Source organism: Plantibacter sp. MMLR14_011 (assembly GCF_001865025.1).
GTDB lineage: Bacteria > Actinomycetota > Actinomycetes > Actinomycetales > Microbacteriaceae > Plantibacter > Plantibacter flavus_A.
Map to the genome: position 1 here is coordinate 1 of NZ_MJGW01000039.1, position 96,110 is coordinate 96,110.

Consider the following 96,110-nt stretch of genomic DNA (forward strand, 5'->3'; position numbering starts at 1 on the left):
CAGCAGATCATCCGCGAGCAGCTCATCGACTACGTCCGCAGCGCGGTCACGCACACCGGCGGGATCACGCATCTGAAGAAGGTCCTCGACTACGCGTCCCAGTACCAGATCAAGTCGGGCATGCACGGCCCGACGGACATCTCCCCGGTCGGGATGGCGGCCGCGATGCACCTGGGGTTGGCGATCCACAACTTCGGCATCCAGGAGTACATGAAGCACGGCGAGAAGACCGATGCCGTGTTCCAGCAGTCCTACACCTGGGACAACGGCATGCTGCACCCGGGAGAAGCACCGGGTCTCGGTGTCGAGCTGAACGTGGACGAGGCGGGCAAGTACCCGTACCAGCGCGCCTACCTGCCCTACAACCGCCTCGCCGACGGCACCGTCCACGACTGGTGACCCCGGCGACGCCCCGTCAGCGGAGGCCGAGGAGCGCAGCGACGCGGTGGCGCAGTCCTGCCCGGACGAGCCGGGCGTGCTCCCGCGCCGCCGTCCGGGCCTCGTCCACCTGACCGGTGGCGATCGCCTCGAACAGTTGCTCGTGGACGGCGAGCGAGTCCTGGGCCGCTTCGTCGCGGACCAACCTGCCGCCGTATGCGGAGCGCTGCGTCGAGACCAGGGCGCTCTCGATGCCGTCGAGCAGGAAGGAGAGCACCTCGCTGCCGGCCGCGTCGACGAGCGCAGCGTGGAATTCGCCGTTGGCGACGCCGAGGGCGTCGCCGGATTCGGCACTCCGCATCCGATCGAGGGCGGATCGGGCCGAGTCGACCGCGTGCGAGGCCGACGGGGAGGATTGCTCGGCCGCCCGCTGCGCGACGAACTCGTCGAGGAAGTCCCTGATCTGCGCGAGCTCGATCAGACGCTGGGGATCGCGGCGGACCAGGGCGCCGAGCTGGATGCCGAGCACCTCGCTGGTCGGCCGGGTCACCGTGCCGCGCCGCCCACGGCCCAACTCGATGAGCCCTCGGCCGCTCAGGACCTTCAACACCTCTCGGACCGTGGCGCGGCTGATCCCGTAGCGCTCGGAGAGTTCGGATTCGCTCGGGAGCTTCGCGCCGAACTCGAACTCGTCGGCGAGTTCCCGCTGCAAGTCGTCGGCGATGTCCTCGACCCGAGACTCGGTCCCTCCGGTGTGATCCATGCCGTGAAGGTATCAGACAACTTTTGGCCCGTGTGAGTAACTGGACAAAGGTGTCAGACATCTTTTGGCGTGTTTGGGGCGTCATTCGGCGATTTTTCAGCCAAGCACCTTGATTTCGTCGGGCTACCTGGAGAATCTTCTCGAAAAGTTGCTTGACAACTTTGACCGCTAGGCGGAGGATCGATCCATCAACGACGATGGGAGTCAGGTGTTCGAGTACGTCACATCACTGGGCCGGGTGCGCGGCGAGCGGATCGACACCCCGGACGGCGCGGCGGTCGCGGTCCTCGGGCTCCCGACCGCTCGGGTCGCAGCCCGGTTCCAGCCGGCGGTACGGCCGGACGGTTGGCGCGGTGTCCGCGCAAGCGCTCAAGGCCCGATCGCCTGGCAGGACGCGGGGCGGGCCGGAGGGGCACCGATGAGCGAGGCCAACAGCCTCACAGCGAACGTCTGGCTCCCCGGTGAACGCGTCGACACCCCTCGACCGGTCCTCGTCTGGGTCCACGGCGGCGCGCACCTCTACGGCTCGAACGCGCACCCGCTGTGCGACGGTGCCCGCCTCGCCGCGGCGCACGGGATCATCGTGGTGTCGATCGCGTACCGGCTCGGCTCACTCGGCTCGCTCCGCCTCGACCACCTGCTCGGCCCGGAGTATGTGGACGCCGGCAACCTGGCGCTCCGCGACACGCTCGCCGGCGTCCAGTGGGTGCATGACGAGATCGCGGCTTTCGGGGGCGATCCCGCACGCATCACCGTCATGGGGCAGTCCGCCGGCGGCGTGGCCGTCGCCACGTTGCTCGCCGAGAGCTCCGGCGACTCTCCCTTCCGTCGGGTGATCATCGAGAGCGCGACGGCCGAGCGGGTGCACACGCTCGACGAAGCGGCCGAGGTGACCGATGAACTGCTGGTGGAGCTGGCCGGCTCGGACGCCGACCCTGGCGAGCTGCTGCGCACCGGTCCCGCCGAGCTCGTCGCCGCCCAGGAACGGATGGTCGATCGGTGGCGTGCGACCCGGCGGGGGCCCGGCATCCCCTTCCGGCCCGTCATCGACGGGCGCTTCGTCCACGATGTACCGCTGCGGTCGATCGCAGCAGGCGCCGGCGCCCACATCGACGCGATCATCGGAACGAACCGGAACGAGGCGAGCGGATACGTCGACCTGCTCCGCCTCGCGCCTGCGGAGGCCCTGGCCACGCTCGACCGCGAACTCCAGGCCGACGGTCGAGGCGGAACCGCCGACGCCTATCTGGCTGCCTGCGCTGCGGACGACGGGCGGGTGCTCGATCCGGTCGAGGCGCTGGAATCGTACGTCTCCGACCGGCTCTACCGACGGCCGGTGAGCCGTCTGCTCGACGCGCGTTCCGGTACGGAGGCGAACACCTTCGGCTACCTCTTCGCCTGGAGCCGACCGGACACGCCCACGTGGGCCCGCCGCTCCGGTCACTCGCTCGAGCTGCCGTTCGTGTTCCGACACCTCGACGACAGCGCCGCGGCCAGGGAGGAGCTCGGCGCCGAACCGCCGTTCGAGCTCAGCGAGCGGATGAGCGCGGGATGGGCGGCGTTCGTCGCCGCGGGGGACCCGTCCTCCCCGGATGCCGCGTGGCCGGCGTACGGTCCCGAGCGCTCCACCCGCGTCCTCGACCGTCGGAGCCGGACCGTCCATGACCCCTTCGCCGCCCGTCGGCGTTTCACCGAAGCCTCCCCAGTGCTCACCGCCTGATACCTCGACACAACCGTTCCAGCGACACATCAGCTTCAGAGGAGAAGACAGATGTCACACACGAACCCCCTGCACGACGTCCAGCTCACCCGCCGCACCGCGCTCGGCCTCGGTATCGGCGGTCTCGCCGCCATGGCCCTCGCGGCGTGCTCGCCGGGTGGCGCGAGCACCCAGGCCGCGCGATCCGAGCTCCTGCTGCCCACGTTCCGAGCGCAGCGCGCCGCGGACGCCACCGCCATCGTGAGCCAGGTTGCCGGGGTGCAACCGGTCTACACCTCGTACCCCGCGAGCTACTGGACCAGTGTCGCCGCGGCGCCGGGCCGGGGCGGCGAGTTGAAGACGTTCCAGATGCTGTACTTCTCGCCACCCGCACCACTCGAGTCGAACCCGTTCTGGCAGGAGCTCAACAAGCGGATCAACGCCGACTTCAAGCCGAGCTACGCCTCCGGCGACAACTACGACGCGAAGGTCGCGACGACGCTCGCGGGCGGCACGCTGCCGGACATCATGTACCTCCGAGACGAGGTCCCGGCGGTGCAGCAGGCGATCCAGGCCGGTGCATTCGCCGACCTGTCCGACGCGCTGGGCGGCGACGCCGTCCTCGAGTACCCGAACCTGGCGAACCTCGAGACCCATGCATGGCGGAACTCGGCGAAGGGCAACCGCATCATGGGCGTCCCGCGCACGAGCCCCCGCGTGACGGCGTGCCCGGTCATCCGCACCGACCTCATGGAGGCGGTCGGTGCGACCGGTCAGCCGGCCGATGCGGCGGCGTTCGCGGACGTCCTGGCGGAGATCGCGAAGCTCGGCGAACACGCCGGCCGTCGCGTGTGGGCGGTGGGCGGTCTCGGCACGGGACAGATTCAACTCCTGTCGCGCTGGATGTTCGGCGCGGGCGCGGACTGGACCCTCGGCTCCGGCGGCTCGCTCGTCAACACCATCGAGACTGACGAGTTCGAGGCGACCATGGAGTACCTGGCCGGCCTGTGGAAGCGGAAGGTCTTCCACCCCGACGCGATCGCGCTCGGATCCGACTCCCAGCGCAGCAAGGAGAAGCAGCTCTGGCTCGAGGGTCAGATCGCCTTCGAACTCGACGACCCGGCCTGGCTGTCCTCGCAGGGCATGCTGCAGGTCGAGGAGTCGACGACCGGCGCCCGCGTCGGGTACCTGACCCCGCCCGGCCACGACGGCGGCGACATCGTCGTACAGGCGGGACCGGGCTACGGCGGCTTCGACGGGATCTCCGCCTCCGCGGCCAAGGACCCGAAGCGCCTGGCGGAGCTGCTGCGCTTCCTCGACTGGTGGGCTGCGCCGTTCGGCACCGAGGAGAACCTGTTCATCGGCGGGTCCGGTCTGGAGGGCTACAACTACACCTTCGGGCCGGGCAAGCAGATCGTCTCGACGGGAGACGCGACCGCCCTCGCCAACCTCCAGGGCCTCAAATGGCTGGGCGTCACCGCACCGCCGTACATCATGCTGAACAACGAGAACGCCGGGCGCGCCGACGCACTCGTCGCGCAGATGGAGTACCTCACGAAGGCCGCCGTCGACAGCCCGGTCGTCGGCCTGACGTCCACCACGCAGACGAGCCGTGGGGCCCAGCTGACCCAGATCAACGACGACTACCGCAACAAGATCGTCTCGGGCAAGCTCTCGGTCTCCGCGATCAAGGACTGGCGGTCCGACTGGCGGAAAGCCGGTGGCGACCAGGTGAAGGCCGACTACCGCAAGCTCCTCGACGAACGGAAGTGACGTCATGACGCAGCTGCAGACCAGGTCGGCGCGCTCCGCCGCCCGCGATCGTCGTCGAGAGGACGCGGCCCGCCGGCACCGCACCCCGCTCGGGACCCGGATGCGTCGCGAGTGGCGGATGTACGCGCTCATCCTGCCCGGGCTCCTGTTCTTCGTGCTCTTCGCCTACGTCCCGATCCTCGGCAACGTCGTCGCCTTCCAGGCATTCTCGCCGTTCCTGGGGATCGAGGGCTCACCGTGGGTGGGCTTCGACAACTTCGTCCGCATCGTCAGCGACCCGGAGGTCGTTCGGGCAGTGGTCAACACGATCCAGATCGCCGTCCTCCAGATCGTCTTCTCCTTCCCTGCACCGATCCTGCTCGCCCTCCTCCTCAACAGCCTGTTGTCGTCCCGCGTGAAGCGGGTCGTGCAGTCGATCGTCTACCTGCCGCACTTCATCTCCTGGGTGATCGTGATCTCCATCTGGCAGCAGATCCTCGGCGGCGCCGGACCGGTCGCCGGGCTGTTCGAGTCCCTCGGCGTCGACGGCGTGAACATCATGTCGAATCCGGACACCTTCAAGCTCCTCGTGACCTCGCAGGTCATCTGGAAGGACATCGGCTGGGGGACCATCATCTTCTTCGCGGCGATCGCGGCGATCCCGCAGGAACTCTACGAGGCTGCGGCGGTGGACGGCGCGAAGCCGTGGCGGCAGACGTGGCACGTGACCCTGCCGGGGCTCGTCCCGGTGATCTCGCTGCTGCTGGTCCTGACCGTCGGCAACGTGCTGACCGTCGGGTTCGAGCAGCTGCTCCTGCAACAACCGATCGTCGGCGCGGATGCTGCGCAGGTCATCGACACCTTCGTGTACTTCCGAGGCGTGGTCGGAGGCGACTGGGGGATCTCCGCAGCCGCAGGACTCATCAAGGGCGTCATCGGCACGCTCCTGGTGCTGGGCGCGAACCATCTGGCGAAACGAATGGGAACGGAGGGGGTCCTGTGACCACCATGACAGCACCGGAGACGCCGACGGCGCCGATCACCCCGGAGGCCGCGGGCGGCGCTCGCCCACCGCGGACGAAACGTCGGCGACGCGGTCCCACGAGCGACCGACCGGCGTGGATGGGGCGCCCCTCCGTCCCCGTTCAGGCGCTCAAAGCCCTCGTCATCGGCTTCATCGTCCTGGTGATGCTGTACCCGTTCGTCTACATCATCGCGATGAGCTTCGCCTCGAAGGACGCGCAGACGAGCGGCTTCCTGCCGACCTCGTTCTCGCTGGACGCGTACCAGGCGATCCTCGCCGGCGACATCGTCACGCGTTCGCTGCTCATCTCGGCCTTCGTGACGATCGTCGGGACGGCGCTCTCGCTCACCTGCACCGTGATGTTGGCCTACGGGCTCAGCCGCACCAGGCAGGTCCCCGGCTCGCGCGCGATCCTGCTCCTCGTCGTGTTCACCATGTTCTTCGGTGCCGGGATCATCCCCAACTACCTGCTGATGAAGAACCTCGGCCTGTTGAACACCCTGTGGTCGCTCATCCTCCCTGGCCTGATCTCGGCGTTCAACATGGTGGTCGTGCGCAACTTCTTCATGAGCATCCCGGCGAGTCTCATCGAGTCCGCGCGCATCGACGGCGCGAGCGACTTCCGGATCCTCTGGAAGATCGTCCTGCCGCTGTCGCGCCCCGTGCTCGCGGTCGTCGGGCTCTTCGCCGCCGTCGGGTACTGGAACAGCTACTTCAGTGCGCTGCTCTACATCAACGACTCGAGCCTGTGGCCGGTGCAGGTCGTGCTGAACCAGTACGTCATCCAGGGGTCCGTCCTCACCGACATCATCGGTTCGGACGTCCCGACACCACCGTCCCAGTCGGTGCAGATGGCGGTCGTGGTCCTCGCGACCCTGCCGATCCTGATCGTCTACCCGTTCATCCAGCGCCACTTCACGAAGGGCATGCTGACCGGCGCGATCAAGGGGTGATTCCCTGATCCGATTCCGAACGGACCGCGACACCCCGGACCCTCCTGGTCCGGGGTGTCGTTCGTGGTGTGCTGTAGCCGTGCGCCTCAGTCGATGGGGTCGAGTCGTCCCGGCCGGACGACGACCCACAGGATGACGATCGCGGCGAGCTGGCCGACCACCATGACCGCGGCCACGGGTGCGGCGCTCGTCACCCCGATGAACCCTGCGATCGGGGTGGCGAGCGCGCCGAAGCCCTGCCGGGTGGCGTTCAGGAGACTCGCCGCGGTGCCGGCGTCGCCGCCGTGGCGGGCGAGCGCGAGGGTCTGGATGCAGGGGGTGTTCACACCGAGGAAGAAGGTGAACGCCCAGAGGAACACCATGATGCTCACGAGCGGCCCGACGGGCAGGAGCCCGATCAGGAGCAGCCCGATGGCGGAGAGCCCGAGACCGGTGGTGGACAGCATGACGATGCGGCGAGGTTCGATGCGATGGGCGATGCGGACCCCGAGTTGCGTGCCGAGGAGCATCATGAGCGCGTGCGAGGCGAAGACGAGACCGTACTGCAGTTCGCTGAGCCCGTAGACCCGTTGGAACAGGAACGAGGACGCCGCGAGATAGCTGTACATGCCGGCCCACGCCAGTGAGGTCACGAGCACGAGCCCGACGAAGGGTCGGTCGGAGCCCACCCGCCGCATCGCCGAGGCGCGAGCGCGCAGTCCTCCGGGGTGCCGGCGTTCCGGAGGGAGCGTCTCGCCGATGAGGACGAGCACGAGCAGCCCGATGGCGAGTCCGTATCCGGCGAGGGAGGCGAAGACGCCCCGCCACTCCATGACCTCCAGCAACAGCGACCCGAACAGTGGCCCGACGGCGATGGCCATCCCCGAAATGAGCGACATCGACGCCAGCATGCGCATCATCGACAACCCGGAGTAGAGGTCGCGCACGATGGCGAGCGCGATGACGCCCGTCGCGGCCGACGCCGCGCCCTGGAGCACGCGAGCGGCCACCAACATCTCGACCGAGGGCGCGAGGGCGCAGGCGATCGAGGCGGCGACGTGGACGACGGTGGCGATGAGCATCGGCTGGCGCCGACCGACGGCGTCGCTCCAGGGGCCGGCGAAGAACTGTCCGAAGACCATGCCGATCATCGCGCCCGTGAAGGTGAACTGGATCGACGGCTCCGAGACGCCGAACGTGCCCGCGATCTGCGGGAAGGCCGGCAGGTAGATGTCGATCGTGAAGGTGCTGAGTGTCTGCAGCAGTCCCAGCGCGATGACGTACGCGATCCGTCGGCGTGCGAAGTCGTCGGCCGCCGGTGCCGCGTCGCCCGCGCTCATCGCCGGTGTCCCGTCGAGGACACCGGTCGGATCGCGCGGCTCATGCGGTCGCTTCGCGGGCGGTGAACCCGAGTGGGTCCCGGAGGAGCGCGGCGAACGCGACGTCGCTCGCCCCCGCGAGGAGCTGGCTCTCGCCGAGCCGCGGTTCGACGAGGCGGGCCGGGCTGCGCAGCGCGGAGATGGTCTCGTCCGAGAGTCGCCGTCGGATCGCGCCGTCGCCCTGGGCGAGCAGCAGACCGAAGAAGCCGCCCATGACGACGATCTCGGGGTCGTAGATGTTGGTGATGACCCGGATCGCGGTCGCGACGTACTCCAGCTGCCGGTCGAGGGCGCCGGCGGTCCGGGCGGCGGATCCCTCGGCGAGCGCGGCACGGAGGTCCGCGAGCGCGACCGAGGCGGCACCGGTGGCCGCGGCGATGGCGTGCGAGGAGACGACGGTCGTGAGACAGCCGACGTTGCCGCAACTGCACACCGGTCCGTCGGGGGCGACGAGCAGATGGCCGAGGCGGGCGATGCCGCCGTTCGCGCCTTGCAGGATCCGGCCGTCGACGAGAGCCGCCGCCCCGATCCCGCCGGGGCCGCCGTAGAGGTAGACAGCGTCGTCGGTGTCACGGGCCGCGCCCCAGTGTCGTTCAGCGGCGAGCCCGACGGCGGCGTCGAAGGCGACCCGGGAGGGGATACCGGTCGCGTCCTGCAACAGCGAGGCGAACGGCACGTTCCGCCACCGCAGGTGCGGCGCGTAGACCACGTCTTCGCCGGTCTTGTCGACGCGGCCCGGGGTGGCAGCGCAGAGCGCGACCAGGCGGGAGTCCGGTAGGGCCGCGTGCAGCTCGCCGACGGCTTCGGCGGTCATCACGGCGGCCTCGTTCGGGGTGACCACCCGCTCGCTCGGACGGAAGGTCTGCGCGACGATCCGCCCGCCGAGGGCGCAGAGGGCCACTCGGACCCCGTCGACGTCGGGGTTCACGGACACCGCGAGGAACCGATCCGTGGGGACGACGACGGGGGAGGGGCGCCCGACCCGGGTCGCCGGGGGAGCGGCCTCCTGGCGGACGACGCCGGCGAGTTCGAGGTCGGAGATGACGGTCGCCACCGACGAGCGGGAGAGACCGGTGCGCCTGGTGATCTCCGCTCTGGAGAGGCCACCGTCGCCGTGGACGAGTGCGAGGACGGCGGACACGTTCCGCCGTCGGATGTCCTCGAGGGTGTGCCCGGAGGGGGTTCCGATGCTCATTGGGTCCTCTCGACGGGGTTCCTCCGCGACCGGTGCGGAGCGAGCTGATAAGTTCTAGTCTTGCACAAATGCAACGCGATCGAGGAGACCGGCATGCACAACGTACTCATTCTTCGTGGCGAGGGGCGCTACGCCGATCCCTGGCACGACTTCGCTGCGACGTCGGGCCGCGTGGCCGATCTCGCCCGAGAGGAGGGGCTCGGGGTCCGGGTGAGTGGTGCGGTGGAGGAGGAGCTGGCATCACTCGACGATGTCGACCTCCTCGTCCTCATGGTCGGCAATCCCACACGGCACGGACTGGAGTCGTCAACCTTCGCGGCGGCGCAGGAGGGGTTCGAGGCCTACGCGCGCGGCGGAGGGTCGATCTGGTCGCACCACGTCTCAGCCACGTCGTTCCCCCACATGCCGGCGTGGGAGCGGGTGATCGGCGGTCGGTGGGTCGGTGGTGTCTCGATGCATCCCGAGATCGGCCAGGCTGCCATCGAGGTGCCCGACACCGGGCATCCGATCACGCGGGGTCTCGGCGACTTCACCGTCTGGGATGAGCGCTACACGCACCTCCGGATCTCCGACGCCGTCCGGCCGCTCGCCTTCCACGAGCACGAGGGCGTCCGTCATCCGGTGTTGTGGACGCACCGCCCGGGTCCCGCCCGCGTCGTCTACGACGCACTGGGTCACGACATCCGTTCGTTCGACTCGCCCGAACGACAGATCCTCCTGCAGCGCAGCCTCGGCTGGCTGCTCGACGGCGATGCCACGGGAATGACGGCCTGAGTTTGTCCAAGTCTTGAACATAAGCTACTGTTCCTGACAGCAGCACCGGCTGTAGCGACGACCGGTGCACCACCGAAGGATTACGAGGAGGTAATTCCATGAAGCGATCAGCCGTCTGGATCACCGCAGCCGTCGTCGGGGCCCTGGCCCTCGGCGGATGCTCCGCCGGGAGCGACAGCGAGGCACCCGCCGAGAGCGGCCCGGTGACGCTCACCTGGTGGACGTGGTGGGCCGGCGCCCCCGGCATCGCGGATGCCTGGAACGCGGAACACCCGGACATCCAGGTCAAGGTCACCAACGTCGGGGGTGGCACCGATCAGTTCACCAAACTCAACGCCGCCGTGCGGGCCGGGGAGGGCCCGGACCTCGCGCTCGCCGAGTACCAGTGGCTCCCCTCGTACATCTCGAGCGGCGTCGCCGCAGACATCAGCGAGTACGTGGACGGCATCGAGGACCAGTACAGTCCTGCCGTCTGGAACCTCGTCCATCTCGGTGACGACGGGGTCTACGGGGTCCCGCTCGACCAGGCGCCGATGCTGCTCATGTACCGCGCCGACCTCTTCGAGCAGTACGGGCTCTCCGTGCCCACGACCTGGGACGAGTTCGCCGACACCGCCAGGGCGTCGAAACAGGCCGCTCCGGATGCGGTCCTCGCGAACTTCCCGACCAGTGATGCCGGCTGGCTCGCCGGGCTCACCGCCCAAGCCGGCGGCGACTGGTGGTCACTCGACGACGGCTCCTGGTCCGTCGACATCGACGGCGCGGCACCGACGAAGGTGGCCGACTACTGGGACGGACTCGTCGGCGAGGGCGTCGTCTCGGCCGGCGCGAGCGGGACGCCGGAGTTCAACGCGCAACTGAACTCCGGCAAGATCCTCACCCAGGTCATCGGGTCCTGGGGCGCGACCGGATCCTCGGTGAAGACCGGCGCGCCGGACACCATCGGGAAGTGGCGGATCGCTCCGCTGCCGTCATGGACCGACGACGACCCGGGCGTCGGGTTCCAGGGCGGCTCCTCGAGCCTCGTCACGACGACGTCGAAGCACCCGAAGCAGGCGGCCGAGTTCCTCGCCTGGTTGGGTTCCACCGCGGAGGGGCAGGGCGTCATGATCGAGCAGGGCGGCAACTTCCCGGCCTCCGCACCCGGCCTCGACGTCTACGCGAGCATCCCGCAGCCGGCCGACAAGGCGGCCGCCGGACAGGAGGACTTCCACGACATCCTGCTCGACGTCGCCGCCGACACCACGGACGTGACCTGGGGGCCGAACACGACGGTCGCCTTCAGCGCCTACACGGATCAGGTCGGGAAGGCCATCCAGGCCGGTCGCCCCCTCGCCGATGCACTCGCAGCCGTGCAGCAGACGGTCCGCGCGGACCTCGAGAAGTCGGGATTCGACGTCGAATGAACACCACACCGCTCATGAGAGCCACGAGCGCGTCACCTCCGGTTCCGGACCATGGCCGGATCAGGACGCCTCGTCACCGGGTCCCGGCACCGATCGCCCCGTACCTGTTCCTCCTCCCGGCCATCGTGCTCTTCCTCCTGTTCCTCGTCGCGCCCATCGGCTACGCCGTCGTGCTGAGCCTGTTCGGGCAACGGGTCCCGGCCGGATCCGGGGGCTACGGGGCTCGCGAGCAGACCTTCGTCGGCCTCGACAACTACGTCACCTCACTCACGGACCCCGAGTTCGTCGCCAGTGTGGGTCGCCTCGGTCTCTACGCGGTCATCGTCATCCCGTGCACCCTCGGCATCGCTCTGCTGTTCGCGCTCCTCCTCGACCTCCCCGGCATCCGTGGCGCGCGGATCTGGCGGACCGGCATCCTGCTGCCCTACGCCATCCCCGGCGTCATCGCGGCGATGATGTGGGGCTTCCTCTACCTGCCGTCGACCAGCCCGGTGAACGCGGTGCTCACCGGCGTCGGACTACCCGCGGTCGAACCGCTCGCCTCCGGTTCGGTCATCGCCGCCCTTGCGAACATCAGCGTCTGGGGGTCGCTCGGCTTCAACATGGTCATCATGTTCACCGCGCTGCGAGCCGTCCCCGCCGAGGTCTACGAGGCCGCCCGCATCGACGGCTGTTCCGAGTTCGACATCGCGGTGCGGATCAAGATCCCGCTCATCGTGCCGTCACTCGTCCTCACCTCGCTGTTCGCCCTCATCGGGACGCTCCAGGCCTACGCCGAACCGACCGCGCTCCGCCCGCTCACCGACACCATCAGCTCCACCTTCTTCCCGCTGATGAAGGTCAACACGGATGCCTTCACCAACGACAACATCAACGGCGCAGCGGCGACCGCGGTCATCATCGCCGGGTTCACCCTCGCGGCCTCGGCCATCCTGCTGCGTGTGACCCGGGATCGGAGCGACGCCTCATGACCACCGCCACCCTCCGCGCCGGGGCGACGGCTCCTGGCGCCGCCGTGCCGAGACGACCCCGCCGCGGACCGCTCATCCCGACCGTCATCCTGGTCGTGGGTGCCGCGTACTGCCTCTCCCCGCTCGTCTGGGTCGTCATGGCCTCGACGAAGTCGCCGCAGGAACTCTTCTCCACCTTCACCCTGGCGCCCGGGACCGGCTTCCTCTCCAACCTCGAGAAGCTGTTCACCATGCAGAACGGCGTCTTCCTCTCGTGGATCGGCAACACGATCGTGTACTCGCTCGGCGGTTCCGTGCTGTGCGTGCTCGTGTCGGCGCTCGCCGGGTACGCGCTGGCGAAGTTCCGATTCCCAGGGCGCGACACGATGTTCCGGATCCTCCTCGGTGGGGTGCTCATCCCCGGGATCGCGTTGGCGATCCCGCAGTACTTCGTGATGGCCGGCCTCGGTCTCACGAACACCTACTGGGCGGTGCTCCTGCCGATGGTGATCAGCCCGTTCAGCATCTTCCTCTGTCGGGTCTACGCCACCTCCTCGGTGTCGTCCGACCTTCTCGAGGCGGCCAGGATCGACGGGGCGGGGGAGTTCTCGATCTTCCGGCGGATCGCGCTCCCGATCATGGTGCCCGGGCTCGTGACCGTCTTCCTCCTGCACTTCATCGGCACCTGGAACAACTTCCTCCTGCCGTACCTGATGCTGTCCAACGAACGGCTCTACCCGCTGACCCTGGGGCTCTTCACCCTGCTGAGCACCGGGGACGGGAAGGAGCTGTTGTACACGACGGCCATCGTCGGCGCATTCGTGTCGCTCATCCCGCTCGTCGCACTCATGCTGTTCCTGCAGCGGTTCTGGAAGCTCGACCTCATCAGCGGTGGATTGAAAGGATGACCATGACGGAGCGGATCTCGGCCCTCGTCGAGCAACGGCCCCTCGGTGACACGGGTGTGACGGTGAGCCCGATCATCGCGGGTGCCGCAGGCTGGCGTCGGCGGGAGGACGGCTCCGGCTCGTCCCGGCAGGAGAGCCTCGAGCTCGCCGCCGCGATGGCTGGCGACGGCGTCGTGACCACGATCGACACGGCCAACAACTACGGCTACGGCGACAGCGAGCGACGCATCGCCCAGGTACTCGCACAGCTCGGTGACGAGGCCGGACGGCTCCGGGTGCAGACGAAGGCGGACCGCGAGCCGGGGACCGACGACTTCTCCGCACCGCAGATGCGTCGGTCGCTCGAACAGAGCATGGAACGGCTCGGCGTCGACCACCTCCCGATGGTGTACCTGCACGATCCCGAGAACACCACCTGGGAGCTCGCGATGGCCGACGACGGCCCGGTCGCCGCGCTCGTGGCGGCGCGCGAGGAAGGCCTGATCGGCGCGCTCGGGATATCCGGCGGTCCGGCCGAGCTGCTCGCGCGGTTCGTCGGCACCGGCCACTTCCAGTCCGTGATCACACACAACCGGTTCACGCTCGTCGACCGGTCGGCGGATGCGCTGCTCACGTTGGCCGCCGAGGCGGGGCTCGGTGTCCTGAACGCCGCGCCCTACGGCGGAGGCCTGCTCACCAGTTGGCCCGTGCGGACCACGCGGTACGCCTACGGCACCGCCCCCGAGGCGATGCTCCGAGCCGTCGATCGGATCGGCCGCGTGTGCGACGAGGCAGGAGTGCCACTCGCCGCCGCCGCGCTGCAGTGGTCGCTCCGCGACCCGCGTATCACCGGGACGATCGTCGGCATGGAACGGCTCGAGGATTACACGCGCACGCTCGACCTCGCCGCCGTGCCCATCGACGACAGCCTGTGGACGGCCATCGAGGCGGTCGAGCTCGACGTCTCCACCTGGCAGGACACCCCGCGCGGCTGACGGGCCGGACGCTCAGCGCCGCTGTGCCGGTGTCACCGCGCCTCAGCGGGTGAGCGCCGGACCGTGCCCCGGGGCGATCGTGCCCTGCAGGACGAGTGACGCGGCACCGATGGCGGCCGCGTCGCGCGGGTTGGCGGAGAGCTCGACCACGATCGGGTGTGCCCGGCGGGCGAAGAACCGTTCCTCGAGGCGTTCCCTGATGGCGCGGGCGTAGAGCGAACCGGCGACCGCCATGCCGGGGCCGGCGAGGACGAGTCGGTCGAGGTCGAGCAGATTCGCGAGCGTCACCGTGGCTGCGGCGACCCGGTCGGCCGAGAACCGGATGAGGTCGAGCGCCACCTCGTGCCCGCTGACGGCCGCCCGGGCGAGCTGGTCGAAGTCACGGCTGAGGGTCTCCGGTGCGAAGCCGAGCCCCAGGCCGTCGAGACGGTCCCGCACCGCTTCGGCGGCGGCCATCACGGCCGCCGGTGCCGCGTAGCGTTCCAGACAACCGCGGTTGCCGCAGTGGCAGGGGACACCGTCGACCTCGATGCTGATGTGACCGAGTTCACCCGCGTTCGAACTCGAACCGCGGTAGAGCGCACCGCCCAGCACCATACCGGCGCCGATGCCGGTGCCCATGTAGACGCAGGCGAACGACTCCGTCCGCGAGACCTGGCGGCTCCAGAACTCGCCGACGGCCGCGGCGGCGGCGTCGTTGTCGACGACCACCGGCACGTCGAGGTTCTCCTGCAACGCCTGCTGCAGGGGGAAGTCGTCCCAGCGGACGAGCGTCGGTGGCCCGAGCAGCACCCCGCCGAGCTGGGCGATCGGCCCGGGTGCGACGACCGCGACCCCGGCTATCGACGGCGCCGCGAGCCCCACCCCGGCGACGAAGTCGCGGTAGAGCGTCACGAGGCGATCGGTCACCTGCTCCGGCGTTGCCGATCCCGCGCCGTCGACGAGCTGCCGGCCGACCACGCCACCACGGACGTCGGTGGCGACGAGCGTGATCGACTCGAACCCGAGCTGCACGCCGATCCCGTACTTCGCACTCGCGTTGATCTCGAGGAGGGTCCGCGGTTTCCCGCCTCGGGGTGCTGCGCGGCCGGTCTCGCGGACGAGCCCGTCCTCGATGAGGCGACGCACGATGTTGGAGATCGACGGTTGGGTCAGGCCGGTCGCCTCGGTGAGCTCCGTGCGGCTGATCGTGCCGGCCGAGCGGATGAGGTCGACGATGAGTGCCTGGCTACCGGGGCCCGACTGCACGGACTCGCGTCTGGCCATCTGTCCCTCCCGGCGATCGTCGAGCGCGTAATGTGAGGGCCACACGACCACTCCTCACGAAAGGCCGCGTCCCGATGGGTCTCGACGCCGAACAGACTATCGCGCAGCCCCGGCCGATCGGCCTCACGCTGTTCCGTGCCTCGGAGATCTACGGGGCTGAGCCGTTCTACCACGAGCTCATCGCGGGCATCGATCGCGTGGTCCGCCCGCACGGCCTGTCGGTGCTGCTGCGCGTCCTGCCGACGCGCGAGGAGGAGCTGCTGCAGCTCGGACGCTGGCAGCGGGACGGCACGGTGAGCGCCGTGATCCTCGTGGACCTCATCGACGACGACGAGCGGGTCGCCTTCGTCGAGCGCTCGGGCATCCCCGCGATCGTGATCGGCGCACCGACGACGGCGCAGGGGCTGCCGGCCGTCTGGACCAACGACGCGGTCACGATGCACGAGGCCGTCGACCACCTCGTCTCCCTCGGGCACCGGCGGCTCGCGCACGTCACCGGTCCGCGCGAACTCACCCACACGCTCTCGCGCATGGAGGCGTTCACCCTCGCCTCCGACCTGCCCGACGTGGACACCGTCTCGATCGGCGGCGACTACTCCCGGGCGTCCGGTGTCCAGGCCATGCAGGCGCTGCTCGCACGGGACCCGCGACCGACGGCGGTCGTCTTCGACAGCGACGTCATGGCGCTCGGCGGCTTGCAGGCCGTACAGGAGGCCGGATTGCGCGTCCCCGACGACCTGTCGATCGTCGCGTGGGACGACTCGTCGCAGTGCCAGCTGTCCGACCCGCCGATGTCGGCGCTCAGTCACGACGTCCAGCGCATCGGTGAGATGGCGGGCGAGGAGCTCTTGGAGCTGCTCGCCGGTCGTGTGGGCACCACTCGCGAGGCCCCGCACGCCGTGGTCATCGAGCGCTCCACCTCGGGGATCGCCCCGGCCGTCTGAGTCGCGCCGAGCGGCCGGGGGCCCTGGCTTCCTGTGACCGAGTTGTTATATAAATTAATAATGTTTAGTCTTGACGGACGCGGGACGGCAGACGATGCTGGACAACGAGCGAGGAGGCGACCCGGCCCTTCGCCCCCACGAACGAAGGAGTTCCCATGTCCCGGAGACCGATCATCGGCCTCGCCGCGACGGCTGCCGCCGCGGCACTCGTCCTCAGCGGCTGCTCCGGCGGTGCCGCCAACGACGACGGCAAGCCGAACGGTGAGATCACCGTCCTCACCAACCGCACCGACCTCGTCGACACCACCTTCAAGGACTACGCGAAGGAGTTCGAGAAGCAGTACCCCGGCACCACGGTCAAGTTCGAAGCCCTGACCGACTACGAGGGCGACGCCAAGATCCGCCTCAACTCGAAGGACTACGGCGACGTGCTCCTCATCCCGTCCTCGAACGTCACGAAGGACCAGTACGCCAACTTCTTCGAGCCGCTCGGCAGCACCGAGGAGCAGTCCAAGACCTACCGCTTCGCGAACGAGGCCTCCTTCGACGGGACGGCCTACGGCGTCTCGACCTTCGGGTCCGCCATGGGCTACGTCTTCAACCGCGACGTCTGGACGAAGGCCGGCATCACCGAGCCCCCGGCAACCGAGGAGGAGTACCTGGCCGCGCTCGAGAAGATCAAGGCCACCGGTTCGATCCCGTACTACACGAACTACAAGGACGGCTGGCCGCTCGCGACGCTCGAGGGCAACCTCGGAGCGGTGCAGGGCCCGAAGGTCCGCACCGAGATGATCGCGACCGACAGCCCGTGGACCGAGGGCAACGACCAGTACAACATCGACGGCCTCCTCTTCGACACCGTCGCCGCCGGTCTGAGCGAACCCGACCCCACCACCACGAACTGGGAGGAGTCGAAGAACCTTCTCGCCTCCGGTGAGATCAGCTCGATGGTCCTCGGCTCGTGGGCCGTCTCGCAGATGCAGGACGCCGCAGAGAAGGCCGGCGAGTCCCGCGACGTCATCGGCTTCTGGCCGATGCCGTGGAAGACCGACGAGGGCTTCACCTCCGTCACCGCCTCCGACAAGTTCCTGGCGGTCAGCAAGTACTCCAAGAACAAGGCGACCGCGAAGGCGTGGATCGACTGGTTCACGAACGAGTCCGGCTTCGCCGCAAGCCAGGGTGCGATCAGCCCGGTCATCAGCGACCCGGCACCCGACACGCTGTCCGACTTCGCCGACCTCGGTGTCACCTACCTGGAGCTCGCTCCCGACCCGGTCGGCAAGGAGGCCGTGATCAACGACATCGCGAACGCCGCCGAGATCGACCTCTTCGGCAACACCTACCGCCAGAAGCTCATCGACATCGCCCGCGGCGCCGCCGACGGCGACAAGGAGAGCGCCTTCGCCGACCTGAACGAGCGCTGGGCGGCAGCCCGCGCCGACGTCGCCGAGTAGCACCCGACCGGCGCCCGGGCCCACGAACCCCCTCAGCGGACCTCCGGTCCGGCGGGCCCGGGCGCCATCCACCCACTCCAGCGAATCGAAGGCAACGAACATGGTCACAGTCCAGGGAGCGTCACCCGCCACCCGAGCGGTGGTGACGAACCATCCACGCCGCGCGCGCACACTGCGGCCGGGCAGACCGCCGAAGGCCACCGGCTCGCGCGTCACCCCCTGGCTGTTCCTGGTGGTGCCGCTCGCCTTCCTGATCGTGCTCACCTACGTGCCGGTCGCGAACATGTTCTGGTACAGCCTCACCTCGTGGGACGGCCTGGAGCCCGAGCAGGAGTTCGTCGGCATCGACAACTTCGTGCAGATCTTCACGAAGCCGGAGATCTTCCAGGTCTTCTTCGTCAGCCTGTACTACCTCGTCGGTGCCGTCGCCCAGCTCGTCCTGGCCCTCTACCTGGCCACGCTGCTGAGCTTCCGCACCCGCTTCAAGAACCTCTTCAAGGGCGTCATCTTCTTCCCGTACCTCATCAACGGGGTCGCGATCGGTCTGGTCTTCCTCTACTTCCTCCGACCCGGCGGCACCCTCGACGCCCTGCTCGCGGCGGTCGGTGTGCAGGACACCCCGCAATGGTTGGGCGACCCGTCCTTCGTGAACGCGTCCCTCGCGGCGACCTCGGTCTGGCGGTACATGGGCCTCAACTTCGTGCTCTTCCTCGGCGCCATCCAGTCGGTGCCGTCGGAGCAGTACGAGGCCGCCGACCTCGACGGTGCCAACTCGTGGCACAAGTTCCGCTTCATCATCCTGCCGAGCATCCGGCGCATCCTCGGCCTGTCGTTCATCCTGGCGATCGCCGGGGCCCTGTCCGCCTTCGAGATGCCGTACATCATGACCGGCGGTGCCAACGGCTCCGAGACCTTCGTGATCCAGACCGTGAACACGGCCTTCAAGTTCTCCAAGGTGGGGCTGGCGTCGGCCATGGCCGTCGTGCTGCTGCTGATCGTCCTCATCATCACCTTCGTCCAACGCCGGGTGTTCCCCGACGAGAAGGGAGGCGAGTCGTGACCGCCACCACCGACCGACCGGTCTCCGCGTCCGCTCCCGAGCCCCGCACCCCGCTGCGGCGGACGAGGCGCGGGCCGAAGCGTCCACAGGGCGCCGGCGCCCTCACCGCGACGACGATCAAGTACGCCTCGCTCATCATCGCGAGCCTCTTCGCCGTCGTCCCCCTCGCCACGATCTTCATGCTCGCGTTCAAGACCGACCGCGAGCAGCGGACGACCGGCCCGCTCACCCCACCATCGAACTGGTTCAACTTCGACAACTTCGTCGTCGCGTTCGATCAGGGCGGCATGGTCACCGGCTTCCTCAACACCGCGATCATCCTGCTCGTCTCCGTCGCCGGGACGATCCTGATCGGCACCATGTCGGCGTACGCGCTCGACCGGTTCCGGTTCCGCGGCCGGAAGCTCGTCATGGGGCTGTTCCTGCTCGCGACGCTCGTCCCGTCGGTGACCACGCAAGTGGCCACGTTCCAGGTCGTTTCGGCGCTCGAACTGTTCAACACCCGCGGCGCCGCGATCCTGCTGTTCATGGGGACCGACATCGTCGCGATCTACATCTTCCTGCAGTTCATGCAGTCGATCCCGGTGTCCCTCGACGAGGCCGCGATGCTCGACGGTGCGAACCGCTTCACGATCTACTGGCGCATCATCCTCCCGCTGCTGAAACCCGCCGTCGCGACGGTCGTGATCATCAAGGGCATCGCCATCTACAACGAGTTCTACATCCCCTTCCTGTACATGCCGTCGCAGGACCTGGGGGTGATCTCCACCTCGCTGTTCCGGTTCATGGGACCGTTCGGCGCCCAGTGGCAGATCATCGCGGCCGGGACGATCCTCGTGATCATCCCGACGCTCGTCGCCTTCCTCTTCCTGCAGCGATACATCTACAACGGCCTGACCTCTGGAGCAACCAAGTGAGCATCATCGACACCGCCACCGTCCGTCCCCTGACCACCCGCCTCCTGCACGAGGGGTGGAGTCTGCGTGCGGTCGGCGGTGCGGTCCCCGAGGCCTTCGTCGGGACGAGCGTCCCCGCGACGGTGCCCGGCCTCGTGCACACGGACCTCCTCGACGCAGGGCTCATCCCCGACCCCTTCCTCGACCGCAACGAGCACCTCGTGACGTGGATCGGATCGACGGACTGGGAGTACCGCACCACCTTCGCCTGGGAGCCGGACGGCCACGACCGGCACGACCTCGTGTTCGAGGGACTCGACACCGTCGCCACGGTCACGGTGAACGGCTCGGTCGTCGCGACCACGCGGAACCAGCACCGCACCTACCGCATCGACGTCGGCGCCGTCCTCCGCGAGGGCGAGAACGACCTCGTCGTGCACTTCGCGTCGCCCGTCGCAGCCGCCGACGTCGCGAGCCTCGAGATCGGCTACCGCCCGCACACCTACTCCCACCCGTTCAACGCCATCCGCAAAGCCGCCTGCAACTTCGGCTGGGACTGGGGGCTCGACGCCGCGTCCTCCGGCCTCTGGAAGCCCGTGAGTCTGCAGTCCTGGTCGACGGCCCGGCTCGCCTCGGTGCGTCCGGTCGTGACCGTCGACGGCGGCGAGGGCCGGGTGGCCGTGCACGTCGACGTGGAACGCGCCGACGACGGTGATGTCGCCCTGGCGCTCTCGGCCACGGTCGCCGGCGTGGACGCCGAGGTCGTGCTCCCGGCCGGTGCCGGTTCCGCCGTCGTCGAGCTCACTGTCCCGGACGCCGAGCTGTGGTGGCCACGCGGCTACGGCGAGCAGCCGCTGTACGACCTCGACGTCGCGCTCGGGCAGGACGAGGCACGCCTCGGCGAGTGGTCGAAGCGGATCGGCTTCCGGACCGTCGCCGTCGAACTCGAACCCGACGCGGAGGGCACCTCGTTCCGCTTCGTCGTGAACGGTGAGGCCGTGTGGGTGCGCGGCGCCAACTGGATCCCCGACGACGCCTTCGTGACCCGCGTCGACCGCGCCCGGCTCGCGCGCCGGATGGACCAGGCCGAGTTCGCGAACCTCAATCTGCTCCGCATCTGGGGTGGCGGCTACTACGAGTCCGACGACTTCTACGAACTGTGCGACGAGCGCGGGATCATGGTGTGGCAGGACTTCCTCTTCGCCTGCGCGGCCTACGCCGAGGAGGAACCGCTGTGGAGTGAGGTCGAGGCGGAGGCGCGCGACAACATCACGCGCATCATGCCGCACGCGAGCCTCGTGCTCTGGAACGGCAACAACGAGAACATCTGGGGCTTCGAGGAGTGGGGCTGGGAGAAGCGCGTCCAGGGCCGCACCTGGGGCATGGGCTACTACCTCGACCTGCTGCCGCGGCTCGTCGCCGAGCTCGACCCGGCCGGCAACTACACCGCGGGCAGCCCCTGGTCGGGAACGCCGGACATCCCGGCCAACGACCCGGACCACGGATCCGTGCACCTGTGGGAGCTGTGGAACCGCGTCGACTACCCCGCCTACCGCGACGTCTCGCCGCGCTTCGTGGCCGAGTTCGGTTGGCAGGGGCCGGCGACGTGGTCGACGATCGGGCGGGCCATCTCGGACTCGCCGCTCACGCCGGAGTCGCCCGGCATGATCCACCACCAGAAGGCGATCGACGGCAACGACAAGCTGACCGACGGACTCGTCGCCCACCTGCCGCTCCCGGACGACACCGAGGACTGGCACTGGGCGATGTCGCTCAACCAGGCGAACGCGGTGACGGTGGCGATCGAGCACTTCCGGTCCTGGAGCCCGCGCTGCATGGGATCGATCGTCTGGCAGTTGAACGACTGCTGGCCCGTGACCTCCTGGGCCGCCGTCGACGGCGACGAGCGCGCCAAGCCACTGCTCTATGCGCTCAAGCACGTCTACGCCGATCGCCTCGTGACCGTCCAACCGCGTGGCGAAGGCCTCGTGGTCGCCGTCCTCAACGACGGAGCGGACGCCTGGGCGGACGAGCTCGTCATCCGACGCCTCCGGTTCGACGGGACGGAACTGGCCTCCGTGCGGGTCCCGGTCGACCTGGACCGACGCTCCTCGACGCTCGTCGAGATCCCCGAAGCGGTCGCGGTCGCGGGATCGACGACCGACGAGGTGCTCGTCGCCACCCTCGGTGCCGAACGCGGCTTCTGGTTCTTCGCCGAGGCTCGCGTGTCTGCGCTCCCCGCTCCACGCCTCAGCATCGAGATCGCTCGCGAGGAGGGCGGGTACGCCGTGACCGTCGCGGCGGAGTCCTTCCTGCGCGACCTCACCCTGCTCGTGGACAAGGTCGACCCGGCCGCCGTCGTCGACGACCAACTCGTGACGCTCCTGCCGGGTGAGCGCGTGACGTTCCGCGTGCGGACCGAAGCCGAACTCGGCGAGGACGAGCTCCGGTCGACCCGGGTCGTCCGCACGGCGAACCAGCTGGTCGAGGACTGGGCGCGGTGACCCTGGCGGACATGACCGGGAGGCAGGACCCGTCGGGATCGATCGCGCTCGCGGTCGACCTCGGCGGTACCAAAGTGGAGGCGGCACTCGTCACGGCCGAAGGCGTCGTGGTCGAGGGCAGCGCGCACCGGGCGCCGACCGGGCCCGATGCCGGGCGCCGGGCGCTCGAGGACGCCGTCGACCGGGTCGTCCTCGCCTCGGTCGCACACCTGCCGGACGGGTCCGCGCTCGTCGGCGTCGGCATCGGTTCCGCCGGCCCGGTCGACCTGGAGCGCGGGACGGTCAGCCCCAAGAACCTCCCGCAGCTGCACGGCTTCGACCTGCGCGCGCACGTCGGGAGGCTGCTGCCGGACGCCCCGGTGGTGGTCCGGCTCGACGGCACCTGCATCGCCCTCGCCGAGCACTGGCTCGGAGCGACGCGTGGCACCGAGAACTCGATGGCGATGATCGTCTCGACCGGGGTCGGCGGAGGGGTCATCCTGCACGGCCGCCTGATCGCGGGCCGCAGCGGCAACGCCGGCCACATCGGTCAGGTGCAGATCGCCTCGCGGGACGCGCGGACGTCCGCCGACGACGCGACCCTGGAACGCATCGCCTCCGGTCCGCGGAGCGTCGCCTGGGCCCGGTCCATGGGCTGGGACGGGCACACCGGGGAGGAACTCGCCGTCGCGGCGGCCACCGGCGACCCGATCGCCCGTGCGGCCGTCGTCCGCTCGGCCACGGCTGTCGGCCAGGCCATCGCCAGCGCCGCGACCCTCCTCGACCTCGAAGCGGTCGCCGTGGGCGGCGGGTTCACCGCCGTCAGCCCCGACTACCTCGACCTCGTCCGCGCCGCGGTGCAGGACGCCATCGTGCTCGACTACGCCGCCGACGTGGTCGTCACGGGTTCCGCCCTCGACGGCGCCGGACCGATCCTCGGCGCCGCAGCACTCATCCACCGACCGGAGGCTCTCGGCCTCCCGGCGAACGACCTGATGCACCATCCCAGACGAAGGAGCCTGGCACGATGAACCGCACCACCGACCCGCACCATCCCCGTCGCAGCGCCCGAGGACGTCTCGCGGCGGGCGTACTCGCCGCGGCCGTCACCGCCGCGCTGCTCCCGGCGCTCGCGACCCCCGCCGCCGCTGCGCCCACCGACTGGACGTCGCTCAACACCTCGTTCGTCGAGCGTGACGGCTCCCGGCTCGTGCTCGACGGCGAGACCTTCCGCTTCAGCGGACCGAACATCTACTGGCTCGGTCTCGACGAGAACGTGGGCGGGGTCGACTACCCGACCGCCTTCCGTATCGCCGACACCCTCGACGCGGCGGCACGGATGGGCTCGACCGTCGTCCGGACGCACATGATGACCTCGACCGGTCAGGACGGCGCGAACCCGCTCGCCATCATGCCGGCCCTCGGGCAGATGAACGAGGAGGCGTTCGCCACGATCGACTTCGCCATCGCCTACGCGGGCAAACTCGGGATCCGGCTCGTCCTCCCGCTCACCGATGAGTGGGAGTACTACCACGGCGGGCATCGCGACTTCACGACGCCCTACGGCCTGTCGTCCGCCGACTTCTACACCGACGAGCGTCCGATCGCCGCCTACCAGGCGTACGTCGACGCGATCCTCCAGCGGACGAACGCGCTCACCGGCGTGCCGTACACCGCGGACCCGACGATCATGGCGTGGGAACTCGGGAACGAGTTGGAGGGGATGACCGCGCCCTGGATCGACCGGCAGGTCGCATTCATCAAGGAACGCGCCCCGCAGCAGCTTGTGGCGGCCGGACGTCGGTTCGACATCGATCCGGACACGCTCGCCGCGCCGGGGCTCGACATCGTCGACGTGCACTATTACCCGCCCACCGCCGCACGCGTCTCCGCGGACGCGGCGACGGTCACCGCCGCCGGCAAGGTCTACCTGGCCGGCGAGTACGCCTCGACGGCTGCGAGCCCGGCGCTCCTCGAACCGCTCGTCGCCGACCCGAACGTGACCGGCATGCTGTTCTGGTCGCTGTTCGGCAACAACGACCGTGGCGGGCTCGTGCCGCACGACGACGGCTTCACGATCCACGCTCCCGGTGCGACCGACGCCGAGCGCGCCCGGGTCTCCGCGATCACCGCCTACGCCGCCGCGATCGGTGCCGTTCCGGCCGCTCCCGCCGTCGGGACGCCGCTCATCACGGCGATCGACCGGGCGAACGGCATCAACACCGTCCGGTGGCGTGGTGCCGGCGGTGCAGTCTCGTACCGTGTCGAGCGGACGATCGACGGAACGGCTTGGACGCCGGTCGACACGGGTGTCCTCGCCGCCGACGCGGGATCGGCGACGGACTTCGGATCACCCGCGGGCGCCGTCTACCGGGTGGTCGCCCTCGACGCGGCCGGCGCGGTCGCCGATCTGTCGGACCCGGTCCCGACCGAGACCGACACCCGCGTGCTCGTCGACCCGCTCGAGTCCTGGCTGCTGACCGAAGCGCACGACGACCTGGCGATCACGCCCCGTGCCGACGGGACGAGCGTGACGGCGGTCGCCGACGGTGCCAGCGTCACCTGGAAGCAGGACCGACTGTCGGCGGCGGCGTTCGCGGTCTCCGGGTCGGTCGTCGTCGAGTCCAGCGCCGACGGTTCGACCTGGCAGACCGCGGCGACCGAGGCCGGCGTCGGCGGCGCGGTGGTCGCACGCGACCTCGTCGGCCCGTACCTGCGGGTGACCCTCGCCGCGGGCGCGACGCTGTCGCGGGCCACCATCTGGTCGGCGGTGGACGCCCCGAGCGGACCGCCCGCGGCGTTCGGTTCGACGTCGCCCGTACCGGGCACCGTCGACGTGACGGCGACGCCGACCTTCAGCTGGGAGCCGTCGGCCGGCGCGGCGTACTACCGCTTCACGCTCTCCCCGCAGGCCGATCTTGGGAACCCGGTCGTCGTCGTCGACGGCGTCGGGACGACTTCCATCACGCCGACGGTCTCGCTCACGGCAGGGCAGCGGTACTGGTGGTCGGTGTCCGCGGTCAACGGGGCCGGGACGACCGCCACGAGCACGGGAGCCTCCGACTTCCTGATGAAGGCCCTCCCGAGCGAGCCGCTCGTCGTGGAGGACTTCGAGTCCTACCCCGACGACGCCGCACTCCAAGCCGCCTATGTGCGCAACGTCGGCGGTGGAGCGATCACGCCGACGCTCACGAGCAACCCCGACTCGGGGTCGCAGGCGATGTCGGCCGCCTACGACCTCGCCGGTCCCGGCTACGCCGGTGTCGTCCGGACCTTCCAGACGCCGCAGGACTGGTGGGGGTACAGCGGCCTCGAGCTCTGGGTGCAGGGGACGCCGGGCGACGACGTCACCGTCCAGTTCGTGACGCGGGGGACGTACTGGGAGACGGTCGCGCCCATCGTGGGCGAGGGCTGGCAGCTGGTCGAGATCCCGTTCTCGGACTTCGCCCCGCCGGCGTGGGCCGGTGAGGCGGCGTTCGACCCCACCTCCGTCACCCAGATCGGGTTCTACCTCGGCGGCGAGGGGACCGGCACGCTGCTGGTCGACGACGTCACCACGATCGTCGCTGCGGTGGACCCGGGACCCGGCACGGGCGAGCCGGGTACCGGACAGCCCGGCACCGGCGAGGCCGGAGGCTCGAACGCCGGCGCCACCGACGCTCCCGCGGGCGACCTCGCCCGCACCGGCCTCGAGGCGACGCCGTGGATCGTCGGCGTTCTCGCGCTGCTCGCCATGGGCGGTCTGCTGCTGTTCCGCGGTCGTCGGCGCGTGCACGGATGACCCTGCACCGCATCACGAGCGACCCCCGACGGTACGCATGGGGTTCGACGACGGCCATCCCGGAGCTGCTTGGCGTGCCGGCCGACGGTTCGCCCCAGGCCGAGCTCTGGCTCGGGGCGCACCCCGACAGCGTGACCACCCTCGTCGACGCGGAGGATGGCGGCCCCGCGAGCCTCAACGACTGGCTCGCTTCGGACCCCGACGCGGCCCTGGGTGGACGGGACCGGTTGCCCTTCCTGCTCAAGCTCCTGGCCGCGGCTGGTCCTTTGTCCCTCCAGGTCCACCCCACCCCGGACCGCGCCAGGGCCGGGTTCGCGGACGAGGAGCGCCGGGGCGTGCCCCGGGACGCGCCGCACCGGAACTACAAGGACGCCTCGCACAAGCCGGAGATCATCGTCGCCCTCCAGGACGGCTTCCGTGCACTGTGCGGATTCCGTGCGACAGACCGGTCGCAGGCGTTGCTCGTCCACCTCGCCGGCCTCGTCGAGGGGACCGACCGGCGGGTGCTCGAGACACTGGCGGGGCAGTTGCTCGACGCCGGTCTGGAACACACGGTGCGGGCGGTGCTCGAACGACGGACGCCCGGCGTGGTCGCCGCCGTCGTCTCGGCCGCGCGTACCGACACCGATCACCCACGCTGGGCGGCCGAGCGCGAGCTCGTCCGGCAACTCGCCGAGGAGTACCCGGGCGACCCGGGCATCGTCGTCGCGGTGCTCCTCAACCTCGTGACACTGAACGAGGGCGAGGCGTTGTTCCTGCCCGCGGGCAACATCCACGCCTACCTCTCCGGCTTCGGGGTCGAAGTCATGGCCTCGAGCGACAACGTGCTCCGTGGCGGGCTGACGCCGAAACACGTCGACGTCCCGGAACTGCTCGCCGTCCTCGAGTTCGAACCGGTGCCGGTCCCGTTCGTCGAGCCGGTCGTCCGGCCGGAGGGCGGGCTCGTCTACCCGGTGCCGGTCGACGACTTCGAACTCGTCAAGGTCGACCGGGGGACGGCGGGCGACCTCGCTCGCGGCAGGGCGGCCGTGATCGTCGTGACCGCCGGTACCGCGCGCGTGGAACAGGGCCCGGACACGGTGGTGCTGGAGCGCGGTGCTGCGGTGTTCGTCTCGCCGGGCCCGGACCCGGTGACCGTGTCCGCGGACGGGACGGTGTTCGTCGCCACCGGCTGACCGGCCAGACTGGACCCATGATCACCATCCACCTCCGCTACCAGATCGACCCCGAGCAACTCGACACCTTCACCGAGTACGGGCGGCGCTGGATCCGCCTCGTGAACCGGCTCGGTGGCGACCACCACGGCTACTTCCTCCCCGCGGAGGGCGACAACGACGAGGCGTTCGCGCTGTTCAGCTTCCCGTCGCTCGCCGCGTACGAGCAGTACCGCATCGCCGCGGCGACGGACCCGGAGTGCGTCGAGGCCTACGAGCTCGTGCGGGGCACCGGCTGCATCGTGCGCTTCGAGCGTCGTTTCCAGACGCCGCTCTTCGGCGATGAAGCGGACCTCCGACCCTGAGCCTCAGTGGCCCTGAGCCTCAGTAGGGCGCGCGGAACGTCAGGGTGAACCGGGTCGGCGCGTCCTCGGTGAGGAGGGACCCGTTCAGGAGTTCGGCGCGTTCGCTCAGGCCGACGAGGCCGTGGCCCGCGGACGACCACGAGCTGTCCGACGCGCGTGCGGGGCGGGTGTTCCGGATGACCACGGTGACCTCGTCGGCGGAGGCTTCGGCGCGTACGTCGACCGCGGCCCCCGGCGCATGCTTGCGCGCGTTCGTCAGCCCCTCCTGCACCGTCCGGTAGATCGCACGCTGCAAGGGTGCGGGGAGGCCGTCCGGCAACTCGATGGCGGAGGTGACGGCGATGCCGCTGTCCGCGATCAACCGGTCGAGGTCGTCGACCGTCGGTTGCGGGGCCAGCGGCGCGTGTCCGGTCTCCGCGCGCAGCAGCGTCACCATGTCCCGCAGCTCGTCGAGTGTGCGCGACGCGAGCGACCGGATCGTCACCGCCATCCGCTTCGTCGCGGGTTCCTCGGTCTGCACCTGGATCGCACCGGCCTGGACGGCGATCAGACTGACCTGGTGGGAGACGACATCGTGCATCTCCCGGGCGATGCGCGTGCGCTCCTCGACGAGGACGTCGGAGGCGATGCGCGCCCGCTCGCTGCGTCGTATCTGCTCGAGGTCGCGGATGCGGTCGAACAGTTCGCGGCGGGTGCGGACGAGCAGACCGAAAGCGATCGGCGCCGCCGCGTAGAGCGCGGCGTACACGATGGACAGGATCGTGTAGTTGGGCGAGGTCCACCCCCACCACGGCACCGCGGCGAGGACGAAGACGACGGCGCCCGTCGTGACGAGCCGCCAGCGTCGATGCTCCCGCACCGCGACGGAGAACAGCGACGCCAACCCGGCCAGGGTGGCGAGGTTGAGGGTGAAGGCCGGCACGGCGAGGAGGAGCGACAGCCACGGCCAGCGTCGCCGGAAGATGAGGCCGACCGCGGCGGCGATCGCCAGGCCGGACTCCCAGGGCGTCGCCCACTCGAGCGTCGTCAGGCTCTCGACGGCCGCCGCCGCGATGAGGGCGAGTTCGAGGAGGACCGACCAGAGCCGGGAGCGCCGCTTCACCGCGGGGTCGCCTCGTCGCCGCGGACCCCGGCACGCTCGGCGATGATCGCGGCTTCGAGTCGGGTCGTCACCTCGAGTTTGCCGAGGATCGCGCTCACGTGGTCCTTCACGGTCGCGCGGCTGAGGTGGAGTGCCTCGCCGATCTCGGTGTTGGACGCGCCGGTCCGGAGCGCCGCGAGCACGTCCTGTTCGCGGACAGTCAGCGCGGACAGTCGCTTCGCCGCCTCGCGGTCGGCGGTGCGGGCGAATCCGCCGACGAGTGTCCGGGACACCTGCGGGGACAGCACGATGCCGCCAGCGGCGAGGGATCGGAGCAGCATCGGGAGCTGCTCCGGGTCCGTGTCCTTCACGAGGAACCCCGCGGCGCCGCTGCGGAGGGCGCGTGCGATGTAGTCGTCGGAGTCGAAGGTGGTCAGGATCGCGACGACGGGCGGGTCGTCCCAGGTCTGCAGTTCGTCGAGGATGTCGAGCCCGTCACGCCCTGGCATGCGGACGTCCAGGAGGACGACGTCGGGACGGCTCGAGCGGATCGCCTCCACGGCGCCGATCCCGTCGACCGAGGCGACGACCTCGATGTCCTCGACGGCACCCAGGATGAGTTCGAACCCGGACCGTACCAACGCCTCGTCGTCGACGATGGCCACTCCGATCACGGTGTCCTCCTCAGTTCGACTCTCACCCTACGAGTCCCGAGAACCGCGCGGCGACGGCCAGGAGGCCGAACCCGCCAGGTGGCGGGGGTGGAATAGCCCGCAGCAGGATGTGGACGGAACGCCGCGCCGTCGATACTGAGTCAACCGGGTCGGTCGACGCTGCCCGGCGCGTCGGGGTCCAGGATGCCGGCGCAGAGCCAGCGCGATCTGCATGGGGGACCACACGTGAGACCACGACGAGACAGCGGTGCGCGTCGTCGCTCGTCCGCAGACCAGCTTCCCACGGTCGGCATCGGGATCATTGCGACCGTCGTCATCGTCGCGGCCGTCGTCCTCGTCGTCGGTTTCATCGTCGTTCTCGCGCTGGGTGGCCGTTGACGGCGATCGCATCACCACGCCTCGCGTGGAGTCGACTGGCTCGAGCCGCGATGCGCACGTCGATCTGACGAGTCTCCGCCGCGTCAGCCCGCCCGCACCTGTCGGCCACGCGAGTCGATGTCGGGCACCGTGGCGGTGGTCGCCGCTTCGCGCGAGCCGAGGACGGTGAGCGCATGCTCGACCGCCTCCCGCACGCTCAAGCCGGTCGCCGTGAGGGTGTTCAGCTGCGCGAGGGCCTCGGGATCCACGATGACGACCGAGACGGGCGACTCGGGCCCCGCCTCGCCCACGGCGGACCCGGCGCGAGCCCGACGGGTGGCGAGCCCGCGAGCGATCCACGCCCGGTTCCGCTCGACGTCGATCTTCAACAACCGTTTGTTGTTCCGGACCCGTTCGGCGACGAGTCTGCCCTCGTGGATGTCGGAGTACACCTGCCAGCGTGGGTAGAGGAGCCGGGTCGCGAGGTCGGTCGGTCGCAGGGGGACCGGGAGGTCGTCGATGAAGTCCTGCAGCACGGCGTCCGCGAGCGCGGCGCGGAGCGGTCGCCGCTGCAGCACGTCATCGGGCGAGGTGGGGAACGGCAGGGTCATGGGGATCCGGTGGTCAAGGGTCGGGTGTGATCCAGTGTCGCTCCGGGTCCTGGGTCCGAGATGGATCCCGCCTGGAAACCACCCCGGAACCAACCCCTGCAAGCCGTTGACCGTGCCGATGCGCATCTCACCGCACGGACCTGATCGGCAGCACGGCGAGTCCGCCCAGGACGGCGAACACGATCGCCGCGAGATACAGCGCGTGGTAGTTCTCCCCGCCACCGAGCGCGAGTAGGGGGACGGCGACGATCGGTACGAGCAGCTGCGGGAGTTGATACGAGAGGGAGACGATGCCGAGGTCCTTGCCGGCCTCGTCGAACGACGGCAACACCTCCGTCATGAGGGCGATGTCCACGGACACGTAGGCTCCCTGAGCCGCTCCGACGATGAAGATGCCGACGAGGAACACGGTGACGTCGGGGGAGACGATCGCGACCCCGAGCCCGACGGCGCTCAGCAGGCTGGAGACGAGCACGATCGGTTTCCGTCGCCCGGTCCGGTCGGAGATCCAGCCGAACAGCACCGTCATGACGATGTTCCCGACCGTGAAGATGATGAGCGCGTTCGCCTGGACCCCCGATGCCTGCTCCTTCGGGATGCCCAACTGGTCGATGATGAAGAACAACAGGTAGATCGACACCGAGACGATCGACATCGTCACGAGCAGCCGGCAGGCCCAAGCCCAGAAGAAGTCGCGGTAGCGCACGGGGTTCAGCCAGTACGTGGACAGGACGTCGGCGAGGCGCAGCGGCGGAGCGGGTACCGTCCGCACGATGTCCCGGAGCCCGAACACGAGCGCGGTGCTCAGGACGCCGCCGATCAGGCCCGGGACGACGAACCAGGTCCACCGCGCGTCATTCGGGAGGGCGGCGACGATCTGCGCACCGACGATCAGGGCGAGCCCGCCCGAAACGCTGGCGGCGGCCGCGACACGCGCTCGGATCCGCGCCGGGATCTGATCGGCGAGCAGCGCGTGCACCGCCATGTTCGTCGCACCGAAGCCGAGCTGCACGATGCTCCAGCCCAGGATCGTCACCGCGAGGCTGTCACCCGTCGCCAGGATCGCGACCCCACCGAGCGCCACGATCGCGCCGCCGAGCATCCACGGTCGCCGCATCCCGAAGCGCGAACGTGAACGGTCGGACAGCCGGCCGAACAGCGGCGTGATGATCATGATGACGATGCCACCGACCGCCGCGACGATCGAGAGGTTCGTCCCCTTCGTCGCGTCGTCGAGGAAGGCGAGGGCCTTCGGGATCGACGCACCGCTGATGGTGCCGAGCGCCAGCGTGACCCCGAACCAGGCCAGGACGAACAGCGGCAGGAAGCCGCGTGCCTGCGGTGACCCGGGGACGGCGTCCGGATCGACCGCCGCGACGGGGACGGCGTCACCGATCCGCGGCTCCGGCTCGGCGGGTTCTGTGGACGGACCGGTGGGTGGGGTGTGAGCTGACATCATCGTCTCCTCGGCTGGATCGGCTCTGGCGTGAGCGGGTTCGTCCCGTAGGCCTCACGGAGCGCGGTGGCCTGGACCGCCTGCCACTCCCTCGCCCCCTCCATGACGGCCGTGAGACCACCAGACGCATGGACGTGCCCGTGCCCGATCCACGTCATCGTCGGAACCCCCGCCTCCATGAGTCGGCGTCCGTACGCCAGACCTGCGTCGCGGAGCGGGTCGTGCTCGGCGACCTGGATCAGTGTGGGCGGCAGGCCCGAGAGGTCGTCGGCCTCGAGCGGGGAGGCGTAGGCGTCCACCGCCCGCGGACTGCCGAGATACAGCGGCACGAGTGCCTCCGCGTCGTCCAGTCCGAACCCGCGCGCATACCGTGTGGCGGAGTCGCCCGATGGGGTCAGCGACACCGCGGGGACCTCGAGCGCCTGATGGACGAGCGGGAGATCACTCGAGTCACGCAGGTGGAGGACGGCGCTCGCCGCGATCCCGCCGCCCGCCGAGTTGCCGGCGATGCCCAGGCGGCCTGGGTCGACGTCGAAACGGCTCGGGCCCGCTTCGGTCGTCAGGACCCGAAGGGCGTGGACGGTGTCGTCGACGGCGGCCGGATAGGGGTGCTCGGGTGCGAGCCGGTATCCGAGCGCGACGACCTGGATCCCGGCGGCGAGCGCCCGGGCGGCGAGGAGGCGGTCGTTCAGGAGCTCGTGGACGGTGCCCGACGTGAAGCCGCCGCCGTGCAGCGCGAGCTGGGTCGGCGCCGGAGACGGGAGTCCTTCCGGGCGGTATCGGCGGAGCTCGAGCGGCCCGGCCGGTCCGTCGATCCAGCTCGTGGTGATCTCGACCGACGGCGGCGCGGGTTCGGTGAACTCCTCCGCCAGGAGGTCGGAGAGCCGCCGCGCCGCCTGCCGACGGAGGACCAGGTCCGAGGAGCGGAGTGCCGGCAGCTGCTCCGCGTGCTGCTCGATCCGCCCAGCCCAGGCGAGGACACCCGGATCCAGCCGCAGCTCCTCCACGGACGTCACCGCGAGGCCTCCGCCGGCTCGCGGAGCGGCGCACCGTAGCTCGCCGGCTCCTCGTGCAGCGTCCGCAGGGTCGTGATGACGTCGCGATGCAGGTGGTCTGCCGCCGGGACGTGACCGGTCAGCCCGCCGGAGGTGTGCGTCTGCCCGATGTACCGGACGCAGCTCACCGGCACGCCGGCCTCGCTCAGCACGCGGGCGTAGGCCTCGCCGTCTCCGCGGAGCGGGTCCATCTCCGCCGTGTAGATGACGGCCGGCGGCAGATCCCGGTGGTCGGTCGCGAGGAGCGGCGATGCGTACGGTTCGCGCTGCGTCGCCCGGTCCGGCCCCAGGTACTGGAGCACGAGCTGGCGCGCGAGGCGACGCAGGATGGCACCCGGGACCTGCGTGATCCCCCGGGCGTCGAGGTGTCCGCGGGTCAGGTCGAGTGACGGCGCCTCGAGCAGCTGCAGCCGGATCGGTCGTTTGGCGCGGTCGCGGTTCATGAGGGTCACGGCGGCGGCGAGGTTCCCGCCCGATGATGCACCGCCGATCGCGAGTCGGTCGGGGTCGCCGCCGAGTGAACGTGCGTGCTCGGCCGCCCACTCGAACACGGACCAGCACTGCTCCGGCTGCGCGGGGTACCGGACCTCCGGGGCCAAGGAGTACTCGCCGGCGACGATGATGACACCGGCCTCCCTGGCGCGGCGACGGAACCCGGCATCCCAACCGATCCAGTCGATCCCGGCGATCGTGAAGCCACCGCCGAAGAAGTAGACGAGGACGGGCCGACCACCGGACGCACCGTCGGCGAGGGCTGGGAGTCGCTGCTGGTCGGGCCAGTAGACGCGGAGCCGTGCGTCAGGGTGGCCGGGCACGTGGACGGTGTGGTCCTCGGTCGCCGCCACGAGGGTCTCGGTGCCGAGCGCCTCGGAGGACACCCGGTCGAAGGCGGCCGCGTGTGCACGCCGGCCGACGGGATCCTTCGGCTCGGGCGTCTGCTGCAGTGATGCCAGACGCCCGGTGACCGCCGTGACGAACGCGTCGACGGTGGGCTTGCTCCGAGCCATGGTGTTCCTCCGATCCCGGCATCGATGCCGTGTCCGGTTCGAGTATCCGTTATCGAAGAACTTCGATCAAAGAACTTTTTACGGGCTAGGATCGACGGAGGAGGTGCGCCATGGACGAGCGACCGCAGAAGGCCACGATCTACGCGGTGGCCAAGCGTGCTGGCGTGAGCATCTCCACCGTCTCCCTGGCCATCAACCACCCGCAGCGCGTGAACGAAGCGACGCGACGATCGGTCATCGCCGCGGCGACGGAGCTCGGCTACCGAGGTGGCGCCGCCGCGAGCGGCGCTCAGCGGATCGCCGTCGCGGCGCCGTTCTCGAGTTACGCCTCCTACTACCGGCGACTGTCGGGGCTCATGGAGCGCGCCGCGACGGACTCCGTCGAGATCGTCGTGCACGACCTCCCCTCGGCGGCGGGGAGCGACAGTCCCGTCCTCGACGCGCTGCCCATGCGTGCGGGGATCGACGGCATCATCGTGATGGGCGTGCCGCTGTCACCGGCCGCGTTGGAGTCGAAGGCGCTCCCCGGCCCGCCCGTCGTCCTCGTCGACGTCCCGGACGGCGCGCAGCGGCGGCTCGGGCTGCCCTCGGTCCTGATCGACGACGAGCAGGGTGGTGAACTCATCGCTCGACATCTCGCGGAGCTCGGTCACGAACGCGTGGTGTTCCTCCACGAACCGCAACGCTCCGAGGAGTACGTGTCGGCCGGCATGCTGCGGGCGCGCGGCCTGGGTCACCTGCTCTCCGTCTCCGAGGCCGTGGCCGACGTCGCCGCGACGGACCTCGTCGAAGCCGTCGGTGCCGCGCTCGAGCGGGCGTTCCGGGCCGACCCGGAAGCGACCGCCGTGGTCGCCAACCACGACGAGCTGGCCGCCGCCGCGCATCGGGCGTTCCGCGTCACCGGCGCGCACCTGCCCGAGGGGCGCTCGCTCGTCGGCTACGACGACGGACCGCTGGCGTCGGCGCTCGATCTCACGACCGTCCGCCAGCCGTTCGAGGAGTCCGGGTACGCGGCGCTCGATCTCCTGCTCGGTCGGCTCTCGGGTGAGCACGCCCGCGTCTCATCGGTCCAGCTCGCACCCGACCTGGTCGTCCGAGGCACCACCTTCCGCGTCTGACCCCGACCCCGCGAGCGCCCGCCGCCGCGACGCTGTTAGCCTCGACGCACGAACACCACCGTTGAGGGAGGAATCGTCATGGGCAACGACGCCGGACGACAGGACCGAGCACGCGCAGGATCGGGGCGGGACGGAGCGGTGCAGCCCGCGGGCGGCGGGGAGGCGGAACCCGTCCTGGTCCAGGATCCGGAGCTGCCGCCCACGGCGGTCGACGAGGCCGACCTCGCCCCGAGATGGACCCCGGCGAAGGTGATCCTGTGGGTCGCCATCGCCCTCCTCGGCGGTCTCGCCTGGACGATGCTCGCCCTCGTCCGCGGTGAGACGGTCAACGCGATCTGGTTCGTCTTCGCGGCGGTCTGCACCTACCTCATCGCCTACCGCTTCTACTCGAAGCTCATCGAACGCAAGCTGCTGCGCCCCGACGACCGACGAGCGACCCCGGCCGAGTACCTCGCCAACGGCAAGGACTTCGTCCCCACCGACCGCCGGGTGCTCTACGGCCACCATTTCGCGGCGATCGCCGGTGCCGGTCCCCTCGTCGGCCCGGTGCTCGCGGCACAGATGGGCTACCTGCCCGGCACCATCTGGATCATCATCGGCGTGATCCTGGCGGGTGCCGTGCAGGACTACCTCGTCCTCTTCTTCTCGATGCGCCGTGGCGGCCGCTCCCTCGGCCAGATGGCGCGCGACGAGCTCGGCGTGATCGGCGGGACGGCGGCGATCATCGCGACGCTCGCGATCATGGTCATCATCGTCGCGATCCTCGCCCTCGTCGTCGTCAACGCGCTCGGCGAGAGCCCGTGGGGTGTCTTCAGCGTCTCGATGACGATCCCGATCGCGCTCTTCATGGGCGTGTACCTGCGGTTCATCCGGCCGGGCAAGATCACCGAGATCTCGATCATCGGTTTCGTCCTGCTCATGTTCGCGATCGTCGCCGGCGGCTGGGTCGCCGAGACCGAGTGGGGTGCCGCGGCGTTCACCCTCGACCGCACGGTCATCGCCGTCGGGATCATCGTCTACGGCTTCGTCGCCGCGATCCTGCCGGTGTGGCTGCTCCTCGCACCACGTGACTACCTCTCCACGTTCATGAAGATCGGCACGATCGTCATGCTCGCGGGAGCGATCGTCCTCGTCCGCCCGGAGATCACGGTCCCGGCGTTCAGCGAGTTCGCCGGTGGCGACGCCGGCCCGGTCGTCAGCGGCTCGCTGTTCCCGTTCCTCTTCGTCACGATCGCGTGCGGCGCCCTCTCCGGCTTCCATGCGCTCATCGCCTCGGGCACCACGCCGAAGCTGATCGAGAAGGAGCGCCAGACCCGCTTCATCGGATACGGCGGCATGCTCATGGAGTCGTTCGTCGCGATCATGGCCCTCGTCGCGGCACTGTCGATCGACCGCGGCATCTACTTCGCGATGAACTCCTCCGCGGCGGCGACAGGTGGCACCGTCGAGGGGGCGGTCGCGTTCGTGAACTCGCTCGGTCTCGCCGGGGTCAACCTCACGCCCGACGTGCTCACGCAGACCGCGGCGAACGTGGGGGAGGAGTCGATCGTCTCCCGCACCGGCGGTGCGCCGACGCTCGCCCTCGGCCTCGCGCACATCATGCAGCAACTCATCGGCGGCACGTCGCTCATGTCGTTCTGGTACCACTTCGCGATCATGTTCGAGGCGCTGTTCATCCTCACCGCCGTCGACGCCGGGACGCGCGTGGCGCGCTTCATGCTGCAGGACACCTTCGGCAACATCATCCCGAAGTTCCGCGACCCGGACTGGCGGATCGGAGCGTGGATCTGCACTGCGGTGATGGTGGCGGCGTGGGGAGCGATCCTCATCATGGGCGTCACCGATCCGCTCGGCGGCATCAACACCCTCTTCCCGTTGTTCGGCATCGCGAACCAACTGCTCGCCGCCATCGCGCTCGCCGTCTGCATGGCGATCGTGGCGAAACGCGGGAACTTCCGGTGGCTGTGGATCGTCGCCGTCCCGCTGGCCTTCACCGCCGTGGTCACCATCACCGCGTCGATGTTCAAGATCTTCTCGCCGGTTCCGGCCGTCGGCTACTGGGCGCAGAACGCGGCGTTCCGCGAGGCGCTCGCGGCGGGCGAGGACAGCTTCGGCAATGCGCCGACGCGGGCGGCGATGGAGGCGGTCGTGCGGAACACCACCGTGCAGGGAGTGCTCTCGATCCTGTTCGTGACCCTCGCGATCATCGTCATCTTCTTCGCGATCCTCCACACGGCGCGGTCGTTCCGCTCGGGTGGCGGGCCGAGTTCGGAGGATCCGGCGCTGCCGTCGCGCCGGTACGCGCCGTCGGGTCTCCTCGCCACGAAGGCGGAGAAGGCGCTCGAGCGCGAGTGGTCGACCGTGGACGCCGATAAGCGACCCGCGCGGTCGGGGCACTGATGGCCGGCATACGACGGGGCTGGGCCGCGCTGCGGTGGTTCGTCACCTCGCTGATGGGCGACACCGCCTACGCCACCTACGTGGATCACCAGCGTCGCGTCCATCCCGACGCAGCCGTTCCGGACGAGCGCACGTTCTGGCGAGAGCGCTTCGCGGAGCAGGACCGGACGCCGGGCTCGCGCTGCTGCTGAGTGGCGGCTGCTGTCGATGCGATTCAGGCCCGTGAGCGTTGCTTCCAGCCGGTGAGCCGCTGGAAGCGCCGGCCGTCGATCGGGACGGTGCGGTCGATCATCGAGAGCGTGGCCCGGTGGGTCCCGCCGACGACCCGGGTGGCCTGCTCGGTGGCGGCCGCGACGCGTTTGGCGACCATACCGACCGTGCTGGCTTCACCCTTGAACCCCCACACCGTCGTCGTGTGGAGGACGGAGCCGTACTCGGTCGGCCGGACGGCGACGGGCACCGCGCACCGGGCGAACGGCCGGCGCACGCCGAGCAGCGAGAGGAGCGGCACGACCTCCAGGGCGAACCCGCTCCAGTTCGAGGCGGCGTCGTCGCCGATGACGGCGTAGCGGATGGTCCAGGGGTCGGCGGTGAACTCCTCTGGAGCCACGGCGAAGCCGTCCGCTTGCAGCGTCGACAGCATGGCCGTCAGGGTGTCGGTCGGTGGAAGCGGTGAGACGACCTCATGGAAGCGCACCATCGATCCCACGGAGAATGCGTGGCCGCTCACGCCGGAGTCCCTACTGGTCCACCGCGTGGACGGAGAGCACGACCTGCTCCTCCGGCACGAGTGCCTCGAGTGCCTTGCGAGCGCTCGGGTAGTCGCGACCCTCGGCCTCGATGGTGCGGGTGGCGGTCGGACGGAAGACCGCGGTGCCGACGAGGTCGCCGTTCACTCGGCCACCGCCGTGCAGTCCGGCGAGGGCGTGCCCGGGAGGGGTGGAGGCGATGACAGCGGCACGCAGAGCGGCGACGTCGGGTGCGGAGGCTTCGGTGGTGATGGTCGCGCGGTCGCGGACGGTGGCGATGAGCTTCACCCCTCCAGCCTACGGAACGTCGTGAATCCGCCGCACCCCCCGCCGATCCCTGAGCACCCTCCTCCGGTCCCTGAGCCTGTCGAAGGGCAGACGGACAACCTCACGAACTCGGCGCCATTCTCCTCCGGTCCCTGAGCCTGTCGAAGGGCACACGAGCAACTTCATGGTCACCCTCACTCGGCATCTGGAATGTCAGTGGTCCATGGTGGACTGGAGCCATGATCGAGACCACCTCCGCAGTTCGAGCTGGCGACGAATACGCCGCGCAGCTCGCGGAGTTCTCGGACCACTACGCGGACATCCAGCGTCGGCGTGCGGCGCTGGACGCCGAGGAGGCCCGGCTCCTCGCCCGTTCCGCCGCCTACGCGGACGCTTTCGCCGACGCCACGGTCCCGGCGATCTTCCCGCCGGCGGAACGGCAGGCCCTGTCCCGTCGTTCGACGTGTGCGGCGCTCGCGATGGCGACCCGCACCCCTGAGCGGACCGTGCAGCGTGCGACGAACGACGCCGAGCGGCTCGTCAACGACGCACCGGCCGTGCTCGCCTCCCTCGAGGCCGGTCGCATCTCGGCCAGGCACGCGCAGACGATCATCGACCAGCTCAGTGACGTCCCGACCGAAGGGCGGCCAGTATTCCTCGCGGAAGTCCTGCCGGTTGCGGAAGCGTCCACCAACGCGAACCTTCGCAGGCACGCCCGAGTGCTCCGGGAGCGGCCCCACCCCGAGTCCATCACCGCTAGAGCGGTCCGCTCGGAGGCGGACCGCCGGGTGGAGTTCGAGCCCGCAGCGGACGGCATGGCCTGGGTGCATCTCTTCACCACCGCCCCGATCGCCCAGGGCATCCTCGAGCGCATCGAAGCAGCGGCCTCAGAATCACGCGCATCTGGCGACAACCGCACCTGCGCCCAGCTGCAGGCCGACGCCCTGGCGGCGCTTGCCCTCACCGGTGTGACACCCGACGACGTCATGTCGAGCCCGGTACTTCCGCACCCGATCGAGGTGCAGGAGCACATCAAACCGACCGTGCAGATCACGGTCCCGGCGCTCACGATGGCCGGCGTCTCCGATGCACCCGGCATGCTCGACGGCTACGGCCCCATCGACCCGGAGACCGCCGCCCGTATCGCGGTGAACGCACCGAGCTTCACCCGGATCCTGGTCCAGCCCGAGACCGGCGCGGTCCTTTCCGTCGGGCGGAATCAGTACCGCGTTCCGGCCGACCTCCAACGCGCTGTACGCCTGCGGGACGGCACCTGTCGGGCACCCGGTTGCGGAAGACGGGCCCGGGCTTGCGACCTCGATCATTCGGTCGCGTGGGAGGACGGCGGGACGACGGATGTCGGGAACCTCGCCTGTCTCTGTCGACATCATCACCGGATGAAGCATCTCCCCGGTTGGAACCTCGACCACAGACCCGGCGGCGTCCTCGAGTGGACGACACCCGACGGAAAGCACCACCGGACCGAACCGGACCCCGCACCGTTCTGACCCCGCCGACGAGGGGTTTCTCGTGGGCACTTCGACAAGCTCAGTGACCGGGGAGTGTGCCGCACACGCTGGTCCCTGAGCCTGTCGAAGGGCGGTCGGGTCGCACGCTCAGCGGGCGAGAAGGTGTGCCCGGACATGCGCGGCTCCTGTAGCGTCGAGACGAGCTGTACCTCAAGGTCGCTTGAGGTCGATTCGAGGAAGCTGGTGGAACGCGGTGCACAGCCCCGACGAGTTGCTCAGTGTCGGCGAGATGAGTCGTCGCACCGGCGTCGCGGTGTCGGCGCTGCACTACTACGAGCGGCTCGGCCTCATCGGTTCCGAACGGACCACCGGCAACCAGCGGCGATACCCCCGGCACATGCTGCGCCGCGTCGCGCTCATCTCGGTCGCGAAGCGACTCGGTATCCCGCTCGAAGACGTGGCGGAGGCGTTCGCCGATGTGCCGCTCTCCAGCACCCCGAGTCACGAGGACTGGCAGCGCGCGTCTCGCCGCTGGCAGAAGGTCCTCGAACAGCGTCGGCGCGGGATCGAGCAACTCGAACGCGAGCTCACCGGCTGCATCGGCTGCGGCTGCCTCTCGATGAAGGCGTGCACGCTCCTCAACCCCGACGACGAACTCGGCGACACCGGCACCGGCGCCAGGCGAATCCCGGTCTGAGTGCTGCCGGCCCGGTGCTCAGCGTTCGCGGAGTTGCCCGAACGTGCCGGGATCGACCGGCCGCAGCCGCTTCGGCAGCCCCTCGACGACGAGCAGGTACGACTCCGTGACGAGGTCGTCGACGAACGCCGGTTCGAGCTCACCGTCCGGCTTGAGCGAGATCCAGTGTCGTTTGTTCATGTGGTAACCGGGGATGATGTCGGGGAAGGCCTCGCGCAGGCTGCGGCTGTCCTCGGGCCTCGCCTTCAGGGTGACGATGGGTTGGCCCGTCGCCCCCGTCTGCAGCATGAAGACCTTGCCGCGCACCTTGTAGACGTCCCACTCCTCGCCGAACGGGTGCGTCAGCTCCGCACCGGGGAGTTCGTCGGCGCGGCGTGCCGCCCGGTCCTGCAGCTCCGAGCCGTGCATCGTGGTCCTCCTCGGTGTCGGTGTCGGTGTCGGCGTCGGCGTCAGCCCTGGCCGGTTGCCGGACGGAGCCTGGCGAGGTTCGGGAGCGGCGACCAGGCGCCCAGGCGCGGGTAGTCGATCGTCACGCCGGCGACGCCCAACTCACCGAAGGAGAGCACCCAGTCGATCGCGCCCGGCATCGGGACCGCCAGCAGCGACACCGTGGCATCGGACGGGACCAGGCCGTTCGCGTAGGCGGCCTCCTGCGCCCGCGTCCCGCTGCTGTAGATGCAGAGCAGGTTGCCGGGCTCCGCGGCGATCGCATAGGGCCGAGGGTCGTCCTCCGGACCGCGGTTGATGAAGACCCACCGGTCGAGTGCGGCGACCGCCCGCCAGAGCCGGATCTGCGCGTCGATGTCGTCCGGCGCCGCCCGGCAGGCCTCGTTCAGTGCGTCGAGCTCGGCCAGTACCTCGGGAGCGGGTTCGAGGGTGCGGCCCTGGTTCGGCTGCTCTGGGACGTCGGTCTGCTCATCGACCGGGCTGCCATCGTTCGGGCTGCCGTCGCGGCGGAACGGGTTCTTCATGGTCACTTCCTCGTGGCTCGGGATCCGGGTTCGGAGACGTGACCAACGCTATCGCAGTGGTCCGACGGGAAGCCGGAGGTTCAGAACGCACTCCCGAAGGCGAGGGCTTCCGCCGCTGCCTGCGCCGGCGAGCCGAAGAACGCCGGGCCGTGTCCGGGCAACACGACGGAGGCCGGAAGTCCGGCCAGCGTGGTCAACGACTGGCGGGCGCGCTGCAGGTCGCCGTGGAACATCTCGGGGAGCAACTGCGGACCGTCGTGAGGGCTGGTGGGGTGGGCGGTGACGAGCGCGTCGCCCGCGACGAGGACACCATGCTCGACGAGGAGGAATCCGAGGTGCCCGCGCGTGTGGCCGGGGAGGGGGAGCGGGCGGACCGCGACCCCGAGGATCGCCCGGAGCTCGGGCACGTCCTCGATCGCGGTGACCGACGCCGGCGGCACGACCTCGAGTCCGCCGGCCTCGACGGCGTGGCTGACCCAGTCGGCGACCCCGGGACGCTCGAGGTGGGGTTGGACGTCGGCGAGCCCGACCTGCTCGAGCACCTCCCGGCGGACGTTGGGGATCTCGTCGCGGGACGCGAGGATGTCACACTCCGCCAACCCGGCGATGAACGTCGCGTTGCCGATGTGGTCGCTGTGTCCGTGGGTGAGCAGGATCGCCCGCACGTCCTCGACCGCGTAGCCGAGCGCGCCGAGGGTCGCGGTGACGGCTGCACCGTCGCCGGGGTAGCCGGTGTCGATGAGGACCGGCCCGAGGTCGCCCTCGACGATGATCCAGTTGACGGACGGGCCCTGCACGAGGTGCACGCGATCCGCGACCGTGGTGCTGCGGGTGGTGCCGTTCGGCACGGCGTCGATCTGGGACATGGGCGTCCTTCCGATTGCGGAGACGGGGTTCGGGGGAGGGGTCGATGCCCGGGGAGGTCAGTGCTCAGCTGGCCCGGCGACGAGCTCATGAGCGGCCGCCGCGGCGGTCGTCGTGGCTGCGGCGCCGGCGGGATCGACGGTCGCGAGGATCGGCCGGATCAGGGTGATCAGTCGCTCACTGAGATCGGCCGCATCGTCGTCGCCCACCGTCGTGGTGACGAGTCCGAAGCAGGCGTCGAGCAGGACGTCTGCGACGCCGTCGAGGTCGGGGAGGTCGAGATCGTGCGCTGCGGCCTCCATGCGGAGGTTCGTACGCGTGTAGGCCCGCCAGTCGAACACCGTGTAGACCGGATCGTCCATCCGCGGCAGTTCGTGCAGGAGCCGGATGGCGCCCATCGCGATGGGGGACCGCTGCGCTTCCTGCGCGGAGGCGAGGATCATCGTCACCCAACGGAGCGCGCCGTAGGGCACCCCGATCCGTGCGTCCGCCGCCTGCCACCGTTCGTCCTGCTCCGCGATCACCGCGTGCGCGAGGCTCCGCTTCGACGGGAAGAGGTGGTACCCGATGACCGACTTGGGCTTGCCCATGACGGACGCGATGCCGGAGAACGACGTCCCGGCGTAGCCGTTCCGGCCGAACTCGAGTCCGGCGGCGTCGATGATCTCGTCGCGGACCTGGTTCATCGCGTACTGGCGCAGACCGCTCACGAGCGCTCCTTCGAGGTGGAGGGCCCGGGCTCGGGCCGCTAGACGATCGTCTGAGTCAGACGCTCGTCTAGCTTAGACGATCGTCTGTGAGGAAGCTGAGGAACTCGACGACCGCCCGCGCCGACCACTCAGCCCGGGAGCGGCTCGATGAGGTGCGGGCCCGTGTTACGGACGTTGTTCACGTCGCGTGTGACCTCGTAGTGGGTGAGATCGTGGGCGACCGCGAAGGACTCGCGGTCGAGTAGCTGCAACAGCTGGTCGGTGTCGAGGTGGTCGCCGAGCCAGTCGTCGTAGCCGTCGGGGGTCAGGCAGGCCGGCATCCGGTCGTGGACCTCGCCCGGTGAGACGTGCGCGTCCCGCGTGATGATCGCCATCGACAACCGCCATTTGTCGGGGTCGTCCTCCGCCTTGGCCGGGTCGGGCCAAGCGCTGATGATGCCCGCCATCGCGAGCTCGGCGTCGGGGTCGTGGATGAAGTGGGGCTGCTTGCCCGTCTCGGTGACCACCCACTCGTAGTAACCGGTCGCCGGGACGATGCACCGTGCCGATGCGAAGGCCTTGCGGAACATCGAGGCGGTCGCGACCGTCTCCATCCGCGCGTTGATGGGTTGCGGGCGCTGCTTCGCGAAGTCCTTGGCCCAGCCGGGGACGAAACCCCAACGGGCGCTGGTCGCGGTCCGCTCCTCGTGCCGGGTGCGGACCACCGTCACCTCGGTGGTGGGCGCGACGTTGTAGTCGGGCGCGGGCGCTTCGAACTCGGCCACGAGGTCCGCGAGCAGGGTGGACGTGGAATCGGTGACGACGAAGCGACCGCACATGGGCTCAGCTTAGGAGCGGGGAACCGTGAGGTCGAGGCCTGGACCGGGCCTCGTGACGGGGTCAGGCCCGACGCCTCGGCCGTCGTCCGAGGAGCAGCCACGCCCCGGCCCCGGCGAGCGATCCTGCGAGACCGACGGTCGCGAGCAGCGCCGTTCCCGAGAGCCCGGTCGGCGGGAGGGCGTCGATCGCCGCTTCGGACACGGTGGTGGGCCCCGGAGGGGTCGGGAGTGAGACGGCCTGCAGGCTCGCGCCGACGTCGATCAGGCCCGCGCCGACCGAACGTTCGGTCGGGATCGAGGGGTCCCAGGGGATGGTGATGGTGTCGAGACGCGCATGGTCGGTGAGCGCTGCTCGCACCTGACCCGGCGTCAGATCCGGCCTGAGCTGACGGACGAGCGCTGCCGCAGCAGCGACGGTGGGGGCTGCGGCCGAGGTTCCCCGGAAGTTGCCGGAGCCGGTGAGGACGGTCGTCGAGACGGGGAGATCGTCGACACCGGCTGCGGTCGGACCGGGGACGACGACGGGTGTCGGGACGCCGAAGAGGATGGTCGACGGCCCGAGGGAGGAGTAGGTCTCCAGGGTGGAGTTTGCCGCGTCGACGGCTGCGACGCTGAACACCTCGGGAGTCGCCTGGTGGCCGAAGAGGGCTGCGCCGACGATGTCCGTCGCCGTCGACCGGAAGTACTCCTGCGCGATCAGCTCCGGCCGGCCGGGGAACGGGGTCCAGGTGAGGGCGAGGGGAGGGGTCGCCGCGGTGGCCGTCAGGTGCCGGACGACACTGACCTGCACCTCGGACTGTTCGGTGTCCGACAGGTTCTGCAGCGGTGCGGTGCCCGTGGCGAGCTGCGGGTCCGCCGCCGGGAACGGGATCGTCCGGTCCTCCACTGACAGGACGTACTCGAATTCCGTGGACACCCCGCCGTCGGGCTCGCCCCAATCGAGCGAGCCGACCATGATCGAACCGGCCGGCAGCGTGACCCCCATGGCCGAGTCGACCGCGTCACCGGGGTCGAAGTCGAGGCAGTCGACGGAACCGGCGTCGAACAGCTCGGAGACGTTCCCCGGGCAATCGGTGGGGCGGTAGCGGTCGGTCGCCCAGGACCCGATCGGAGACCCGGCGCTCGGGAAACCGGGTGCGCCCGGCACAGCGAAGTTCCCGGCCGCGGTGACGACGAACACACCGGCGTCGACCGCCCGACGGATGGCCGCCTCGCCGGGACCAGTCCGGTAGCGACGGTCCTCGCCGCCTTGCACGTCGTCGACGATGACCGAGGCACCATTGGCGACGAGCAGGTCCACGGCGGCAGGGTACCCGGCGCTGTCGGACGCGAAGAGGATCTCGGCCCCGGGGGCTATCCCGTGCACGAGCTGAGCCATCGCCCGTCCTTCGTCGTCCTGGCCGACCGGCGGGTCGTTCAGGATGGAGACCGGCGTCCCGAAGCCGCAGGGATTCCCCGGCCCGGGGAGGAGTCCTGCGGCGACGTCGGCTGCGACGGCCTCCGCTCCGGCGTTGCCGAAGGATCCGGAGATGATCCCGACCCGGACCCCCGAACCGTCCACGCCGAACGCCGTCCGTGCGTCTCCGGCATGCAGGAGTTCGACGGCGGGTGCCGGGAGCGAACGGCAGGCAGCCGCGGTCGTGGCAGGGACGGCCGATACCGGGAGGGTGCCGGCGCCGACGGCACCGCAGGCGAGGACGACCGCCAGCACACCGGACACGCTGCCGCGAAGCACACCCATCGTCACTCCTCATCGCGACGGCCGCCCCCACGGCGGCCGGCCTGAGGAGATCGTGACAGAGGATCTCCTCAGGCCGGCGGTTCTTGCGGAAAACGGATCACCGGTGCCGCGAGCAGGACCGTCGTGGACTACCGCTCGAGGCCGGCCCGTGCGTCACGGCGGGTCTTCGCGAGCGAGGCGACCGTCGCCACGGTGATGGTCGCGGCGATGAAGAGCAGCGAGAACCAGATCGGGATGTCGGGGATCCAGTCGATGTGCTGACCGCCGTTGATGAACGGCAGCTCATTGACGTGGAGGGCGTGGAACACGAGCTTCACGCCGATGAAGGCGAGGATGACGGCGAGGCCCTGGGCGAGGTAGACGAGGCGTTCCAGCAGACCACCGATGAGGAAGAACAGCTGGCGGAGACCCATCAGGGCGAAGGCGTTGGCGGTGAACACGATGTACGCCTCCTCGGTGAGGCCGTAGATCGCGGGGATCGAGTCGACCGCGAACACGAGGTCGACGAACCCGATGGCGACGATCGTCAGCAGCATCGGCGTGAAGAAGCGCTTGCCGTCGATCTTCACCGAGAGTCGGTCGCCGTGGTAGGTGTCGGTGATCGGGAGGATGCGGCGGGCGAATCCGACGACCTTGCCGTTGGCCGGGTCGCTCTCGTGGCTACCGAACGCCTGGCGGTACGCGAGGAAGAGCAGCAGCGCGCCCATCAGGTAGAAGATCCACGAGTAGTTGTCGATGAGTGCGGCGCCGACGGCGATGAACGCGCCGCGCATGATGAGGGCGATGATGATGCCGATCATCAGCACCTTCTGCTGGTACGCCTTCGGCACGGCGAACCCGGCCATCACGATGAGGAAGACGAACAGGTTGTCGATCGACAGCGCCTTCTCGGTCAGGTACCCGGCGAAGTACTCGCCGCCGTACGTCCAGCCGGAGACGAGGCCGATGCCGACACCGAACAACAGGGCGAGGCTGACGTAGAAGATCGACCAGCGTGCCGACTCGGCGATGGTCGGTTCGTGGGGCTTCCGCACGTGCGCGAAGAACTCGTAGACGAAGAAGAGGATCGTGACACCGATGGTGATGATCCAGATCAGCGGGGTGACGGCCATGGTGGCTCCAGGGGCTCGAGGACGGGACTCCGACGCGATGGTCGGAACACGGTCTTCTCCACTCTCGATGAGAGCCGACACCCCGGGACCCGATGGCGGATCCGTACTGACGAGCATGTCGCGAAGGAGTACTCCCCCTGCTCCGACAAGTGTAGGTCAGGGGTGGGAGGGGTGCCTGGGAATTCGCCCTTCGACAGGCTCAGGGACCGGGGTGGGTGGCTCAGGGGCCGGGTGGGGCTCAGTGACCGGAGACGCTCAGGGGACGTCGACGCTGCGCCTCGCCAAGCGCTCGGCGTTCGCCGTCGCCGTGGAGTCGCGCAGGATCAGCTCCGGTACCGAGGGCGGCACCGCTCCCGGGGGTTCTCCATTGACGTGGTCGAGCAGGGTCGCGAGCAGGGCTCGGCCGACCCGTTCGAAGTCCTGCCGCACGGTGGTGAGCGGTGGCGACAGGTGCTCCGCCTCGGGGATGTCGTCGAACCCCACGACGCTGAAGTCGAGCGGGACCCGGAGGCCGCGCTCCGTGAGGGCGTGCATGAGGCCGAGCGCCATCTGGTCGTTGGCGGCGAACACCGCGGTGACCTCGTCGTCCAGCTGACGCCCGAGGGAGTATCCGGACGTCGGCGTCCAGTCGCCGGTCCCGACGACCTGCGCGACGAGACCCGCTGAAGCGAGTTCGTCCCGCCAGCCACGCTCACGCTCGCGGGCGTCGATCGCGTCCGGTGGTCCGCCGAGGTGCCCGATGCGCCGGTGGCCGAGCGCGATGAGGTGGGCGGTCGCCGCACGCGCGCCGGCGTACTGGTCGACGCCGACGGTCACCATGCCCGCGCGTGGCGTGGCGTGCAGGGCCACGAGCGGCACGCTGAGTTCCATCCCCGCCACGATGTCGGTGACCCCCTCGCGCGCGCTGATGACGGCGATGCCCTCGACGTTCTGGCGCAGGAACCCCTCGACCGCTGCGCGCGCCGAACCCGGGTCGCTGTCCACCATGTTCGCGGTGAAGACCGACCACCGTGCGTCGCGGGCCGCGGCGTTGAAGTGCAGGACCGAGGACGAGGGCCCGAACTCGGTGCCGCCGGTGGCGATGAGGCCGATGGTCCGGGATCGCTTCGTGACGAGCGTGCGCGCGGCGGGGGAGGGGACGTAGCGCAGCTGCTTGATCGCTTCATCGACCCGCGCCTTCGTCGCCGGGCGCACGTTCGGGAGGTCGTTGAGCACCCGTGACACGGTCTGGTGCGAGACCCCCGCGAGCCGCGCGACGTCGAAGATCGTCGCATGACGGGACGGCTCAGCCACGCGGTCCCCTCTCGTCGTCGGCGGTCGTGCTCGGTTCCGGCGGGGCCTCGTCCGGCCCCTCCGAGATCGCGGCCAGCAGCTTCGAGACGGTGAGGTCGTAGTTCGGGAGGTCGGCGACCTTCCGTCGGTCGCGCAGCACGGCGATCCGGTGGCTGATGCGCAGGACCTCCTCGAGTTCGGCTGAGATGAACACGACCGACAGACCGTTCTCGGCGAGCCGGGTCACGAGCTTCTGGATCTCGGCCTTGGCGCCGATGTCGATGCCTCGGGTCGGTTCATCGAGCACGAGCAACCGAGGAGCGAGCGCGAGCCACCTCGCCAAGAGTACCTTCTGCTGGTTCCCTCCTGAGAGCTCCTTCATGAGCGCATCGGGATTCGCCGGCTTGATGCCCATCGCCTGGATGTAGCTCTCGGCCAGTTCGTTCTGCCGACGCAGCGGGATCCGTCTGAACCACCCGAGGTCCGCCTGGAGGGCCAGCGCGATGTTGTCGCGCAGGCTGAGGTCGCCGATGATCCCCTCGGTGCGACGGTTCTCCGACGCGTAGACGATCCGTTGTTTGAGGGCGCGGCGCGGGGATCCGAGGCGGGTGGCCCTCCCGGCCACCTCCACCGAGCCGGTGTCGGCCCGGTCGACGCCGGTCAGGAGTCTGGCGAGCTCCGTCCGTCCTGAGCCGAGCAGTCCGGCGATGCCGACGATCTCGCCCTCGTAGACCTTCAGGTCGATCGGTTCGATCGCACCCTGGCGCCCGAGCCCGATCGCCGAGACGAACGGGTCCTCACCGTCGAGGGCGTCGCCCTCATCGGAGGTGTCGAGCCCGCGTCGGATCTCGTCGAAGGTCGCGAGCTCTCTACCGATCATCTTGTGGACGAGGTCGATCCGGAGCAGTTCGTGCGGGAGGTATTCGCCGACGAGTCGGCCTTCGCGCAACACCGTGAGGCGGTCGGAGATCTCGTAGACCTGGTCGAGGAAGTGCGAGATGAACAGGATCGCGACGCCCTCGGCTTTGAGGATCGAGATGACCCGGAAGAGTTCGGTGACCTCGTCGTTGTCGAGGCTCGAGGTCGGTTCGTCGAGGACGAGCACCTTGGTGCGCACGGCGATCGCCCGGACGATCGCGACGAGCTGCTGGATCGCCGGCGGATGGGCGGAGAGCTGCGAGGCCGGGTCGATGTCGAGTCCGACGACGGCGAGCAGCTCTCGTGCGCGCTCACGCATGCGCCTCCCCGAGATCCCTCCCCAGGCATGACGTGGTTCGCGGCCCAGGAGGATGTTCTCGGCGACGGTCAGGTTGGGGAGGAGGTTGACCTCCTGGTAGACGGTGCTGATCCCGTGCGCCTGGGCGTCGGCGACGCTCGAGAACGAGACCTCGCGTCCTTCGAGGAGGATGCTTCCGCTGTCGATCCGATGGACCCCGGTCAGCGACTTGATCAGGGTCGACTTCCCCGCTCCGTTCTCGCCCATGAGGGAGTGGACCTCGCCGGGGAACAGTCGGAGGTCGACGTCGTCGAGCGCTTTGACGCCGGGGAAGCTCACGGACACACCGCGCAACTGCACGAGTGGCGTGGGCGAGGTCATCTGCAGCTCTCCGTCGAGGTGATCGCGGCCGGGTGTCCGCTGATCACCCGACTCTAGCGCGCGCGACGGCACCGCCGGGAGGCCGCTCCGCAGGAATTGTGAGGGCTCACATTGCCTGTTGACAACCCTTCCCAGCCGTGGCTAATGTTCAGCACAACGCAGATGTGATCGCTAACAATCACCGACCACCTGCGTCACCGCAGCACCACGCACGTCACATTCACGCCGCACCCATCGTCGGGACCGCGGGTCTCAAAGAGGAGAACAATGTTCAAGACAACACGTGTCCGCGCACTCGCGGGCCTCGCCCTGGTCGGCGCTCTCGCGTTCAGCGCGACCGCCTGCTCGAGCAGTTCCGGAAGCTCCGACGGCGACGCCGGTTCGGACGGCGAACTCACCACCATCGGCTTCGTGGCCGTCGGCCCCGAGGGCGGATGGCGCACTGCGAACGAGAAGAACATCCAGGACTCGTTCTCGAAGGAGAACGGCTTCGACCTCAAGTACGCACCGGCGACGAACGGCGACCAGAACTCGCAGATCACCGCCTTCACCTCGTTCATCGACGAGGGCGTCGACGCCATCCTGCTCTCCGCCACGGAGGCGACCGGCTGGGAGAGCGTCCTGGAGCGCGCGAAGGAGGCCGAGATCCCCGTGGTCCTGCTCGACCGCGGCATCGAGCCGAACGACACCGAGCTCTACACGAGCCGCATCGCCCCCGACAACGTCGGCATCAGCGCCTCGGCCGCCGAGTGGGCGAACGGTCAGTTCCCCGACGGCGCCAAGTACGTCGTCCTCGAAGGCCCTCCCGGCCTCTCCGTCGTCAACGACCGCAACAAGGGCTGGGACGACACCATCGACCCGAACTTCACCAAGCTCGAGTCGCAGTCGGCCAACTGGTCCACCGAAGAGGCGAAGAGCGTCTTCGAGACCATCCTCAAGGCGAACAACAACGACGTCCAGCTCGTCTTCGCACAGAACGACGAGATGGGCCTCGGCGCCGCACTCGCCGTCGAGGAGGCCGGCCTGAAGCCCGGAACCGACGTCAAGATCATCACGATCGACGGCACCAAGGCGGCGCTCGAAGCACTCGCCGCCGGACGCCTGAGCTTCGTCGCCGAGTACAACCCGCTGTTCGGTGAGACCGCGATCGACATCGTCAAGAAGGCACTCGCCGGCGACACGGTCGAATCGGACATCGTGGTGCCGAGCGTCACGTTCGACTCCCCGGACGCCGCGACGGCGGCACTGCCCGAACGCGCCTACTGATCCGACCCGGTCGCCCGGCAGCCACCCCCTCGCTGCCGGGCGACCGCCCACCCGCTTCCCGGGGACCAGACTCCCCGGCGACGACGCCGGATCGACCGGCAGAACGACCAGGCAGACATGGCAATCACCGAGCCGATCGTCGAGATGCAGCACATCTCCATCGAGTTCCCGGGCGTCAAAGCCCTGCAAGACGTGGACTTCCGTCTCTTCCCCGGCGAGGTCCACACGCTCATGGGCGAGAACGGCGCCGGCAAGTCGACGCTCATCAAGGCGCTCACCGGGGTGTACAAGATCGACTCCGGCACGATCCTGGTCGCCGGAGGCCCCCGCTCGTTCTCCGGAACGGCGGACGCGCAGAGCGCCGGCATCTCGACCGTCTATCAAGAGGTGAACCTCTGCGACAACCTCACCGTCGGCGAGAACGTGATGCTCGGCCACGAGGTCCGCGGTCCCTTCGGCATCAACTGGCGCCGCACCCACGAAGCCGCACACGAAGCGCTCGTCGGGCTCGGCCTCGGGCACATCGACCCCAAGCAGCCGCTCTCGAGCATCTCGCTCGCCCTGCAACAACTCGTCGCGATCAGCCGGGCCATGGTCACGAAGTCGAAGGTGCTCATCCTCGACGAGCCGACCTCCAGCCTCGACGCCAACGAGGTGGAGGGCCTCTTCCAGGTCATGCGCCGGCTACGCGACCAGGGCGTCGCGATCCTCTTCGTCTCCCACTTCCTCGACCAGGTCTACGCGATCAGCGACCGACTCACGGTGCTCCGCAACGGCGAGTTCGTCGGGGAGTACCGCACCGCGGACCTCAACCGCACCGAGCTCATCTCCAAGATGATCGGCAAGGATTACGGCGCGCTCGCCGCCCTGGGTTCCAACCGCGGCCGGACCGCCACAGCCGACACCCCGGCGTTCTACAGCGCCAAGGACCTCGGGCGGAAGGGTTCCATCGACCCCGTCGACATCGAGGTCCACGCCGGCGAGGTCGTCGGTCTCGCGGGGCTCCTCGGGTCGGGCCGCACCGAGCTCGGTCGGCTCATCTACGGTGCAGACCGTCCCGACTCCGGCACGGTCACGATCGACGGCGCGACCGCCGAGGTCCACACGCCCATGGCCGGCCTGTCGAAGCAGATCGCCTTCTCCACGGAGAACCGACGTGACGAAGGCATCATCGGCGACCTGACCGTACGGGAGAACCTCATCCTCGCCGTCCAGGCCCGCAGGGGCTGGGCGCGTCCGCTGTCCCGCCGCGAGCAGAACGAGCTCTGCGACAAGTACCTGCTCGAACTCAACGTCCGGCCCTCCGACCCGGAACGACCCATCAAGAACCTCTCCGGCGGCAACCAGCAGAAGGTGCTCCTCGGCCGATGGTTGGCGACGAAGCCCCAGCTCATCGTGCTCGACGAGCCGACCCGTGGCATCGACGTCGGCGCCAAGGCCGAGATCCAGGAGGCGATCGCCGCGCTCGCCGAGGACGGGATGTCCGTCGTGTTCATCTCCTCCGAGCTCGAGGAGGTCGTGCGGTTGAGTGAGCGGATCGTCGTACTGAAGGACCACCGTAAGATCGGCGAGATCGTCAACGGACCCGAGGTCACCGCAGACACCATCGTCGACCTGATCGCCACCGAAGGGAGCGCCACGTGAGCGCCACCAGTCAGGGGCCGGCCCGTTCCGGTTCCTCCGCACGCGGCGGCCAGGGCTCGGCCCGCGGCGTCGTCAGCACCATCGTCCACCAGCCCTACATCTGGGCGATCGTGACCCTGCTGCTCCTGCTCGTCATCAACCTCGTCAAGGACCCCGGCTACCTCGGCGTCTCCGTCAACGGCACGACCGGCAACCTGTCGGGCAACCCGATCGACATCCTGCGAGCGAGCGCCCCGATCATGATGATCGCGGTCGGAATGACGCTCGTGATCGCCACCCGCGGCATCGACCTCTCGGTCGGTTCCGTCATGGCCGTCTCCGGCGCCGTGTCGATGGAGTTCATGAGCAACCAGAGCGGCGGCGACGCGGGTTCGGCCATCGTCGCAGCGCTGCTCGCGCTCGCCGTGAGCGCCTTCCTCGGCACGGTCAACGGGGTGCTCGTCTCGATCGTCGGCCTGCAGCCGTTCATCACCACGCTGATCACGATGCTCGCCGGTCGCGGCCTCGCGAAGGTCATCACCTCGGGGCAGAACACCTCCGCCACGAACGAGCCCTTCCGCTGGCTCGCCAACGGGACCGTGTTCGGATTCCCCGTCGTCTTCATCATCGCCGGTGTCATCGTCGCGATCGTCGCGTTCCTCGTCCGGCGCACCGCGCTCGGCCTGATGATCGAGTCCATCGGCATCAACCCGCGCGCCGCCCGGATGGCGGGTATCCGCCCCATCGGCATCCTCATCGCCGTCTACATCGTGAGCGCCGTCCTCGCGGGCGTCGCCGGGATCTTCAGCACCGCCAGCGTCATGACGGTCGAGGTCGCGAAGACCGGCTTGAACGCGGAGATGGACGCCATCCTCGCGGTCGTCATCGGCGGCACCTCGCTCGCCGGCGGCAAGTTCTCCCTCACCGGCAGCGTGATCGGCGCGCTCCTGATCGCGACCCTCGACAAGACGATCGTGTTCCTCTCCATCCCCTCCTCGGCGACGCCGGCGTTCAAGGCCGTCGTGATCGTGATCATCTGCCTCCTCCAGTCGCAGCGCGTGAGAGCCCTGTTCGCCCGGCGGAAGTCCCGGACGACGCCCACGGCGTCGGTCCCCACGCGAAAGGAAACGGTGTCAGCATGAGCACCCTCACCGACCGACCGACGCCCGACGCTCCGGTGCTCCCACGGCGCTCGCTGCTGTCCCGGCTGACGCCCAACCTCGAGACCCTGCCCACCCTGGCGGCCGTCGTCATCTTCATCGGCATGGTCGTCTACGGCGAGATCGCCTACGGACGCATCGTCCAGGCCAGCACGATCTCGAACCTGCTCATCAACAACGCGTACCTGATCATCCTCGCCGTCGGACTCACCTTCGTGATCCTCACGGGCGGCGTGGACCTCTCCGTCGGTGCGATCATCGCCATCAGCAGTCTGATCGGGGTGATGCTCGCGAACTCGGGCTGGAACCCGATCGCGGTCATGGTGATCATGATCCTGATCGGCTCCGCGTTCGGCGTGTTCTCGGGCGTGCTCGTGCAGTACTTCAACGTGCAACCGTTCATCGCCACCCTCGCGATGATGTTCCTCGGGCGCGGTCTCGCCTCGATGCTCAGCACCACGCCGGAGCGTCTCGCCGACGACTCGCCGATCCGTTCGCTCTCCACCGAGTGGAAGGTGATCGACGGCCCGAAGATCAACGACCTCATCACCACCCCGAACGTCCTGATCGCCCTGCTCGTCGTCGCCGCGGCGTTCGTGGTGCTCCACAAGACCCGCCTCGGCCGGACCGTCTACGCGATCGGCGGCTCGGAGCAGTCTGCGCTCCTCATGGGGCTGCCCGTCGTCCGCACGAAGCTCATGGTCTACGTGATCAGTGGCACGTTGGCCGGTCTCGCGGCCGTCGTCTACACCTCGAAGCTCGGCATCGCTCAGAACATCACGGGCGTCGGCTGGGAGCTCGACGCCATCGCAGCGGTCATCATCGGCGGCACGCTCCTGACCGGAGGCGCAGGCTTCGTCCTCGGCTCCGTCGTCGGCGCGCTCGTCCTCGGCCTCATGAACGTGCTCATCACCCGCGACGGCAGCATCCCGCCGGAGGCGACCACCATCATCACCGGCGGCATCCTGCTCGTCTTCGTCCTCCTCCAGCGACTCGTGGTCTCGCGCAAACGCAAGACCTGACGCCTGCACACCCCCACCGCACCACCCGTTCCATCCCGCTCGACAACGACGCCGAACCAGGAGAACCAACCCCCATGAGACAACTGCGCCTCAAAACGGTCGTCGCGACCTCCATCGCGGCCCTGATCCTGCCGCTCGTCGGTGCCTCCGGCGCCGCCGCAGCGGTGTCGCCGGGGACCGCCCCGACAGCGACCTCCCAGTCCAACTTCCGAGCCGCCCCCACGGCGCAGGAGGACCTGGACGCCGCCGCGGCGGCGCTCTCGATCGCGAACGTCGACGACGTGCGCGGGAATCTGACCCTGCCGGGAGCACCCGAGGGGATCGACATCGCCTGGGCGTCATCGGACCCCGCCGTGATCGCCACCGACGGTGTCGTGACACGGCCCGCCACGGACACCACCGTCACCCTGACCGCCACGCTCAGTCAGGGCGAGGCGACCGCGACGCGCGAGTTCACCGCGACCGTCCGCGCCGCGATCGCGACCCCCGACTACGAGGGCTACGCCTTCGCCTACTTCACCGGCAACTCGCTCGCCGGCGAGAACATCTACTTCGCCGCCAGCGAGGGCAACAACGCGCTCGACTGGAACGAACTCAACGCCGGACGCCCGGTCCTCACCTCGGACGAGGGTACGAAGGGGCTGCGCGACCCGTTCCTCATCCGCTCTCCCGAGGGCGACACCTTCTACCTCATCGCCACCGACCTCTCGATCGGCAGCGGCACGTCCTGGGGAGACTCCGTCCGCACGGGCAGCCACTACCTCGAGGTGTGGGAGTCCCACGACCTCGTGACCTGGTCCGATCAGCGGCACATCGAGGTCGCACCGGAGAACGCGGGCAACACCTGGGCACCCGAGGCGTACTACGACGACACCATCGGCGCGTACGTGGTCTTCTGGGCTTCGTCGCTCTACGGCGCCGACGACCCGGACCACACCGGGAACAGCTACCACCGCATGATGTACGCGACCACCCGCGACTTCACGACGTTCAGCGAGCCGCAGGTCTGGCAGGACCAGGGCGTCTCGCGGATCGACTCCACGGTGATCAAGTCGAGCGACACCTACTACCGCTTCACCAAGGACGAGGGTGCCGGTGGCACCGGGTGCGCCGACATCATCCAGGAGTCCTCGACGGACCTGCGGGCCACGCTCGAGTCCTGGACGGTGCTCGACACCTGCATCGGTCGCGACGCCGGCACCAGCGCGGTCGAAGGGCCGACGGCGTTCGCCGCCAACCCGGGCGACGTCAACGGTGACAAGTTCTACCTCTTCGTCGACGAGTACGGCGGACGCGGCTACATCCCGCTCGAGACCGAGGACATCGCGAACCCGGACTGGCAGGTCGCGAAGGACTACGACCTGCCCGCGAGCCCGCGCCACGGCACGGTGCTCCCGGTGACGGCCGCAGAGCTGCAACTGCTCGAGGACAGCCTCGGCGGAGCACCCGAGCCGGTGCCCGCGAACGAGGACGGTGAGATCGTCCGCTACGACTTCGCCGGCTCCGCAGGCTCGACGCTCAGCGACGTGTCCGGCAACGGCCTCGACGCGACGGTCGAAGGCGGTGCGACCTTCTCCGACGGTGCGCTGCAGCTCGACGGTGGCGACGACTACGTCAAGCTGCCCGACGACCTGCTCGCCGGGGTGACCGACGTCACGGTGGAGGCGGAGGTCTGGATCGACCCGACGCAGGCCAACCCGTACTTCATCTACGGGCTCGGCAACACCACCGGTGGCGCCGGCGACGGCTACCTGTTCAGCACCGGCAACGCGTACCGGACGAGTCTCGCGACCGGCAACTGGAGCACGGAGCAGACGGTGTCGCAGGGCAAGGACCTGACGCGCGGTCGCTGGGCGAAGCTGACGTACACGTTGCAGGGCACCACGGCAACGATCTACCTCGACGGCATCGCCGTCGGCACCGGGACCGTGACGGCGGATCCGGGCGACATCGGCGGCGGGTGGACGAGCGCCAACTACCTGGGCCGTTCGAACTACGACGCCGACAACCGGCTGAAGGGCGCGTTCCGCGAGTTCGCGATCTACAACCGCGCCCTCTCGGCGGACGAGGTGCTCGCCGGCTCCGGGAACACCGCGGCACTGACCGACATCGGCCTCGAGGAGGACGTGTTGAAGACCGCCCCGATCGTCGACGACGACCGCCACGAGGTCGTCTTCCCGGTTCAGCCCGGAACGGACCGCACCGCCTTGAGCCCGACCTTCACGACCGCGGCCGGTGTCACGGCTAGCCCCGCCTCGGGGACCGCCGTCGACCTCAGCAGCCCCGTGACCGTGACGTTGACGCCGACCTCGGGTGAGGCCGTGACGTGGACGATGCGGGCGGTCGAGATGAAGAGCCCGGTCATCCCCGGTCTCTACGCCGACCCGAACGTCTTCGTCTGGGGCGACACCTATTACATCTACGCGACCACCGACGGCTTCGCCGGTTGGGGTGGCAAGGAGTTCTACGTCTGGTCGTCGAAAAACCTCGTCGACTGGGAGCGTTCGGCGGAGCCGATCCTCACGCTCGACGGCGCGAACGGGAACGTGCCGTGGGCGACCGGCAACGCCTGGGCGCCGACGATCGGCGAGAAGGACGGCAAGTTCTTCTTCTACTTCAGTGGCCACAACCCCTCGGTCGACCGGAAGACCATCGGCGTCGCCGTCGCGGACAGTCCGGCCGGTCCGTTCACGGCTCAGCCGAACGCGATGATCCTCAACGACGAAGCGGTGACCTCGGGACAGGCGATCGACCCGGCCACGTTCACCGACCCGGAGACGGGGAAGAGCTACCTGTTCTGGGGCAACGGTTCGCCGGTGTACGCGGAGCTGTCCGACGACATGCTGTCGATCAAGGCCGACACGCTCAAGCGCATCGACGGCCTGACCGACTTCCGCGAAGGTGCCTTCGTCAACTACCGGGACGGGATCTACCACCTGACGTACTCGATCGACGACACCGGTTCGGAGAACTATCGGGTCGGGTACGCGACGGCGACGAGTGTGGACGGCCCGTGGACGTACCGCGGTGTGATCCTGCAGAAGAAACCCGAACTCGGCATCCTCGCCACCGGTCACAGCTCGATCCTCAACGTGCCGGGCACCGACGACTGGTACATCGTCTACCACCGGTTCGCCATCCCGGGTGGTGACGGCCAGCACCGCGAGACGACGATCGACCGACTGACGTTCGACCCGGAGACGGGCCTCATGAACCCGGTCGTCCCGACCCTCGAGAGCGTCGGCCCGCAGCGGATCGCGGTCCCCGGTGCCGAGGGCACGCTGACGATCGACCAGCCGTCAGTGCGGGTGGGCGAGTCGTTCTCGGTGTCCGGGTCCGGCTTCGCCGCGGGGGAGCAGGTGCGGTTCACCCTGTTCTCCACCCCGACCGACCTCGGGACCGTCGTCGCGGACGCTTCGGGTGCGTTCGTGGCGACGCTCACGGTGCCCGCTTCCGTGGTGCCGGGTGCACACATGCTGCAGGCGCTGGGTGCGGACTCGGGCATCACGGCCGAGGCGGCGCTGACCGTCCTGGCAGCGGATGCCGCGGCTCCGGGCGCCGCGGGCTCCGGTCCTGGTGCGCTCTCGACCACCGGTGTCTCGGTCGTCGGATTCGTCGGCCTGGCCGGGCTGCTCCTCGCCGCCGGTGCGTGGCTGGTCGTCCGTCGCCGACGCGTCGCGTCGTAGCCCGCGCCCGCCAGCACCGATCCCGTCCGGGGTGACCATCGTCACCTCGGGCGGGATCGCCGCCTGTCCGGTCGCGACGAACCGGGCTGATCATGCCGGCAGGACGATGACCTTGCAGGCGATCCGGCCGGCAGCGGCTTCGGCGTGGAGCGCGGGCAGTTCGGCGAGCGGGATCCGTCGCGTCACCTCGACCGTCAGCGATCCCTCGTCGACGAGCGACACGAGGGTCGACAGGCGGTCGCGGTTCGGCAGCACGAAGACCGTCGCCGCGCGGACCTGCCGTGCCTCGTCCCCGGGCGTCGGCATCCACGCGGTGGTGCTCACTACCGCACCGCCGTCGTGGACGAGCCCGACGAGCGCCTCGAACTGCTCGTGGTCGATCGGCGCGAGGTTGAGGAGGACGTCGACGGGTGCCGACACCGCACCGAGGAGGTCGGACGCCGTGTGGTCCACGACCTCGTCCGCTCCGGCGGCCCGCACCGCCGCCTCACTCCGCGGGCTGGCCGTCGCGATGACGTGCACCCCGGCGCGCTTGGCGAGTCGGATCGCGTACTTGCCGACGACCCCGCCGGCGCCGACGATCAGGACGCGCTGACCCGACTCGAGACCGCCGTCGTCGAACAGCGCCTGCCAGGCGGTCAGGGCGACCGAGGGGAGGGCGGCGGCGTCCGCGAGCGGGATGGTCGTCGGTGCTGCGACGACGGCCTCCGCCGGTGCGACGACGTACTCGGCCGCACCGCCGTCGAGCTCCATCGGGAGGAAGCCGATGACCGCGTCGCCGACGGAGAGTCCCTCGACGCCCTCACCGAGCGCGTCGATCGTGCCCGACACGTCGTACCCGGGGACGTGGGGGAGCTGGACCGGGATCGGCAGGAACCCGGCCCGCATGCCGTTGTCGGCCGCGTTGAACGCCGACGCTGCGACGCGGACGCGTACCTGTCCGAGGGCCGGAGTCGGCTGCTCGATGTCGCCGTAGTGGAGGACCTCGGGTCCGCCGACCTCGTGGAACTGGACTGCCTGCATGATGCTCTCCTTCGTCAAGTGCTTCGAATTTGAAGCAACTGGCATGACGATAACACTGCTTCGAACTCGAAGCAACACCTAGAATGGACGCATGACCGAAACGCCTGTATCCCTCACTCCGACCGAACTCGGCGCCTACTTCGCGTTCACCGAGGTGAGCAGCCTCCTGCGTCCGGCGGTCGAGCAGCAGCTCCGCGAGGCGGGGGAGTTGAGCTACGTCCAGTTCCAGTTGCTGGCGCGCCTCGGTGATGCGCCGGACGGTCACCTGCGCATGACGGATCTCGCGGATGGCGTGGTCTACAGCCGTAGTGGGCTCACCTACCAGGCGCAGTTGCTCGACCAGCGGGGACTCATCACCCGCTCGCCGTCACCGGACGACGAACGCAGCACGGTCGTGGCGATCACGACGGCCGGCCGGGACGTGCTCGCCACGGTGTTCCCCGGCCACATCCAGGCCGTCAGGGACCTGCTCTTCGCGCCGCTCGACGACGACGACGTCAGCGAGCTCGCCCGCATCCTCGGGCGGGTCAGCGAGCGCCTCCGGGCGGCTCCGCCACGCTCGGCGGGTCGCCGTCGGAAGGCGTGATCGCAGCTGTCGTCAGCGGCGGGCTTCGAGGAGTGACACGAACTCGTCCGCCATCGCGAGTTGTTGCTGCAGCTTGGTGCGACGCTCGGCCGCGTCGGTGATGAAGCCGTCGAGGATCGCGCGGGTGTCGTCGTCGGGTGCGGTGTCCATGGCGTCGATCACCCGGAGGAGCTCTGCCATCTCCTCGAGGGAGAAGCCGAGTGGTTTCATGCGCCGGATGAGGATGAGGCGGTCGTAGTCGTCCTGCGTGTACAAGCGGAAGCCGCCCTCGGTGCGCGCTGAGGCCGAGACCAGACCGACGTCGTCGTAGTGCCGCAGCGTGCGGAGCGAGAGTCCGGTGCGCTCGGCCAGTTCGCCGATGTGCATGGTGGTCGGTTCGCTCGTCACGGTCGCCTCACTTCAAATCAACCCTTACGTTAGGGTAGAGTTATCGATGGCGGCCGATCGGGCCGCATCTCCCCACCATTCTCCCGCGCGTGACGTCCCCGCGCGGTCGGTGGCGTGCGCACCGCAGCGCCGGACCCAGACATTCCCATCCGGTCCTCGCGCTGAGGACCCCGACTCCGACAGGAGCACTCATGGCCAACGGCCCCGAAACCGCCACACCGGACGCCACCGTCCTCTCCGCACTCCGCAGCCCCCGCATCCTCACCAGGGAGGTGCTGGCGGGCCTCGTCGTCGCCATGGCGCTCATCCCGGAGGCGATCTCCTTCTCGATCATCGCGGGCGTCGACCCGCAGGTCGGACTGTTCTCCTCGTTCGTCATGGCCGTGGCGATCGCCTTCCTCGGCGGCCGCCCGGCGATGATCACGGCGGCCACGGGAGCGATCGCCCTGGTCATCGCCCCGGTCGCCCGCGAACACGGCCTCGACTACTTCATCGCCACGGTCATCCTCGGCGGTGTCTTCCAGGTGATCCTCGGTCTCCTCGGCGTCGCGAAGCTCATGCGCTTCATCCCGCGGAGCGTCATGGTCGGGTTCGTCAACGCACTGGCGATCCTGATCTTCACCGCCCAGCTGCCGAACCTCATCGGCGTGCCGGGGCTCGTGTACCCGCTCGTCGCGGTCGGCATCGTGGTCATGGTCGTCATGCCCCGCCTCACGAGTGTCGTGCCGGCGCCGCTCGTCGCGATCGTGCTCATCACCGCGGCGACGGTGGCCACCGGACTGAACGTGCCCACCGTCGGCGACCAGGGCGAACTGCCGCGCAGCCTGCCGACCCTGTTCATCCCGAACGTGCCGTTCACGCTGGAGACGTTCGCGATCATCGCGCCGTACGCGGCCGCGATGGCGTTGGTCGGGCTCCTCGAGTCGCTCATGACGGCCAAGCTCGTCGACGATGTCACCGACACCCCGTCGGGCAAGACCCGCGAGTCTCTGGGCCAGGGGATCGCGAACGTGCTCTCGGGGTTCTTCGGTGGCATGGGTGGCTGCGCGATGATCGGCCAGACCATGATCAACGTGAAGGCCTCGGGCGCGCGAACGCGGATCTCGACCTTCCTCGCCGGGGTGTTCCTGCTGGTCCTGGTCGTCGCGCTGGGCGACGTGGTCGCGGTGATCCCCATGGCCGCGCTCGTCGCGGTGATGATCATGGTGTCCGTCGCGACCTTCGACTGGCACAGTGTCAACCCGAGGACCCTGCGCGCCATGCCCCTCGGTGAGACGGTCGTCATGGTGGCCACGGTCGTCGTGGTGGTCCTGACGCACAACCTCGCGATCGGTGTCGTCATCGGTGTGATCGCCGCGATGGTCGTGTTCGCAAGGCGGGTCGCCCACCTCGCCACCGTCGAACGCACGGTCGACCTGTCCGCAGCGACGCCCGCCGCCCGGTACACCGTGACCGGGGAGCTGTTCTTCGCCTCCAGCAACGACCTCACGACGCAGTTCGCCTACGCCGACGACCCGGAGCGGATCGTCATCGACCTCTCGCAGTCGCACGTCTGGGACGCGTCGACCGTCGCCGCCCTCGACGCGATCACCACGAAGTACGAGCGTCGCGGGAAGCGGGTCGTCATCGAGGGGATGAACGACGCGAGCACGCGGATACACGCCCGGCTGGCCGGCAAGCTGACCGGCGGTCACTGACCGCCGGTCGCGCCGGCTCCTGCGTCCGAGTCAGTCGAGCGGGACGCCGAAGTCGCCCGCGATGCCGGCCAGGCCGGTGGTGTAGCCCTGGCCGACGGCACGGAACTTCCACTCCGAGTTGTACCGGTAGATCTCGGCGAACAGCATCGCCGTCTCCTGGGAGGCGTCCTCGGTGAGGTCGTAGCGGACGATCTCCTGCTGATCCTGGTCCATGACCCGGCAGAAGGCGTCGCGGACCTGGCCGAAGTTCTGGCGGCGGTTGTCGGCGTCGTGGATCGAGACCGCGATGACGATGCGCGAGACGTCGGGCTCCACAGCGCGGAGGTCGATCGTGATCTGCTCGTCGTCGCCGTCACCCTCGCCGGTGCGGTTGTCGCCCTGGTGCACGACCGAGCCGTCGGGCGTCGACATCTGGTTGTAGAAGATGAAGTCCGCAGGGGTTCGGATCTTGCCGTTCTCGGCGACGAGGATGGCGGAGGCGTCGAGGTCGAACGCGACGCCGACGGTGGTGCGCGGGTCCCACCCGAGACCGACCGTGGCGATGGTCAGCCCTGGGCTGGTCTTCGTGAGCGAGAGGTTGTTGCCTTTGGAGAGGCTGAGGCCTGCCATGGGTGTGTTCCTTCGAGAGTGCTCGGTGATGTTCGAACCTCCATCCTGCCCTGTTCCGGCTGAGTTTGGAGTGGGTTGTGGAGGATCCGCCAGCCCCCACGGCCGCAGCGGTGATCAGTCGCCGTCCGCCTTGGTGGAGTCGGCCGCTGTGACTTCGTCGAGTGGCAGCTCCTCGCGGGCGACCGCTGCGGCGACGTCACCGAGCCGCCGCTGGCGGGTGCGTGCGTACTGCCGGATCATCCCGAAGGCCGTGTCCATGTCGACACCCGCCGCCCGCGCCAGATACCCCTTCGCCTGCTCGATGGCGACCCGGCTGTCGAGCGCGCGCTGGAGTTGCTCGGTGGCGAGCGTCGCGTTCTCGATCGTCCGCTGCTGCAGGAGGCTGATCGTCGCGACATCGGCCAGCGCCTGGGCGGCGCGGGCGTCGGCGCCGTTGAGGGCGCCCTCGGTCTCGCGGAACAGATTCAGAGACCCGACGATCGTGTCGCGGAGCCGCATGGGGATCGCGTGGACGCCCGCGTATCCGCGTTCCTGTGACGCTTCCGCGAACCTCGGCCAGTGCTCGCGCAGCTCGTCAGCGCTCTCCGCCGTCACCAGGAGACCGCTCGTCACCGCAGCGATGCAGGGCCCCTCTCCTGCGTTGAGCTGCATGAGGCCGATGAACTCGCTCCGCTCGCTCGTGGACGCGACGACCTGCAGGAGGTCGTCGCGGTCGGCCAGATGGATGGCCCCGGCGGCAGCGTCGAACAGCTCGACCGCCCGGTCGACCAGTGTCTGCAGCACGTCGACGACGTCGTAGTCGGCGACGAGGCTGTCGGTGAGAGTCACGAACGTCTCGATGAGCCGTGCTTCGCGCGTGTCGTCCATGGCGGTGTCAGTCCCCATCTGTTGATCTGCGGATCAACCGTAACCGAGGCCGGAGGCCGTCCATGACCGCCGCCGTCGAGACGCGCTCGCGAGGATTTGCGCCGGGTCGCGAGACCGTTCTACGCTGAACGAGCGCTGCCCCAGACCCTGGTTGCCGGATTGTTCGTCCTTTCTGATGATGCCCAGGAGCCTCATGAGCACGCACCCCGTCGGCCTTCCTCTCGTGCGTTCTCGGCGACCCGATCGGTCGACCAGAACGCCCGTCCCGCCGGCGGAGGGCGTCCGATGACGGTCGAACGCAGCAGCGGGTTCCGGAAGACCGGCCCCAGCGGGAGACCCCGGACTGGTGGCACCTCGAGCTACTCCGCGATCCTCGCCGAAGTGAAGTCGGCCGGTCTGCTCCGACGACGCCACGGCTTCTACTGGACGCTGTTCGCCGTCCTGGTGCTCGCCACCGCCGGCTGCTGGGTCGCCTTCGCGTTCCTCGGTGACTCCTGGCTGCAGCTGTTGGTCGCGGCCGCTCTGGGCGTGCTGTTCACGCAGTTCGCCTTCCTGTCGCACGAGGCCGCGCATCGGCAGGTGTTCGAGTCCCGTGCCTGGAACGACCGGGCGGGCCGATTCCTCGGCACCTTCCTGGTGGGGTTGAGCTACTCGTGGTGGATGAACAAGCACACGCGCCATCACGGCAATCCGAACACCGTGGGGAAGGACCCCGACATCGAGCCCGACACGATCCGCTTCCTGCCGGAGGACGTCGACACGGTGCGGAACCGGGCGGCGAGGATCTTCTACCGTCACCAGGGTTGGTTGTTCTTCCCCCTCCTCACCCTCGAAGGCCTCAACCTGCACTGGCTCGCGATCCGCTCCGTCGTCAGCGGTGTCGGGACGCGGGCCGGCGTGCGCGACCGGGTGGTCGAGGGCGTGATGCTCGTCGCACGCTTCGGGATCATCCTCACGGTCGTGTTCTGGTTCCTGCCGTTCGGCATGGCGTGCGCGTTCCTCGGCGTCCAGTTCGCGGTGTTCGGCGTCATGATGGGTGCCTCGTTCGCCCCGAACCACAAGGGGATGCCGACGATCGCCCATGATGCGAACGTCGACTTCTTCTCCCGGCAGGTCCTGACGTCGCGGAACGTCGTCGGTGGATGGTGGGTGTCGTTCCTCATGGGCGGCCTGAACTACCAGGTCGAGCACCATCTCTTCCCCTCGATGCCGCGTCCTGCGCTCAAGGAGGCTCGCCGACTCGTCCGCGACCACTGCGCAGCACTCGACGTCCCGTACACCGAGACCACGCTGCTGCGCTCGTACGTGATCGTCATCCGCTACCTCAACCGCGTCGGTCTCGGAGCTCGCGATCCGTTCGCGTGCCCGCTCGTCGCCGAGCTCCGCATACACTGAGCCACCTCACCGACCACCATCACCCCACGGAATCAGGAACCCAAGCCATGCAGATCATCATCGTGCTCCTCGTCATCTGGGCGATCCTCTCCATCGTCGGCTTCGCGCTGAAGGGTCTGCTGTGGCTCGGGATCATCGGCATCGTCCTCTTCCTCGGCACGATCGTCTTCGGTGCCATCCGACGCGCCGCCAGCAAGCGCTAGCTCGCAGTCGGAAACCGCCCGGTCGGTTCGAGTACGCTCTGCCGGATGCGGAATCTGGACTGGGACGGCCTGCGCAACCTCAGGGATCTCGGCGGTCTGCCGACCCCGCTGTCGTCCACCGGCCTGACGGCGCGCGGGCGGATCGCGCGGGGTCCCCGACGCGAGCTGCTCACCGCTGCAGGGTGGGACGCCGCGATGCGATGGGGGCTGCGGTCCGTGGTCGATCTCCGCAGCGCTGATGAGACCGGAGCGCGCGAAACCGACCCGGGTGTCCGGCCTCCAGCCGAGCTGGTGATCACGCTCGCGCCGACCGAGGATCAGACCGATCCGGAGTTCCGCGCGGTGTGCCTGCCGATCCTCGACTCCCCGGAGTACTGGCCGCACAATGTGCGTATCCTGCCGGAGCTCGTCCGCGGTGCGCTCGAAGCGGTCGCATCGTCCGAACCCGGGATCCTGGTGCACTGCGCAGCCGGCAGGGACCGCACCGGCATGATCAGCGCGCTGCTGCTCGCCAACGTCGGCGTCCCCGATGAGGCCATCGTCGACGACTACGCGGCATCGGTGCGTGCCATGGCCGGAACGGCGCCCCACGGCGGCCCGACCCACGACCGCCAGGCGTCGTGGACGTCGGAGCAGGTCGACGCCTTCCTCGACGACGTGACGCCGCACGTGCGAGCCTTCGTCGCCGACGCGGACGGGGTCTTCGAAACACTCGGCGTCGACGAGACGGCCCGAGGGGAATTGCGTCTGCTGTTGCTCCCGTGACGGCCGATGCCCGGCTCATCGCGGGAGAATGAGCCATGCAGACGCGCTCAAAGATCCTGAAGCGGCTCGGTCTCGCCCAGCAGACCTCCACGATCGTGAAGCTGAACCGGGTGTCCGCCCCGGACGAGACGCTCGATGGGTTCGTCGTCGCCATCGGTCACAAGTGGGTGCTCGTCGCACCGATAGCCGCAGGTGGTTTCTTCGACGGCTACACGGTCATCCGCGTCCGTGAGATCGCCCGCGTCCGGTTCGATCGATCGTTCCAACGCCGTTTCTCCGAAACTCGACCCGAGTGGCCCGTGAACCCTCCGCCAGGTCGGCCGACGCCCGATCTGGACTCGACCCGCGGCATGTTGCGGTCGTTCCTCACGGAGGGAGTTCTCTGCGCCCTCGAACGCCGGAACAAACCCGACCTTCTGTGGGTCGGTGTGCCCGACGAACTGAGACGTCGCTGGTTGTATCTGCTCGAGGTTCGACCTGATGCGACGTGGCACGCCGGCCCACTGGGCTATCGACTCCGGACCATCACCCTCGTCCGCATGGGTGACCAGTACTTGCGAGCGCTGGCCGCCGTGGCTGGGCCCGCGCCCGTCGAAGCCGGCTCGTCCTGGTGGTCTCCTCCCGAGCAGGGGTGACCGGACCGGACGAGCGTGAGCGGACGGTCCTCACGAGGGCGATTCCCGGTCCGCGCCCAGGCACGCGCGCTGGCCCGCCTTACGGCTCGTCGTCCCAGGGGATCGGCGTCGTCGTGCCCGACTGCGCCTGCGTCGGCTCCTCCTGCCCAGACCGCCGACGGGCACAGAGGCGGTCCTGCTATGGTGCTGCCCGATTATCATCCGATCGCGCCAGCTACCTCACCACCGGAACAGGAACCCCATACCCGTGCAGAAGTTCGCCGTCGTCATCGTCGTCCTCCTCGTCCTTTGGGCGGTCCTCTCTATCGTCGGGTTCGTGCTGAAGGGGCTGTTCTGGCTCGGGATCATCGGCCTCGTCCTCATCGTCGGGACAAGCGCGTTCGGAGCCGTCCAGCGTGCTGGGAGCAAGCGCTAGCCCACAGATGTCCTCAAAGTCGTACGACTTTCAGGACGAGAAGTTGGTACACTTGCGCCATGTCGATCTCTTCCGCGATGCCAATCCAGCCGGTGCTGCCCACGTCTGAAGCGCGTACCGAGTTGCCGAACGCGTTGCGCAGGTTCCGCTCCGAGGGTGTGATGGCGCAGCCCATGGTGTTCGGCGGTCACCGTCGTGCCGAGGGCGTCGTCATCCCGTTTGAGCTCTACACGGAGTTGCTGCCTGTGATCGAAGACATCGAGATCGCACACTTGGTGCGCGAGCGCGCTGCCGGCGGTGGGTCGGGGTCCCTGGCTGATGTCGCTCTCGGTCTCGGCCTCAATCCTGACGACTACCGCTGATGGCGGCGTCCCTCAAGCTGACCGCTCTTCTCCCGGGCTTTCAGCAAGACATCGACGCGCTCCCGGACCTCGCCACGAAGAAGATGGCGCTGGACATGCTCGTCCTCATCCGGGACGGGAAGATCGCGGGCGTGAAGCTCGACTCGCGGGTCGGCACCGGGGACCTGGATGACTGTCGCAAGCTCTACTTCGACCCGGACGGATCCGGAAAGCCGAGGTACCGACTCGTCTACCGCTACACGCCGGATGAGATCCACGCCGTCGCCATCGAGGCTGTCGCCGTCGGGCGGCGTGCGAACGTCGACGCCTATCAGCGGGCCATCGTCAATCTCGGCCGGTGAGGGCCGAGCCGCCGTGCCGGAGAACCGGTATCGGCCTTTGGGAGACGACTCCTTACGGCTCGTCGTCCCAGGGGACCGGCGTCGTCGTGCCCGACTGCACGTCGCTCCGGAGGATCGCGTAGGCGACCGATGCGAGTGGCTGTCCGCCGGCCACTGGCCAGCCCTCGCGGTAGTGGGCCTCCTTCACCCAGCCGGCCCGACGGAAGGCGCGACGCATGGCGACGTTGTCCTCGCGGGTCTGCCCCTCGAGCTTGCGAACGGTCGGGAAGCGGTCGAACACCTCCCTGACGATGACCGGCAGGATCGCCGTTCCGATCCCGCGCCCTCGTGCGTCTTCGGCGAGCCGCAGGTCGATCAACGCCGTGTCGTCCTCGAGGTCCTCGAGGGTGACGATTCCCACCATCTCGCCGTCCGCGAGTACCCAACACCCGAAGGCACCGGGCCCGTCGACGATGCCTGAGGTCAGGCGTTTGTGCGCCTCCTCCGCGGTCGGTCGCGGCTGCATGTGGAACGGGAACTCGTGTGCGCTCAGGAACTCGACGAACGCGTCGTCGTCCCGTGGGCGTTCGACGGGTTGCAGGCTCAACGGTGACATCCGCCCAGTATCGCAAGGTCGCCACGGTGTGTGCCGAGCGGAGGTGAGCTGTCGAACGGACACGTCTGTCCAAAGAACGCAACGGGCCACGTGCCGTCTCGCCCCGTGATTACGCTGATGCCCGACAGGACCCTTTCGCCCTGTCGGGGTTCCCGGCCGGCTTCCCCTCGATTCCGGCCGGGGCCCGCTTCACCGCCAGGGCGGACGTCAGGGGCGGTCGGTGCGTCCGGCGTTCGCCGCGAGCAATCCGCTCGCTCCGGCGATCATCGCGGCCTCGGTCCGGGTCGCCGCACCGAGCTTCCGCAGGATGGCCGAGACGTGGACGCTCGCCGTCTTCGCGCTGATGAACAGGCGCTCGCCGATCTGACGGTTGCTCAGGCCTTCCGCGATGAGCTGCAGCACCTGGCGCTCTCGGGCGGTCAGCTCGATGGAGCCGCTCGTGCCACGCGCTCGGGGGCGGCCGTCGAGGTTCAGCGACGCCCGCTCCGCCAACGCGCGCGCACCGTCGAGCACGAGGCCGGCACCGAGCGTCGTCGCCTCGGCGACCGCGACGACGAGCGTGTCCTGTGCGCCAGGGCGATCACCGGCGGCCACGCGCGCCTCAGCCAGTCGGAGTGCCGTGTATGGCGCGAGCGCGGCCGGTGCGAACGGATGCTCGGCCATCGCGCGAGCCGCCTCCCACGCGCTGGCGTCGTTCCCGGTGCCGTCCGGTCCGCCGAGTTCGGCGTCGACCAGCGCGCCCCACAGCGGTGCGGTCGGCCAGAACCGTTCCTCGGCGAGCAGTGCCCGCCAGCGTTCCTCCTGCTGCCGGAGCCGATCGTCGTCGACGCCGGCAAAGGGTCCGGACGCCACGTCGAGCGTGCCGGTGGCGAGCGAGACACGGATCCGGGCCAGGACGCGAGCCGCGTCCGCCAGTGCCGGGAGGTCGTACGCCGGCATCGGGCGGTGGTCCGGGGCGTCGAACACGCCGACCCCCGCCGGCGACCAGGCCCCGGCGAGGTCGCCGGCAGCCAGCCCGACCTGCATCACGACGCGGGCGACGCCGAACCGCGTCTGCACCTCCAGGCCGGACAGGGAGAGCATCCCCTTCCGCCACCGGCGGTACAGGGTCGCAGCGCTCTCGGCGTCGCCACGCCAGAGCGTGAGCAGGATGAGCGACTGACGGAGGTACACCGAGAAGGCGAGGGGCGGCTGCAGTGCCAGGGCCCGGTGGACCCGTTCCTCCGCCTCGTCCCAGCGACCGAGCGCCACCAACGGGTCGACCGCGTTCGACGACAAAATGAGCCCCGAACTGCGCTCGACGCCCAGCTCCTTCGCCCGCGCGACGCCTTCCAATGCCGACGCGAGCGCTTCCTCGTAGGAACCGAGCAGGTTCGCCATGTCGGACGCGTTCACCCGGTACCGGAGCAGGGCGCTGCCGTCGCCGTCCGCCAGCGTCTCAGCGGTCGCCAGCATCCTGCTGCCGCTCTCCAGTTCGCCGTGGTGGATGCGTGCGATCCCACCGATGTTCGCCGCGACCGAGGCGTTCCGTGCCGAACCGGTGCGGACGGCCTCCCGGGCGGCCTCGTCGGCGTACTCGATCGCCCGTTCCAGCCGCCCGATGATCATGTGCCGCGCGCCGAGGCTCGTCAGCAGCACACCGCGCAGGTCGCCGGGGGTGCCCGGTGGGACCCGGTCGAGCGCCTCTTCGAGGAGGTCCACCGAGCCCGGTCGCCCGAGGTTGGCGAGATAGAACGCCTTGTCACGGAGGAGCTTGGCCTGGTCGAGGTCGTCGCGTTCCTCCGGCGTCGCGAGCACCTCGTCGACCATGGCGATCGCCCGGTCCGTCCACCCGGCGTTCCTTAAGGCGCTCGCCGTCCGTCGCATGAGTTCCGAACGCGAGCGCCCGACGAGTGCCGCGGCGTCGGGCACCTGGTCCCAGATCTCCAGGAGACGCTCGCCGAGCTGCGCCTCCGTGCTGTACGCGTAAGCAGCGTGAGCCTGCTCCATGGCGCGGACGGTCGCGGGGAAGGCCCGTCCGAAGTCGCGGGCGAGCATCCAGTGGTGCGACACCGCGGCAGCGACCGGCTCACCACCGACGCCTGCCTCCAGCGCCTCGGCGAACCCCGCATGGAACCGGCTCCGTTCGCCGGGCAGCAGGTCGTCGTGGATCGCCTCCCGGACCAGTGCGTGTCGGAACTCGTACGTGGTCGCGTCCGCGACGAGGACGTTCGACCCGATCGCCTCCCGCACACCGGTGTCGAGGGCGTCGGGGCCGCCCGTGAACACCCGCTCCAGGAGGGTGTGCTCGACGCAGACACCACCGGCCGAGATCACGCGCAGCAGCTGTTGGGTCGCGGGCGCGAGTCGCTCGTAGCGCGCCAGCAGGAGCTCGCGCAGGGTGTCGGGGAGTTCGTCGCCGTCCCGGTCCGCCTCCAGTCCGAGGAGTTCCTCGACGAAGAACGGAACGCCCTCGCTCCGTGCGTACACGCTGTCGATCGAGACCGTGTCGAGGGAACTTCCGCGGATGGCGATCGCCTGGCGGAGCACGTCGCTGCGGCTCAACCGTTCGAGGGTGTGCCGCTCGACGCGCCTCGTGCGGTCGAGCTCGGCGAGGAACCCGCGCAGGGGGTGCCCGCGGGAGACGTCCTCGCTTCGGAAGGTGAGCACGACCATCACGCGGGCATCGGAGAGCACGCGCACGAGGAAGGCCAGCAGGCTGAGGGTCGCACCGTCAGCCCAGTGGACGTCCTCGATCGCGACGACGACGGGCTGCTGACGTGACAGCGCCTCGAGGAGCACCGCGACGGTCTCGTGGAGCCGCCCGACGCCGCCGTCCCGGTGGTCCTGCGCGTCGGGGCCGAGCGTCGGCAGCAGCGTCGCGAGGGAGGCTTTGCCCGGACCCGCAGCCTCCAGCACCGCGTCGCGCCCGCGCTGCGCGACGAGGTCCTTCATGAGGCCGAGGACCGGTGCGTAGGGCGCGGCGACGTCACCGAGGTCCACGCACTGGCCCGTGATGACGAGCGCCGACGACCGGACCGACCGCGTGAACTCGGTGAGCAGGCGCGTCTTGCCGATACCGGCCTCGCCGCTCAGGACCACACTGCGTGACTCACCCGCGGCGACGGCGTCGAACACGGCCTGGAGCGCTCGAAGATCGGAGGCGCGCCCGATCATCGTCGGGCTGGTGGTGGGCAGGCTCACCACTCCATGGTCCCACCCTCGTCACGATCGGCCGCGGCGTCCGCGAGTCGCCGCTGCTCCTCCAGTCGTCGTTCCCGGCGGCGACGTTCCCGCTCGAGATCCCGCTGGAGTTCCTGCTCGATGAACCGTCTCGTCTCGACGGACGTGAACGGGCTGTGACTCGCGCTCGTGATCAACATGGCTCCTCCGCTGAACACGGGGCGGATCCCCGTGCTCGACCACTCACGTTCCTCGCTGAGGCCCGTGCCCTACCTCGGGCAACTGCCCTAGATGGCCGGGACCGGCGCGGTGGGAACCGCCGTCGACCTGGGGAGTCCTCCCCATCGTCCGACTCGGCCGGTCCCTCCTAGAGTCGGTGTCGGCCCGGAGCGGCCAGAACCGGAGGGCTGCAGTGAGCACGACCACGATCGACCGCACCTACCTGAATCGCGCGGTACGAGGGCGCACCGTCCTGGTGATCACCCTCATCTTCCTCACGGCCGTCGCGGGGTTCATCGGGTTCGGGAACGTCAGGGACCTCGCCGCCGACCTCACGGCGAGCTACACGACGACCACCGGACAGGTGGTCGACGAGGGTACGGAGCGGGTGCTCGAAGGCAGCCGACGCAGCAAGCACTGGGAGGAGTACCGCACCGTCACGGTGACCTACGACGTGCCCGGTACGGCCGGATCGGACGAGATCCGCAGTGACACGATCCAGGTGGGCGAGACGCTCGAGATCCGGGTCCGCGACCAGACCGGCGAGGTCACGCTCGAGGCGCCGGCCGGCCCGGACTTCTGGCAGTGGTTCTGGGCGGTGACGATGTCACTCCTCACCGCACTGCTCGCCTGGTGGTCCGTCGTCGCGGTGCGCAACAGCATCCGACTGCTCGCGTTCCGCCCCGGAACCCGGCAGCCGGACGTCGTGTTCGCATTGAGTGGGGCGGTGCCGCGCGCGACGGGCCGCAACGGTCGACGACAGGTCCTGGAGCTCACGGGCCGGATCGAGTCGAGCTCCGACGGGCTCCGGGTCGGTGAACCGGCGACGCTCACCGTACCGGCGAGTCACACGGCCGCCGTGTCCGGCTTCCCGCCACGGATCCCCGGCTACCGGGTGAGCCAGCGGGCGACGGAGGACGGGATCGTCGTCGTGCACCTGCCCGAATCCGACGTATGGTGGGCGGCCACGCTGACGTTCCCCTCGACCCTTCAGTCGGGCCGGGTCGCAGGTTCGACGACCACCTCGGGCTGAGCGTTCGGGGCGGTGTCCAGGTACCGGACGTTCAGGGGCGGACGCGGACGCTGCGCCCCTCGAGGGAGACGACGTCGTCGAGCTGCAACTGCCGGCCGCGTCGGCGATCGATCTCGCCGTTGACCCGCACCGCGCCGTCGGCGATCGCCGCCTTCACGTCTCCGCCGGAGTCGAGCAGACCGGCGAACTTCAGGAACTGCCCGAGTCGGATGCCCTCGCCGCCGATCGGGACATCGGTGATCTGTGTCGGGTTCGTCATCCCCGAATGCTAACAAGGATGGGTTCACTGGACTCGGGGACAGCATGTGGTTGTACCCTCAGCGGTACCGGGCCATCGTGGCTCGCAAAGGAGCAACACCATGGGCGAGAAGTCCGCACGGAAAGAAGGCGGCAAGACCGCACCCGCGAAGACGCTGAAGGAGAAGCGCACCGCGAAAGCCGACAAGAAGGCCGGCAATGCGCGTTCGGAGAACACCGACGCGATCACGCGGGTCAAGAACCGCTAGTCCCGATCCTCGGCCCCGCGCGGTCGGTGATGCGCTCAGGCGTCTGTCCCCTCACGGAGACGGGCGCCTGTTCTGGTCTTCACCCTCGCCGCGATCCGCCCGGGTGTCGACCTCGACCGGCAAGCGGTGGGGAGCAGTCCCCATTGAGCCGCCGTCGTGGTGTGCCCCAATCTGGACCCTGAGAACAACAACCGTCGATCAGGGGGACATCACCATGGGGTACACATACCGGCAGCGCATCATCCGCACCTCGGCAGCAGCCTTGGCCGTTCCCGCACTGCTGCTCCTGAGCGCATGTGGGAGCTCGGGCGGCGAGATCGGCGATGAGGTCCGGATCTCCGAAGGGACGATGACGGTCACGGGGATCGAGCAGCGGACCGCGGAGGACGTCGCCGCGCTCGAACTCGACGAGCTCGCCGGCCAGACGCCCTACTTCGTGACGTACGAGGTGGCCTTCAATGACGGCTCGGAGGGCGACCTCAACGAGAACTTCTGGAAGGCCAAGGCGTCGGACGGTGAGGCATCGCCCATCAACGTCCTCAACTTCGGCGGGGATTTCGACTGCACCGGTCTCGGTGAGGTGTCCGACGGCAAGGCGGAAGGGTGCCAGCTCATCATGGTGCCGGAGGGTGGGACGCTCGAGTCGGTGTCCTTCGGTGGAGCGGGCACGTGGCGCGCACCGAAGGCGGAGTGACGCCGAGGCCCTGACCGCTCACTCGCGGGCCGGGCATCCCGCTATCGTCGTGGCATGTCCGACCTCAGCCCCGGCGACGACGCGCTCGAGCTCGCCCGCCTGCTCATCTCGATCGATTCCGTCAGTCCGAGCCTCGTCCCAGGGGCTCCCGGAGAAGGGCGGATCGCGGCGGTGATCGCGCAGCGACTCGAGGGCGCCGGCTTCGTGGTCGACCTCGTTCCCGCACCGGAGGACCCGCAGCGCGTCAGCGTCGTGGCCGTGCACGCGGGATCGCAGCCGGGGCCGACGGTCGTGTTCAACGGCCATCTCGACACCGTCGGGGTCGAGGGCATGGTCGACCCGTTCACCCCGCGGATCGCGGACGGCCGGCTCTTCGGGCGCGGTGCCAGCGACATGAAGGCCGGCCTGGCCGGGCTGATCGTCGCCGCAGAACGACTCGCCGCGACCGACCACCCCGGCACGGTCGTCTTCACGGGCGTCGCCGACGAGGAGGACGCGAGCGTGGGGGCCGCTGCCGTCCTCCGACACCTCGCCGATCGTGGTGTGACGGCGGACGTGTGCCTCATCGCCGAGCCCACCTGGTTGGACCGGGTGTCGGCGCATCGGGGGTACGCGGTCGTCGAGGTCACGCTGCAGGGGACGGCCGCGCACTCGTCACAGCCTGGTCTGGCCGTCGATGCGATCCGCGCTGTCAGCGCGCTGCTGCAGGAGGTGGAGCGGGCCGACGACGAGCTTCATCGGCGACCGGCGCACCCGTTGCTCGACCACGGTTCGTTCACCACGACGGTGGTCAGGGCAGGGAGCGCCCCGTTCACGATCGCCGCCGACGCGACCCTCGTCATCGAGCGACGCATCCTGCCGGGTGAACGCGCGGAGGACGCCCTGGTCGAGGTCCAGGCGATGTTCGACGCGGTCGCCGCCCGGATGCCCGGCCTCCGCACGGGCGCACGGCTGACCCATCAGCGCGAGGCATGGGAGGCCGACGAGCAGGGTGCGGCCGCGCGGTTCGCCGACGTCCTCGCCGCCGAGCTCTCCCGGGACGCCGAGGCCCTACCGGCTGCGGTCGGAGCGCCGTATTGGATGGAGTCGGCGCTCTGGCAGGCGGCGGGGATCCCGACCGTCGTGTGCGGCCCCGCCGGCGGCGGATTGCACGCCGCGGAGGAATGGGTCGACCTCGACCAGCTCCGGCGGTTCCCGGAAGCGGTCATGGCCGCGACCCGCGACGCCCTGTCCGGATCGGGCGCGGCGTGACGCCCGCGGGACCCGACCGCATCGCGGTGATCGGGCCGGGCGCGATCGGAACCGTGGTCGCCGCAGCGCTCCACGAACAGGGACGGACGCCGTTCATCGCGGGGCGGTCGAAGCGGGCGGAACTCCAGCTCCAGGTCGACGATGAGACGGTGACGGTCCCCGGCCCGGTCCACACCGACCCGGCGGAGTCCCCGGGTACCGCGGCCCTCGTCTTCCTGGCGGTCAAGGCGACCCAGACGGCTGCCGCTGCCGACTGGCTCGCCGCGTTGTGCGGCCCGGACACGGTCGTGTGCGTCCTGCAGAACGGCGTCGAGCAACGCGAGATGGTGGAGCCACTCGTCCGGGAGGGAACGGTCGTGCCCGCGGTCGTGTGGTTCCCGGCCACTCGTGAGCCCGGCGGTCCGGTCACCCTGTTGAGCCCGCCGCGCCTGTCCCTGCCGGAGGCACCCGGTGCCCTCGTCGTCGAGGACGCGTTGCGAGGCTCCCGCTGCGCCGTCGAGGTCTCGACCGACTTCACGACCCTCGCCTGGCGGAAGCTGCTGCAGAACGCGGCCGCCGGACTCATGGCGCTGACCGGACGCCGATCGGGCATGTACCGGCGCGACGACATCGGCCGCTTGATGCTCGGCTACCTCGAGGAGTGCGCGACCGTTGCGCGCGCGGAGGGTGCGCGGTTGACCGACGACGAACCACGGCGGCTCCTCGACCAGTTCCGTGCCGCTCCGGTCGACCGTGGGACGTCGATCCTCGCCGACCGCGAACAGGGGCGACCGCTCGAATGGGACGTCCGCAACGCGGTGATCCAGCGGCGGGGGAGCGCGCACGGCATCCCCACGCCGATCAGCGACATCGTCGTGCCGTTGCTCGCCGCGGCGAGCGATGGGCCGGGCTGAGCCACGACAGCATCGGGATCGAGCCTGCCGATAGGCTCGAAGGCATGCTTCGTCTGATCGCCTTCGCGGCTCTCGGTGCTCTTGTCGGTGGTGTGATCGTGATCGCCGTCGGTCCATCCACCGTCGGGTACACGGTGGCCGGCATCGCACTCCCCGTCTTCATCATCTCCACCGTGCTCACGCTCATCGCCCGGTCGGTGGGGAACGCCATCGGGGCTTCTCCGGAGGCCGTGCAGCAGGCCAAAGACGCCCGCCGGCTCGGGGTCGCACGCATCGACGCGCTCCGTCAGACCGGCACACAGATCAACGATCAGCCACTGTGCGAGCTCGACCTGACCGTCCAACCACTGCAGGGATCGGCCTTCGCGAGCACCATGCGCACCGTCGTCCCGCTGACCGCCATCCCGATGTTCCAGCCCGGCACGGAGCGTGATGTCGCCATCCTGCTCGACGGTGGACCGGAGGTCGCGTTCATCGACGAAGGTGAGCTCTCACCGGCGGAACGGGCGCGTCTGCGTGTGCCTGGGCGTGGGTCCGTCCCGTTCATCCCGGTCGAGCCGCACCGCCGCATCGTCGACGGCGTCCGACGGGGGCCGTTGCTCGGCGTCGGCCGCGCGGGCCGGCCCGCACGGTTCGCCCTCTTCGCCGTCGTGGCGATCGCTGCGGCGACGGTCGTCGTCGCGCCGTTCCACCAGGCGGTCGGGCAGTCGTTCGCCGCCATGCAGGATGGCCGGCTCCGACCGGATCTGCGCCGACCGGAGGCGCTCGCCGACGCTCAGCGGGCGCTCGAGGAGGCGATCGGTCACGACCGCGTGGCCTCCATCACGGTGGCGGCCGACTTCATCATCGTCGAGGCCCCACTGTCCGCTGGTGACACGAAGACCGACCGCTGGACCTACCGGGACGGAGCCGTCACCAACGACGGCGCGGCGACCTCGCAGCCCGAGTCGACGGCCGAGCAGTTCTCCTGGACGGATGTCGCGCTCGACCGCGTCTGGATGCTGATGCATGACGGTGCCGAGCAGGTCGACCGGCCCGTCGGCGACGCCCTCGCCTACGTGGTCCGCGCGACCGACGACGACGTCCACAGTCCCGCCTTCGGTCGCCCGGCCGGGCCGCCGGAGATCATGTTCAGTGTCGGCGACGACTACGGCACGACCTCGTTCGTCGCTGACGCGGACGGTTCGGGCCTCACCGCGCGGTGAAGCCCCGGGACACTCCGAGCGAACGGCATACTGTCGTCATGAACGCTGCGTCACCGTCATTCCCCCCGCTGGTCGTCGGATCCGCCCCGGCCCGGACGGAGCGGGCGACCCGCCCGGCGTTCGTGCTCACGCTGATCGGAGCGGCGTTGGTCCCGATGCTCGGGATGCTCCTCGCCGTGCTGACCACGACCACCGGAGGGTTCGCCCTCGGCATGCTGGCCGGGCTGTCTTTCAGTGTCATCTCCTGGCTCATGCTGTTCGCCGTGGTGCAGTTCGCGACGGTCCGCGGAGCACAGTCGGTGGCTCGTACCGTGCTGACGCTCGACACGAACGGCCTCCGCGGCAGCATCCCGCAGGGCGAGGTCTTCCTCCCGTGGAGCGCGATCGAGCGCATCTCGGTCCGCTCACGCGGCAAGTGGCGGATCCTGACCTTCCACCTCGTGCCCGGTCTCACCGCGCAGTCACCGGGCGTCTCGACGACCCTCTCACCACGGTCCTTCGCCGCGCTCGGCAAGCTCGGGTTCCAGGTCGGCGAGGTGGCGATCGACACACCCGTCGACACCGTCCTCGCCGCGACGAACGCGTTCACCGGAGGCCGTCTGCGCTGAGCCGTGGTCGACGGGTCTGTCGGATGGTCTGGCACGATCGGATGTATGGACTCCGCACACGCCGCCAGCCCGGTCGCCGCCCCCGACGTCGATGCCGCGAGGACGATGTGGCAGGCGTACGCCGAGCATCGCGGCGGCGCGGGACTGGACGACGCCGACTACACGGTCGAGCACTTCGGCGACACGGCCGAGCTGGCCGACGAACTGCTCGACATCGTCTTGACCGGACGGAAGCGGGCCACCGCCGAACTCGTCTCCGAGTTCGCGCATCGCGGGGACCCGCTTCCGCGGATCGGATCGCACTGGATCGCGTGCGACAGCACCGGTGCTCCGCGGATCATCATCCGGAGCGTCGCACTGCGCATCGGTCCGTTCGGGAGTGCCGACGCCGCCTTCGCGTTCGCCGAAGGCGAGGACGACCGCACGCTCGAGAGCTGGCAGCGCGAACATCGACGCTACTGGGAGCGGACCACTGCGGCCCGGGGTGCGGTGTGGTCGGAGTCCGAAGAGATCGTCTTCGAACACTTCGCCGTGGTGTGGCCGCCGGAGCACGCCGACGGACACGTTCCGGTCAGGCCGGTTCCGTAGACTCCCCGCATGCCGATGTCCGACTACGTCGCCTCGATCCGCTCCCACATCGGGACCGGGTTCCTCATGCTCCCCGGGGTCACCGCGGTGATCCGCGACGGGGACCGGTTCCTCCTCGGCCGCCATCACCACTCCGGCCTCTGGAGTCTGATCGGCGGCGGCGTCGAGCCGGCTGAGGAGCCCGCCGACGCCCTGCTCCGCGAGGTCCTCGAAGAGACCGGCGCCCGGGTCCACATCCGCGGGATCGTCGGGGTGTACGGCGGTGAACCGATGATGGTGCGCTACCCGAACGGCGACCACGTCGGCTACGTCACCACCGCCTACGACTGCGAGCTCCTCAGTGAGGCGACCGCGGACCCCGAGGAGCTGCTCGAACTCGGTTGGTTCGCCCGTGACGAGATCCCGACGCTGCCGCGGCGCGACTGGATCGATCGCGTCATCGACGACGCCCCGGGGCGCGAGCCGGCGGGCGGCGAGATACGAGCCACGTCGTGATCCGCGTCGTCCTGTTCGACCTCGACGGCGTGATCCGACACTTCGATCCAGCCCTGGTGGTCGACATCGAGGTCAGGAACGGGCTCAAGCCCGGGGTGCTCGCCGGGATCGCCTTCGCGGCTCCGCTCATCGACGAGGTCACCACCGGCCGGATCACGAGAGCCGAATGGGTCAGCCGGATCGGACACCTCGTCGGTGACCGGGCGGCAGCTGAGGAATGGGGTGCTCAGACGTGGTCGGTCGACCACGCGCTCCTGGAGCTGTCCGACGAGATCCGAACCGCGGGCTTGACGACGGCGGTGCTCACGAACGGCACGGACACGATCGCTGCTGAACTCGCAGCGTCGGGCATCGCCGACCACTTCGACGCGATCTTCAACTCGGCGGACATCGGCTTCGCGAAACCCGACGTCCGAGCGTTCCAGCACGTGCTCGACGTGCTGGGAGTGAGGGGCGCGGAGGTGCTCTTCACCGACGACTCTGCGTCGAAACTCGTCGGAGCAGCGCGGCTGTCGATGTCCACGCGTCGGTTCACGACGGTCGACGACCTTCGGGGTCGCCTGCGCGACGCAGGCGTACCGGTTCGCGGTGCGCAGGCGCCCGAGCGCTCAGGCCGAGGCGAGCTCGCGGGTGGTGAGGACGCCGGTCTCGAGCGCTGAGAGCGCCACGACCTTGTAGCCCTCGGAATCGAAGAAGATGGTGACGCGATCCGGCTCGACACCCATCACGATGCCGGGACCGAACTCCTCGTGGTGCACCGCCTGGTCGACATGCAGCGGCGAACCGGCGACGGCATCTCCGGACCCGGCGCGCTCCTCCTCCTGGTGTGCCTCATGCCGTTCGCAGCCGTCGCAGTTTCCGCACCATTCCGCTGCCTCGACACCGAAGTACTCGAGCAGCACCCGCCGGCGGCAGTGCGACGTCTCGGCGTAGGCACGCATCATGGCGAGCCGCGATTCAGCGATCCGCTCGCGTGACTCGAGCGTCTGGCGCACAGCGCCGATCGCGCGCTTCGGACCGATCTCGTCGATCGCCCGGACGCCGTCGGCGGTGTCGACGAGGCCGGCGTCCGCGAGGTCGTTGACGAGGCGGGCGACCGTGCGGCGCGGCCGATCGAGCTGCTTGGTCAGATCGCCGACGCTCGAACCCGGAGCAGCGCGGACGGCCCGCCAGACGGCGCGCAGTGCGTTTTCCGACACCGAACGCTTGGTGAAGAAACGACGGAGACCGAGATCCTCTGCGCGGTAGTGGAGCGCGGTGGTGGCAGGTTCACCATCCCGTCCGGCCCGTCCTACCTCCTGGTAGTAGGCGTCGAGTGACTCGGTCGTCGTGGCGTGGAGGACGAAGCGCACGTCGGCGCGGTCGATCCCCATCCCGAACGCCGAGGTCGCGACGACGACGTCGAGTTCGCCGGCTCGCCAGCGATCGTGGACGGCGCGACGTTCCGAGGTCTTCAGGCCGGCGTGGTACGCGGCCACCCGGCGTCCTTCGGCCGCGATCTCCTCGGCGTATCGCTCGGTGTCGCGGCGCGTCGCCACATAGACCAGTCCGGGCGCCGTCCAGGCGCGGGCCTCGTCGACGACCGCGGCTCGCTTCTCCGCTTCGCTCTCGTGCCGGTGCACGACGAGGCGGATCTCCGGGCGGTCGACGCCGTGCACCTGGACGTCCGGATCGTGCATGCGCAGGCGTTCGATGATCTCGGCGCGGACGGGGCCGGATGCGGTGGCCGTCATGGCGAGCACCGGCGGATCGCCGAGTTCGCGGCGGACGTCTGCGAGGCGCAGGTAGTCGGGTCGGAAGTCGGTTCCCCATGAGGAGACGCAGTGCGCCTCGTCGACGACCATGAGTGAGACACCGGCCGCGCCGAGCCGGGCGACGGTCTCCTCGTTCGCGAGCTGTTCCGGAGCCAGCAGCACGTAGACGGGCCCGCGCTCGTCGATGCGCTCCCAGGCCTCCGCGATCGCATGCGGCCCGAGCGAGCCGTTGAGTGCGACGGCCGGAGGGGCGGCAGGCGCCGCCTCGATCGAGGCGAGTTGATCGGCCTGCAGCGCGACCAGCGGTGAGATGACGAGGGTCACGCCACCGCGCTGGGCGCCGGCGACCTGGTAGACCGCCGACTTCCCGCCGCCCGTGGCGAGGACGAGGAGCGTGTCGCGCCCCGCGACGGCCGACTGGATCGCCTCCCGCTGTCCCGGCAGGAACGTCTCCCATCCGAAGTCATCGCGAGCGATGCGATCGACGGAACCGGCGGACGTACGAGAGGAACCCATGCCTGTGACGGTACCTCCGCGCACCGACCTGTCGAGCCCGCTTGACGGGTGCCGCCGGCTCTGCAACGTCGCACCGTCGAGCAGGACGGAGGTCGGTCTCCGGGTCCTCAGGCGGTCAGCTCGCCATGACGCCGTAGAGCACGTAGTCGTCGAGGTATTGCCAGACGGTCCCGGTCTCGGCAAATCCCGCGCTGCGGAGTGTCTCGAGGTGGAAGCCGAGGGTGACCTTCGGCGGCGCTTCGTGGAGCGATGCACCCCAGACCTCGTCACGACGGCGGAGCGCGTCGGCGTAGCGCGGCGTGGCCGCGACCGCGTCCCACCAGCCGTCCCACGTGTCGGTGTCGCCGGAGAAGGTCTCCTGCTGCATCGCCTCGTCGTCGGTGCGGGCGATGTCGGCCAGCGTCGACTCGTGGTGTGCGCTGTACGAGAGGTGATCGCCGTTCACGACGATGCCGCCCGGCCGGATGAGGGCGGGCAGTGCGCGGTAGACGTCGACGAGGTCGGCGGGTCGGAGCCAGTGCAGTGCCGTCGAGGAGACCACGGCGTCGAACCGGCCGTCCGCGATGAGCGGATGCGCGGCCCAGTCGGCGTCGGCGAGGTCGACCTCCGCGATCGAGAGCCGCGGGTCTGCTGCCGAGAGGTCGGCGGCGATGGCGAGGAGCGCGGGGTCCTTGTCCGCGACGACCGCCCGACCATTCGGGACGGCCGCGAGGACGTGCTCGGCGAGGGAGCCCGTCCCGCCCGCGAGATCGAGGATGCGGGGCGCGGGCGAGTCCGCGCAGATCGCCGCGACGACCCGCGCGATGGTGTCGAACCGCTCTGCTCGATGCCTGATGTAGCCGGTCTGCTGCGCATCCCAGCGCGATGCGAGGCTCCGAGCGGTCGCGAGCGTCGTCGCGTCGTCGGTGGAGATGGATTCGGTCATGGGGACTCCTTGGTGTCGGGGTGGAGGTGTCGTTCCGGTGGTAGTGAGAATTCGAAGCGCACCCGGCCGGCCGCGTCCTCGTGCCGGTGGGTGCTCACGTCGTAGACCCGGTCGATCAGGCCGGGATGCAGGACGTCCCGGGGTGGGCCTGCACCGGCGACGCGGCCGTGGTGGAGGAGGACGAGGTGGTCGCAGGCCTGAGCCGCGAGGTCGAGATCGTGCAACACGACCACGACGGTGGGTGCGATCGTGCGCAGGAGTGCGACGACCTCGAGCCGATGTCTGAGGTCGAGATGGTTCGTGGGTTCGTCGAGCAGGACGTGCGGCGCACGCTGCGCGAGGGCTCGGGCGAGGGCGACCCGCTGGAGCTCTCCTCCGGACAGGGTGGCCAGGCGGTCGAACGCCCGGTGGGTCAGCCCGACCGCGTCGATCGCGGCGGCGACCTCCTGATCGTGGGTGGTGCCACCGACGCGGAGTACGCCGTGTTCGGCGAGACCGCCCAACGACACCTCGTCGACGACGCGCAGCCCCGGGTCCGGGTCGACTCGCTGGCCGACCTCGGCGACCCTGCGGGCGATCCACCGTCGGCGCCGCGTGCCGACGTCCTGCCCGTCGACGGCGATCCGACCACGCTCGATCGGAACGGCTCGCACGATCGCGCGCAGCAGCGTCGTCTTCCCACCGCCGTTCGGCCCGACGATCCCGGTCACGCTGCCGGTCGGTGCGGTGAAGGAGACGGCGTCGAGCAGCGTGCGGCCACCGGAGCGGACGGTCACCGCCGCGGCTTCGATCATCCGAGATCGTCCAGGAGCCGTGCGAGTTCGTGAGGGCCCTTGATCGAGAGCAGGCTCGGCGGATCCGTGTACGGGAAGCGGAGTGCTGTGACCCGGTCGTCACGGACGGCGCTCAGCCCGGAGACACCCGGCGTGCTCAGGAAGGCGTCGATCGTACTCTGCGGGTCGCCGCTCGAGTACAGCAGCACGATCGTGCCGGGATCGCGGGAGATGATGTCCTCCACGCTGGCGTCGAAGACCCGCTGATCGGAGTCCGCGTACACGTTGGTGAGGCCCGCGGCCGCGAAGACCGGGGTGACCATGCTCGGCCCGCCGTACGGCGACAGCACGGCGCCGCCGGACGAGACGTAGAGGGCAGCGGCGGTCCCGGCGTCGGGAGCAGGTGACTGCACGGTCGCCTTCGCCGCGGCGATGGCCTGCTCGGCCTGTTCGCCCGCTCCGAGCAGGCCGCCCAGGGACCGGACCTCGTCCCAGACCCGGTCGAAGGTCGCCGTCCTGCTGAGCGCCGGGTCGGGGTTCGAACAGTAGGCGGTGGGGGAGTAGACGGGGATCCCGCTCGCCGCCAACGCGTCACGGTCGACGGCGTTCTCGGGGGCGATGACCAGATCCGGCGACGCACCGAGGATGCTCTCCTGGGAGACGACCGAACCACCCGTCGCGTTCTGCTCGGTGGTGAGCGGCGACAGGGCGTCGAGTGCGTCGTACGTGGCGTCCGCGTACAGGCCCGGTTGTGGGGTCGCGGTGATGGCGACGATCCGGTCGACGGCTCCGAGCGCCTCCAGGTTGGGCAGTTCGTCGTCGTTCACGAGCACGATGCGTCGGGCCGGCGCGTCCAGGGTGATCGTCGAACCGCAGTTGTCGATGGTGACCGGGAAGCCGGCGTCGCTCGGAGCGCCAGAGGGCTCAGCTGCGGTGGTGGCCGTGCAGGCGCTCAGGATGCCGAGCGCGAGCACGGGGACGGTCGCAGCGAGGAGCGCTCGCCGGAGTCGGGGTGTGGTCATCGGGTGTCTTCCGTTCTGATGGGGGAGGGGAGGGGCTCATGTCTCGGACCGGGCGCCGTGGCCCTGGCGGAGGAGCGCGAGGAGGAATGGCGCGCCGAGGATCCCGGTGATCACACCGACCGGGATCTCCTGCGGAGCGAACGCCGTCCTTGCGATGGTGTCGGCGGTGACGAGGACGATGCCGCCGAGCAGGGCGGCGACGGGGAGCACGGCCCGGTGGCGTCCGCCGACGAGCCGGCGCGCGAGGTGGGGGATAACGAGCCCGATGAAGCCGACGCCCCCGACGGCCGCCACCGTCACGCCGACCATCGCCGAGACGCCCACCATCAGTCCGATCCGCGCTCGCTCGGGGTCGAGTCCGACCGATCTGGCCGAGTCGTCGCCTGATGTCAGGGCGTCGGTCCAGGGCGCGAGGACGATGAGGGCGCTCAGGCCGATCACCGCGGAGATCGCTGCGGCGAGGAGGGCGGCCGGTTGCACCGACGCCAGCGACCCCAGGAGCCAGAACAGCACGGAGCGTGCCGCTTCCGGTGCGTCGCTGGAGAAGACGAGGAAGCTCGTGGTGGCGTTCAGCGCGTACCCGACGGCGAGCCCGGCGAGGACCAAGCGCAGGGGCCCGCGTCGATTCGCCATCCCGGCGAGCAGGACGACCAGCAGCACCGCACCGATGGCCCCGGCCAATGCGGCGCCGGCGACGAGGAGCGCGCCGCCACCGCCGATGACGAGCACGACGAGGGCCACACCCGTCGAAGCGCCCGAGTTGAGTCCGAGCAGGTAGGGGTCTGCGAGCGCATTGCGGACGAGGGCCTGCAGCATGACTCCCGCGACGGCGAGCACGGCGCCGGCGACGAGTCCCATCGCCACCCGCGGCGCTCTCGTGATCCAGACGATCTGATCGACCGAGTCCGGCCAGGGGCCGGGTGCGCTTCCGAAGAGGTGCCGGGCGAGGACAGCCACCACCGTCGGCGGTTCGATGGGGACGGGGCCGATCGCCACGGCGATGAGGATCGTCGCCACGGCGAGCATGGCAAGACTGACGGTCATCGCCGCGTCATGCCGGCGGCCACGCCGGATCGACGCGACGACGACCTCGTTCAACCCTGACGCGCCTTGAAGCGCGGGTTGAGCTTGTTGATGACGAAGACGCGACCGCGTCGGCGGACCACTTGCGCTCCTGGCATCTTCTTCAGCGACTTCAACGAGTTCCTGACCTTCATGACCGCACCCTCCATATTGATAATGGTTATCAATACCATAGTGGGTGGATCTCGCCGATGTCACATCGACCGCCGCTCGGAGTGCCGTTCAGTCGACGGGCGTGCGTGTCCGGAACGCCGACGCTGCAGACACGACCGCGATCAACACGAGCATCATGAGCGGTGGCGCCGCGGCCTCGACGCCTCCCTGTGCGATGAGCCGACCGGTGAGCGCGGCGCTCGCCGCGATACCCGCGGCGGAAGCCGAGTTGATCCAGGTGAACCCCTGCGTCAGTTCCTGGGGGACGACCGTCGCCTGCACGATCTGCGAGGACGAGGCGAGGAGCGGTGCGATCGCGGTCCCGCCGACGAGGAGCATGATCGCCAGCCCGGGCAGGGCGGGCCAGACGGCACCGACGACGACGGCGAGCGTGAGGACGACGGACGCGATCAGCTGCACGGTCCGGGGCTGCGGAGTCGATCGCAGCGCACCGTACAGCGCGCCGGCGACGATGCTCGCGGCACTGGAGAGCGCGAGGACGAGTCCGACGAAGGGTTGTCGTCCCTCCGCCGTCGCCGCCGCCGTGACGAGGAGTGGTGCCGCACCGAAGAAGCACCCCAGCCCGAGGTTCACCCCGAGCGCCGCGAGGAACGGTGGGGCGAGGAGGGTGGAGCGGTGGATGTCCGCCCCACGCTCCGGTCGACGTCGCGGTTTCGGGGCGGTGGAGCGTTGCAGTGAGAGTGCGACACAGCCGGTGGCCACGAGGATCCCCGCAGCCGCGGATCCCGCCCACGGCGCGAGCGAGGTGCTCATGAGCGTCACGAGGATCGGTCCCGACAGGAACACCGCGTCGTTCACGTTCGCTTCGAGAGCGAAGGCGGTCCGGAGCGCATCGGGCTCCGGGAGGAACCGCGACCAGCGCGCCGCCGACAGGGCACCGGGCTGCGGGATCGCGACACCCGCGACGACGACGATCGCCAGGGAGATGCCGAACGGCGCATGTCCTGCAGTGGCGATCGCGACGACGACTGCACTGACATGCACGAGCACGGCCACCGGCACGGTCGCCGTCTGTCCCCACAGGTCGGTGAGTCGGGCGATCTGCGGGCCGACCACCGCCTCGGCGAGCGCGAACGCCCCCGTCGCCGCCCCTGCGGCCGCGAACGACCCCGTGGCGTGCTGGATCGAGAACAGCAGCCCGAGTCCGGTCATGGCGACGCCGAGCCGCGCGAGGGCTGCAGCGAGGAAGAACCGGGGCGCCCCGGGATGGCCGAGGACGCCGCGATATCGGCGGGCGGCTGAGCGGAAGTGGCCGAGGATGGAGGGCGGGAATGAGCGAGCAGTCGTCATGGACGATGCCTCCGAGACGGAGCGGGGGATCGATCGGCAGACAAGTCGGCCTGGGCTTCGACGATCACCACGACACCGCGGTACCCGTCCATCGTGCCCGCCAGGCCTGCGGGGTGCAAGCATCGCGAGTCGCCCGCGGTGGACGGTCCGCGTGAGGCGGGGGTGGGTCGTGCGGTGGATTCGGGTTCCGTGCTCCGCGGGCCGTCCCAGCGCTGGTATCTTACGGATGAAGCCGACACCATCGGGGTGTGAATCCGGATGCGGTGACGAGTGACGAGGTATCGATGCGAACGGTCGGCGTACTGGACAGTGACGACCGCGCCCGTGCGTCTGCCGTGTCGTGGCTCGGCTCCCACGCACCTGATCTGCAGGTGACGATCGCGGCGTCGTCCTGGGGTGAGATGCTCACGGACGACCGGTTCCCACCGAGTGCGGTCGTGTTGTGCCCGCGAGTCGGGGACCGGGTCGACATCGCGTACAAAGCGCGTGTCTGTCGCATCCTCGACATCGACGTGGTCGTGGTCTCCGATGCTCCTCAACAGGAGATCCGGTCCGGGCACCGGAGCGTCGGCGCCACGTTCGTCTCGACCGTCGAAGCGGCGGCGGGAGTGCTCCGCGCAGGAAGCTGACCCGCGCCCGCAGCCGGGCTCAGCCCGCGGTGTCGGTGAGGAGCGAGGACACGGAGGCCGCGATGCGGTCGGCCCCCTCGTGGTCCTCGGCCGTGATGGTTATCACGGCGTCGCCGGCGAAGATGACGAGCTGCCCGTAGGCCCCGTGGAGTCGCCAGGCCGCGCCAGGACCATCCCACCCGGCGAGCGCATACCGCTCGTAGCCATCGCCGGTGCCGGAGGGCACCCACTCGGTGTGCATGGCGTCGATCCACTCCGCCGACAGGAGTCGTTCGCCTCCCCACCGGCCGCGGTCGCGGATGAGGCGGCCGATGCGCGCGAGTTCCGTGGTGCCGAGGTGCAGCCCTCCGCCGGCCGCGATGAATCCGCGGGGACACCGCTCCCAGGGCGCGTCGTGGATGCCGAGCGGTGCGAGGAGTCGTTGCTCGATGTAGTCGCCGACGTCGCCGACCCGGGTCTCGAGCGCGCGCATCGCCGTGTAGGTGCTGGCGTTCGAGTATTGGAACACACGACCGCGGGACGGCCTGCTCAAGAACTCGAGGGCGAGGTCCGGCCAGTCGGACAGCAGGGTCGGTGACCAGGGGAGGTCGACACCGCTCGTCATGTTCAGGAGGTGGCGGAGGGTGACGTCGGCAGTACCCTCGCCGAAGTCGACTTCCGGGAACACCGCGCCAAGCGTGGTGTCCATCGTGATGAGACCGTCGTCGATGGCGATGCCGACGGCGAGCACACAGACGCCCTTCGCTGCGGAGTGGATGTCCTCACGGACGTCCTCGGTCCAGCGGTGCCCGGCTTCGTCGTCACCGGCGAGCACGTGCAGGCCGTGCGCGTCGAAGCCCAGCTCGGCGACCTGCTGGACGATGCGGTCGCGGAGGAGGGCTGCTCGGGTCGTTTCGGCTCGGGTCACGGTTCCAGTCTGCCCGACGCCCGCACGGCGCGAACGCCGTCCATCGCAGGGTTCATCGGGTGCGACCGGACTTCCCGACGTCCAGGCGGCCGGCGAGTGACGCCCCGAGCAGCCCGAGCGCGGCGGTCCGGTCAAGAAGTCCGCGTGAGCGACAACGGTTAGCGGCACCGCGCAGCTCACTCCTGCCGCCGATCCCGGCACTCAGCCCCCTCCAGGCGGGGAGGCGTTCGCAGTGCCCGCGCTGAAGGCGGTCAGCAGTCGCCGGCCCTCCGGCCAGGCGCCGAGTCCACTGGCGGCGTTCACGTGGCCCTGCCGCCCGATGCTGATCCGAGGCACGCCCCACCTTGCGGCGAACTCGGCTGCGCGAGCCTCCGAACAGTACGGGTCGTCGTCACTGGTCACGAGCACTGCGGGTGCGGATGGCCGGACATCGAGATCTTCGGCGAACGCGGCGGCGACCCTCGGGAATCGCGGCCCCTCGGGATCGGGTGCGGCGACGAGGAACAGCCCGGCGACTCGTGCAGGGTTCGCCGCCGCCCAGCGGACGGCCAGCAGACACGAGAGGCTGTGGGCCACCAGGATCGCCGGCTCACCTGCCACCGCCCGGTCGAGCGCGGCGGACCAGTCGTCGAGATCCGGCTCGTCCCAGGAGGCCGGCGCGAACCGTCGGATCGCGGGTGTCTCGCGCTCCCAGAGGGACTGCCAGTGGGCGTCGTCGGATCCACCGATCCCGGGCATGGTGATGATCGACATGGGATTCCTTCGTCGTGGTCGGGCGATCTGCCCTCAGCGTGCCAGTCGAACCCTCCGTCTCAGCAGCTGGAGCGTCACCATCCGTTGTTTACTAAGCAGATGACGGACGATGCTTCGCTTTCCTTCGATCGAACGGATCAGACGATCCTCGACGTGCTCCAGGTCGACGGGCGAACCACGATGACGGACCTCGCCCGGCTCGTGCACCTGTCCCAGCCGGCCGTGTCGGCGCGGGTCCGCAAGCTCGAGCTCGCCGGGTACATCACCGGCTACGGGGCTCGGGTGTCGCCGCAGAAGCTCGGGCTCACGACGCACGCCGTCGTCCGACTCCGAACGACCCACGCACAGATCCAGGCGTCGCTGACCCAGTTCGACGAGCTTCCGGAGATCCACCGGATCTACCGCGTGACCGGCGAGGACTGTCTCGTCCTCGATGTGCACGCCTCCTCGCCGGAACGCCTCGAGCAGATCATCGACGCCATCGGCCGGTTCGGTCCCGTCAGCACGGCCCTGGTGCTGCGCGAGTACCCGGCCCACCCCATCGCCAGTCGCTGAATCTCGCTCTGCGGTCCGCATGTCGCATCGGGCTGGTCGAGTGCACCCGGCGGCGACTACCGTGGACGGGTGTTCACCGTGATCAACCTCGCCGACGGCATCGACATGCGGCCCTTGGAACTCGGTGACGCGAGGGAACTCGCCGCGGCGTACTCGCGGAACCGCGACCACCTGGCTCCATGGGAGCCGGCTCGCTCAGAGGAGTTCTTCACCGAGGCCGCGCAGTCGGCGGACCTCACCAGCAAGCTCGCGTCGAGTGCCGCCGGGAGCGCATACTCGCTCGGCCTGTTCGACGGCGCGACCATCGTCGGCCGGTTCAACCTGTCGGGGATCGTCCGTGGCCCGTTCCAGAACGCCGGGTTGGGCTACTGGGTGGATGCGGAGTACGCGGGCAAGGGCCTCGCGACGGCCGCCGTGCAGGCGATCCTGCGGGTGGCACGCGACGACCTCCGCCTGCATCGGGTGGAGGCGAGCACCCTGCTGCACAACCACGGTTCGCAACGGGTGCTCCGCAACGCCGGGTTCGAGCACATCGGCATGGCGCCGTCGTACCTGCGGATCGCCGGGACCTGGCAGGACCACAACCTGTACCAGGTGATCCTGCACGACTGACCGTGTCGTGTGGGTCGAGTGGTCATCCGCGCTTGCCCCGTGCACACTGGGGTGATGGCAAACGCCCGTGTCGTCTCGGTCAGCAGCGACGATGAGCACCGCTTCTCCAAGCCGCGACGGGACGCGATCACCCTCGTCGCCGGGCTGGGCGTCGAGGGCGACGCGCATTTCGGCGCGACGGTGCAGCATCGGTCCCGCGTGAGACGAGACCCCACGCAGCCCAACCTCCGACAGGTCCACCTCATCCACCGGGAGCTCTTCGCGGAGGTGGACGCCGATCTCACCCCGGGTGAGCTGGGCGAGAACATCACCACCGAGGGGCTGGACCTCCTCGACCTCCCCGCGGGTGCCGTGCTCCGGCTCGGGACGGACGCCGTCGTCGAGGTGACGGGGCTTCGGAATCCCTGTGTCCAGATCGACCGCTTCGAACCAGGCCTGCTCAAGCAGGTCGTCGGCACGGACGCCGAGGGTAGCACCGTGCGCAAGGCGGGAGTCATGGGCGTCGTGCTCGCCGGCGGCGTCGTGCAGCCCGGTGACCCGATCACCGTGGAACTTCCGGACGGAGCCCGGGAACCCCTCGCGCCGGTCTAGAGACAGGCCGCGGTAGCGTGATCACACCGGCCCTGCTCGATCAGGGTTCCGGTCGAGACAGGGGGATGCGGTTGTGAAGCGGTATGCACCGGTCGTGCCGATTTCCGCCTGGGTCTGGGCGAGGACGTTGTTGGCCGTCTGCGTCCTCTTGGTCATCGCGGGTGTTTCCAGTTCCATCATGTTGGTGGTCGGAGCTGCGTGGGATGTTCCCTTCGCCGCAACGGTCATCCTGATCGTCGTGAGCTACGCCGTCGAAGCGGCGTTCAAGCGAGCCGATCAGCGGGAGCGCCGCGCGGGTTACACGACGCTCAGGCTCAAGTATCAGGAGTTCGACCAGGTCGACTCGAGGACCGGGATCGTCGTCCGGCTGGCAGGTGCGCCGTTCCTGTCGCGCGCTGACTGGGAGGCCCGCGCCCAGCGCGCTCGCTGAACCGTAACGGGGCGATGGGTCGCCCCTGAGCTACACGACGTCGTCCTCGTCATCGACCCACTCGCGCGCGGTCGTCATCGTGACGGCGTGCGTGTAGCCGTTCAGTTCCAAGACGAACTCCGCGACGTTATAGGTGTCACCGACCGACCGCACACACCATGATCCGTCGTCGAGCTTCACCATCATGAAGATCGCCTCGGCCTGTGTGCCTTCAGGGAGCGGAGCGGCAGTCAGATCGCCGACCAAGTCCCGCAGTGGCACATGCGGCCGCTTCTCATCCGTGGACATGACGGCTCCTCCTCTTCGCTGGACGGTCAAGGCGATGCTATCCGCGTCGCTGCGCCGGCAGGACGGATTCGGGTCTCGGATCTACCGGAGCGCCAATCGCGTCTGCGTGTGGGTCGCGCCGCCGTCGTTCTTCATGCTGCGGAGGAGGCGGTCGAGGGCGGCAGTGCCGGCGACGCGGATGTGGACGAGGTAGTCGTAAGCGCCGGTGACGTGCACCGCGTCTCTGATCTCGGGGATCCGACGGGTCCACTCCAGGAACTCCTCCGACTGACGCGCGGGGTCGAGTCGGACGTCGATGAACGCCTCCAGCCCGTCCTCGGCGACCGGGGCGTCGGAGCCGAGGATCGCGCGGTACCCGGTGATGACGCCGCTGCGCTCCAGGCGGCGGACACGGGCCGCCGTCGCATTCGTGCTCAACCCGATCTGACGACCGAGCTCACTGAACGAAATGCGCCCATTGGTCCGCAGAACATCGATGATTGCACTGTCGAGGTCGTCCATGCGACACAGTATGCCGTCTCACTGCCAGAACACACTGTCTCGACCGGTGTGCTGCACCAGAGTCGTCGGCATGGACCTTCTCGTCGCCCTCCTCGCCGGTTCCGTCGCCGGGCTCGCCCTGGCCGCACCGCTCGGGGCGATCGGGATGCTGCTCCTCCAGGAAGGCATCACGCGCGGGCTGCGCCGTGGACTGCCTGCGGCCGCCGCCGTTGCGACGGTGGACGTGGCGTACTGCACGGTCGCCGTCGCTGCCGGTGCGCTCGCCGCGCCCATCGTGGGCGGCTGGTCTCCCTGGCCGCAGCTTCTCGGGGGTGTCGTCGTCATCGCGCTCGGAGTGCACGGCCTCCTGCAGGGCCTCCGTGCGAAGCCGTCAGCCGGGGAGCGATCCGCTGAGCGCTCGGGCACCTCGCCTCAGCGGTACGTGCTCTTCCTCGGCCTGACGGCGATCAACCCGGCCACGCTGGTGTACTTCGCGGCGATCCTGACCGGGCTCACCGAGTTCACGGCATCGGAGTCGACGGCAGTCGCCTTCATCGTGGGTGTCGGGCTCGCATCCTTCGGCTGGCAGACGCTGCTGGTCGCGCTCGGAGCCGGACTGCGGCGGAGGACGGGACCGGCGTTCCGGAAAAGGACGGCCATCGTCGGCAACGGCCTGATCGTCGCATTCGGTGTCGCCCTCATCATCCAGGCGCTGTGATCTTCGCCCTGTGAGCGCCGGCTCGTCCGTCGATCAGCGCCTCACCGGCACGTCCCCGCAGGGGTTCCGGGACGTCGGCGCGACGATCTGACCGCTCGAGGTCGTGCGGTGACGGCGGGCCGATTCGCTTCCCGATTCCCGTGAATCGAATAACGTATGTTGCGTTGCTTTGATGGGGTCATCGCAGTGATGCGTTCGGATTGAAGGGGGATGTCGGGTGACGGAATCGCATGGGGGTACGCCGGCCGGTTGGTATGCGGACCCGTGGAACCCGACCGGGCAGCGGTACTGGAACGGCTCGGAGTGGACCCCGCAGGTGCAAGGCGGAGTTCCGCAGCAGCCGCAGCCGTCATCGCAGCCACGACCCGTGCAGCAGCCACCAGCCCCACAGCAGGCTCAGCGTCAGCCACAGCAGCCACACCAGTCGAAGCGTCCTGGCAAACGGCGGGGCCGCACGATCGGCTTCGTCACCGGGAGCGTCGCGATCGCGGCCGCGCTCGCCGTCGTGGCGGCGTTCGTCGTGGTCCCTGCCGTGACCGGCGGCGACGAGGGCCGTATCGCCACCGACCAGTCCGCACTCTACGACTTCACGGCCCCACAGGCGGGCCTCGAACGCGACCACGAGTTCGAGATCGACGTCGACTACGACGTCAAGGCAGAGAACAAGAAGCGGGCGGACACCGACGACCTCGACCGCGGCGGTAACGCGCCCCCATGGGCGTTCCAGGTCTTCTACGACGCGGCTCTGACGAAGCAGGCCGAGTACTCGGTGTACCAGTCCGACTCCGGTGGCGGCGTGACGATCTCCGGAACCGAACTCGGGAAGACGTTCGGGAAGACCGAGGCGGACATCCTCGACGAGGCCGGAGCATCCCGAGGTCGGTGGGGCCTGCACGACGAGTACTTCCTCGTGAGCCGGCTCGAGAAGGACGGCACCGAGCGGGACAAGCCGCTCGTGACGAAGTTCACGGTCGAGTCGGAGTACTCGGCACCCGAGGTGACCTTCGGGGCGGCCGACGACAGCGGCGGTGTCACGCTGTCCTGGGAGTCGGTGGAGGGCGCCGACACCTACCTGATCGTGCACCACGAGGTCACCAAGCGGGGTGACGGCGTCTTCAAACTGGTGGCCGAGGTCGACGGGACCGAGTGGTCCTCCGCTGGCGACACCGAGAACCTCGAGGTGAAGGAGGCCCCGTTCGTCAGTCGTCAGAACATCGGGCTGCAGGCCTACAACTACCGCTCGCAGACCGAGGACGACGTGGCCGGCGGTGAGGAGCAGGACGCCGGTGAGGAGGAGATCGCCGCCGAGACGATCGGGTTCGACCTCGGCGTGATCGCCACCGACGGAACCTCGTTCTCCCCGTACAAGCCGTACGACTTCACCCGCTCCGCAGGCTTCCTCCCGCTCGAGGTCGCGTCGAACTCCACGCGTGCGCTGAAGAACTGGGGTGCCAGCGGCTACATCGAGGGCATCGAGAACGTGCAGAAGGTGCTGCCGTTCGTCTCGGTCGACGGGCGCACCCGATCGACCGTCGCGTACCTCGATGACAGCGCCGTGCTCGACTACGGCGATCGATGGGTCGTCCCGCTCCGCGGACGCAACACACAGCTGGGGGAGTGGATCCCGATCACGAAGCGGTCGACCCCCGACCCGGTCGCAGCCATCGCCCAGTTCAACGCCGCAGCGCAGGAGGCTGCCCCGCCGACCGGCATGCCGCGGTTCGACGCCTTCGTGGCACCCGAGAACACCGACGCCGAACCGGTGTCCGAGGTGCCACCCACCGACTACCCGGTCTACGGCAGCACCGAGTTCACCAGGTTCCTCGCCGGGCACCTGATCGCCCAGACGAAGTCGATCGACATCTCCGAGTTCGTCGACACTCCGGGAGCGCCCGACCCGTACGACGCCGTGTACGAGGCGCGGGCCCAGAACCCCTACGTCTTCAACGTCAGCTACGTCGGACTCCGCGATGGGGGAGACACCCTGCTCGTGACGTATTCGCTGCCGAACGACGAGGTGGCGGCGCTGCAGGCGCAACTCAAGCAACGCGTCGACGAGGTCGTGGCGGCTGTGGCTCCCGAGGGGCTGAGCGATCGGGAGAAGGTCACCGCGCTCAACGAGTGGCTCGTCTCGAACGCCGAGTACGACGACGCCGCCTTCGCGACCCTGCAGGGCGACGCGTTCGACGGGGTCCCGGTCGGCTACGAGTACGCCTGGAACGCCACCGGGACGCTGCTGCAGGGGCTCGGCGTGTGTGCGAGCTACTCCTACGCCTTCAACGCGCTCGCGAACGCCGCGGGCGTGCAGACGGTGGTCGTGACCGGGGACGTCCTCTCCGGTGGGCCGCACGCGTGGAACAAGGTGTTCGTGGACGGGCAGTGGCTCGCCGTCGACACCACCTGGAACGACGGCGGCGATCCCTCGACCTACCTCATGATCCCCGACTCGGGTTTCACCGACTCGGCGCAGCGGGTCGAAGACACGTACTGGATGATCGACTCGTCGATCCCCGCGTACGCGACGCCCTGATCGGCGAGCATCCTCGTCGTCGAGGGTCTGACGGCTGCCGCTCGACCAGCGGCCCGATGGTCTTGTGGTGCCCAGTCGGGGCGTCATGTGGTTGGGCGTCGGGGCGGCTGTGGGGGCTCCTTGACAAAATAACTGAGTCTGCTCATAATTGAGCTAACTCGGGTCAATCCGGGAAATCGACCCGGAAGGAGGCCCACCCATGAGGGCGTTCATCATCTCGAGCTACGCGTCCCCACTGCACGAGACCGAGGTGCCCGAGCCCGTCGTCGGCGCTGGCGACGTCCTGGAGCAGGTGCAGGCCGCCGGCCTCAATCAGCTCGACGAGAAGATCCGTCTCGGCGAGTTCAAGCAGATCCTCCCGTACCAGTTGCCGATCATCCTCGGCCACGACGTCGCCGGCACCGTGATCCGCGTCGGCGCGGATGTCCGCAGCTTCAAGCCCGGTGACGAGGTCTACGCGCGTCCTCGTGATCACCGGATCGGGACCTTCGCCGAGCGCATCGCCGTCGCAGAGGCGGATGTCGCGCTCAAGCCGGCGTCCATCAGCATGGTGGAGGCAGGATCACTGCCGCTCGTCGCACTGACCGCGTGGCAGGCCCTCGTCGAGCTCGGCGACGTGCAGCACGGTCAGAAGGTCCTCATCCACGCCGGTGCGGGCGGGGTTGGATCGATCGCGATCCAACTCGCCAAGCAGCTCGGTGCGCAGGTCGCGACGACGGCCAGCGCCTCCAACGCGGACTTCGTGCGCGAACTCGGCGCGGACACCGTGATCGACTACCGCACCGAGGATTTCGAGCAGTTCCTCCAGGGGTACGACTTCGTGCTCGACAGCCTCGGCGGCGAGAACCTCGAGAAGTCGCTCCGCATCCTCAAGCGAGGCGGAACGGCCGTCGGCATCGCCGGACCGCCCACCCCGGACTTCGCCCGCTCCGCCGGCCTCAACGCGATGCTCCGGCTGGCGATCTCAGCACTCAGCGGCAAGATCCGCAGGCAGGCCAAGCGGCTCGGCGTGAGCTACCGGTTCCTCCTCATGCGGGCGAGTGGTGACCAGCTGCGCGAGATCACCGCCCTCATCGACAGCGGGGCGATCCGTCCCGTCGTCGGACAGGTGTTCCCCTTCGACGACACGGTGGAGGCCGTCGGCTCGCTCGCCGGTGGCGGCATCCGTGGCAAAGCGGTCATCGCGGACTAGTCAGTGATGACAGCGAGAGTGCACAAAACGCTCC

At 69.5% G+C, this 96,110-nt stretch carries 97 protein-coding genes and 1 pseudogene; 58 read left to right on the forward strand and 40 right to left on the reverse strand.

Annotated features, from left to right (window positions below; genetic code table 11):
* A partial coding sequence (locus BIU99_RS12725; RefSeq protein WP_305790364.1) for an enolase C-terminal domain-like protein occupies window positions 1-399 on the forward strand: 399 nt, incomplete at its 5' end.
* A 16-nt stretch (window positions 400-415) separates the two neighbouring features.
* Here BIU99_RS12725 and BIU99_RS12730 read toward each other — a convergent pair.
* A complete protein-coding gene (locus BIU99_RS12730) occupies window positions 416-1,141 on the reverse strand; it encodes a FadR/GntR family transcriptional regulator (protein ID WP_064295946.1) in 726 nt (241 codons plus the stop codon).
* A gap of 208 nt (window positions 1,142-1,349) precedes the next feature.
* Here BIU99_RS12730 and BIU99_RS12735 point away from each other — a divergent pair, with 208 nt between their 5' ends.
* The 4 genes from BIU99_RS12735 to BIU99_RS12750 are packed head-to-tail and all read left to right on the forward strand — an operon-like array spanning window position 1,350 to window position 6,569.
* Window positions 1,350-2,861 carry a carboxylesterase/lipase family protein gene (locus BIU99_RS12735; protein WP_071261547.1) on the forward strand — a complete coding sequence of 504 codons (1,512 nt, stop codon included), beginning with the start codon at window positions 1,350-1,352 and terminating at the stop codon, window positions 2,859-2,861.
* Window positions 2,862-2,912: 51 nt separating this feature from the next.
* Complete coding sequence (locus BIU99_RS12740) at window positions 2,913-4,613, forward strand: extracellular solute-binding protein (protein ID WP_071261549.1); 1,701 nt, start codon at window positions 2,913-2,915, stop codon at window positions 4,611-4,613.
* Window positions 4,614-4,617: 4 nt separating this feature from the next.
* Entirely contained in the window at window positions 4,618-5,595 is a 978-nt protein-coding gene (locus BIU99_RS12745) for a sugar ABC transporter permease (protein ID WP_071261550.1), read from the forward strand.
* 5 nt (window positions 5,596-5,600) lie between these two features.
* A complete protein-coding gene (locus BIU99_RS12750; protein WP_083397369.1) occupies window positions 5,601-6,569 on the forward strand; it encodes a carbohydrate ABC transporter permease in 969 nt (322 codons plus the stop codon).
* 86 nt (window positions 6,570-6,655) lie between these two features.
* On the opposite strand, the gene BIU99_RS12755 is transcribed toward BIU99_RS12750, so the two are convergent.
* Both BIU99_RS12755 and BIU99_RS12760 read right to left on the reverse strand, forming a co-directional pair.
* Entirely contained in the window at window positions 6,656-7,888 is a 1,233-nt protein-coding gene (locus BIU99_RS12755; RefSeq protein WP_071261551.1) for a multidrug effflux MFS transporter, read from the reverse strand.
* Between the two features lie 40 nt (window positions 7,889-7,928).
* On the reverse strand, window positions 7,929-9,122 hold the full coding sequence (locus tag BIU99_RS12760; RefSeq protein ID WP_071261552.1) for an ROK family transcriptional regulator: 1,194 nt from the start codon (window positions 9,120-9,122) through the stop codon (window positions 7,929-7,931).
* Window positions 9,123-9,215: 93 nt separating this feature from the next.
* Between BIU99_RS12760 and BIU99_RS12765 the strand changes: the two genes are divergently transcribed.
* The 5 genes from BIU99_RS12765 (at window position 9,216) to BIU99_RS12785 (ending at window position 14,134) form a co-directional block, all read left to right on the forward strand.
* Window positions 9,216-9,896 carry a ThuA domain-containing protein gene (locus BIU99_RS12765; protein ID WP_064295952.1) on the forward strand — a complete coding sequence of 227 codons (681 nt, stop codon included), beginning with the start codon at window positions 9,216-9,218 and terminating at the stop codon, window positions 9,894-9,896.
* Between the two features lie 98 nt (window positions 9,897-9,994).
* Entirely contained in the window at window positions 9,995-11,302 is a 1,308-nt protein-coding gene (locus BIU99_RS12770; RefSeq protein ID WP_064295953.1) for an extracellular solute-binding protein, read from the forward strand.
* Between the two features lie 14 nt (window positions 11,303-11,316).
* Window positions 11,317-12,273, forward strand: a complete 957-nt coding sequence (locus BIU99_RS12775) for a carbohydrate ABC transporter permease (RefSeq protein ID WP_071261832.1) — start codon at window positions 11,317-11,319, stop codon at window positions 12,271-12,273.
* Window positions 12,270-13,160, forward strand: a complete 891-nt coding sequence (locus BIU99_RS12780; RefSeq protein ID WP_071261553.1) for a carbohydrate ABC transporter permease — start codon at window positions 12,270-12,272, stop codon at window positions 13,158-13,160. The genes BIU99_RS12775 and BIU99_RS12780 overlap by 4 nt, the downstream gene beginning before the upstream one ends.
* Before the next feature lie 2 nt (window positions 13,161-13,162).
* Window positions 13,163-14,134 carry an aldo/keto reductase gene (locus BIU99_RS12785; RefSeq protein ID WP_071261555.1) on the forward strand — a complete coding sequence of 324 codons (972 nt, stop codon included), beginning with the start codon at window positions 13,163-13,165 and terminating at the stop codon, window positions 14,132-14,134.
* A gap of 42 nt (window positions 14,135-14,176) precedes the next feature.
* Here BIU99_RS12785 and BIU99_RS12790 read toward each other — a convergent pair whose 3' ends face one another.
* Entirely contained in the window at window positions 14,177-15,400 is a 1,224-nt protein-coding gene (locus tag BIU99_RS12790; RefSeq protein WP_175484394.1) for an ROK family transcriptional regulator, read from the reverse strand.
* A gap of 74 nt (window positions 15,401-15,474) precedes the next feature.
* Between BIU99_RS12790 and BIU99_RS12795 the strand changes: the two genes are divergently transcribed.
* From BIU99_RS12795 to BIU99_RS12835, 9 genes are all read left to right on the forward strand, one after another.
* Entirely contained in the window at window positions 15,475-16,344 is an 870-nt protein-coding gene (locus tag BIU99_RS12795) for a LacI family DNA-binding transcriptional regulator (RefSeq protein WP_071261556.1), read from the forward strand.
* A gap of 155 nt (window positions 16,345-16,499) precedes the next feature.
* Window positions 16,500-17,798 (forward strand): ABC transporter substrate-binding protein, encoded by a 1,299-nt coding sequence (locus BIU99_RS12800; protein WP_071261557.1) that lies wholly within the window; start codon window positions 16,500-16,502, stop codon window positions 17,796-17,798.
* A gap of 100 nt (window positions 17,799-17,898) precedes the next feature.
* Window positions 17,899-18,858 (forward strand): carbohydrate ABC transporter permease, encoded by a 960-nt coding sequence (locus BIU99_RS12805; protein ID WP_064295957.1) that lies wholly within the window; start codon window positions 17,899-17,901, stop codon window positions 18,856-18,858.
* Window positions 18,855-19,775: a carbohydrate ABC transporter permease gene (locus tag BIU99_RS12810; RefSeq protein WP_064295958.1), complete on the forward strand. Its 921-nt coding sequence runs from the start codon at window positions 18,855-18,857 to the stop codon at window positions 19,773-19,775. Before BIU99_RS12805 ends, BIU99_RS12810 begins: the two co-directional genes overlap by 4 nt.
* Window positions 19,772-22,258, forward strand: coding sequence for a glycoside hydrolase family 2 protein (locus tag BIU99_RS12815; RefSeq protein ID WP_254773619.1), 2,487 nt, complete (start codon window positions 19,772-19,774; stop codon window positions 22,256-22,258). Before BIU99_RS12810 ends, BIU99_RS12815 begins: the two co-directional genes overlap by 4 nt.
* 11 nt (window positions 22,259-22,269) lie before the next feature.
* Entirely contained in the window at window positions 22,270-23,268 is a 999-nt protein-coding gene (locus BIU99_RS12820; RefSeq protein WP_071261838.1) for an ROK family protein, read from the forward strand.
* Window positions 23,265-26,018 (forward strand): CIA30 family protein, encoded by a 2,754-nt coding sequence (locus BIU99_RS12825; RefSeq protein ID WP_071261558.1) that lies wholly within the window; start codon window positions 23,265-23,267, stop codon window positions 26,016-26,018. Before BIU99_RS12820 ends, BIU99_RS12825 begins: the two co-directional genes overlap by 4 nt.
* On the forward strand, window positions 26,015-27,193 hold the full coding sequence (gene manA / locus BIU99_RS12830) for a mannose-6-phosphate isomerase, class I (RefSeq protein ID WP_071261559.1): 1,179 nt from the start codon (window positions 26,015-26,017) through the stop codon (window positions 27,191-27,193). Before BIU99_RS12825 ends, manA begins: the two co-directional genes overlap by 4 nt.
* Window positions 27,194-27,210: 17 nt before the next feature.
* Entirely contained in the window at window positions 27,211-27,537 is a 327-nt protein-coding gene (locus BIU99_RS12835; protein WP_071261560.1) for an NIPSNAP family protein, read from the forward strand.
* A 19-nt stretch (window positions 27,538-27,556) separates the two neighbouring features.
* On the opposite strand, the gene BIU99_RS12840 is transcribed toward BIU99_RS12835, so the two are convergent.
* Window positions 27,557-28,639 carry a sensor histidine kinase gene (locus BIU99_RS12840; protein ID WP_071261561.1) on the reverse strand — a complete coding sequence of 361 codons (1,083 nt, stop codon included), beginning with the start codon at window positions 28,637-28,639 and terminating at the stop codon, window positions 27,557-27,559.
* Window positions 28,636-29,292: a response regulator transcription factor gene (locus BIU99_RS12845; protein WP_064295963.1), complete on the reverse strand. Its 657-nt coding sequence runs from the start codon at window positions 29,290-29,292 to the stop codon at window positions 28,636-28,638. The genes BIU99_RS12840 and BIU99_RS12845 overlap by 4 nt, the downstream gene beginning before the upstream one ends.
* Before the next feature lie 225 nt (window positions 29,293-29,517).
* Here BIU99_RS12845 and BIU99_RS19980 point away from each other — a divergent pair, with 225 nt between their 5' ends.
* On the forward strand, window positions 29,518-29,670 hold the full coding sequence (locus tag BIU99_RS19980) for a hypothetical protein (protein ID WP_157583494.1): 153 nt from the start codon (window positions 29,518-29,520) through the stop codon (window positions 29,668-29,670).
* An 83-nt stretch (window positions 29,671-29,753) separates the two neighbouring features.
* Here BIU99_RS19980 and BIU99_RS12850 read toward each other — a convergent pair whose 3' ends face one another.
* The 4 genes from BIU99_RS12850 to BIU99_RS12865 form a co-directional block, all read right to left on the reverse strand.
* Window positions 29,754-30,260, reverse strand: coding sequence for a hypothetical protein (locus BIU99_RS12850; RefSeq protein ID WP_064295964.1), 507 nt, complete (start codon window positions 30,258-30,260; stop codon window positions 29,754-29,756).
* A gap of 127 nt (window positions 30,261-30,387) precedes the next feature.
* Window positions 30,388-31,716: an MFS transporter gene (locus BIU99_RS12855; protein ID WP_175116868.1), complete on the reverse strand. Its 1,329-nt coding sequence runs from the start codon at window positions 31,714-31,716 to the stop codon at window positions 30,388-30,390.
* Window positions 31,716-32,732, reverse strand: coding sequence for an alpha/beta hydrolase (locus tag BIU99_RS12860; protein ID WP_071261562.1), 1,017 nt, complete (start codon window positions 32,730-32,732; stop codon window positions 31,716-31,718). Before BIU99_RS12860 ends, BIU99_RS12855 begins: the two co-directional genes overlap by 1 nt.
* Window positions 32,729-33,778: an alpha/beta hydrolase gene (locus tag BIU99_RS12865; RefSeq protein ID WP_064295966.1), complete on the reverse strand. Its 1,050-nt coding sequence runs from the start codon at window positions 33,776-33,778 to the stop codon at window positions 32,729-32,731. Before BIU99_RS12865 ends, BIU99_RS12860 begins: the two co-directional genes overlap by 4 nt.
* 110 nt (window positions 33,779-33,888) lie before the next feature.
* Here BIU99_RS12865 and BIU99_RS12870 point away from each other — a divergent pair, with 110 nt between their 5' ends.
* From BIU99_RS12870 to BIU99_RS12880, 3 genes are all read left to right on the forward strand, one after another.
* Window positions 33,889-34,896 (forward strand): LacI family DNA-binding transcriptional regulator, encoded by a 1,008-nt coding sequence (locus tag BIU99_RS12870; RefSeq protein ID WP_071261563.1) that lies wholly within the window; start codon window positions 33,889-33,891, stop codon window positions 34,894-34,896.
* Between the two features lie 78 nt (window positions 34,897-34,974).
* Complete coding sequence (locus BIU99_RS12875) at window positions 34,975-37,296, forward strand: carbon starvation CstA family protein (RefSeq protein WP_082916134.1); 2,322 nt, start codon at window positions 34,975-34,977, stop codon at window positions 37,294-37,296.
* Window positions 37,296-37,487: a YbdD/YjiX family protein gene (locus tag BIU99_RS12880; RefSeq protein ID WP_064295968.1), complete on the forward strand. Its 192-nt coding sequence runs from the start codon at window positions 37,296-37,298 to the stop codon at window positions 37,485-37,487. The genes BIU99_RS12875 and BIU99_RS12880 overlap by 1 nt, the downstream gene beginning before the upstream one ends.
* A gap of 23 nt (window positions 37,488-37,510) precedes the next feature.
* Here BIU99_RS12880 and BIU99_RS12885 read toward each other — a convergent pair whose 3' ends face one another.
* Both BIU99_RS12885 and BIU99_RS12890 read right to left on the reverse strand, forming a co-directional pair.
* Window positions 37,511-38,026 (reverse strand): hypothetical protein, encoded by a 516-nt coding sequence (locus tag BIU99_RS12885; RefSeq protein WP_139205434.1) that lies wholly within the window; start codon window positions 38,024-38,026, stop codon window positions 37,511-37,513.
* 10 nt (window positions 38,027-38,036) lie between these two features.
* Window positions 38,037-38,333: a hypothetical protein gene (locus BIU99_RS12890; protein WP_064295970.1), complete on the reverse strand. Its 297-nt coding sequence runs from the start codon at window positions 38,331-38,333 to the stop codon at window positions 38,037-38,039.
* 218 nt (window positions 38,334-38,551) lie between these two features.
* Here BIU99_RS12890 and BIU99_RS12895 point away from each other — a divergent pair, with 218 nt between their 5' ends.
* Window positions 38,552-39,820 (forward strand): HNH endonuclease signature motif containing protein, encoded by a 1,269-nt coding sequence (locus BIU99_RS12895; RefSeq protein ID WP_071261565.1) that lies wholly within the window; start codon window positions 38,552-38,554, stop codon window positions 39,818-39,820.
* Between the two features lie 214 nt (window positions 39,821-40,034).
* The gene (soxR, locus tag BIU99_RS12900) at window positions 40,035-40,478 is read left to right on the forward strand and encodes a redox-sensitive transcriptional activator SoxR (RefSeq protein WP_255376695.1); all 444 of its coding nucleotides are present in this window, start codon (window positions 40,035-40,037) and stop codon (window positions 40,476-40,478) included.
* Window positions 40,479-40,496: 18 nt separating this feature from the next.
* Here soxR and BIU99_RS12905 read toward each other — a convergent pair whose 3' ends face one another.
* From BIU99_RS12905 to BIU99_RS12945, 9 genes are all read right to left on the reverse strand, one after another.
* On the reverse strand, window positions 40,497-40,886 hold the full coding sequence (locus tag BIU99_RS12905) for an MmcQ/YjbR family DNA-binding protein (RefSeq protein ID WP_071261566.1): 390 nt from the start codon (window positions 40,884-40,886) through the stop codon (window positions 40,497-40,499).
* A 41-nt stretch (window positions 40,887-40,927) separates the two neighbouring features.
* Entirely contained in the window at window positions 40,928-41,449 is a 522-nt protein-coding gene (locus BIU99_RS12910) for a hypothetical protein (RefSeq protein ID WP_197479075.1), read from the reverse strand.
* 80 nt (window positions 41,450-41,529) lie between these two features.
* Window positions 41,530-42,315 (reverse strand): MBL fold metallo-hydrolase, encoded by a 786-nt coding sequence (locus BIU99_RS12915; protein ID WP_071261568.1) that lies wholly within the window; start codon window positions 42,313-42,315, stop codon window positions 41,530-41,532.
* Between the two features lie 57 nt (window positions 42,316-42,372).
* Window positions 42,373-43,023, reverse strand: a complete 651-nt coding sequence (locus BIU99_RS12920) for a TetR/AcrR family transcriptional regulator (protein ID WP_071261569.1) — start codon at window positions 43,021-43,023, stop codon at window positions 42,373-42,375.
* 128 nt (window positions 43,024-43,151) lie between these two features.
* Window positions 43,152-43,841, reverse strand: a complete 690-nt coding sequence (locus BIU99_RS12925; protein ID WP_064295975.1) for an SOS response-associated peptidase — start codon at window positions 43,839-43,841, stop codon at window positions 43,152-43,154.
* Window positions 43,842-43,902: 61 nt separating this feature from the next.
* A complete protein-coding gene (locus BIU99_RS12930) occupies window positions 43,903-45,582 on the reverse strand; it encodes a S8 family serine peptidase (RefSeq protein ID WP_064295976.1) in 1,680 nt (559 codons plus the stop codon).
* Between the two features lie 128 nt (window positions 45,583-45,710).
* On the reverse strand, window positions 45,711-46,694 hold the full coding sequence (locus BIU99_RS12935; RefSeq protein WP_064295977.1) for a TerC family protein: 984 nt from the start codon (window positions 46,692-46,694) through the stop codon (window positions 45,711-45,713).
* Window positions 46,695-46,949: 255 nt separating this feature from the next.
* The gene (locus tag BIU99_RS12940) at window positions 46,950-47,987 is read right to left on the reverse strand and encodes a LacI family DNA-binding transcriptional regulator (RefSeq protein WP_064295089.1); all 1,038 of its coding nucleotides are present in this window, start codon (window positions 47,985-47,987) and stop codon (window positions 46,950-46,952) included.
* Complete coding sequence (locus tag BIU99_RS12945) at window positions 47,980-49,563, reverse strand: sugar ABC transporter ATP-binding protein (protein WP_064295088.1); 1,584 nt, start codon at window positions 49,561-49,563, stop codon at window positions 47,980-47,982. The genes BIU99_RS12940 and BIU99_RS12945 overlap by 8 nt, the downstream gene beginning before the upstream one ends.
* Window positions 49,564-49,830: 267 nt before the next feature.
* On the opposite strand from BIU99_RS12945, the gene BIU99_RS12950 reads away from it, so the two are divergent.
* The 5 genes from BIU99_RS12950 (at window position 49,831) to BIU99_RS12970 (ending at window position 58,320) form a co-directional block, all read left to right on the forward strand.
* Window positions 49,831-50,829, forward strand: a complete 999-nt coding sequence (locus BIU99_RS12950; protein WP_071261570.1) for an ABC transporter substrate-binding protein — start codon at window positions 49,831-49,833, stop codon at window positions 50,827-50,829.
* A 117-nt stretch (window positions 50,830-50,946) separates the two neighbouring features.
* The gene (locus BIU99_RS12955) at window positions 50,947-52,473 is read left to right on the forward strand and encodes a sugar ABC transporter ATP-binding protein (RefSeq protein ID WP_064295086.1); all 1,527 of its coding nucleotides are present in this window, start codon (window positions 50,947-50,949) and stop codon (window positions 52,471-52,473) included.
* Window positions 52,470-53,594, forward strand: coding sequence for an ABC transporter permease (locus BIU99_RS12960; RefSeq protein ID WP_139205435.1), 1,125 nt, complete (start codon window positions 52,470-52,472; stop codon window positions 53,592-53,594). Before BIU99_RS12955 ends, BIU99_RS12960 begins: the two co-directional genes overlap by 4 nt.
* Window positions 53,591-54,634: an ABC transporter permease gene (locus BIU99_RS12965; protein ID WP_083397343.1), complete on the forward strand. Its 1,044-nt coding sequence runs from the start codon at window positions 53,591-53,593 to the stop codon at window positions 54,632-54,634. The genes BIU99_RS12960 and BIU99_RS12965 overlap by 4 nt, the downstream gene beginning before the upstream one ends.
* Window positions 54,635-54,708: 74 nt before the next feature.
* A complete protein-coding gene (locus BIU99_RS12970) occupies window positions 54,709-58,320 on the forward strand; it encodes a family 43 glycosylhydrolase (RefSeq protein ID WP_071261571.1) in 3,612 nt (1,203 codons plus the stop codon).
* 90 nt (window positions 58,321-58,410) lie between these two features.
* On the opposite strand, the gene BIU99_RS12975 is transcribed toward BIU99_RS12970, so the two are convergent.
* Window positions 58,411-59,343 carry an NADP-dependent oxidoreductase gene (locus BIU99_RS12975; RefSeq protein WP_071261572.1) on the reverse strand — a complete coding sequence of 311 codons (933 nt, stop codon included), beginning with the start codon at window positions 59,341-59,343 and terminating at the stop codon, window positions 58,411-58,413.
* A 91-nt stretch (window positions 59,344-59,434) separates the two neighbouring features.
* Here BIU99_RS12975 and BIU99_RS12980 point away from each other — a divergent pair, with 91 nt between their 5' ends.
* Window positions 59,435-59,929: a MarR family winged helix-turn-helix transcriptional regulator gene (locus BIU99_RS12980; protein WP_064295084.1), complete on the forward strand. Its 495-nt coding sequence runs from the start codon at window positions 59,435-59,437 to the stop codon at window positions 59,927-59,929.
* 12 nt (window positions 59,930-59,941) lie between these two features.
* Here the strand turns inward: BIU99_RS12980 and BIU99_RS12985 are convergent, their stop codons facing one another.
* Window positions 59,942-60,295, reverse strand: coding sequence for a MerR family transcriptional regulator (locus BIU99_RS12985; RefSeq protein WP_064295101.1), 354 nt, complete (start codon window positions 60,293-60,295; stop codon window positions 59,942-59,944).
* Window positions 60,296-60,507: 212 nt separating this feature from the next.
* Between BIU99_RS12985 and BIU99_RS12990 the strand changes: the two genes are divergently transcribed.
* Complete coding sequence (locus BIU99_RS12990) at window positions 60,508-62,013, forward strand: SulP family inorganic anion transporter (protein WP_071261573.1); 1,506 nt, start codon at window positions 60,508-60,510, stop codon at window positions 62,011-62,013.
* A 30-nt stretch (window positions 62,014-62,043) separates the two neighbouring features.
* Here the strand turns inward: BIU99_RS12990 and BIU99_RS12995 are convergent, their stop codons facing one another.
* Together BIU99_RS12995 and BIU99_RS13000 are read right to left on the reverse strand one after the other, a co-directional pair.
* On the reverse strand, window positions 62,044-62,622 hold the full coding sequence (locus tag BIU99_RS12995; protein WP_064295082.1) for a TerD family protein: 579 nt from the start codon (window positions 62,620-62,622) through the stop codon (window positions 62,044-62,046).
* Window positions 62,623-62,736: 114 nt separating this feature from the next.
* Complete coding sequence (locus tag BIU99_RS13000) at window positions 62,737-63,507, reverse strand: GAF and ANTAR domain-containing protein (RefSeq protein ID WP_254773620.1); 771 nt, start codon at window positions 63,505-63,507, stop codon at window positions 62,737-62,739.
* A 267-nt stretch (window positions 63,508-63,774) separates the two neighbouring features.
* Here BIU99_RS13000 and BIU99_RS13005 point away from each other — a divergent pair, with 267 nt between their 5' ends.
* The 7 genes from BIU99_RS13005 (at window position 63,775) to BIU99_RS13025 (ending at window position 67,605) form a co-directional block, all read left to right on the forward strand.
* Window positions 63,775-64,884 (forward strand): acyl-CoA desaturase, encoded by a 1,110-nt coding sequence (locus BIU99_RS13005; protein WP_071261575.1) that lies wholly within the window; start codon window positions 63,775-63,777, stop codon window positions 64,882-64,884.
* Window positions 64,885-64,931: 47 nt separating this feature from the next.
* A complete protein-coding gene (locus BIU99_RS19985) occupies window positions 64,932-65,087 on the forward strand; it encodes a hypothetical protein (protein ID WP_175484395.1) in 156 nt (51 codons plus the stop codon).
* Window positions 65,088-65,132: 45 nt separating this feature from the next.
* A complete protein-coding gene (locus BIU99_RS13010; protein ID WP_071261576.1) occupies window positions 65,133-65,852 on the forward strand; it encodes a tyrosine-protein phosphatase in 720 nt (239 codons plus the stop codon).
* A 35-nt stretch (window positions 65,853-65,887) separates the two neighbouring features.
* On the forward strand, window positions 65,888-66,487 hold the full coding sequence (locus BIU99_RS13015) for a hypothetical protein (RefSeq protein WP_064295079.1): 600 nt from the start codon (window positions 65,888-65,890) through the stop codon (window positions 66,485-66,487).
* Window positions 66,488-66,734: 247 nt separating this feature from the next.
* Window positions 66,735-66,902 (forward strand): hypothetical protein, encoded by a 168-nt coding sequence (locus BIU99_RS19990; RefSeq protein WP_175484396.1) that lies wholly within the window; start codon window positions 66,735-66,737, stop codon window positions 66,900-66,902.
* A 59-nt stretch (window positions 66,903-66,961) separates the two neighbouring features.
* Window positions 66,962-67,264, forward strand: a complete 303-nt coding sequence (locus BIU99_RS13020) for a hypothetical protein (protein ID WP_064295078.1) — start codon at window positions 66,962-66,964, stop codon at window positions 67,262-67,264.
* Window positions 67,264-67,605 (forward strand): hypothetical protein, encoded by a 342-nt coding sequence (locus BIU99_RS13025; protein WP_254773621.1) that lies wholly within the window; start codon window positions 67,264-67,266, stop codon window positions 67,603-67,605. Before BIU99_RS13020 ends, BIU99_RS13025 begins: the two co-directional genes overlap by 1 nt.
* A gap of 52 nt (window positions 67,606-67,657) precedes the next feature.
* Here BIU99_RS13025 and BIU99_RS13030 read toward each other — a convergent pair whose 3' ends face one another.
* The 3 genes from BIU99_RS13030 to BIU99_RS13040 form a co-directional block, all read right to left on the reverse strand.
* Window positions 67,658-68,200 carry a GNAT family N-acetyltransferase gene (locus BIU99_RS13030; protein ID WP_071261577.1) on the reverse strand — a complete coding sequence of 181 codons (543 nt, stop codon included), beginning with the start codon at window positions 68,198-68,200 and terminating at the stop codon, window positions 67,658-67,660.
* 207 nt (window positions 68,201-68,407) lie between these two features.
* Window positions 68,408-71,383 carry a helix-turn-helix transcriptional regulator gene (locus BIU99_RS20365; RefSeq protein ID WP_083397344.1) on the reverse strand — a complete coding sequence of 992 codons (2,976 nt, stop codon included), beginning with the start codon at window positions 71,381-71,383 and terminating at the stop codon, window positions 68,408-68,410.
* Window positions 71,380-71,562: a hypothetical protein gene (locus tag BIU99_RS13040; RefSeq protein WP_064295074.1), complete on the reverse strand. Its 183-nt coding sequence runs from the start codon at window positions 71,560-71,562 to the stop codon at window positions 71,380-71,382. The genes BIU99_RS20365 and BIU99_RS13040 overlap by 4 nt, the downstream gene beginning before the upstream one ends.
* 212 nt (window positions 71,563-71,774) lie before the next feature.
* On the opposite strand from BIU99_RS13040, the gene BIU99_RS13045 reads away from it, so the two are divergent.
* Window positions 71,775-72,614, forward strand: a complete 840-nt coding sequence (locus BIU99_RS13045; RefSeq protein ID WP_071261578.1) for a hypothetical protein — start codon at window positions 71,775-71,777, stop codon at window positions 72,612-72,614.
* A 31-nt stretch (window positions 72,615-72,645) separates the two neighbouring features.
* Here the strand turns inward: BIU99_RS13045 and BIU99_RS13050 are convergent, their stop codons facing one another.
* Window positions 72,646-72,873, reverse strand: a complete 228-nt coding sequence (locus tag BIU99_RS13050) for an RNA-binding S4 domain-containing protein (protein ID WP_064295072.1) — start codon at window positions 72,871-72,873, stop codon at window positions 72,646-72,648.
* A gap of 100 nt (window positions 72,874-72,973) precedes the next feature.
* Here BIU99_RS13050 and BIU99_RS19995 point away from each other — a divergent pair, with 100 nt between their 5' ends.
* The 9 genes from BIU99_RS19995 to BIU99_RS13090 all read left to right on the forward strand — a co-directional run bounded on the left by BIU99_RS19995 (window position 72,974) and on the right by BIU99_RS13090 (window position 79,513).
* Window positions 72,974-73,120 carry a hypothetical protein gene (locus tag BIU99_RS19995; RefSeq protein ID WP_157583389.1) on the forward strand — a complete coding sequence of 49 codons (147 nt, stop codon included), beginning with the start codon at window positions 72,974-72,976 and terminating at the stop codon, window positions 73,118-73,120.
* A gap of 214 nt (window positions 73,121-73,334) precedes the next feature.
* Window positions 73,335-73,814, forward strand: a complete 480-nt coding sequence (locus BIU99_RS13055) for a hypothetical protein (protein WP_071261579.1) — start codon at window positions 73,335-73,337, stop codon at window positions 73,812-73,814.
* 54 nt (window positions 73,815-73,868) lie between these two features.
* Entirely contained in the window at window positions 73,869-75,065 is a 1,197-nt protein-coding gene (locus BIU99_RS13060; RefSeq protein WP_071261580.1) for a M20/M25/M40 family metallo-hydrolase, read from the forward strand.
* Window positions 75,062-75,958 carry an oxidoreductase gene (locus BIU99_RS13065; RefSeq protein ID WP_071261582.1) on the forward strand — a complete coding sequence of 299 codons (897 nt, stop codon included), beginning with the start codon at window positions 75,062-75,064 and terminating at the stop codon, window positions 75,956-75,958. Before BIU99_RS13060 ends, BIU99_RS13065 begins: the two co-directional genes overlap by 4 nt.
* Before the next feature lie 44 nt (window positions 75,959-76,002).
* Window positions 76,003-77,163, forward strand: a complete 1,161-nt coding sequence (locus tag BIU99_RS13070; RefSeq protein WP_071261584.1) for a hypothetical protein — start codon at window positions 76,003-76,005, stop codon at window positions 77,161-77,163.
* Window positions 77,164-77,201: 38 nt separating this feature from the next.
* A complete protein-coding gene (locus tag BIU99_RS13075) occupies window positions 77,202-77,771 on the forward strand; it encodes a hypothetical protein (RefSeq protein WP_071261585.1) in 570 nt (189 codons plus the stop codon).
* A 45-nt stretch (window positions 77,772-77,816) separates the two neighbouring features.
* Window positions 77,817-78,359 carry an ASCH domain-containing protein gene (locus BIU99_RS13080; RefSeq protein ID WP_071261587.1) on the forward strand — a complete coding sequence of 181 codons (543 nt, stop codon included), beginning with the start codon at window positions 77,817-77,819 and terminating at the stop codon, window positions 78,357-78,359.
* A gap of 9 nt (window positions 78,360-78,368) precedes the next feature.
* A complete protein-coding gene (locus BIU99_RS13085) occupies window positions 78,369-78,854 on the forward strand; it encodes an NUDIX domain-containing protein (RefSeq protein WP_064295065.1) in 486 nt (161 codons plus the stop codon).
* Entirely contained in the window at window positions 78,851-79,513 is a 663-nt protein-coding gene (locus BIU99_RS13090; RefSeq protein ID WP_064295064.1) for an HAD-IA family hydrolase, read from the forward strand. Before BIU99_RS13085 ends, BIU99_RS13090 begins: the two co-directional genes overlap by 4 nt.
* On the opposite strand, the gene BIU99_RS13095 is transcribed toward BIU99_RS13090, so the two are convergent.
* From BIU99_RS13095 to BIU99_RS13125, 7 genes are all read right to left on the reverse strand, one after another.
* On the reverse strand, window positions 79,463-81,124 hold the full coding sequence (locus BIU99_RS13095) for a RecQ family ATP-dependent DNA helicase (protein WP_064295063.1): 1,662 nt from the start codon (window positions 81,122-81,124) through the stop codon (window positions 79,463-79,465). The two genes, BIU99_RS13090 and BIU99_RS13095, sit on opposite strands and share 51 nt — an antisense overlap.
* Before the next feature lie 115 nt (window positions 81,125-81,239).
* Entirely contained in the window at window positions 81,240-82,049 is an 810-nt protein-coding gene (locus BIU99_RS13100) for a trans-aconitate 2-methyltransferase (protein WP_082916004.1), read from the reverse strand.
* Window positions 82,046-82,843 carry an ABC transporter ATP-binding protein gene (locus BIU99_RS13105; RefSeq protein ID WP_064295062.1) on the reverse strand — a complete coding sequence of 266 codons (798 nt, stop codon included), beginning with the start codon at window positions 82,841-82,843 and terminating at the stop codon, window positions 82,046-82,048. Before BIU99_RS13105 ends, BIU99_RS13100 begins: the two co-directional genes overlap by 4 nt.
* A complete protein-coding gene (locus tag BIU99_RS13110) occupies window positions 82,840-83,844 on the reverse strand; it encodes an ABC transporter substrate-binding protein (protein WP_064295061.1) in 1,005 nt (334 codons plus the stop codon). The genes BIU99_RS13105 and BIU99_RS13110 overlap by 4 nt, the downstream gene beginning before the upstream one ends.
* Before the next feature lie 36 nt (window positions 83,845-83,880).
* The gene (locus tag BIU99_RS13115; RefSeq protein WP_083397346.1) at window positions 83,881-84,888 is read right to left on the reverse strand and encodes an iron ABC transporter permease; all 1,008 of its coding nucleotides are present in this window, start codon (window positions 84,886-84,888) and stop codon (window positions 83,881-83,883) included.
* A gap of 50 nt (window positions 84,889-84,938) precedes the next feature.
* Window positions 84,939-85,061 carry a type B 50S ribosomal protein L36 gene (gene ykgO, locus BIU99_RS13120; protein ID WP_064295097.1) on the reverse strand — a complete coding sequence of 41 codons (123 nt, stop codon included), beginning with the start codon at window positions 85,059-85,061 and terminating at the stop codon, window positions 84,939-84,941.
* An 88-nt stretch (window positions 85,062-85,149) separates the two neighbouring features.
* On the reverse strand, window positions 85,150-86,391 hold the full coding sequence (locus tag BIU99_RS13125; RefSeq protein ID WP_083397347.1) for a hypothetical protein: 1,242 nt from the start codon (window positions 86,389-86,391) through the stop codon (window positions 85,150-85,152).
* A gap of 284 nt (window positions 86,392-86,675) precedes the next feature.
* On the opposite strand from BIU99_RS13125, the gene BIU99_RS13130 reads away from it, so the two are divergent.
* Window positions 86,676-87,020, forward strand: a complete 345-nt coding sequence (locus BIU99_RS13130) for a hypothetical protein (RefSeq protein WP_064295059.1) — start codon at window positions 86,676-86,678, stop codon at window positions 87,018-87,020.
* 19 nt (window positions 87,021-87,039) lie between these two features.
* Here the strand turns inward: BIU99_RS13130 and BIU99_RS13135 are convergent, their stop codons facing one another.
* Both BIU99_RS13135 and BIU99_RS13140 read right to left on the reverse strand, forming a co-directional pair.
* Entirely contained in the window at window positions 87,040-87,927 is an 888-nt protein-coding gene (locus tag BIU99_RS13135; protein ID WP_071261590.1) for a serine hydrolase, read from the reverse strand.
* 201 nt (window positions 87,928-88,128) lie between these two features.
* On the reverse strand, window positions 88,129-88,680 hold the full coding sequence (locus BIU99_RS13140) for an alpha/beta hydrolase (protein ID WP_083397348.1): 552 nt from the start codon (window positions 88,678-88,680) through the stop codon (window positions 88,129-88,131).
* A 99-nt stretch (window positions 88,681-88,779) separates the two neighbouring features.
* Here BIU99_RS13140 and BIU99_RS13145 point away from each other — a divergent pair, with 99 nt between their 5' ends.
* The 4 genes from BIU99_RS13145 (at window position 88,780) to BIU99_RS13160 (ending at window position 90,868) form a co-directional block, all read left to right on the forward strand.
* Window positions 88,780-89,235, forward strand: a complete 456-nt coding sequence (locus BIU99_RS13145) for an Lrp/AsnC family transcriptional regulator (protein ID WP_071261592.1) — start codon at window positions 88,780-88,782, stop codon at window positions 89,233-89,235.
* A gap of 105 nt (window positions 89,236-89,340) precedes the next feature.
* Window positions 89,341-89,847, forward strand: a complete 507-nt coding sequence (locus tag BIU99_RS13150; RefSeq protein ID WP_071261847.1) for a GNAT family N-acetyltransferase — start codon at window positions 89,341-89,343, stop codon at window positions 89,845-89,847.
* 54 nt (window positions 89,848-89,901) lie between these two features.
* Window positions 89,902-90,438 carry an MOSC domain-containing protein gene (locus BIU99_RS13155; RefSeq protein WP_071261849.1) on the forward strand — a complete coding sequence of 179 codons (537 nt, stop codon included), beginning with the start codon at window positions 89,902-89,904 and terminating at the stop codon, window positions 90,436-90,438.
* Between the two features lie 94 nt (window positions 90,439-90,532).
* Complete coding sequence (locus BIU99_RS13160) at window positions 90,533-90,868, forward strand: hypothetical protein (RefSeq protein ID WP_139205437.1); 336 nt, start codon at window positions 90,533-90,535, stop codon at window positions 90,866-90,868.
* Between the two features lie 30 nt (window positions 90,869-90,898).
* Here BIU99_RS13160 and BIU99_RS13165 read toward each other — a convergent pair whose 3' ends face one another.
* A complete protein-coding gene (locus tag BIU99_RS13165) occupies window positions 90,899-91,156 on the reverse strand; it encodes a hypothetical protein (protein ID WP_071261596.1) in 258 nt (85 codons plus the stop codon).
* Between the two features lie 81 nt (window positions 91,157-91,237).
* Entirely contained in the window at window positions 91,238-91,657 is a 420-nt protein-coding gene (locus tag BIU99_RS13170; RefSeq protein WP_071261598.1) for an Lrp/AsnC family transcriptional regulator, read from the reverse strand.
* Window positions 91,658-91,727: 70 nt separating this feature from the next.
* Between BIU99_RS13170 and BIU99_RS13175 the strand changes: the two genes are divergently transcribed.
* The 4 genes and pseudogenes from BIU99_RS13175 to BIU99_RS13185 all read left to right on the forward strand — a co-directional run bounded on the left by BIU99_RS13175 (window position 91,728) and on the right by BIU99_RS13185 (window position 96,076).
* Window positions 91,728-92,354, forward strand: coding sequence for a LysE family translocator (locus BIU99_RS13175; RefSeq protein WP_071261599.1), 627 nt, complete (start codon window positions 91,728-91,730; stop codon window positions 92,352-92,354).
* A gap of 217 nt (window positions 92,355-92,571) precedes the next feature.
* Window positions 92,572-92,685, forward strand: a pseudogene (locus BIU99_RS20430) (DUF2510 domain-containing protein); the annotation flags it as partial.
* Window positions 92,686-92,721: 36 nt separating this feature from the next.
* Window positions 92,722-94,884 (forward strand): transglutaminase domain-containing protein, encoded by a 2,163-nt coding sequence (locus BIU99_RS13180; RefSeq protein WP_071261600.1) that lies wholly within the window; start codon window positions 92,722-92,724, stop codon window positions 94,882-94,884.
* A 199-nt stretch (window positions 94,885-95,083) separates the two neighbouring features.
* Entirely contained in the window at window positions 95,084-96,076 is a 993-nt protein-coding gene (locus BIU99_RS13185; protein WP_071261602.1) for an NADP-dependent oxidoreductase, read from the forward strand.
* The last annotated feature ends 34 nt before the right edge of the window (window positions 96,077-96,110 follow it).

Excerpts from the sequence above, each read along its gene's own strand:
- BIU99_RS12730 (WP_064295946.1), bottom strand. The coding sequence starts at position 1,141 with ATGGATCACACCGGAGGGACCGAGTCTCGGGTCGAGGACATCGCCGAC.
- BIU99_RS12740 (WP_071261549.1), top strand. The coding sequence starts at position 2,913 with ATGTCACACACGAACCCCCTGCACGACGTCCAGCTCACCCGCCGCACC.
- BIU99_RS12745 (WP_071261550.1), top strand. The coding sequence starts at position 4,618 with ATGACGCAGCTGCAGACCAGGTCGGCGCGCTCCGCCGCCCGCGATCGT.
- BIU99_RS12750 (WP_083397369.1), top strand. The coding sequence starts at position 5,601 with ATGACAGCACCGGAGACGCCGACGGCGCCGATCACCCCGGAGGCCGCG.
- BIU99_RS12755 (WP_071261551.1), bottom strand. The coding sequence starts at position 7,888 with ATGAGCGCGGGCGACGCGGCACCGGCGGCCGACGACTTCGCACGCCGA.
- BIU99_RS12760 (WP_071261552.1), bottom strand. The coding sequence starts at position 9,122 with ATGAGCATCGGAACCCCCTCCGGGCACACCCTCGAGGACATCCGACGG.
- BIU99_RS12765 (WP_064295952.1), top strand. The coding sequence starts at position 9,216 with ATGCACAACGTACTCATTCTTCGTGGCGAGGGGCGCTACGCCGATCCC.
- BIU99_RS12770 (WP_064295953.1), top strand. The coding sequence starts at position 9,995 with ATGAAGCGATCAGCCGTCTGGATCACCGCAGCCGTCGTCGGGGCCCTG.
- BIU99_RS12775 (WP_071261832.1), top strand. The coding sequence starts at position 11,317 with ATGAGAGCCACGAGCGCGTCACCTCCGGTTCCGGACCATGGCCGGATC.
- BIU99_RS12780 (WP_071261553.1), top strand. The coding sequence starts at position 12,270 with ATGACCACCGCCACCCTCCGCGCCGGGGCGACGGCTCCTGGCGCCGCC.
- BIU99_RS12785 (WP_071261555.1), top strand. The coding sequence starts at position 13,163 with ATGACGGAGCGGATCTCGGCCCTCGTCGAGCAACGGCCCCTCGGTGAC.
- BIU99_RS12790 (WP_175484394.1), bottom strand. The coding sequence starts at position 15,400 with ATGGCCAGACGCGAGTCCGTGCAGTCGGGCCCCGGTAGCCAGGCACTC.
- BIU99_RS12795 (WP_071261556.1), top strand. The coding sequence starts at position 15,475 with ATGGGTCTCGACGCCGAACAGACTATCGCGCAGCCCCGGCCGATCGGC.
- BIU99_RS12800 (WP_071261557.1), top strand. The coding sequence starts at position 16,500 with ATGTCCCGGAGACCGATCATCGGCCTCGCCGCGACGGCTGCCGCCGCG.
- BIU99_RS12805 (WP_064295957.1), top strand. The coding sequence starts at position 17,899 with ATGGTCACAGTCCAGGGAGCGTCACCCGCCACCCGAGCGGTGGTGACG.
- BIU99_RS12820 (WP_071261838.1), top strand. The coding sequence starts at position 22,270 with ATGACCGGGAGGCAGGACCCGTCGGGATCGATCGCGCTCGCGGTCGAC.
- BIU99_RS12825 (WP_071261558.1), top strand. The coding sequence starts at position 23,265 with ATGAACCGCACCACCGACCCGCACCATCCCCGTCGCAGCGCCCGAGGA.
- manA (WP_071261559.1), top strand. The coding sequence starts at position 26,015 with ATGACCCTGCACCGCATCACGAGCGACCCCCGACGGTACGCATGGGGT.
- BIU99_RS12835 (WP_071261560.1), top strand. The coding sequence starts at position 27,211 with ATGATCACCATCCACCTCCGCTACCAGATCGACCCCGAGCAACTCGAC.
- BIU99_RS12850 (WP_064295964.1), bottom strand. The coding sequence starts at position 30,260 with ATGACCCTGCCGTTCCCCACCTCGCCCGATGACGTGCTGCAGCGGCGA.
- BIU99_RS12855 (WP_175116868.1), bottom strand. The coding sequence starts at position 31,716 with ATGTCAGCTCACACCCCACCCACCGGTCCGTCCACAGAACCCGCCGAG.
- BIU99_RS12865 (WP_064295966.1), bottom strand. The coding sequence starts at position 33,778 with ATGGCTCGGAGCAAGCCCACCGTCGACGCGTTCGTCACGGCGGTCACC.
- BIU99_RS12870 (WP_071261563.1), top strand. The coding sequence starts at position 33,889 with ATGGACGAGCGACCGCAGAAGGCCACGATCTACGCGGTGGCCAAGCGT.
- BIU99_RS12875 (WP_082916134.1), top strand. The coding sequence starts at position 34,975 with ATGGGCAACGACGCCGGACGACAGGACCGAGCACGCGCAGGATCGGGG.
- BIU99_RS12880 (WP_064295968.1), top strand. The coding sequence starts at position 37,296 with ATGGCCGGCATACGACGGGGCTGGGCCGCGCTGCGGTGGTTCGTCACC.
- BIU99_RS12895 (WP_071261565.1), top strand. The coding sequence starts at position 38,552 with ATGATCGAGACCACCTCCGCAGTTCGAGCTGGCGACGAATACGCCGCG.
- BIU99_RS12905 (WP_071261566.1), bottom strand. The coding sequence starts at position 40,886 with ATGCACGGCTCGGAGCTGCAGGACCGGGCGGCACGCCGCGCCGACGAA.
- BIU99_RS12910 (WP_197479075.1), bottom strand. The coding sequence starts at position 41,449 with ATGAAGAACCCGTTCCGCCGCGACGGCAGCCCGAACGATGGCAGCCCG.
- BIU99_RS12915 (WP_071261568.1), bottom strand. The coding sequence starts at position 42,315 with ATGTCCCAGATCGACGCCGTGCCGAACGGCACCACCCGCAGCACCACG.
- BIU99_RS12925 (WP_064295975.1), bottom strand. The coding sequence starts at position 43,841 with ATGTGCGGTCGCTTCGTCGTCACCGATTCCACGTCCACCCTGCTCGCG.
- BIU99_RS12930 (WP_064295976.1), bottom strand. The coding sequence starts at position 45,582 with ATGGGTGTGCTTCGCGGCAGCGTGTCCGGTGTGCTGGCGGTCGTCCTC.
- BIU99_RS12935 (WP_064295977.1), bottom strand. The coding sequence starts at position 46,694 with ATGGCCGTCACCCCGCTGATCTGGATCATCACCATCGGTGTCACGATC.
- BIU99_RS12945 (WP_064295088.1), bottom strand. The coding sequence starts at position 49,563 with ATGACCTCGCCCACGCCACTCGTGCAGTTGCGCGGTGTGTCCGTGAGC.
- BIU99_RS12950 (WP_071261570.1), top strand. The coding sequence starts at position 49,831 with ATGTTCAAGACAACACGTGTCCGCGCACTCGCGGGCCTCGCCCTGGTC.
- BIU99_RS12955 (WP_064295086.1), top strand. The coding sequence starts at position 50,947 with ATGGCAATCACCGAGCCGATCGTCGAGATGCAGCACATCTCCATCGAG.
- BIU99_RS12965 (WP_083397343.1), top strand. The coding sequence starts at position 53,591 with ATGAGCACCCTCACCGACCGACCGACGCCCGACGCTCCGGTGCTCCCA.
- BIU99_RS12970 (WP_071261571.1), top strand. The coding sequence starts at position 54,709 with ATGAGACAACTGCGCCTCAAAACGGTCGTCGCGACCTCCATCGCGGCC.
- BIU99_RS12975 (WP_071261572.1), bottom strand. The coding sequence starts at position 59,343 with ATGCAGGCAGTCCAGTTCCACGAGGTCGGCGGACCCGAGGTCCTCCAC.
- BIU99_RS12980 (WP_064295084.1), top strand. The coding sequence starts at position 59,435 with ATGACCGAAACGCCTGTATCCCTCACTCCGACCGAACTCGGCGCCTAC.
- BIU99_RS12985 (WP_064295101.1), bottom strand. The coding sequence starts at position 60,295 with ATGCACATCGGCGAACTGGCCGAGCGCACCGGACTCTCGCTCCGCACG.
- BIU99_RS12990 (WP_071261573.1), top strand. The coding sequence starts at position 60,508 with ATGGCCAACGGCCCCGAAACCGCCACACCGGACGCCACCGTCCTCTCC.
- BIU99_RS12995 (WP_064295082.1), bottom strand. The coding sequence starts at position 62,622 with ATGGCAGGCCTCAGCCTCTCCAAAGGCAACAACCTCTCGCTCACGAAG.
- BIU99_RS13000 (WP_254773620.1), bottom strand. The coding sequence starts at position 63,507 with ATGGGGACTGACACCGCCATGGACGACACGCGCGAAGCACGGCTCATC.
- BIU99_RS13005 (WP_071261575.1), top strand. The coding sequence starts at position 63,775 with ATGACGGTCGAACGCAGCAGCGGGTTCCGGAAGACCGGCCCCAGCGGG.
- BIU99_RS19985 (WP_175484395.1), top strand. The coding sequence starts at position 64,932 with ATGCAGATCATCATCGTGCTCCTCGTCATCTGGGCGATCCTCTCCATC.
- BIU99_RS13010 (WP_071261576.1), top strand. The coding sequence starts at position 65,133 with ATGCGGAATCTGGACTGGGACGGCCTGCGCAACCTCAGGGATCTCGGC.
- BIU99_RS13015 (WP_064295079.1), top strand. The coding sequence starts at position 65,888 with ATGCAGACGCGCTCAAAGATCCTGAAGCGGCTCGGTCTCGCCCAGCAG.
- BIU99_RS13020 (WP_064295078.1), top strand. The coding sequence starts at position 66,962 with ATGTCGATCTCTTCCGCGATGCCAATCCAGCCGGTGCTGCCCACGTCT.
- BIU99_RS13025 (WP_254773621.1), top strand. The coding sequence starts at position 67,264 with ATGGCGGCGTCCCTCAAGCTGACCGCTCTTCTCCCGGGCTTTCAGCAA.
- BIU99_RS13030 (WP_071261577.1), bottom strand. The coding sequence starts at position 68,200 with ATGTCACCGTTGAGCCTGCAACCCGTCGAACGCCCACGGGACGACGAC.
- BIU99_RS13040 (WP_064295074.1), bottom strand. The coding sequence starts at position 71,562 with ATGTTGATCACGAGCGCGAGTCACAGCCCGTTCACGTCCGTCGAGACG.
- BIU99_RS13050 (WP_064295072.1), bottom strand. The coding sequence starts at position 72,873 with ATGACGAACCCGACACAGATCACCGATGTCCCGATCGGCGGCGAGGGC.
- BIU99_RS19995 (WP_157583389.1), top strand. The coding sequence starts at position 72,974 with ATGGGCGAGAAGTCCGCACGGAAAGAAGGCGGCAAGACCGCACCCGCG.
- BIU99_RS13055 (WP_071261579.1), top strand. The coding sequence starts at position 73,335 with ATGGGGTACACATACCGGCAGCGCATCATCCGCACCTCGGCAGCAGCC.
- BIU99_RS13060 (WP_071261580.1), top strand. The coding sequence starts at position 73,869 with ATGTCCGACCTCAGCCCCGGCGACGACGCGCTCGAGCTCGCCCGCCTG.
- BIU99_RS13070 (WP_071261584.1), top strand. The coding sequence starts at position 76,003 with ATGCTTCGTCTGATCGCCTTCGCGGCTCTCGGTGCTCTTGTCGGTGGT.
- BIU99_RS13075 (WP_071261585.1), top strand. The coding sequence starts at position 77,202 with ATGAACGCTGCGTCACCGTCATTCCCCCCGCTGGTCGTCGGATCCGCC.
- BIU99_RS13080 (WP_071261587.1), top strand. The coding sequence starts at position 77,817 with ATGGACTCCGCACACGCCGCCAGCCCGGTCGCCGCCCCCGACGTCGAT.
- BIU99_RS13085 (WP_064295065.1), top strand. The coding sequence starts at position 78,369 with ATGCCGATGTCCGACTACGTCGCCTCGATCCGCTCCCACATCGGGACC.
- BIU99_RS13095 (WP_064295063.1), bottom strand. The coding sequence starts at position 81,124 with ATGGGTTCCTCTCGTACGTCCGCCGGTTCCGTCGATCGCATCGCTCGC.
- BIU99_RS13100 (WP_082916004.1), bottom strand. The coding sequence starts at position 82,049 with ATGACCGAATCCATCTCCACCGACGACGCGACGACGCTCGCGACCGCT.
- BIU99_RS13105 (WP_064295062.1), bottom strand. The coding sequence starts at position 82,843 with ATGATCGAAGCCGCGGCGGTGACCGTCCGCTCCGGTGGCCGCACGCTG.
- BIU99_RS13110 (WP_064295061.1), bottom strand. The coding sequence starts at position 83,844 with ATGACCACACCCCGACTCCGGCGAGCGCTCCTCGCTGCGACCGTCCCC.
- BIU99_RS13115 (WP_083397346.1), bottom strand. The coding sequence starts at position 84,888 with ATGACCGTCAGTCTTGCCATGCTCGCCGTGGCGACGATCCTCATCGCC.
- ykgO (WP_064295097.1), bottom strand. The coding sequence starts at position 85,061 with ATGAAGGTCAGGAACTCGTTGAAGTCGCTGAAGAAGATGCCAGGAGCG.
- BIU99_RS13125 (WP_083397347.1), bottom strand. The coding sequence starts at position 86,391 with ATGACGACTGCTCGCTCATTCCCGCCCTCCATCCTCGGCCACTTCCGC.
- BIU99_RS13130 (WP_064295059.1), top strand. The coding sequence starts at position 86,676 with ATGCGAACGGTCGGCGTACTGGACAGTGACGACCGCGCCCGTGCGTCT.
- BIU99_RS13140 (WP_083397348.1), bottom strand. The coding sequence starts at position 88,680 with ATGTCGATCATCACCATGCCCGGGATCGGTGGATCCGACGACGCCCAC.
- BIU99_RS13145 (WP_071261592.1), top strand. The coding sequence starts at position 88,780 with ATGACGGACGATGCTTCGCTTTCCTTCGATCGAACGGATCAGACGATC.
- BIU99_RS13150 (WP_071261847.1), top strand. The coding sequence starts at position 89,341 with ATGCGGCCCTTGGAACTCGGTGACGCGAGGGAACTCGCCGCGGCGTAC.
- BIU99_RS13155 (WP_071261849.1), top strand. The coding sequence starts at position 89,902 with ATGGCAAACGCCCGTGTCGTCTCGGTCAGCAGCGACGATGAGCACCGC.
- BIU99_RS13165 (WP_071261596.1), bottom strand. The coding sequence starts at position 91,156 with ATGTCCACGGATGAGAAGCGGCCGCATGTGCCACTGCGGGACTTGGTC.
- BIU99_RS13170 (WP_071261598.1), bottom strand. The coding sequence starts at position 91,657 with ATGGACGACCTCGACAGTGCAATCATCGATGTTCTGCGGACCAATGGG.
- BIU99_RS13175 (WP_071261599.1), top strand. The coding sequence starts at position 91,728 with ATGGACCTTCTCGTCGCCCTCCTCGCCGGTTCCGTCGCCGGGCTCGCC.
- BIU99_RS13185 (WP_071261602.1), top strand. The coding sequence starts at position 95,084 with ATGAGGGCGTTCATCATCTCGAGCTACGCGTCCCCACTGCACGAGACC.